Here is a 100,652-nt window from a genome sequence, read left to right as displayed (position 1 = left end):
CTTTGACTAATCCTTCTTTTGATTCTTTCATACAAGAACCTCCTCATTCATTATCAATTCATGCATCTAACGAAGAAGTGGGGGCTGAACCCAATTACCCCTTTTCTTTTTTGATTATTATAACAAAGAGAAAAGGAAAAAGACTGTAAACAGAAGTAAATCCTTTGATGATAAAAAAACAGAGAGCCAAATGAATGACTCTCCGTCTATACTTTATTGCTTTAAAGTAGTGGGGGTCTGACACCAATTACTCTAAACAGAGGGAGAGGAAATCAGAAGCGTTCATATTTCTCTTTCGTTTGATGAACCCTGTTTGTCTACCTATTTCTTCAATTTGGTCAGTAGACAAATACCTTTGTATTTCTTGAATGAATGTATTTAATTCCGATGTCTGCTTTTTCAATGAAAAAATCCTTCCTTTAAAAACTAAGGGAAGGATATAACATTATTATTTAGTTGTATAGCAAAATGCTTAACTTGATGGCTATGGGGTCTGACACCATTTCCCTAAAGTAGTGGGGGTCTGACACCAATTTTCCCTATTTAAATACTTAACATATTCTGTTTCCAATCATTAATTTCTTCTAGCGAATTAAATTTTTTTAATTCTGTTGGGGGTGCATTTTGATAATGGCGTTCAATAACTACTTCATAGCCTTGTTCAATTGATTCCTCCATGATTTGATATACCCCATTGAATGAATCTTTTTGACCCAAAACTAGAAGGTCTCCCAAATAAGTAAGGCTAAATCTCACCTGTATTCTGTTAGAATAATTTGTTTGGTAAATATCCCTATTACAGCAAATTAATGTTGTAACGTAATCCGTTAATGATTGATTTGTTTTAGTTGCACCATGAACTATAAATGCATGTACATCTTCATTGAGCCTTAACGATATTTGTTTTGTTGGCATTTTTTCACCACCTTTGATTAATTTTTTTGAATTGATGCTAAATAAAATATAATCAAAACGCAATTGAAAGTCAATAATAAACAAAATTAATTACATATGTATTTCATTTATATACAGAAACCTGATACCCTTAGTTTAAAAGATCGAGAGGAACACGATAGATTCCAAATATCCCCTACGAAAAAGCATGGAGGAGTCGGGGTCTGACACCAATTACTCGTTCTCCCCCTGTTCTTTTTTGATTATTATAACAAAGAAAAAAGGAAAAAGACTGTAAACAGAAGCCAATCCGTTTATGAATAAAAAAACAGAGAGCCGAATGAACGACTCTCTGTCTATACTTTATCGCTTTAAAGTAGTGGGGGTCTGACCCCATTTCCCATTTAAGACAAATTATTTTACGTCAACAGTTACTGCTTTAGTAGCAACTACTGGTTTAATTGCATCAGTAGAAGTTTCATCAGTAATTGAGAAAATAATGCTACCTTTTGCAGGTGTTGCAACTGTTACACCAAATCCTGCGAAACCATCACCAAAAACTGGAGAAGCAGGGTTTAAAGCACCTGTAGATGATGCTGTAGCAGCAAATGAAAGTTTACCAAGTACTGTTTCACCGGTGTCAGACACACCATTATCATTTTTATCGATATATAGATCTCCATCAGCAGCTACACCAGTACTTGCTTTACCTGCAATACGAATATTATTAAGAACTGGTGAAGATAATGTAATACCTTTTACAATATCATCAACTGTAGAAGTTCCTTCTGTAATATCAAGAACAGTTTTGTAATCAATTTTTGTTGTATAATTAATTACTGGAGCTGATTTCCAAGCTACGCCTGTAATCTTAGTAGAACCTTTAGTTACTGTAATAGTTTTAGTTTCTACTAAAGTACCATCTGGTTTGTAAACAGCAAGTGTTGTTGAACCCGCTTTATTAGGTGTAACTGTGAATGTTGAAGGTGTACCAGCGATAGTATAATCACCTGTTGTATCACTATCAACTTTGATGATGTCTTTGTTGTATTTAACTTTATAACCACCTAAATTAGCAACATCTTGTTTATAAACATTTTCAGAAGTAAATTCTTTGATCTTATAAACGATATTATTATCGCTAGCTAGATCTGCATTAATGCTGTCATCATCAGATTTTGAAGTAGAGTCATATGCTAATTTTTGAATTTGGGCATTGTCAACAGCAGTCGTTGTTACTGTAAAACTTCCAAGTACATCACCTTTAGCATTTTTCAATACAACTGTTCCAGACTGTCCAGCTGTAGTTGCGCCTGCTAATGAAACAGTAGCTGAACCACTATCAGAAGCAGAAGAGTCTAATTCTACTGGTGTTGTAGCATATCCAGAAATAGCTGTTGGATAATAAGCGAATGCACCTGAAGTAGCAGACTTAACTGGATCACCGTATTGGTCAGTTACTTTTACTTTAATTGTACTTGGGCTAGTTGCACCAATGATTGCTTTTGTAGCATTTGTTGCTGGCGTTGCTTTAGCTACTTTACGTGCTTCACCTTTAACAGTAACTGTTACTTCTTTACTAACTTTACCAACTGTAATCGTAACTTTAGCTGTTCCTAGACCTTGAGCAGTCAACACTCCAGTCGCAGAATCAACTGCTACAACAGTCTCGTCAGATGATTTTACTTCAAAGCTACCAGGTACTAATTCAGATACAGCAGATCCAGCACCAACAACTACTTTAGTTAATGTTGCAGTTTCTCCAATAACTAATGTAGAAGTGTTTTGGACGAAACCTGCACCATTTGTTAATTCATAAGAATTAATAGCAGTTGCTGCATTATCAAGGTTTTTAACAGTAATTTTAGCCTTCTCAGAAGTTAATACAGTTGAACCTTTAGCAACTACAACTTGAACTGTGTAGTCACCTTGAGTTAAAACGGCATCTTGTAATTTTCCATCTTTACTTGCTGCTGCTGCACCAAATAATGTGGTATTTGCAGAAACTCCGTCTTTATCAAATGCATTAAATTCAACAGTGTAACCCGCTGCTAATAAGTAATCTACAGATGTTGCTACTCCATCAACAGTCACTGCTAATTTTTGACCTTTTGTATCGTCATCATAAGTAGCAGCTTGAACTGCGACAGCTTTTGGTTCGAAACCATATTTAACTGTGTAATCTTTAGTTGATACAGAATCTTTAACTGTTACTTTAATGTCTGTATTAGCAGGTAGAGTACCTTCTAAAGTTACAGTTGCTGTTTTTCCATCAGTAGATTGAATAGTTGCAACTTTGTTTCCTTCTACAGTGATGTCTTCAGCTTTAAGATTTTTAAGACCAGAACCTGCAATTGTTAGAGTAGTAGCATTAATCGCCATTACACTCTCAACTTTAGGAGCAGTAAAGTCATAAGCAGCTTCTGCACCGTTAACAGTTACTTTACCAGCTTTGTCGTTAAGACTGTCGATTGTAAGTTTGTAAACAGAACCTTTTTCGTCAGCTTCAACTTTGCTTGCTTTTACAGCAGCGCCATCAACTAGTACTTTGAAGTTTTCAGCTTTGAAGCCAGCTTTAGCATCTTTAAGTGTCACTTCTAAAGTTTTGTCGTCAGCTACTTTTACTGCTGAAACTGCAGGCATTTCATATAAGAAATCTTTCGCGCGGAACATGAACAACGCGAACTCACCGCGAGTTACAGCTTGGTCAGGAGCGAAAGTTGTTTCTGTTTTACCTGCTGTGATTTTGTTAGCAAGAAGAGCGTCAACATATGGATCCCAAGTGTTGTTTACATCTTTAAAGCTGTTTTTCGTGTTGCCAGCTTCTAATTTGTAAGCATTTGTTAAGATTTTCGCCATTTCAGCACGAGTGATGTTTGCTTCTGGCTTGAAAGTTGTTTCTGTTTTACCGCCTACGATTTTAGCTGCATAAAGAGCGTTAACTGCGCCTTTTACACGAGAGTTAAGGTCTGTTAATGGAGATTCTGGAGCTTTCTCCACATCTAATTGTAATGCGTTTGCGATCATTACTGCTGCGTCACCGCGAGAGATCGTTTTGTCCGTACCGAAAGTAGTTTCAGTTGTACCATTAGCAATCTTGTTTGCTACTAGGTAATCAACAGCTTCCTTATAGTTTTTGTTCACATCAGTGAATTCTGCTGCGAAAGCTGGAGTAACAGCTGTTGCTACTAGTGTAGCTGTTGCTGCAGTAGCAACGAATTTACGATAAGACTTTGGTTGGTAAGCCATGTAATAGTTCCTCCTGTTTTGTAAAGTTTTCTTTTAAAATATGAAATCAATCGGCAATAAAGCCAATTGTTCCTTAACATGTGACAAGAGTTTCCCCTGCTAAATATGAAATCCGTGGAGTTCTATGTAACATTTGGACAAATTAACAGAATTAAACTCAGTTACTATTCTATCAAAGTGCTATTTTTTTTCAACCCTTTTTTCCGTCTTTTACGTTTCTCAACTAATTTGTAACAATTGTAAGACTTTAGTAAACATTGATGATTACTAGGAAACATATGGTTTAATACCCATAAAAAATAATAGCTTTCTCATTATAAACTATTAAGTTAGGAAATTAAAGGATTAATTATATAAATGTTGGACAAAGTGCTACTTTTTTAATAAAAGATGATATATTTTCATGGATAGTTTAGCCCATGTACATAAAAAAACCCGAGAGGTAATCTCTCGGGTTGACGTGTTCTTTCCTATATACTTGTTAATTTTGTGTACAACTGACGATGAGCTTCGGCGAGTTGATCAAGGGAGAAGCGGGCGGAAGCGAAATCGTATAGTTGATCGCCCATTTTCCGCAGCTGATCGCCGCGCGTGATTGCTTCACGCAATGCTTGTTCATACGCTTTGGCGTCTTTCGTTGGCACGATCCAGCCGGTTTGTCCGTGGTCAATCAGTTCACCGACGCCACCGACATCGGTTGTGATGATCGGCACGTGCTGATTGGCCGCTTCTAATAAAGCGAGCGGAAAGCTTTCGCTATAAGAAGCAAGCAGAGCTAAGTCTGAGGCGGCATAAATATGGTCAACGTCTTTGCGGAAGCCAAGAAAATGGACGTGGCGGTCAAGCTTGCGACGAGTTACTTCATTAATAAGCTCGTCTTCAATCGGGCCGTCCCCGACGAGCAGCAAGTGAGGCCGCTCCTCTTCGGAAAAGGCAGTCATCGCCTCAAACACGACTGTATGCCCTTTAATCGGATGAAGGCGCGCGACCATCGCCATTACAAAGTCTTGATCGGTGAGGCCCCATTCGCTGCGCGGAAAAGGAGTCGCTGTTTCCTCGGTAAATTGGATGCCATTGTAGACGGTTTGAATTTTCTCCCCGTTAATGCCAAGCTTCATTAAGTTTTGCTTAAAGCGCTCCGATACGGCAAAGTAGCCGTCCATTTGTTTCACGGCGTACATGCTTAATGAAGTGAAAATCTTTCCTTTAAGGCCCGATTTCACAAAATCGAGCGACGGATCACTATGGACAGTGGTCACCCAGCGGATGCCGGTTTTCTTTTTTAAATAAATGCCAAAGAGATTGGCACGCGGGCCGTGGGTATGTAAAATGTCAAAGCGTTCTTGTTGAATGAAGCTTGCCAGTTTGTTCAAGACGGATAAGTCGTAGCGAGATCGTTGCGGGAAGCATTCCGTTCGGATGCAGCTCTCTCTCGCTTCTTGCGATAATTGCCCTTCTTGAAAGACAGCGAGCGTGACTTCTTCCGGGGAGAATTGCTCGAGCAGGGTGATGACATGTTTGCGTGAGCCGCCTTTTTCCCCGCCGCTAATTAAATGAAGCACTTTCATGTTCTAGCACCTCCAATATAGAAGAAAGGCTTTAAAGCGCATAGCGATTTAAAGCCCTTCAAGGTTATTTGCTGATGAGTATTTTGAGCAGAAATTTCGGTAAAGCCATTTGGCGTTTGATACGCTTCGGCTCTTTCATTAAACGGTAGAGCCATTCTAAGCCAAATTTGCGGTAAAAGGCTGGAGCCCGCTTCACTTTTCCAGAATAGACATCGAAGCTGCCACCGACGCCTTGGAATACTTTCACGCAAGGAAGCTTCGGCATATTTTCGCGAATCCACAGTTCTTGTCGCGGGCTGCCGAGTGCGACAAATAGAAGCGCGGCTTTCGATTCGTTAATTTTTTGAACGAGTGCATCCTGATCTTGCACGTAGCCATTTTCATACCCAGCGACGTGAAGGTTCGGAATCGACGCTTCGAGCTTTTCCTTCGCGGCGCGCACGACTTCTTCTTTCGCTCCGTAAAAGAAGACACCATGCCCTTCTTGTGCGGCGAACTGGAGTAAGCGCCCCATCATATCAACACCAGTGACACGCTCGCGAATGTCACCATTTTTCAGCTTCGAAGCAATGATCATGCCGATGCCGTCGGGAATTTGGTACGTGGACTCGTTGATCAGTTCTTTCACGAGCGGATCACGTCCGGCAGTGATGACTTTCTCTGGATTGACGGCTATGACGGTAGACTGTAGCCCTTCTGCCATTCTTCCTTTGACGTCATCAATAATTTCGTCGTACGTATACGGGGAAACCGCTACGCCTAAATATTGTTCTTTCTCCATTTGGAACACCCTAGTTGTTTATTGGTTTATTCACTTGGATCGCTTTCAAATTCGTTAAGTCGCCAATGCGGTGCACGGTAAGAGCCGCTTCCTGTTCAAGGTTTGAGCAGTTCTTCGTATCAAAGATGACCGCTGTTTCCATCTTGGCGATCAACGTTTGTGCCTCTAATGCTTTGAACTCATGATGATCCGTTAAGATGACGATAAGGTTCGCATCCGCAATGGCTTCTTCAAAAGAAGAGAGCGCAAATGGCACTTGTTCATCACGCACATGGGGATCGTGAACGCGCACATCAAAGCGCGGGTTCGCCATCACTTTTTCCACGATTTCAATCGCTGGGCTTTCGCGAACATCGTCAATGTTTCCTTTATAGGTAAGGCCAAATAACGCAATTTTTGGCGTCGGTAGTTCAGCTGTTAACTTTAAGATTTGCTCGATGACAAAGTCAGGCATTGAGTTGTTAATGTCGCGTGACAGTTGAATCATCAGCGCTTCTTCCGGTGCTTTTTCGACGATGAAGTACGGGTCGACCGCTAAGCAGTGACCGCCGACACCTGGGCCTGGCTGGTGAATGTTGACGCGCGGATGGCGGTTGGCAAGCTCAATCACTTTATGAGCATCGACGCCAAGACGAGCGGCAATTTTCGCTAGTTCATTCGCTAACGCAATGTTGACATCTCGGAATGTATTTTCCATCAGCTTCGACATTTCCGCTGTCACAGCTTCCGTTTCAAGCACCTCACCTGTGACGACTTGACGGTACACATCGGCTGCTTTTGTCGTTGCTTCTTTCGTTAAACCGCCGACGATGCGTGTATTTTCCACAAGCTCGATTAAAATACGGCCTGGCAGCACACGCTCTGGGCAATGCGCTAAGTACACATCTTTCTCCGGATCAAAGCCCGCTTCTCGAATGATCGGCGCCACGACGTCATCCATCGTCCGCGGCGGGATCGTGGATTCGACGATGATCACATTTCCTTTTTGTAAATGAGGCACGACGGCTTTTGTCGCGCTTTTGACGTACTCGACATTCGCTGTGCAGTCCTCATGAATCGGCGTTGGCACGGAGATGATAAAGACATCCGCTGCTTCCGGCTCTAGTGATGCGCGCAGTTTACCCGCATCAACGACTTCTTTCACGACTTCCGGAAGGCCAACCTCCTCGATAATAATCTCACCTTTATTTAATCTTTCGACGACTTGTTTGTTTACATCTACTCCAACAATATCAAAGCCAGCGCGAGCGAAAACAGCTGCAGTTGGCAATCCAATATATCCTAAACCAATTACACAAATCTTCTGCATGGCAAAAAATCCTTTCTAATACGACTCGTATGAGTTGAAATTAATAACTTAACATAGTATAGCAAATTCACTGGCGCCTTGCACTAATTTCGTTGAATGTGGGTGGATGAAATGTTAAAATGAAGTTTAGCTTTTTAAGCGTATTTGACTGACGAGGAGGCTAACTTGTTGAAAGTTGTCATTTCAGGATTTTATGGTTTAGGCAATACTGGGGATGAAGCGATCCTTGAAGCGATTGTAGATAATTTACGAAATGAAATCGATGATGTAGATATTACGGTGTTTTCTTTGTCGCCGGAACAGACGGCGAAGGAGCATCAAGTGAAAACCGTTTACCGCGGCTGGCGCCATCAGAATAAGGAGAAGGTGAAAGCGCTTCGCCAAGCGGATGTGTTAATTAGTGGCGGCGGCGGACTGCTTCAAGATACATATCCAACGAAGTTTTTGTTCGGTCCCCTTCCTTATTATTTGCTGATTGCCTTTTTAGCGAAGTTGTGCGGGGCGAGAGTGATGTTCTTCTCGCAAGGTATCGGGCCGGTCACTTCGACTTGGGGCAAGATATTAATGAAGGTTTTCGCCAATCGGGCTGATTTTGTGACGGTGCGTGATCAGTATTCGAAAGATTATTTGCACCAGTTAGGCGTCACTCGTCCAGAAACGGTCGTTACGGCGGATATTGTGTTTGCTTTTCAGAAGAAAGAAGACGATGCGTGCATGAAGAGCTTGTCTTTAACAGGTGAGGAGAAGCTCGTTGCGGTGTCGGTGCGCCCGTGGTTTGAGCATGATGATTATTATGAAAAATTGGCCGATGCGCTCGATGAGTTGATCGCAACAGAAGGGATCACTCCGGTGTTTGTGCCGATGGAAGGCCATCATGATGTCAATGCGTCTCAGCGTGTGATGAGCTTGATGAAACAAGCGGAGGCTTGTCATTTACTGGCGGGAGATTTCACGCCGAATCAGTATTTGAATTTTATTGGCGAATGCGAGATGACGATCGGCTTGCGCCTGCATTCGTTAATTTTCTCTGCCTTGACGGCTGTGCCTCATATCGGCATCAGCTATGATAAGAAGGTCGAAAGCTTATTAAAGCGTTCGGGCATGTGGGAGTATTCGTTCCGCTTAGAAGAGTTCGATGCGGAGAAGTTGAAGGTGAATGCGCGCAAGGTGCTCGCTCGCCGTGAGGAATTGAGTGAAGTGGTCGATGACAATGCTGCGAGCATGCGTCGGGATGCCTTAGAAAATATTGAACTATTAAAGAAAAAGTTTATGTAAGGGGAGGGTTTTTCGAATGAAGATTTTACTTGCGACTGTGTACCACTATCCGCATACGGGCGGGCTGTCGACTCATGTGGCGACGTTGAAAGCGGGATTGGAAGCGCGCGGTCATGAAGTGGATATTTTATCATTTAGTGACATTCCTGAATTACAGCAAAATATGAAAGTGCGCGGCCCCGGCTTTTTAATGAATAAGTTGTCGAAGGGCAAAGGCTTTGTGTACGGCTTGCAGACGCGCAAAAAAATGCTGCAAAAGCTAATGGAAGCAGTGAAGCATAAAAATTATGATGTCGTGAATGCGCAGGAAGTGTATGCAACGTTTGCGGCTCTTGATGCAGGGATGCCGGTTGTCTCTACAGTGCACGGTTATTTAACATATGAGGCGTTGAGTGCCGGAAATATTTTAAAGGATAGTCCGGAAGAGAAATTTTTAATGGAAGAAGAAGTGAAAGCTTACCGCAGCACGCGCGCGATTATTACGGTGGATACGCGCATTAAAGAATATGTGCAGCGTGAAGCAGGGATTACGGGTACGGCGATCCGCAACTTCATTAATGTCGATGATTTCCGTCCGGAGAAAGAAAGAAAAGCGGAATTCCGCCAAAAGCATGGCGTCGATGTCGATGTTCCGGTGTTTTTCGTTCCGCGCCGCTTAACGAAGAAAAACGGCGTCATCTATCCGATTTTATCACTGCCGGCCGTGTTGGAGAAGTATCCGAACGCCCAGTTGATTTATGCGGGTACAGGCGAAGCGATGGACGAAATGAAACGCCTGATTGCCGAGCATAAGCTTGAAAGTAGCGTGCGTCTGTTGGGCGCGATTCCGCATGACGTCATTAAAGAGTTTTATGCGTTGGCGGATGTGGTCCTTGTGCCGAGCGTGCATTCTGCAGGCGTAGAAGAAGCGACTTCGATTTCCGCCTTGGAAGCAATGGGCTCCGGCTCTCCGCTGATCGCTTGTGCTGTCGGTGGACTGAAAGAAATCGTCGATCACAACGTCGACGGACTATTGACGGAAGAGAAAAATGTCGAAGAGCTATCCGCTGCAATGATCGAGTTATTGGATGACCCAGCGAAAGCTCAAGTGTTCGCCGACCGCGCGCGCCAGAAAATTGAAGACGAATACTCTCACCTCTCTGCAGCCGAGAAATATGAAGAGATTTATATGCGGGCTGTGGAGTGAGTGGACCACCTTGCCTTTGGGCGGGGTGGTTTTTTGTTGGGAGTGGGGAAACGGGAGGCGACTGATTGAGCGGGATTGGCGACCGATTGTGGGCAATTTCCGACCGATTCAAGCGAAATCCCAACTGATTTCCTCCTTTTTCCGACTGATTCCATCCCCCAACCCACAAAAATAAACCGAACCCAGGAGGATTCGGTTTATTTGAATGGAAGGTGATACATTCGGTTTCGGCGATCGCCGCTTTGTGGCAAGTTCATTGCCCCAAGTAGACGTTTGGCCACACCGGATGACTGAATATGAAAATAGTTGCGAAATTGTTTATTGGTAATCGTTGGGCCATACAATAAAGCGTAGTCGGCGAGTGCTGAAATGTGGGCATCGCTCGATTCATGTTGACAGCGAGGGCAGTACCATGTACCGGTTTTTCGTTGCATCGGCTGATGGTCGCATTTTTCACATTTGGCTCCTGTTAGCAACTCGTTTTCAGAAATTTGCAGTTGGCGCAGGAGGTCAGGTCGATGGGGCTGGTGATGTTTGATCAGTAGCTGGGATATTTTTTTCATTTCTTTTAGTGAAAGTAGCTGATGTGTGTACGTGGCATGAAGGTCATCGAATTTCAATGGAATGGCGCTGGCATGGATGACGGTTTGATGGACTAGTTTGTCGGTGCGCTTATTTTTAATGATCGCGTTGGGATTGCTGATGACGACGAATGGAACGATGGGAATCGCAGGACATTTGTGGTGGGTGAACCACGCTTCGAGCTGTCGTTGTTGCCGTTGGACTTGTAAAATCGGGTCGGGGAAGGCTTCTTCTTTTTCCTCTATCGTGCGGATCAGTTGATGAAAGGTTTCGTCAAAGAACAGCATGCCTGCGATGTTTTTCACTTCGAGGATGACGATGATGTTGGGACAAATAAGGAGGGTGTCGATCTGGAAAAAGTAATCGCCGCTTGAAAGCCGCACATTGTGGAGGATGAGGTGGTCATCGGGGAGAAACGATAAATAGTAGTCGATGGATTGCTCGCCGCAGTATCCGGCTCGGCTTTTCGCTAATTCGTCCTCAATGATCCGTTGTTTCACATGGTGCTTAGGTAAATTGCGCTTCAACGCTTCTAACATCGATAGCGTGAGTGGGATTGTTCGTTCTTTTACTAACACATTTTCACTCCTCTCTATAAGGAAATATTTCTACATCGTCTGACAATATTCCTTTGCAACGTTTATGTTATTATTAGTTAGATTGAAATTTTGAATGAGGTGGAGTTCGTGTCATTAAAGAAGACGGCTCTTTGGCTTGTAGCGCTTTCGCTTGTTGTGAAGCTTTCGGGCTTTTTAAGGGAAAGTATTATTGCAAGTAAGTTTGGAGCGACCAGTTATACAGATGGATATTTATTGGCGTTTTCGTTTATTACGTTAGTGATTGCCATTATTTCCGGCGGATTTAACAATGTCTTTTTGCCGATGTATGTCAAACAGAAAAAGGAAGCACCAGAGGCCACGGAGCGCAATGCGAACGGGGTCATGAACGCGACGGTCGTGATTTTTTTAGCGATTTCCGTGTTAGGATGGCTGCTTAGCCCTTGGTTTGTACCGCTTATTTATCCGAAAATCACTGGATTGACAGCGGAAGTGACGATTGAAATTACTCGATTTTTCTTCTTATTTATGAGCGCGATTGCCTTGAATGGGATTTTAGACTCCTATTTGCAGGCACAGCGAATTTTTGTCCCATCGCAAATGTCGAAGTTGTCCGCTACGTTGATGGGGGCCGTTTTTGCCTTATTATTTTCCGATCAATGGGGCATTAACAGCTTGGCATACGGGTTCATTTTCGGGACGCTCGTTGGGATCGGCATCCAGCTATTTTTCTTGTTGAAAAAAGGATACCGCTGGAGCCCAACACTTACGGTGGAACAGGAATTTCGCCGTTCTTTTCTTGTGCTGCTCGTTCCTGCGCTGTTAAATGCCGGGGTTGGGCAAATCAATATGTTTGTCAATAAATCGTTTGCATCAAGTACGATTCCGGGCGCGGTTACTTATTTAAATAATTCGAGTTTAATTACGAGCATTCCGCATACGATTTATGGAACAACGATTGCCGTCGTCATTTTCACTTTATTATCCGAGCAAGTGAATCATCAGAAAAAGTTCCAAGATACTTTTTTCATGGGCATGCAAGTGTCGCTGCTAACACTAGCGCCAATTGCAGCTGGGTTATTCCTCGTCGGAGAAGAAGCGATTTCCTTCATTTTCGAACGCGGGAAATTTACTGCAAGTGATACGCACCATACGTATTTAGCGCTTGTATATTATTTGCCGACGATTGTCACCCAAGGGCTGCAGTACATTGTTTCGAAATCAATGTATGCCCAAGGGAAAACGAATATTATTTTCCGCATCAGTGTCACCACGATTGCGCTGAATGTATTTTTGAACTGGCTGTTTGTTGAGCCGTTCGGCTATCCTGGCCTCGCTCTAACAAGTTCATTCGTATCGATTTACTATTTAGTCGTAAGCACCATTTTCGTGTATAAAGACTTTGAGAAAAAAGAAGTGACAAGGCTATTGGGCTTAGTTGTGCGAGTAACGTTTGTGACGGCATTTATGATCGTACCGCTCTATTTGTTAAAGTTGTACATGCCGATTTCTGAACTTTATTCTCTTTGGCAGTTGATGATCATCGTGCCGCTCGGTGTCGTATTCTACGCCATTGGTTTGTTCATCTTCTATAAAGAAGGCTTCCGCCAGTTGTTATCGATCGTGAAGAAAAAAGCAAAAAAATAAGACCTAAAAAGGCGATTCCAACGTTCATACGTTTGGAATCGCCTTTTTACCTTAAAGTTTAAAGTTATTGATTTGTTGCGTGAGAGATTCTGCTAATTTAGCGAGCGCTTGAGAGCTGGCAGAGATTTGTTCGATCGCTGCTAGTTGCTCTTCGGTTGCTGCGCTTGTATCGCGGGAACGATCCGCGGATTGTTCTGCTAAATTCCGTACTTCTTTTGCTCCCATCTGGACTTCATCGTTCATGGCTTGCAGCTGTTCGATGGCGGCTGAGACAAGATTAATTTTATTGCTTACTTCTCCGACAGCCGCTTCAATTTGAGTAAATACATCTAGTGATTGTTCCGATGTTTGTAAGCCGTTGGTTGCTTTTTGTTGGCCTTGGTGAATCGACTGTACGGCTCGCTTCGCATCGGTTTGAATCGTTTTAATCATAGCTTCAATTTCTGAGGCGGAGTGCTTCGATTGCTCAGCTAGCTGACGAACTTCTTCAGCGACTACGGCAAAGCCTGCGCCATGTTCCCCCGCACGAGCTGCTTCGATGGCCGCATTTAAGGCCAGTAAATTCGTTTGATCCGAAATCTCTGTGATGATCGTTGTGACTTGTTGAATTTTTGCTGAATGATTTTCCATCACGCTAATAATGTTGGCGGATTCTTGAATGGAGTCTTGAATGTCACTCATTTGTTTGGACACTTCATTGACCGTTTTTGAACCTTGTTCCACTAGTGTGTTAACGGCAGCGGCTGAATGAAGCATCTCGTTATTATTATCTGTGATTTTTTGGATATCTACAGCCATTTCATTCATTGCTTGAAAGGCTTCGCCCACAATCTGCAGCTGTTGATCACTTCCGGCCGCTTGTTTTTCAGCTGCGCTAGCAACCATTTCAGAAGAGGCGAGACTTTCTTCTGAACTAGCGGATAGTTGTTCCGATTGAGCGGCTAATTGTGCCGCTGTATCATTTACATTTCCTACAACGTTTCGTAAATCAATTAACATTTTATTAAAGGACTGCGCCATTGTTCCAACTTCATCACGGTTTTTTATTTCAAGCGGTTCTAGATCAAGGCGTCCCATAGCAATTTGTTCAAGGGCTTGGGTCGTCTGTTGAATAGGCCGTGAAATACTTCGGCTAATGATGACAGAAACAATGATACTAACAAGAGCGCCACCCACTAGTATTAAAATGATAAACAGACGCGAACCAACAACTAACTCGTTTAAATTTGCCCTTGTTTTGTTCATTTTTTCCTGTTGATATGCTTTTAACTCTTCTGCTGTTGTCATAATTTCCTCGAAATGAGAAGCTGTTTTTCTGCCTAACTCTAAAGCAAGCTGCCTTTTTCCACTTTGTTGATAAGCAATCGCCTCTTCTGTGAGTTTATGATACGTTTGGTTCGATTTTTCTAGATCTTTGATTAATTGCAAGGCATACGATGTCTTAGTTATGCTTAATAATTCATTTAGCGTCTGCTCAAACTCTTCGTTTTTAACCATTCGGTCTTGAATGAATTTCTCATCTTGATAAACAAAGTAGCCACGAGTACCTCCTGCTATATCTTTTTGAATACTGATTAAATCATTAATTAGGTTCACTTTATGTACTCGATCATCTAAAAGAAATTGATACTCTTCATTTTGTCTCATGATGCTCCATAAAGAGAAAATACCGACAATCAGCATCAATCCCAGAACGCTCAAAAAACCTAACCATAGTTTTTTTGATATAGTCATTTCATAGAACCTACCTTTCTATTCCGTTTAATATTTGTGCATGTTTTGTATCGGTATGTTCCATTGAAAGTTTAGTAGCTATTGAATAATCATTTGTTTAAAAAGAGGTGTGTTGACCTTTGCGACTGATTTTGCTTATTTCCCGACTAATTTCCCCCGATTGGCGACTGATTCTTGCTCTATTCCGACTGGTTTCTTCACTACGGCGACTGATTCACCCATCAAATACAAAAAAACCACCTTTAAAGGTGGTTTTCACTTATTCTGCAATTGGTAGGGTCGTTAAGTAGTTCGCTCCAGCGTAACCTGCCTCGTATCTTGGGTCGTCTGAGATGATTTTTTGCCAAGTGGTGCCTTCGCTTGTTGTTGGGTGGCCTACGTAGGCAACTGGCATGCCTTTTAGTTTGTATTGGTACTGAATGCTGCCGTTTGGTGTGGCACGCACATTCAGCCCTTCTGTGTTCGTTTGACCAAGTTGGTATTTGCCAAAGTCTTTTCGTCCGAGAGCTTTGTCGATGCGGTACATGTGACCGCCTACTTTGGCGCCCCACCAAGCATCCGATGCGTATTTAAGATTAATGCCGCTCGCTTTTGTTCCTGGTGCGCTGCCATATGAGCGCCATGTATTTGGTACTAAGTAACCTTGTTTTCGGTTATTCAAGTAATCGTCTACTAAGGCGACGACGCAATCTGCTGGTTTCTTAAATTTGGCTCCTTTGCTAGGTGCGCTGTCGTACACTTTTAGTCCAAACAAGTTGTTGTTCTTCAACGCATGGTCGCTCATTCCGAAATGACTTTCATGCATCGCCATCGCTAAAATTAGGAGAGCATTGACTCGTTTTTGTTCTTCCACTTTTTTCAATGTCGCACCTAAGCCGATGATTTTGCTTTTCTTCGTAGCATTTTTCAAACCAGCCGCTTCTTTTTCAGCTAACACTTTCATAATATAGCGATCTAGTTCAGCCGCCGTGTAGTTTGTTGTCGTTCTTGCAGGCAAATATTGGAAATACTGATAAGCTGTTCCTATTTCATTTCCTTGTGCATTATAGAAAGTGGCTCCGTCCCAACTGTAATACTTCTTCCCCGCACTCATAAATGATGGAGCTACGCCGGCATTATATTTGCCGTAATTCTTCGCATCATAATTATAGAGATAATGAAACAGTGCGCCGTTTTCATTTTTATAGTAGCTGCGATCCTTCGCGCGTTCGAACGGAACGAGCAAGGCATCGGCAGGCTTCATGTAGTAATTAGCTCCACCGATATACACTTGTACGTACTGTTTCGTGGATGTCACATACTTCAATTCCGTCGTGCCATATTTCGATGAACCCTTCCTTGGACTGGAGGAAACATAGGTTTTCTCATGTTTGAACGATGGATCGCTATACAATTTGACAATGGAGGCGGATGGCGGTTTCGCATACACTAATCCGCTGTTGGCTTTCATATAAACGGGATTTTTGGCCCGTGCGCTCGCACTGGCTACCGCTGGAAACGGGGTTCCCGTTGCCTCGAGCAAACGATAAATAAACGCGGCGGCTTGAGCGCGATTCACTCGTTCATCTGGGCGGAAAGAGTGTTCGTCATAGCCTGAAATAATGTGGAGTGCCGCACTTTTATGAATCGCCTCTTGATGGGCAGCACTTAATTCCGCGATGTCAGTAAAGCTGGATGCTACATATGTATCATCTACTTTTAAATAATTTAAAGCATTGCCGATCATTAAAGCCGCATCTTGTCTAGTAATGAATGCTTCTGGGTGAAATTCCTGACTGGCATCCACAATGTTTGCGGCCACTGCTGCATTGACTCCATAGGAAAGTGAAGAACCCGATGATACACCATCTCCTTCCGGAAGTTGCAATGCTCGAGCAATAAAAGTGGCAAATTCCCCTTGAGTGACTGTTTGCGTTGGCTTGTAATTTCCATTTCCGTACCCCTGGATGATTCCTGTTTCTACCATAGTCTGAAGTTCTTTCTCCAGCATGGCTCCTTCCGCTTTTATAACGAAAGGGGACAAAAATGGCAGAAGTAACATAAACGACATCATCACAGTAAAAAGCTTTTTCTGCATAAAAACTAACGTTCCTTTCTATACACATTTTTCCATACTCTCTTATTCTATCGAATAATGCTTACTAAATTAAGAGGAAAATAGAATTTTTTTGGAAAAAACGTCGGGTGTGAACGATTCCAGACATTTTTTGGACGATTCCGCATGATTCTTGGACGATTTCCTCGTAAAGGTGAACGATTCTTGGCCCCGAGGATGCACAACTCCGCCGCGTGAACGATTTCGCACGATTTCTGGACGATTCCCTCACAAAGGTGAACGATTCATCCCCGCATACGCGAAAAAACCACCTTGAAAGGTGGTTTTTTCGTTATTTTGCGATTGGCAATGTAGTTAAGTAGTTTGCTCCAGCATAGCCTTCTTGGTATTTCAGGTCGTCTGAGATGATTTTTTGCCAAGTGACGCCGCCGCTTGTAGTTGGGCTACCTACGTAGGCAACTGGCATGCCTTTTAGGTTGTATTTGTATTGGATCGTGCCGTTTGGCGTAGCTCGCACGTTCAAGTCTTGGATGTTCGTTTGACCGAGTTGGTATTTGTTAAAGTCCTTTCCTCCAAGGGCTTTGTCCATGCGGTACATGTGGCCGCCTACTTTGGCGCCCCACCAAGCATCAGATGCGTATTTCACATTGATGCCATTTACTTTTGTTCCCGGTGCGCTGCCATATGAGCGCCATGTGTTCGGCACTAAATAACCGCCTCTCCAATCGATGGTGGCATTGAAGAGAGAATCCGCCAGTGCATTGACACAGTCGGCTGGTGTAGCAAATGTGGCCCCTTTGTCTGGCGTGCTGTCATAAACGGCGATGCCGAATAAGTTATTGTTGGTTTGCGCATGTTGGCTCATGCCGTAATTGCTTTCGTGATTAGCCATTGCTAGGATGAGCAAGGCGTTGATACGTTTTTCTGCTTCAACTTTTTTCAGCGCTTGCCCAAGACCGATGAGCTTGCTTTTCTTTGTTGCATCCTTATACGAAGCAGAACCCGTTGCTTCTTTTTCTGCTAGAACTTGCATAATATATTTATCTAGCTCATCCGCTGTATAGTTCGTTTTTGTTCTTGCGGAAAGGAATTGGAAATATTGATAGGCTGTGCCTACTTTTTTTCTTTGTTCGTTCGTAAAAGTAAAGCCATCCCAGCTGTAATATTTCTGAGTGCGGTCCATAAATGAAGGGGCAACCCCTGCGACATAGGAACCGTAACTATTTTTGTCGTAATTATAAATGTAGTGAACGAGTGAGCCATTCACGTTTTTATAATAATTGGTGCCCTTTGCTCCTTCAAACGGTACGAGCAAGGCTTCAGCTGACTTCACATAGTAAGAATCTCCGCCAAGGTAGACCTGAACGTATTGTTCCGTAGCTGTCACATACTGTAATTCTGTCAAACCGTATGTGGATGAACTAGATACATAGGTTTTCGCTGTTTTCAATGTTGGGTCTGTATATAAGTTCACCGTTCCCCCTGATGAGGACTTGGCGTATACAACTCCACTATTGTCTTTCATGTAAATAATTTTTTGGTTAAGTGTCACTACTTCTTGTCCGCGAGTGATCATCGCGCGCTTCGCTTCTTCAAATGAGTCGTAAGAAGTGGACGCGTACGTTAGTTTTCCAGTGGCATCGACTGTCGCCACTTGATATGGTTTGACCGGCTCCGGTTCTGGATTTGGCGGTGGAGTGCTTCCTCCGTCAATTTCCCCGACCGCGGCTAGCAGGCGGTAAATAAAGGCCGCTGCTTGAGCACGACTAGCCAATTCATCTGGACGGAAAGTACGTTCGTCATAGCCTGAAATGATTTTCAGTGCTACGCTTTTCTGAATCGCCTCTTTATGGGCAGCACTTAATCCATTGATGTCTGAAAAGCCAGATTCCGTATAGGTAACGTCTACTTTTAAATAGTTTAAAGCGTTGCTGATCATTAACGCCATATCTTTTCTCGTAATTAATGATTGTGGCCTAAATGTTCCATCTGAATAGCCGTTGACTATTTTCGCAGAAGCGGCCGCATTTACTCCGTAAGAAAGCGCAGAGCTTGATGGCACATCCGAGAAAGCGGAATTTCCTTGTGGAAGTTTCAGTGCTCGAGCCATAAAAGTAGCAAATTCTGCTCTGGTCACTTTTTCATTTGGTTTATACACTCCATCGCTATACCCTTGTATCACTCCTGCTTCTACCATTGCACGAAGTTCTTTTTCCAGTGTAATTCCTGCAATATCATCTGCCTTTGCGTTTAAAGGAGATAAAAATGGGAATACTAAGACTAGCGACATAAGGACGGCAAAAAACTTTTTTTGCATAAAAGATGGTACTCCTTTCAAGACCCATTTTTTCATACTCTATTATTCTAGCTGATATACAATGATAAATTAAGAGTTGTTTTGAATTTTTTTGTAATTTCTATAAAAAAAGCCTTGGAAGTATTCCAAGACTGCTATTGAGCATTCATTGAGTTATACAGTGCAGCTGAGAAAGAAGCTCGCGTCGCACGGCTCGGACCATTATAATTCGCCGTTTCAAATACGCCTGTTTGATCAATTAATTTCATCGTGACAATCGCTTGATACGCCCAGCTATCGGACGGCACATCGCGATAACTATTTTCAGCCGCTGTTACATTAGAGACATTTAATTCATACGCTTTTTGTAAAATAGAGGCCATTTCTGTACGTGTAATGTAAGCATACGGACGATACGTTTCGTCAGAGAAACCATTGATAATTCCCGCCTCCCGAATGGCGGCAATATCTTTCGCAAATGGGTTAGATGGATCGACATCTTTAAATTGTGAAAGGTTGACCGCTTCAAGCTTTAGCTCACGATTCAGAAAAGCAGCCGCTTGTCCGCGTGTGACAGGGTCATTCGGTTTAAACGTATAGTCGCTATAACCATTAATAATTTGTTGATCGGTTAAATGTTCAATGGCTTCAAACGCTAGATTGCTAGAAGGCACATCTTTAAATTTTCCAGTCACAACCCGCTTGGCACCTGCATATTTTGGGCCCCAGTAAGAATTGCTTAAAGAGACAAGAGCGATTCCTTGACTAGTCGTTGCATTCAAAACCATGTTATTGCCGGCATAAATGCCAACATGTGAAATACCAGGCTTATATGTATTCGCAAAAAACACTAAATCTCCCGCTTGTAATTGGCTTTTTGAAACCGACGTACCCATCCGATATTGTTCACCCGTTGTTCGCGGAATCGATATCCCGTGATTTTTATAAACATATTGGGTAAAACCTGAACAATCAAAGCCGCTTGGCGTTGTCCCGCCAAATACATATCGTACACCTATAAACTTCTTCCCATAACTAACGATCGCCTCTCCAATCGATGCCGCTTGTGTGTGAGACGCTGGTAATAGCAACGTCCACATAAGCAAAAAAGCGATGACAGGAGCCAGTTTCTTCCTGTATCTATTCACTTCCTAACCTCCTAAAATATTTTCCTTCATGTGATGTTGATTCTATTTTAACAAATATATTCCTAACATTGATTTACGGTTACATTACATTATTATTTCGTCATGTAAACAAAAAAAAGCTTATTAAATCAAGCTTTTTGAAGAATCTATTCCTATTGATCTGTTACTAATTTAATAAATTATGATGACAAAAATATATGATAATGAAATATTTTAGTTATTTACTAACAAACAAAAAAGACGCCATCCAACGTAGGATAGCATCTTTTGGTTCATTATCTTAACTCTTTGTTTTCAGCTTTGGCCAAGAAAACAGAGAAACTGGCTCGATCAATTTTTCCGTATGGACGGAATGTGCCATCAAGGTAACCGCTCACGATGTTGTGAGTAGCCAAGGCATTGATGAACTCGTTTCCTGTCACGTTTTTGGTGACGTCTTTGAATGGACCGCTTGTTTGAGGGGTCACTTCGTATGCTTTCGCAATTAAGATGGCCATTTGGGCACGCGTCACTTGTTCGTTTGGCCGGAATGTGCCGTCTGAGTAGCCAGAGATGATCTTTTTGTCAGCTAGGGCCGCAACATATGGCGCGCTGACCGTTGATTGTATGTCTGTAAATTTCGTTGTTGCGTTCGATGTATCGACGCCAATCGCTCGGCCGACTAGAATGGCTGCCTCACCACGAGTGAGCAGCTTAGTTGGCTGGATGGTGCGATCTGGGTACCCTTGCAAAACCTGTTCGTGATACAAGTATGTCATATAGCGATTGTACCAATGGGAAAGCGATAAATCCTTGAATGCTGGTCCTGGATTGTTCACTTCAATGGAAACAAAGTTTGGTTCATCTGATGGATTACCAGAAGGATAAAAATGGTATTCAATCGTTCCTTTGGTGGCATAATCCGTCATTTCATTCGCTGTTACCTGACTCGCGATTCGCTTGCCTGCTCGATACACGTCAAAACTCGTGTACTTCGCCGTCAATTGGCTTGTATTAAACGTGATTTTACCTGTTCCGTCCGTTGTGTACGGAACCGAAACATCTCCATTGATGGGCTGTTTATCGATTTGAGCCAGTCCGTAACCATAATAATTGTCACGGCCTTTCGCACCGAGATCAATGGTATTCTTCTGCAGCAATGTTCGAATTTGACGATTCGTCATTTCTGGATATTTCTCTTTGTACAATGCCACTAGCCCTGTGACATAAGGCGTAGCCATTGATGTACCGGACATGACGCCATAGCCGCTCGCATTAATTGAAGCTGGAACGGTGCTGTAAATATTCTCTCCTGGTGCCGCCAATTCTACTTCACTGCCCGTAGAAGAAAGATCTCCAAGCCGTTTGTCTTTGTCGATGGACGAGACGGCGATCACTTCATTGAACTTAGCTGGATACTGAACGGAAGATTGTTCGCCAGACCATGGAGGCCCTTCATTTCCAGCTGCTGCGACGATGATTAAGCCGCTGTCATATGCCCGTTTGATCATTCGTTCTAATGCTTCATCGTAGTCGGAAGCAGTAATACTAATATTTAATATATCCAGTTTTTGTTGAATACCCCACTCAATGCCGGCCATGACGGTTGAGATCGTACCAATTCCATTTTTGTCCAACACTTTAATGGAATAGAGCTGGGCTTGTGGAGCGATTCCGACGACTCCGATGCTGTTATTTTTTGCGCCGATGACACCCGCTACATGCGTGCCATGACCAGCATCATCATTATAAGAGTTGCTGCAGCCCCTCAAGTCGAGAATCCGCATCATACAGGCTCCACCGGCTATTTGCAAGTCAGGATGCTTTGTGTCGACACCTGAATCAATGATGCCGATTTTAATCCCTTTGCCGCTTAAAGTAGATGGTACACGCCGATCAGCGCCAACCATTTTATAGCCCCAAGGGATCACTTGGCCGCTTTTTTCGATCGGTTGATCATCTTGGATCATTTGAATATCAGGCTGATAGGCGAGCAGACTTTTTTGAGCATCTGTCACATCTACTACCGCTGCCGGCAATTCATCAAAAATGAAATTAATCTCTTCAGTGTTTTCCTCTAATAGCGCACGGTTTACCTCATGTTGAAAAAACACGATCGCTCTCTTACTTTCAAGCGTGTTTGCTTTAGCATGTAATGGGGTAGTAGAAAAGAAGAAGATCACGAAGAATAACAGAAGGTACTTTACGTTTCTCATCAGGCTCACCTCTCTTTTTGAAGAAAATAAAAGGAAGACTATGAAAGTCTCCCCCTTATTTTAACCTGAATAATTCTATTATAATATGTTATTTTGTTTACTATTTTGCTACAGAATATAACGAGTCTACTTTATATCCTTTTGCTTTATAGTAGTCTAAAATACCATAATAAATCGCTTTCGCAGCTGCGTTTTGCCAGTAGTCAGATCTTAGCTTCTCATTATCGTTCTTGTTGTCAATGAAGCCTAGTTCTAATAACGTCGCCGGCATACTGTTCTCGCGAATTACGTGCAGACTCTTTGTTTTGACGCCACGATCATTTAATTTCCAGGCAGCCACTAAGCGCTGTTGAATCTTCGTTGCTAGCAATTTACTATCTGCTGTATGTGGATTCGTTCTAGAAGCATAGTAATATGTTTCTGTTCCGCTAGCCGATCCATTCGCTGCGTTGGCATGAATGCTGACAAATGTGTTTCCTTTGACCGCTTGCGCATAGCTGACACGGCCGCTAAGAGTCACATATTTATCGGTAGAACGCGTCATTTTCACTTGGAAAGGTGTTTTCTTGAACAGATTGTTGACCTTTAAACCAGTAGCCAGTACAACGTCTTTTTCATTAATGCCGTAACCAACCGCTCCTGGATCATGTCCGCCGTGACCAGGGTCAAGAACGATTACTTGATTTTTAATGCGCGAATCTACATTGCTTGTCGGTGGCGGTGGTGGCGGAGGATTCGTTGCGCCCCCTGATGAACCTTTACCATCTAAGTAGTTTCCATGCACAAAACCTTGAATAGAATCAGCTTTTATGTAATACCATGCTCCCACTGAGAAGGCACCTTTCACAGCTTTTCCTTTATTTAATGCAGCGATTTTAGGATAGGCTGAATTAGGGCCGGTTCTGACATTCAAGTCATCTGTATTGACGGTTAAATTTTGATCGAACTCAATGGCAACTCCATCCACTCGGAACTCTGGATTAATAGCCCTTGCCAAAAAGGTGGAAAAATCAGCGCGAATGATTTGGTTCGATGCACCAAAAGACCCATCTCCTAAACCTTGAGCAATCCCTCTAGAAATGAGAGCTTGCGCTGCTCCACCGCTCGTGTTATTGAATGGGTAGCCGAACGCTTTACTGATCATGATCGCCATTTCGCCGCGAGTAACGACTTTGTAAGGCTCAAAGTTTCCATTACCATAGCCGGAAACAATGCCTCGATCAACAGCCGATTGAATATAACCAGAAGCAAACATGCTTGCCCCCACATCTTTAAAGCTAGTTGCACGCTGTGTGCCATTTAATTGCAAAGCGCGGCCAATTAAACTGACGGCTTCGGCACGAGTAACCTTTTTATCCGGGTTAAATTCACTGCCTCCCCCTTGCGCAATGCCCCCTTGAGCTAAATAATTAATCTCTTTAGCTGCGCGGTATGAATCAGGCACATCTGAAAAAGTACTAGCAAATGCGGTACTTTTACTACTTAACATAGGAATGACTAAAAGAAACGACAAAAAGACTAAAAAAGCCCTCTTCTTCACACTCCTACCTCCCTTCTTATTTGCCTTCATTCTAACATATCTCTTTTAAAATCAAATCCCCTTCTATTAAACTATTAATAATTTTACAAGCAATAATGCGATAAAATCAGTAGTTTATGGATTGTATTACCAAAAAAATTTAATATTTGTAACGCGAATGAAATGTTTAGAAATAACTGAAATTTCTTGTTTATTCTCGCTTTTACGCGATTCACATGTTTTATTTACATGATTTGTTTTATAATGAGGGGATACGAATAAACAGGAACGGAGGGCCTATCTATGGATGAAAACAGTGAATTATTTAACGAAAAATTGGATGCTTTCGGTTCAGAATTACAGCTGGAGCTCAGTCCATCCTTGCCAAAAGATCGAGGCATTGTAGACGACGGGTTGGAGCTGTTTGAACATGATTATGTGCAAATTAATATGATGTCAGAAAAACTGATATCTGGCTCCGTTTTAACGGATGAAGAGCTGTATAAGGTAGCACTTGATCTAGAGTTTCCCTCATTCAGCACTTGTTCTTGTTCGGAAGATTCTTGGTGTTCTCATCAAGTTGCCGTCTTCCTTCAAGTATATGAAGATGTAAAGACGACAGACGAGTGGCTGGAAAATTGGCTTTCTCCTAAAACAAATTTAACGTCCATTCCAGGTGTGATGAGAGCGAGTGATCTGTTGCACAGCCGAATCACAGCAGAAGATGGCCCGAACGCTTGGACGGCTAATATCGAGAAACAGATTCACAAACACTTGTCCTCAAGAACCCTTGTCTCCAATCCGTATTCCATCGAATTTGCAGGCAGACAAGTACTGGAGACGCTTTTGAAGCAAAAACCTTCTAAGCGGGAATGGCAGCCGTTATATGAGCTGTATGCCCATGTTGGTTTATTCGTCTATATGGTGAAATTATTTAACGGCAAGAATATTGCGCCTGAAGTGCTGTTTCGGTCAGGGACCGCTTTTTTATATTATTTAGTGGAAGAAGCGGCAGATGCCGCAGCAAGCATCAGTGTCCACGCCCTCCCTTTTGAATTTGATGACTATATTCATTATTTACAGCAAGAGACAGCCGGGATGATGTCAACCGAATGGCATGTGTTTGCGGAACAGCGCATTGATCTGTATCGCTATTTATGGAATGACCTGTTCAAGCGGGAAGCATGGCGAAAAGAGGAGCGACTGCGCTTAGAACGTCAGCTTAGCGAACAGCCAAATACCGCCCTTTTCATCGCTTATTTGCATCAGCTACTGCTGGCCAATCAGCTTGATTTATTTATGAAAACAGCGAATAAAATGGAAGAAGACATGCTGGACTATTATATGTTTTGGCTACATGACGCCTTTTCCTTAAAGCAATATGAGAAGGTCCGGGCACTCTTAACCTTGATCGAACAAAAGCTGGAACCTTATTTGCAGCAATTAGGAGACAGCTTGCAATGCCGGCGATTTGTCAACTGGCTGCTCACTTATTGTGACCGGGACTGGCTGATGGCGAAAGAGCCGCTCTTGTATCGAAGTTTGCTTGAGCGTATGCTTCCCTTTAGCTATTTGGATTTAAGCATGTATTTGCTAAATCTGGGGCAAATCCAAGAATGGGTCGAACTGCAATCATGGATCAATTATGATTTAATAGAGCTTGATCAAGTCGGCTTAAAAGAAGCGCAAAAACTCGCGCCCGAAGACGTGCTACCTCTCTATCATCACGGAATTGATGAGTTAGTGAGCCAGCGCAACCGGGATAGCTATAAAAAAGCGGTCCGCTACTTAAAGCGACTGCGGACATTATATAAAAAGTTAAAGCGGACAGACCGCTGGGAACAATATATCACGATACTCTTAGAAGAAACGAAGCGGTTGCGGGCATTTCAAGAAGAGTGTAGAAAGGGTAAACTAATCGATGTTTAAAACGAGAACGATGATGATCCGTATGGCCTTGATCGAACATACGAAGTTTTTTCTCTATGCAGAGAACCAATCCGGCATCTATCTCCCGCCTGAACAGTGGGTGAAGCAGCTGTTTTTGCAGCATGAGGACAGCTTTTACGGCTCGCGGCTATCGCAAGCGAACTACGAAGGCAAAAACGGCGTGTTGCTTTCCGCTTGGCAGTGGGTCACTTTATTTCAAAGTGAACAATTTAATCGCTTCATTCATTGGGAATGGGATGAACTGTGTCACTTTAGCTTAGCTGCGGCTCCCATTCTGTATGAAACGATCGTAGATGGCGACTTTTCACCTGATTTCAAAGAAGAAGGCATTCAATGGAAAGTGCCGGATGCGGTGTGGGATGAATTCTCTCATTCCTTTTGGGAAGAACATGTGGTAGACGTCAGTAACCGTGAACTAGTAACGGTGCTCTTCCAACACTGTGCGGAGGAAGTCTTTCAACGTGCAACGAATCATCAGCGGCTCCATCAGCTGGCAGCGGCAACATTTACCCCTGAGGAGCTCAATCGTTATTTTGACCATGCTCGCTTTCGGGAATGGATCGGCAAAGAAGAGAGCGAGATCCCTTTTCATGTGGGCCTTCGACTAACAGAGCCAGCAGAAGACGGAGAGGATTGGACGCTTGAAACCGTGCTGATTCATCAACAGAAAGAAGAAAAAATCTATCCGCTCAACGGACGGATACCGAAAAGCTGGGCACCTTTTCTGCAGGAAGCAGAGAAAGAACAAGCCCGCTGGCTGCGATTATTCCCTTGGTTAGAAGACCATGGCGAGTTGCGAGCGCTTCTCTCTGAAGAATTGGCGTTTTTATTTCTGACAGAAGCAAGCGAGAAGTTGATGCAGCTTGGCATTCACATCTTGCTGCCGTCTTGGTGGGAATCGGTCCGCAAAGCTTCGCTGTCCTTATCGGCGAAAGTATCATCACAAAGCGCCAGTCACCGCCCTTCCTTCGTCGGACTGCAAGCAATACTCGATTTCAACTGGCGCTTATCGATGAACGGGGCTGAGTTATCGGAGGAGGAGTTTGACAAGCTGACAGAAGCCAATCGTCGCCTCGTGAAAGTGAACGGTGAATGGATTCAGCTCGACCCGGAGATGGTCCGCAAAATTCAAGGGCTGATGCGAAAAGCGAAGAAAGAAGGGCTTCGCTTGCAAGATTTGCTCGAGCAAGAGCTAATGCCTGAAGAAATGCCGGCAGATGAGATGCTCGATCCGCGCCTTTTCGCGCAAATTCAAATTGATTTAAACCGCTCGTTCAAAAAGATGATCGCTCAGCTCAAAGATGTATCCTCGATTCCGCTTGAACCGGCTCCTGCTAAGCTTGAAGCAGAGTTAAGGCCGTATCAGCAGTTCGGGATGAGCTGGATGCTGTTTCTGCGCTCCTGCGGGTTTGGTGCATGTCTAGCGGATGATATGGGACTTGGGAAAACGATTCAATTGATTTCCTACTTGCTTCATGTGAAGGAGCGGGAACGAACACAGTCACCTGCTTTAATTATTTGTCCGACATCGGTGCTCGGTAACTGGCAAAAGGAATTAGAACGGTTTGCCCCCGATTTGCGCGTGCTGCTTCATTACGGAAGCAATCGCGAGCAGGAAGAGGCGTTTCAAACCATGATCCAAGACATGGACGTGGTGCTCACCTCCTACGGTTTATCTCATCTTGATTTCGACACTCTTTCAGCGGTGGAATGGAGCACTGTGGCTCTAGATGAAGCACAAAATATTAAAAACGCGCACACGAAGCAATCAAGAGCGATCCGCAAACTGAAAGGAAAGCATCATGTCGCCTTAACAGGAACGCCAATGGAAAACCGCTTATCGGAACTATGGGCCATCTTTGACTTTACGAATCGCGGCTATTTAAACAGTTTGCAGCAATTCCAAAAAAATTATATTGTCCCGATTGAAAAAGACAATAGTAAAGAGAAAGTGGCTGTGCTACAAGCGAAAATCCGGCCATTTTTGCTGCGCCGAACGAAAACGGACCCAGAGGTGGAACTCAATTTGCCGGATAAGCTCGAACAAAAAGAGTATTGTCCGTTAACGGTGGAACAAGCGGTGCTTTATGAACAGCTTGTTCATGAAACGATGGAGGAAATCAGTAAACTATCCGCCTTCGAACGGCGCGGGCTAATCTTGCAAATGCTCAATAAAATTAAGCAGCTTTGCAACCATCCTTCCCTCTACTTGAAAGAAGAATTGCCAGAGCATATTGTTGAACGTTCCGAGAAAATGAATAAGCTCATGGAACTTGTTGAAAACATTGTCGAGCGAAAAGAAGCCTGTTTAATTTTCACTCAATACATCGGTATGGGCGAAATGATTCAGCAAGAGATTGAAAGGCGATTCGGTTTAACCGTTCCGTTTTTAAACGGCAGCACATCAAAAGATCAGCGGGACCAGTTAGTGAGAAAGTTTCAAGAAGGAGAGTTCCCCATCTTTTTGCTTTCGTTAAAAGCAGGCGGCACTGGACTCAATTTAACCGCAGCGAATCACGTCATTCACTATGATCGCTGGTGGAACCCAGCCGTAGAAAATCAGGCGACCGACCGCGCCTATCGAATTGGGCAAAAGCGCTTCGTTCATGTGCATAAAATGATTACAACTGGAACATTAGAGGAAAAAATTGATAGTATGCTGGAGAAAAAGCAGGCATTAAACGATGAAATCATTACGAGCGACCAATGGATCACCGAATTATCGGATCAAGATTTACAAGCTCTGTTAACATTAACATAATGGATAGCCGGTTCTTGAGGAGAAGAACCGGCTATGACGTTTGAGGCGGCAATTGAGGTTCTGTTATGTTGCGCAGAGCTTTTCAGCTTCATATGAGGAGAGGCATGATCATTTATGAACACGGAATGGTTGGTTGATTTTGCGGTTGTTCTTGGAGGTAAAGTTGCTCTAATTTCGCTACTCGTTCTTCTAATTCGCGGATTTTTACTAACGCTTTACCGAGGCAATAGGTCATTTCTTCTACTCTTCTCTCATCTGTCTTGTCGGATTGCAACATCTTTTTTTCTCCCTTATGGTATGGTCAAAATCGGTAACATGTTAGACTCTATGGAATCGTTTCGTTTCTTGTCTAAAAAACGAATGGTGTTGACGATCACTTCCGTCACATATACCCGCCTGCCATCTTTGTCGTCATAATTGCGGGTTTGAATGTTTCCAAGCACCCCAACAAGTGAACCTTTCCGGCAATACTTCGCCGTGTTCTCAGCGGATTTGTTCCAGATGGTGCAGTAAATAAAATCGGTCTGTGACAGGCCCTCTTGGTTTCGATAGGGGCGATTAACAGCTAAGGTGATATTTAATAAGGCTCTGCCGTCTGCTATAAAGCGAATCTCGGGATCTTTTGTCAACCGGCCAACAAGTGTCACCTGATTAATAATGATTGTTTCCTCCTTTCTCCTAAGATGGCTTTATCATACTGTAACGTTTCAAAAGAAGTAAACTTGAGATATTATCCATTTACAGCGTCATATATAATGCCAAGCTGCTCTTTAGAAACAGAAACTAACCTTTCCTGCATATGAAACATAAGAAATCCTTAAGTTTTCATATGCAGGAAAGCTCATGTTTTGGATATTTTTAGGTACATGGTATAATTTTGTTAAAACAGAAAGGAGAGTTACCTTTCATGAAAACCTTTAAAATTGCAGGATTTTTTCTGAATAAGGACGAACAGCTGCAAGAAATTACACTCATTGATGGCTTAATCATTAATAAAGAAGACGATAAACGGACATGGCTGATTGAATTATTTGTCAATAAAGACGATGAATCATTTTTCTTGGACTGTCAAAAGCGCGAAGGGGACATGAATGTCCAAATATTAATTTCACACCGGAATAACGACCCAGCCGTCTTTCTCGCTGAGATGCGCGATATGAAAATGCTCGATGGCGGAATCAGCATTCTTCTTGAAGGAAGATTACAACAAATGCGAAATGAATATGCGAAACAAGTACTGGAAAGTTTAATTCATAAAGGGGTAGAAGGCAATGATTTAATCGAGGCTTTCAATCAATCTCTTCAGCGGCGCCGAAATATTCCGACCATCAGCGAAAAGAAATAAGAGTCACTCCACAATGTGGAGTGACTCTTTAATGTATGCTAGACGAGAGTAATTCATCTTGTCCCGTTTCAATGGTTTGTTGAAGCTTTTGGATAATATACTCAATATCTTGCTTACTATAGGATCGGTCAGGTAGGTCCTGATCGTACACATGATAGTAAAGAAGAGCAGCAATCGTTAATTCTTTTTCATCAGCTGGACTTAATTGTTCTTTTTTTTTAGCTGCTCCGTTAAGAAGTCGATATAGAACTTCGCTTCCGCTTTATAGGAATAATCGTAATCTGTTCCAAGCTGCTTCTGCAGCTGATCTAATGTGTCAATTTGTTCAGGTGTTGGCTCTTCTGAAAAGATCTTTTCAATCACTTCATTTATCTTTGTTGCTAATTCTTCATGAAACTCAGGGCTAGATTTCATCTCGTCACTCACTTTACTGTACCATGAAGAGCTAGTATTAATATATTGTTGCCACTCATTCATAAAGTCCTCAAAATTATAGGCCTTTTCATCCCATAATATTTTCGCCATATATCGCTCAAAGGCTGTGACAATTGAACGTGTGATACTTATTTTAATTCCTTGTGATAAGTCGCTTAACATTGACAATAAGTACCTCCTAGAATGTCCTAGCTGAACTTGGATAAATTGATACTATCTTATACTTTATCACACTGCCAAAGAGTTGACAAAGTTTTTTCTTGAACTGCTCCTTTCAATATTAGGTCTTAGTACTTATTGATGCAAGTAAAAAAAACAGGGGTACAGGCCCTGTTTTTTATTCGTCTTTATTATCCGCATCTTTCATATCGTTTTGATCTTCGATTGGGTCTTCGACTGGTGTATTATTATCTTTTGTCGCATCTCCATCACCTGGTACATTTTTATCTTCTGATTCCGGATTATGCTCGTTATTTAATTCTTCATTGACATCTTCTTGTACGTTGTTACCATCATTATTATCTTGCATATCCGCGTCGTTGTTATCCTGATTATTCATATTTTCCTCGCGATTGTCTTCATCGTTCACCGGATTGTCGTCATTAGGCGGCTCATTGTCATTTCCGCACCCAACCAATAAGGCCGCGACTAAAGCCGAACTTCCAAGCAATTGCAAAAGCTTCTTATACATAGTAAAATCTCCCTTCTTCATTTTTCAATGTCTGTAAGTAGCCTTTCCATCTTTCCGAAAAATATTCAAAAAAAAATAACAAGCAGCCTAAGCTGCTCGTTATTTATTTTAAAGCAAATGTAATTTCAGCTTCACAAGCCAGTTCACCATTCACCGTAGCTACCGCTTTTCCTTTGCCGATGACTCCTCGGAAACGAAGCATCTCCACTTCTAAACGAAGCTGATCGCCCGGGCGAACTTGACGTTTAAAGCGGCACTGATCAATCCCTGCAAAAAAAGCAAGTTTTCCGCGATTTTCTTCTTTAATGAGCATCGCGACCGCTCCTACTTGAGCCAAAGCTTCCACGATTAACACGCCGGGCATCACCGGGTAATCAGGAAAATGACCGTTAAAAAACTCTTCATTCGCTGTCACATTTTTAATGCCGACCGCTCGTTTTCCTTCTTCGACTTCAAGGATTTGATCAATTAATAAAAACGGATAGCGATGCGGAATAATCTCTTTAATTTGTTGAATATCTAACATACTATTTCCCACCTTAAAAAAAGCTGTTATATAGAACCTCTACTAAATGGAACCATGTGTTTGGATCAAATATTTCTATCGGGTTCCCGTCACCAATCACACTGTAGCCAATGATGGCTCCAATTGTTGCCGTTACCCACACAAAAAACATCGTCACGACAAAACGGCCAAGAGGTGTTAATTGTTTTTTTGTTTGTGTTTTTCTTCTTTGTTCAGACAATACATCCAATCCCCTCTAGCGTACGCCGTTGATAAGCCCCATCATTTGGTCAGCGAGAGAAATGGAACGGGACTGGAACTGGTACGAACGTTGAACATTCATTAAATCAACCATTTCCTTCCCCATGTCAACATTTGATTTTTCTAACATGCTTTGCTGTAAGGAGATTGCTCCTCGGTCAGCACCCGTTAAATTTTGCAGTATTTGCTCTTCCGGTACAGCCGGATTATCTGGAAGGGCCAATAAGTTCGAGCCTTTTTGTTCTAAAAACTGCGGCTTATTGATTGTAACGACGCCAAGGTTAAAGGTTTGACCTCCAGCGCGAATTCGACCGCCCGCTTCTAATGTAACGGGACCATTATTCGGATTAAATGTAATCATTTGATTATTTTCATCTAATACCGGTCGACCTTCACTCGTCACGAGCATCACTTCATTTGGATTAATCGGTGTCAGTGAAAAGTTACCATCGCGTGTATAATGGACTTTCCCTTGCCCATTTTCTTGTACGAGCACTTTAAAGAATTGCTTTTCTTTAGAGAACGCAAAGTCGAGCAAGCGTCCCGTTGTGTGTAAGCTTCCTTGTGTGCCTACCATTTGAGACTGAGCGAGTTTCGCTCCGTTTCCCACTCGAATCCCCAGCGGCGTTAATCGGCCCATGTCATTTTGAAACAGGTTATTTACATTTTGATTGATTAATTCAGTGAACGTGGCTTCACGTCTTTTATAGCCATTAGTATCTACGTTACTAATATTATGGCTAATAATATCTAGCTTTTTCTGCAATTGACTTAATGTATTAACAGATGTAATCATCGTCTGATTCATACAGGCTTCCTCCTGAGGTTAGTTCACTCGTCCCACTTCATTAGCGGCCTTTTCCATACTTCTGTCATAAGCAGTCAGTACTTTTTGATTCGCTTCAAACGAACGATAGGCCGTCATCATATCCGTCATCGTGCGCGCTGCATCTGTATTCGATGCTTCTAAAAAGCCTTGCTTCAAGCGGAATTGAATATTATTTTGCGTATAAGCATTCGGAAGCTGACCGTTCTCTAAACGAAACAATCCATCTCCCTGCTTAATTAAAAGGTTAGGATTTTCCGCATAGCCAAGCCCAATTTGCCCAGCAAGCCGTCCTCCTTCTGTAATTCGTCCATCTTCTGTAATGACAAATTCATCCGACGTAAGCTGAATGCGGTTTCCTTGAGGGTCAAGAACATATAAACCGCTTGCTGTCGTTAAATAGCCATCCGCATCTTGTGTGAAATTCCCATTCCGAGTATAGCGTACTTGTCCATCGGCTCCTTGCACTGTGTAAAAAACCATTCCTGCTTGACCTGTCTCTCGGTTAATCGGCGTATTCACATCTAATAGAGCGACATCCGTCTTCAATCCTGTTTCCCGCAAATCTCCCTGCATAAACAACGGCTTCGTTTCTTGCATATATACACCTGTCCCGAGAGCCCCGATCGGTTGCATATTTTTGAAGTGTAACCGTTCTTTTGTTGGTGCGGTTGATTGATCGATTCGCTGCAATAACATTTCAGGAAAGGCCCGCAGAGAGGACTGATCCGCTTTATAACCAGGCGTGTTGGCATTAGACATATTATTCGTTAACATTTCCGTGCGACGCTGTTGAGCAATCATTCCAGACGCAGCTGTATAAAAACCACGAAACATTTCTCCACCTCGATTAATCTACTTGATTCATTTATTATATCATCATTCAGCCAAAACAATAAAAATAATCTATGAGAAATCAGTTAATTTCTTACACATAAAAAACGAGATGGGGGAGCCATCTCGTTCCTATCGATTCATTTAGATTAATTTCTTCTTAGAGATTTTGTCCATGTTTTCAAGCATGATGCCTGTACCAATTGCCACACAGTCCATCGGCGCTTCCGCTACTAATACAGGGACTTTTAATTCCTCGGCAAGAAGGGTATCAATTCCATGAAGAAGAGCGCCACCTCCCGTTAAAATAACCCCGCGGTCGATAATATCCGCTGATAGTTCTGGCGGTGTTTGTTCTAGTACGTCTTTTGCCGCTTGTACAATGACAGCAATCGACTCGCGTAAAGCCAATTCAATTTCTTTTGAATGAACGGTTAATACACGTGGAAGCCCAGAAACCATGTCACGGCCGCGAATTTCCATTTCCTCATGGCGGCTGCCCGGATACACAGTAGCAATATTCTTTTTAATTTCTTCCGCTGTTCTTTCTCCAATTAACAACTTGTATTCTTTCTTAATATAGTTGAGGATTTCCATATCAAAGTTATCACCGGCCATTTTAATAGAAGCAGATGTGACAATCGATCCCATGGATAATACAGCAACATCCGTCGTTCCTCCACCGATATCTACTACCATGTTTCCGCTCGGTTGGAAAATATCCATGCCAGCTCCAATCGCCGCTATTTTCGGCTCTTCTTCTAAATAAACGGTTTTACCACCGCTTTTTTCAGCTGCTTCACGAATCGCTTTTTGCTCAACGCTTGTAATATTTGTCGGACAGCAAATTAAAATGCGTGGCTTAGACATAAGCCCTTTCACATTTAACTTATTGATGAAGTGCTTCAGCATTGCTTCTGTAATATCGAAATCGGCAATGACGCCATCTTTCAACGGACGGATCGCAACAATATTTCCTGGTGTCCGCCCAACCATTCGATGTGCTTCTTCTCCTACAGCCAGTACTTTGTTTGTCGACTTATCAATGGCCACAACTGACGGCTCATTTAATACAATGCCTTGTCCCTTCACATGAATCAACACGTTTGCTGTTCCCAAGTCAATGCCAATATCTTTTGAAATCATTCGGTTAGTCCCCTTTTCATCAAAACTTTTTATTTATTTTGCTGTTAATGAATATGTCAATTATCACATGATACAAGTTTTAGTTTCCCAATGTTCTATTTTAGCACATTTTGACTAAAATTGAGGGGAATTTGTAAATTTTTTATGTTATACTCTCGATATCATCCCAGGAACAGCCTTTCTTACTGCACATCAAAAAATCCGCCAATACTGGCAGATTATGCTCCTTTCTATTTAGTATACGAACGATTTCTCATTGAACCGCTTCTTCTCTGGCATACTTTCTCTTTGTTGCTTCCCCGCCGCGAAGATGCCGAATGGACTTGTGATATTCGAGAATAGATTTCACGCGCTGTGCCAGCTCCGGATGAACCTCTGGTAATCGCTCAGTTAAATCTTTATGGACGGTACTTTTCGACACCCCAAACTCTTTAGCAATTACTCTTACCGTTTTTTTCGTCTCCACGATATACTCTCCGATCTTGATTGTCCTCTCCTTGATGTAATCGTGCACACCGCTCGCCTCCCTCATTGGATGTGAGACATGTGAAATGAGACTCGCATTCGCTTGAATGTAATCATATTGATCCGTATGCAGCCGCTCACACGGAACTTTTTTCGGCAACTAGTCTGCTCTGATTGCTAATAGGTATTTTTTCGTCTAACGATCCCTCACCTCAAACAATCCCTTTGTCTTTGTACAGGTATTATTAACACTATATGAGATGTTTGCCAAAATATGCTTAGAAAAATAAGGGTGGACGATTCCCAGCCATTTATGGACGATTCGAGCCGGATCGTGAACGGTTCCGAGCGATTCGTGGACGATTCACCACTGAGACAGACAAAAAGCAGCCCATTATGAGCCGCTTTTCTCTTCTAGTTGTTCATTTCCGCTATCTGGATTGTCTGTTCCGCTTGTTTCATCTGTTACGTCTGTTTCAGGCGTTTTATCTTCATCTGGTGTTGCCGCTTCTTGAATGGCGGATAATGGTTTGCCAAAGAAGTTTTGTGGATTTAACGCCATTTGATCTTTTCTCACTTCAAAGTGAACGTGGACGCCTGCTTTTTCGTTAAAGAGGCTTTTTCCTGCTTTAGCAATGACATCTCCTTGAGAAACCGTGTCACCTTCTGCCACTTTCATGTCTTTGACGGATTGATAGCTTGTGACAATTCCATTTGCATGTTCAATTTCAATGACATTACCAAGTAAGGAATCTTCCATTACTTTTGTGACTTTTCCGCTTAAAGCTGCCACAACGGCAAATGTTTGGTCATTTTTCATTCCGAATGCGATACCTGTATTTGGCTGATAGGTATTATTGTAGATCACTAGAGAGGCTTCTTGGTCTTTTTCAGATGCTTTCTCTTCGTAAAAGCCTGTCTTCACGACCATCTCGTCTGCGTTTTTCACCGGCTTAATCATTTCTTCAACAGTAGAGTTTACTTCTTCTGCTGGCTGATCAAAGGCTCCTTCCTCAAACACCTCTTCTTGTGAGTTAAACCCTTGCTCCTTGTCTACTCCAGCCATTTGGTACCAAATAATTCCTGAAATTAATAGTGCGGCACTCATTAAGTAGACGGCAGGAAATACCCAACGTTTCTTGAAAAATTGCTGAATTTTTTGGGGGATTGGTTTCTTTTCTCCCTTTCTCATGTTCATCACCTCAGCAATCAGTGTGAACAGATTCCTGCCAAACTATACATGGTCATTGGGAAATTTTTTATTTTTCCTCAAAACGTAAAAAAAATGCCACAACCTTGAAAAAAAGTTCAAAATAAAACATGATAAAATGGTTAAAAAAGGTGGTGACGCATATGAAGATGATCGCCAGAGGTTTGTCCACGATAGCCCCTTTGCTTTATATAGTTGCTGTCTGGATGATGTCTAGTTTGCCTCATGATGCGATTGTTTCGCTTCCACAAAACGAAATAGACCGTTTATTTAAAGAATCTCTGCATTTAATTGAATTTGCTGTATTGTATGGACTGATCGTCAATGCCTTATTAGCAAATGGCCGATTTACGAGTGCAACCAATGTAGCCGCTGCTCTGATCGCTTGCTTTTACGGATTCATCGATGAAATTCATCAAGCCTTTATTCCGTATCGCTCGGCCTCTATCATTGATGCAGTGAAAGATGTGACGGGGGTATTGGTCTGTTACTTTCTTGTCAATTATAAATATTTTCAGCGCCCCTCAAGCCGAATTCATCAATGGATGCATAAATTCAGCCATTGGGTGAGCTCTTAACACTCCTTGTTGTCTATGAAGCGATAAGGAGTTATTTTTTAGCTGTGGTGATGTCATTCATATATTGACTGGCTTGATCGATTTTGATTTGCTGGTAGTAATGCTGGATGATTTGCTGATAAGTCTTGCCTTCCTTCGCCATTCCATTCGCTCCATATTGACTCATACCGACCCCGTGGCCATAGCCTTTCGTCGAGATCAGCACTTCATTCCCTTGCACGATCCAACTAAAATCAGTAGAAGGCAACTGCAGCTTTTCTCGCACTTCTCTGCCGGAGAGTTCTTTGTCGCCGATCTTCACTTTCGCAATCCGCTTTCCAGGTGTTCGTTCTATAATCGTTCCCACCTCTTCGCCTCCCTTCACGAAAACGCCCAGCTTGCGTTCAAATTCACGAAGAGACAATCGTGTTTGGGAACGGTATTTAGGTGATTGTTGATCCCAGGGACTTTCGACGCTTTTCAAATAAGGAAGCGGCTGATCCCAGTAGTCCTCTGAATTTTCTGTGTAGCCGTTGCTCGTGGAGAAAAAAGAAGCGGTAATCGGGGCGCCATTGTAAGTAATGATCTGTCCTTCTGTGTCTTTCACGGCTTCATTGATCTTTTTCCATTTCCATGAAAAATCATTTCCCCAAAGCTGCTCAAGCTCTTCTTTCGTTTTAAATACTTGGTGGTTCACTGTGTCGGTGACATGGGCTTGGCCATTGTTCACCGTCTTTCCCTTCCTCATATGCTGAATGATAAATGTGCGGGCTGTTAATGCTTGCGCCTTGAGCGCCTCTTTCTCAAACTCCGCAGGCATCTCAGAGGCGACCACACCCGCCACGTATTGCTCGAGGGGAAAGTTTTCTGTTTGACTAGTTCCTGAGCGAAATACGGCCACTTCGACCGCCGGCTCTTCGGCAGGGGCATTCGGTGTCGTTTTGTTCGTTTCTTTCATTGCTCCCTTCTCTTCGTCTTTAGAAGAAAAAGAGAGAACGAGCAAGGAAGGAATCACGATAGCTGTAAAGAATAGGGCAACCATAACAAACCATATAGAGTGACGTCGTTTTTCCATTCATCCGAGGCCTCCATTGATAGATTGAGCAAATCGCTCAATAGTATAACTATGGGGAGAGATGGAGAATTATCACGAAAAAAGATTCCTTTTTTATGAATAAAAACGAGGCAGTCTGTGTAATAATAGCAATAGTAACAACTTATATGCCAAAATAAAAAAGAGCCTAACTGTTCACTAGTCAGGCCCTTTATGATCATTAAGCTTTAATATCTGTCACAACTTTTTCAACCGCTGTTTCTTCTTCACTCACACGTGTAATGTCTGCGCCAAGCGCCGCCAATTTGCCATGGAAATTTACATATCCGCGATCTAAATGCTTCAATTCCGTTACACGAGTATAGCCATCTCCAATTAATCCAGCAACGATTAACGCAGCAGCCGCACGAAGATCGGTAGCAGCTACTTCCGCTCCTTGAATGGTTGAAGGTCCATTAATCACTACAGAGCGGCCTTCGATTTTAATATTAGCATTCATGCGACGGAATTCTTCTACATGCATAAAACGGTTTTCAAACACGGTTTCCGTAATGATGCTTGTGCCTTCCGCTTTTAAAGCTAATGCCATCATTTGTGACTGCATATCTGTTGGGAAGCCAGGATGAGGCATTGTTTTAATATCAACGGCTTTTAATGTTTCAGGTCCGATTACACGAAGACCCTCTTCTTCTTCGATCACTTGCACGCCCATTTCTTTCAGCTTAGCAATTAAAGAAGACATATGTTCAGGAACAGCATTTTGAATAAGTACGTTTCCGCCTGTAATCGCTGCAGCTGTCATAAATGTACCGGCTTCAATACGGTCAGGGATAATCGCGTGGTCCGCGCCATGAAGTTCTTCTACCCCTTCAATCCGGATCGTTCCTGTACCTGCACCAACGACTTTTGCGCCCATTTTGTTGAGCAAGTTCGCTAAGTCAACAATTTCTGGCTCTTTTGCACAGTTTTCAAGCACCGTTGTGCCTTCTGCTAATGTAGCGGCCATTAAAATATTTTCTGTTGCCCCTACGCTTGGGAAATCTAAATAAATTTTAGCCCCTTTTAAACGTTTGCTGACTTCTGCTTCAATGAAACCATTTTCCACGCGAACGACAGCACCCATGGCTTCAAATCCTTTTAAATGCTGATCAATTGGACGTGAGCCAATCGCACAGCCTCCAGGAAGTGCCACACGAGCTTTCCCTGTGCGAGCTAATAACGAACCCATGACTAATACAGACGCTCTCATTTTGCGTACATATTCAAAAGGCGCCTCAACAAATAATTCATTAGATGCATCAACCACTACGGTGTTGTTTTCAAATGTGACATGACAGTTTAAATGACGTAACACTTCATTTATTGTATATACATCAGAGAGAGTCGGTACATCCCGAATCACACTCTTTCCTTTACTAGCTAATAATGTAGCGGCGATTACTGGCAGAACTGAATTTTTTGCTCCTTCTACTTTCACAGTTCCGCTTAACTTTTGTCCGCCGCGGACGATAATTTTATCCAAGGTATTCCCCTCCGCGTCCAGTTTATATATTAATATTCAGTCGTGATGATCGGCGTGCCTATTACAAAGTTTGTCTTAGCACCCGATCCGTTTTTTCTTAACCCAATTTGTATGTTCATTTGATGTAATGGCAACGGAAGGTCTTGTTCGAACCGCTCTGAATATGCTGACATAGAATAAAAATCTTCTTCAGAAACAACTTCCAATTCCCTCGCTTTCCAGCCATTGATTAATCCAGAAAACTCATTTGACAAAACTTCTTTAATTTTACCATCAAAACTTCCTTTTACACAAGTAAAAACTCGAGTAGAATCTTGGGAAAATTGTGAATAAATTTTCACAAATTCCCTTTTCATAAAAGTTTTGATTCGCTGCTCATCTGTAGAAGTAATCGTATACAGAAGAAAATAATGACCATCCTGCTGGCCTGAAGATACGATTTGAAGCTTTTGATGCAGCTTTTCTGTTGACTGGTGAGCAGTAAGCACTTCTTGATCCTCTTTGGCATTCATCGTAAATGTCCACTCAGATAAATATTGTTGAAGTTTTAAAGCGACTTCTTTCATTTCTTGTTTGTTTAAACGTTCACGCGTATGTACGGTCCATTCTTCAATGCGTCCATTTTCCTTTTGTACGTCTTCTGTCAGCCGCAACAAATCATTCGAATGAGACTCTGCAATAATGTCATTCCCGTAAACCATCACCATGAAACTCATTAACATAACAATTGTCATCGCTCTACTCATTTTCATTCTACTCATCTCCTTATCTGCTAGTATGACCTAGTAGATAAGAAACATACGAGAATTTGAACGACAAATGATCGAAGAAATCGACTTTCTCTTGTTCAATGCTTCACTTAATAGAAAAACAGAAAAACTCTCTAAAAAGATCATATACAAAATCCAAAAAAATTCAACGTGAAAGAAGTACTATCTATTGAAATTCCGAAAAAAATTATTGAAATAACAGGGGCAATTGACGGGACCATAAGAAGTAATCAAGGAAGAAGTTGCTAACCGCAGATCCGATTGCAATCGATAATAAAACAAATAACAGCCTTGCTTGAAACACGTGATTTGCCTTGATGATTTGTTCATATCTAACCGCTTGTAACGCCCAAAAAGACAAACCAATAAACACAATATGAGACAGTATACTGATCAATGCCTCTTGTCCGAAATCAGAAACCATGCCCTACACCTCCCATGTTATTAATGATACATCAAAAACCTTCCGAATACGGAAGGTTTTTTGATGATTACATTTTGCCTTCATAGACTTCAATACGGTTAATTGCCCGTCTTAATGCTAATTCAGCACGTTGAAAATCTATATTTTCTTTCTTGTCGCTCAGCAGACGTTCCGCGCGCATTTTTGCTGCTTTCGCCCGAGCGATATCAATATTTTCCGCTTGTTCAGCAGCTTGTGCTAAAATCGTCACTTGGTCTGGACGAACTTCCAAAAAGCCGCCGCTAATTGCTACCAAATCTGGTTTGCCAGCGCCTTTATGTAAACGGACAGCGCCGATTTGTAAAGGAGCGACCATCGGAATATGGCCTGGTAAGATACCTAACTCACCGTTTTGAGCTTTGGCGCTAACCATTTCTACTTCCGATTCGTACGCTGGGCCGTCAGGAGTGACGATACTGACTTTAACTGTCTTCATTGCTTAACCCCCTGGTCCCTTATTATGCCTCTACACCCATCTCTTTAGCTTTAGCTACAACTTCTTCAATGCCACCAACTAGACGGAAAGCATCCTCTGGAAGATGATCATATTTGCCGTCAAGAATTTCTTTAAATCCGCGAACTGTTTCTTTAACTGGTACATAAGAACCTGGTTGACCAGTAAATTGCTCAGCTACGTGGAAGTTTTGTGATAAGAAGAACTGGATACGACGCGCACGTTGTACAACAAGCTTGTCATCTTCTGAAAGCTCATCCATACCAAGGATTGCGATGATATCTTGAAGTTCTTTATAACGTTGTAATGTTTGTTGCACTTGACGAGCTACACTGTAATGCTCTTCGCCAACAATTTCTGGAGAAAGGGCACGTGAAGTAGAAGCCAATGGATCTACCGCAGGATAAATACCCATCTCAGAAAGCTTACGCTCAAGGTTAGTTGTTGCATCTAAGTGAGCAAATGTTGTTGCAGGAGCCGGATCCGTGTAGTCATCGGCTGGTACATAGATCGCTTGGATCGATGTAACAGAACCAACGTTTGTAGACGTGATACGCTCTTGCAATTGACCCATCTCTGTTGCAAGTGTCGGTTGGTAACCAACGGCAGAAGGCATACGGCCTAATAGGGCAGATACCTCAGAACCTGCTTGCGTGAAACGGAAGATGTTGTCGATAAAGAATAATACGTCTTGTCCTTGCTCATCACGGAAGTATTCCGCCATTGTTAACCCTGTTAAAGCTACACGCATACGCGCACCAGGAGGCTCGTTCATTTGTCCGAAAACCATCGCTGTTTTACTAATAACTCCCGAATCACTCATCTCGTGATAAAGGTCATTACCTTCACGAGTACGCTCACCTACACCAGCGAATACAGAGATACCGCCATGCTCTTGAGCGATGTTATTGATTAATTCCTGGATTAATACTGTTTTACCTACACCGGCACCGCCAAATAGACCAATCTTACCACCTTTAATGTATGGAGCAAGTAAGTCTACTACTTTAATTCCTGTTTCAAGAATTTCAACTTCTGTAGAAAGTTGTTCAAAAGTAGGAGCTTGACGGTGAATCGCATCACGACGTGCATCAGCAGAAATTTCTTCGTTTAAGTCAATTGTTTCACCTAGTACGTTAAATACACGCCCTAAAGTAACGTCTCCAACTGGAACAGAGATCGCATGACCCATGTCTAATACTTCTGTGTTACGTTGCAATCCATCAGTGGAAGCCATTGCGATTGTACGTACTGTATCATCACCTAAATGAACCGCTACTTCCAAAGTTAACTCGGAAGCTTCTTTACCCGCTTGTGCAGGAATTTGCACTTTTAACGCGTTATAGATATCAGGAAGTTGACCGCTTTCGAACTTAACGTCAACAACTGGACCCATAACTTGAAGAACGCGTCCTTTGTTCATTTCTTTCCCTCCTAACTAGCTTTTCACTACTCTAAAGCCGCTACGCCGCCGACGATCTCAGTGATTTCCTGTGTGATCGCTGCTTGACGTGCACGGTTGTATGAAAGCGATAAAGAATCGATTAATTCTTTCGCATTGTCTGTTGCTGATTTCATTGCTGACATACGGGCCGCATGTTCACTTGCTTTACCGTCAAGTAAAGCTCCGTAAATTAAGCTTTCCGCGTATTGAGGAAGTAATACTTCCAAAATCTCTTCAGCAGATGGTTCAAATTCATAAGAAGTTAATTTGCTAGATGTTGCAATATCCGTCAATGGCAATACTTTTTTCTCTGTAGCGTCTTGTTGAATAGGGCTAACAAAGTGATTGTAGTACATATACAGTTCGTCATAAGTACCATCAGCAAACATGCCAACTGTTTTGTTCACAATCGCTTTAATATCAGAGAAAGAAGGTTGATCAGGAAGTCCTGCAATATCTAGTACAACATTCATTCCGCGATTCTTGAAGAAATCACGGCCCATACGACCAATGGCGATGATCACATACTCATCTGTTGATTTATGGCGCTCTTGAATCAAGTTATTGACAAGGCGAAGAATGCTGCTGTTATATGCTCCCGCCAAACCACGGTCTGAGGTAATAACCAAATACCCGGTTTTCTTAACGGGGCGGGAGGTTAGCATCGGATGTGTTACATCTTTGCTTCCAAGAGCAATGGATGCGACCACTTCCTGAATTTTATCCATGTAAGGAACAAATTTCTTAGCATTTGTTTCTGCACGGTTTAATTTAGAAGCGGAAACCATTTCCATCGCTTTTGTGATTTGGCTCGTCTTTTTAGTAGAAGTAATCCGAGTCTTTATATCGCGTAACGATGCCACTGGTTCTCACCACCCTTTTTAATGTTAGAAGTAATGAAAGGGGCGGATCGTTCACGACCCTTTCCCACTTTCAATGATTCCGAAAAATTATTCAGATTTCGCAAACGTCTTTTTGAACTCGTTGATTGCTGCTTTCATTTCGTCATCAGAAGCAAGCTCTTTCGTTGTGCGAATATGTTCTAACACATTTGTGTGGTTGTGATCTAACCAGCTTAATAACTCATCTTCAAAACGACGGATATCTCCTACAGGAATATCATCTAAGTGTCCACGAGTTAATGCATAAAGAATAACAACTTGTTTTTCCACCTTAAGCGGTTTGTTCAAGTCTTGCTTTAATACTTCAACTGTACGCGCACCACGGTTTAGTTTTGCTTGAGTTGCTTTATCAAGGTCAGAACCGAACTGAGCAAATGCTTCTAGTTCGCGGTATGCTGCTAAGTCTAGACGAAGTGTACCAGCAACCTTCTTCATCGCTTTAATTTGAGCGGATCCACCTACACGTGATACAGAAAGACCAGCATTGATCGCAGGACGTACACCTGAGAAGAATAGGTCAGACTGTAAGAAGATTTGTCCGTCAGTGATTGAGATAACGTTCGTCGGAATGTAAGCAGAGATATCGCCCGCTTGTGTTTCAACGAATGGAAGAGCAGTGATTGAACCTGCACCTAATGTGTCATTTAATTTCGCCGCACGCTCTAGTAAGCGAGAGTGCAAGTAGAAAACGTCACCAGGGTAAGCTTCACGACCTGGAGGACGGCGTAGTAATAGTGAAAGTTCACGGTATGCTGCTGCTTGTTTTGATAAATCATCATATACAATCAGAACGTGCTTGCCGTTGAACATGAATTCTTCACCCATTGTTACCCCAGCATAAGGAGCAAGGAATAACATTGGAGCTGGTTGTGATGCAGATGCTGTAACTACGATTGTGTAATCTAATGCGCCATGTTTACGAAGAGTTTCTACTGCATTACGAACAGTAGATTCTTTTTGTCCGATGGCTACATAGATACAAACCATATCTTGATCTTTTTGGTTAAGAATTGTATCGATCGCTACAGATGTTTTACCTGTTTGGCGGTCACCGATGATCAATTCACGTTGTCCACGACCGATTGGTACAAGAGCGTCAATCGCTTTAATACCAGTTTGTAATGGTTCATGAACGGATTTACGATCCATAACCCCTGTTGCTGGGCTCTCGATTGGACGTGTTTTTGTTGTGTTAATTGGGCCAAGACCGTCAACCGGCTGTCCTAGAGAGTTAACAACGCGTCCGATTAATTCTTCCCCTACTGGAACTTCCATGATGCGTCCAGTACGACGAACTTCATCACCTTCACGAATATCTTTGTAAGGTCCAAGGATAACGATACCTACGTTGTTTTCTTCCAAGTTTTGTGCCATACCCATGACACCAGTTGAGAACTCTAGAAGTTCTCCAGCCATGACGTTGTCGAGGCCATGAGCACGAGCGATACCGTCACCAATTTGGATAACTGTACCAACATCGCTTACTTTCATATCGGACTGGAAGTTTTCAATCTGCTTTTTAATCAGCGCACTGATTTCTTCAGCTTTGATGCTCATGAATTTCACCCCTCATATATTAGTGGTCAAAGAGAAATTTTTTTCTCATTTCAATTTAGTTTAATTAAATACGTACAACTTATGATTGAACAACTAATTGCTGTTGTAGACGATCGAGTTTGCCTCGAACACTGCCGTCATAAATACGGTTGCCGATGCGCACTTTTAGTCCACCTAACAAATTAGCATCTACTTCATTGGTAATTTTCAATGACTGCTTGCCAACTTTTTTGGCGAATTGAGCAGAAATAGAAGCTTCTTCTGTCTCCGTTAATGGACGAACAGATACCACTGTTGCTTCTGCCAATCCGCGCTCTTCGTTTGCCAGCTGAATATACGCATCCACAACATCCGTAATGTAAATCTCACGGTGACGCTCTGTTAAAAGCATCAACAGATTGACAGTATAAGATGAAGCGTTTGCGAATGCTGACTTCAGAAGATCTTTCTTTTGTTGGATCGTCATTTTCGGTGATTGTAACAAAGGAAGAAGTTCTTTGCTTTCCGTAAATACGGCTTTCACTACACGCAGTTCTTCCTCAATTGCATCTAGTTGCTGTTGTTCTTTGGCGATTTGGAAAAGAGCTAACGCATAGCGCTTAGCGACTACAGAGTTACTCATCGCTCTTCCCCTGCCTCTTTAATATACTCGTTGATTAATTTTTCTTGATCTGCTGCACTCAATTCTTTTTCAATTACTTTAGAAGCAATTAAAACAGAAAGTGAGGCGACTTGTTCGCGAACAGCTGCCAACGCTTGTTCTTTCTGCTGTTCGATTTCCATCTTCGCAGATTCTTTCAAACGCTCTGCTTCTGCACGAGCAGCCGCGATGATTTCGTTCTTTTGATCGTCGCCGATTTTTTTCGCATTTTCAATAATTGATTGTGCTTCTTGGCGAGATGCTTTTAATTCAGCACGTGTTTCATCTAATAATTTATTAGCTTCTACACGACTTTTTTCAGCCGCTTCGATTTCTGAGGCAATATGTTGTTCACGCTGTTGCATGATCCCCATAAGTGGACCCCAGGCGAATTTTTTAATCAACGCAAGTAAAACGATAAACATTACTAATTGGAACAAAATGTCTCCGTAGTTAACCCCGGTAGACGAACCAAGTACAAATGCGTTTGCTAACACGCCTACTTCACTCCCTTCAAGAGTCTCCATCCCCTCTTAAATAGAGAAGATTCTATTAAACGAAATGCTTTTTCAAGATTGAACATAAAGGAATGGCGAAGGTTCGCTTGGAATGATCTTCGCCATTTGGAACAAAATCCCGAAATATAATTTAGCTTCTAGTGTTAAAGATAACACCTTCCGCTATTTTTATGATCGAGCTTTCACGACCAAACTAATAAACATATACAAAGCTTGCTTATTTATGTAGCAACCTTTCTTATAACAATGTCTAGGTAGTCGTATCTTTTAATTATTATTGACCTTGAACCATGAATGCGATAACTACTGCGATGATAGGAATCGCCTCAACTAACGCAACCCCGATAAACATTGTTGTTTGAAGCATACCGCGAGCTTCTGGTTGACGAGCGATACCCTCAACTGTTTTTGAAACGATTAAACCGTTACCAATACCTGCACCAAGTGCTGCTAAACCAATTGCAATTGCTGCTGCTAATAGACCAATTGAACCTGTCATTGTAAAACTTCCTCCTTTTAATGTATGAATAAAATATTTTTTACATAGTTCTGTTCATGAAAATGAACTAATTATAATTAATGGTCTTGACTCACTTTGTGGGCCATATAAACCATTGTTAACATAGTAAAGATAAACGCTTGGATTCCACCGATAAATACTGAGAATCCTTGCCAAGCAAGTGTTGGAATCACCGCGGCAATTGTACCGCCTACTCCTGTTGCTAAGCTTCCTGCTAGTAAACCTAACAGAATCTCACCTGCGAAGATGTTTCCGTAAAGCCGGAGACCAAGAGTGAGCGTGTTGGCAAACTCCTCAACGATTTTCAATGGGAATAAGAATCCCATCGGACGGAAGAAGTCCTTCCCATATTCGCTGAAGCCTTTCATTTTAATTCCATAATAATGACTTAAACCAACAACCATTGCAGCAAGTGTTAATGTAATAACTGGATCTGCTGTTGGTGATTTCCACCAAAGCGTGTCATTATATACGACTGAAAATGGAAGTCCCAAAAAGTTGGATATCGCAATGTAAAGGAATAGTGTTAATCCAAGGGCATGAAAGCGTCCCCCTGTTTTCCAGTCCATATTGCTTTGGATAATCCCTTTTACGAAGTCCATGATCCACTCAAAAAAGTTTTGTAACCCTGTAGGCTTCATGGCTAGCTTTCTTGTAGAGATGACTGCAATAAGAAAGACAATCACACTAGCCACTGTAATCATTAACATGTTGGCTAAGTTAAATGTCAGTGAAAAGCCATCAAAAACTTCCCATGTAAACGTTGGATTTTTATGATGCAACTTTTTTCACCTCTCTTCCCCGGTTTTATTTTTTATTAAAAAATGAATGAAAAAATCTATCATAATGACAATATAGGATGTCATTAATCCCAAAACTGTGAAAATGATATGGATGTGCTCAGGATAGCGCAAAGCAATGAGCGCAGCTAATCCTGCTGAAGCCATTCTAGATAAAGTACCGAGTGATTTCGCTTTCTCACCTTTATCTATTGCATCGCTAAAACGGTTCATTCGATGCACCATTAACCAATGGTTGAAAAAACTTATGCTTGTCCCAAGGATGAGGCCTGCGAATACAGGCTTATAGGGCGTAATTCCCCAGCAGAAGACGAAAATGGAGAGCAAGTAGATTATGTACTTTCGGTGCCTTGAAAATGTGTGCTGGAGTACCGGCATAACAAATTAATCTCCCGAATTAAAATAGCGGACTGATTGGAACATTAAAAAAATGCCAATGGTTAAACCCAATAGCAGTCCAATAATCATACAAAGTGGGTCGGTGTTCCATTTTCCGTCAAGCCAGCGTCCGGCGAATAGTCCAATGAGGATCGAACCGGTGAGCTGCGCTAGAATGGAACTGTACAAGGCCATTGCTCGGAAAGGGCTTTTTCGTTTCACGCGAAAACACCTCATCTCTCGAATGGTTTACTTGATTGACATTGCAAAAACGTTTACAATGGTTTGTTCCTTACCCTTTGTTAGCATACAATAGGGGTTTTTCAATGTCAATGTGTTTAGAGTGAAAAAGATCACAATTTGTAACGGATTTTTCACAAAATGATCAAAAATTAGGGATTGTTATAAGTTTTTCTTATAATATAGAAGAAACGCGACTTTTTTCCATCGCTATTTCCGAACATTCTTTTTAACATAAATAATGGTCAGGAGTTTTTTTCGACTTTTATTTTTTCCAGATGAAAAAGCCAGCTGAAAGATGATCAGCTGGCTGAAGTTTAAAGTTAGAATCGTTCTGGTTTTTGATCTGTTGCTTTGAAGTAGTAACGGATTGCTTCGCAAATGCGGCGAGAGGCTTCGCCATCACCATACGGGTTAGAGGCTTTCGCCATTTTCTCGTATTCTACTTCGTTCGTTAATAGTTCTGTTGCCAATTGGTAAATCGTTTCTTCTTCGACACCCGCAAGCTTCAACGTACCTGCTTCAATTCCTTCTGGACGCTCGGTTGTATCACGCAGCACAAGAACCGGTACACCAAGTGACGGTGCTTCTTCTTGCACTCCGCCAGAATCGGTTAAAATCAGGTGCGCTCTTGAGGCAAAGTTATGGAAATCAATGACATCAAGCGGCTCAATTAAATGAATGCGCGGGTCATTGCCAAGGATTTCGTCAGCAATTTCACGAACCGCTGGATTTAAATGCACTGGATATACGACTTGAATGTCACTGTTTTCCTGTACAAGGCGCTTAATTGCTGAGAACATATTGCGCATCGGCTGTCCAAGGTTTTCACGGCGGTGAGCTGTCATCAGCACAAGACGATCATTGCCAATACGCTCAAGTACTTCATGGCTATATTCTTCTTTCACCGTTGTTTTCAACGCATCAATCGCTGTATTTCCTGTGACGAAAATGGTTTCTGCCTTTTTATCTTCATTTAACAAATTGCGTTCTGCTTGATCTGTTGGTGAGAAGTGAAGGTCAGCGATCACACCTGTCAGCTGGCGATTCATCTCCTCTGGGAATGGAGAGTATTTATTCCAAGTGCGCAGTCCGGCTTCTACATGGCCGACAGCAATTTGGTTGTAAAAAGCAGCTAAGCTGGCAATAAACGTTGTGGTCGTATCACCGTGAACAAGCACGATATCCGGCTTCACTTCTTTCATGACACGATCTAGACCTTCTAACCCACGCGTCGTCACATCAATGAGTGTTTGGCGATCTTTCATGATATTTAAGTCGTAGTCTGGTTTTACGTTAAAGATTTCAAGAACTTGGTCCAGCATTTGACGATGTTGGGCTGTTACCGTCACAATTGATTCAAAATGTTCCGGGTGCTTTTGTAATTCAAGAACAAGCGGCGCCATTTTAATGGCTTCCGGCCGCGTGCCGAAAATCGTCATCACTTTAATTGGGCGATTCATTTTACATGTACCTACCTTTTAATTATTTTGTTCCGAACAAGCGGTCTCCTGCATCTCCTAAACCTGGTACAATATAGCCTTTTTCATTTAGTTTCTCATCTAAAGCAGCGATGTAAATATCCACATCCGGGTGCGCTTCTTTCATTGCTTCTACTCCTTCAGGCGCAGCGACTAAGCACATAAATTTCACGTTTTTCGCACCGCGTTTCTTTAAAGAGTTGATCGCTTCAACAGCGGAACCTCCCGTTGCAAGCATCGGATCAACAACGATAAAGTCGCGCTCTTCCACATCGGAAGGAAGCTTCACATAATATTCAACCGGCGTTAATGTTTTCGGATCACGATACAAGCCAACATGTCCCACTTTCGCTGCAGGAATCAGTTTTAATACCCCTTCTACCATACCAATACCGGCACGTAAAATCGGGACAATGCCTAATTTTTTCCCTGCTAACACTTTTGTATTAGCTTCACAAACAGGCGTCTCGATGCTAACTTCTTGTAAAGGCAAGTCACGTGTAATTTCAAACGCCATAAGTGTGGCAATTTCGTCTACAAGCTCACGAAATTCTTTTGTTCCTGTATTTTTATCACGAATCATTGTTAATTTGTGCTGAATTAATGGATGGTCAAACACATATACTTTTGCCAAAGTAATCGCTCCCTTATCTTATATGTACCAAAAATGCTCAATTAGCAGCTATCGCGTGAACGGCAAAAAAAAACCGCATAAGCAGCAGACAGCGTTTATACATTTTTCATTATTATAGTACAAAAAAACACCCGAGTACAACCGGGTGCTTAAAGTGTTTATTGATATAATGGGTATTTTGCTGTTAAGTCTGCTACACGCTGTCTAGATTTTTGTAATGTCGCTTCATCTTCGTGATTTTTCAACGTGTCCGCAATAATAGAAGCTACTTCGTCCATTGCTTCTAAATCAAAGCCGCGAGAAGTGACCGCTGCTGTTCCGATACGAATACCGCTTGTAACAAACGGGCTTTGCGGATCAAATGGGATCGTGTTTTTATTGGCTGTGATACCGACTTCATCAAGTACATGTTCCGCTACTTTTCCTGTTAAGCCAAGAGATTGCAGGTCGATTAATAAAAGGTGGTTATCCGTGCCGCCTGATACAAGCTGGATGCCTTCTTTTGCTAGCCCTTCACCTAAACGCTTCGCATTGTCGATAATGTTTTGTGCATATTCTTTAAAGCTTGGATCTAAAGCTTCGCCAAATGCTACAGCTTTCGCTGAGATGACATGCATTAATGGACCACCTTGGATACCAGGGAAAATCGCTTTGTCGATTTTCTTCGCAAACTCTTCTTTACAAAGAATCATACCGCCGCGAGGACCGCGAAGTGTTTTATGAGTCGTTGTTGTGACGAAATCGGCATATGGTACCGGATTTTGATGAAGACCTGCTGCAACAAGGCCAGCAATATGCGCCATATCAACCATTAAGTAAGCGCCTACCTCATCAGCGATTTCACGGAATTTTGCGAAATCAATCGCGCGAGGATAAGCGCTCGCACCGGCAACGATTAATTTTGGCTTGTTGTCGATAGCTTTTTGACGCACATCTTCATAATCGATCATTTGTGTATCTTTATCGACGCCATACTCGATGAAGTTATATTGCACACCGCTGAAGTTTACTGGGCTACCGTGTGTTAAATGGCCTCCGTGAGAAAGATTCATCCCAAGAACTGTATCGCCATGTTCTAAAATCGTGAAATAAACAGCCATGTTCGCTTGTGCGCCAGAATGAGGCTGCACGTTCGCATGCTCAGCGCCGAAAATTTCTTTCGCACGGTCACGAGCTAAATTTTCCACAACATCTACATGCTCACAGCCGCCGTAGTAACGCTTCGCCGGATAACCTTCCGCATATTTATTCGTTAATACAGAACCTTGTGCTTCCATCACGGCTTCACTAACAAAGTTTTCAGAAGCAATTAACTCGATTTTCGTTTGTTGACGTTTTAATTCATCTTGGATCGCTGCAAAAACTGCTGCATCTTGAACTTGAAGTTTGCTCATTTTCAATCCCCTTCCGAGTATAGGACTTATTTTTTCCAACTGTATGTAGTACCTTTATAAATTCTCTTACATTCTACCATGTTTTTTCAATCTTTCAAATGAATTAACGAATTTTTTTATAAAAATAACCGACTTTCCTAAAAAAAGCCGGTCATTTCCTAACATTAGCTAGTACAACTTTCGTTTATATTCGTTTTTTCATAAACTGCTCGTGCACCGCCAATTAACTTCGGTCGCGTTTTCGCCATGGTGACGTGAGCATGTCCTACTTGTTTCACGCTTGCACGCAGTGGAACCGCAACATGTTTTAAATGCATACCGATCAGCGTATCGCCAATATCAATGCCCGCATCCGCTTTAATATACTCGACAACTACACGGTTAGATTGTTGCGCATAAGCATAGGCTGCCATAGAACCGCCCGCTTGCCGAACGGGGATAACAGCTACTTCCTCAAGAGCCGCGCGTTCTAGTAGTTCTCGATCAACGACTAGGGCGCGATTTAAATGTTCACAACATTGAAAGGCCAGATGAACACCATGCTCGTCCGCCCATGTTTTCACTTGACGATATACCATTTCAGCAATGTCTAATGTGCCTGCTGTGCCAATTTTTTCGCCAGCAATCTCAGAAGTAGAGCAGCCGACGACAACGACTTGACCTGGATGAAGATTCGCTTGTTGCTGAAATTCTTGTAAAAGCTGGTGCAAATCCTGTTCCCACTGTTCTAACAACATCGCTTGTCACCTCGTCTTATTGTTGTTCGTACGCTTTAATTTTGCCGACGCGGTTTTCATGACGACCGCCTTCATATTCTGTCGTTAACCAAACTTTAGCGATTTCACGAGCTAGCCCAGGGCCGATGACGCGTTCTCCCATCGCCAGCATATTGCTGTCATTATGTTCTCTCGTTGCTTTAGCGCTGAATAAGTCGTGAACAAGCGCACAGCGAATACCTTTTACTTTGTTCGCCGCAATGCTCATGCCAATTCCTGTTCCACAAATTAGAATCCCACGGTCAAATTCACCGTTTGCGACCTTTTCCGCTACTGGAAGTGCATAATCTGGATAATCCACAGATGTTTGGCAGTCACAGCCAAAATCCTCAAATTCAATGCCAAGCTCTTCTAATAAATTCGTTATTTCCTTGCGAATATTTACTCCACCATGATCCGAAGCAATAGCTACTTTCATCATACAATCCCCTTTCCAATACGTGCTTTCTTTTATTGTGTCACAGAACGATAGCTCGAGCAAGAGCGCGACACGCTATTACAAACGAAAACGAGTAATCGTTGACTTTAATTCATCCGCTTGCGCTTTCAGCTGTAAGATGACTTCTTCAATCTGGCTCATCACTTTCGTTTGATCTTTTGTCGCCCGTGTGACTTCTAACGCGCCTGCTGACGTTTCTTCAGCAATAGCCGCTACTTCTTGGGACTGCCTAGATGTCAATTCAATGCTTTCCATTTGCTGATCCACTAAAGCGGCAATGGTGTGCACATCTTCGGCCACAACAAGAATTTTGTCCGTCATCATCTCAATGGCTGCATTCGCTTGTGAGCCTTTCTGCACTTCATCAGTCACACTTTCCACTTGAGAGGAAATTTGCTGCACCACTTGATCCACTTGCTGCTGCATTTGTTGAATCAGCTCAGAAGTTCCTTGGACAGCTTTCCCGCTCTCATCCGCTAGCTTGCGAACTTCTTCTGCCACGACAGCAAATCCTTTCCCATGTTCACCGGCTCGCGCTGCTTCAATGGACGCGTTTAACGCCAACAAGTTCGTTTGCTCGGCAATCGCCCCTACCAATTGAATAATATCTCCGACTTTACGAGCATTTTCTTCTAATCCTCGCACCGCCCGCAACGAATGTTCATTTTCATAGGATACTCTTTCCATCCCTGAAATAAGCGATTCAAATACTTCCTTGCTTTCTTGAAGATCACGAACCATTTCTTCTGCCTGAACAGCGGATGCTTGCGCTTTTCGCTGCACCTCTCCCGCTAAATGTGTCACATCCTCTACCGATTCCGCGGTCGATTGAATCGCGATGGCTGAATTTTCAGCCCCGGCTGAAATCTCATCTACTGTGCGAAAAATCTCTTCCGCCTTTTGCGAAGCGGTCGCCGCTTGTTGCGAAATGAGCTGCACACTTTCATTTGTCAGGGCAAAGTTGTTATCAATACTGTGAACCATTTCTCTTAAATTAGCGAGCATCTTATTAAAGGCTTGCGCTAATGAACGAATTTCATCTTGGCTATTCGGCAACTCGACATCTTGTTCAATATTGCCAGTAGCCGCTTCAAGTGCAGCTGCTTCTAACCGCTGCAACGGTTTGACAAAATAGCCTGCAACAATATAAGCAAGAATACCAGACCACATAATTCCCATTAATAAAGTAACGACTGTAAACAGCACTTCGTTCATGCCAGAAAAAAACATCGGGTATAAGTAATAAATAAAAAAACCGCTTGTGGTATAAGTAATAATGGCTAAAGCTGTAACGATTAACACTAGTTTCTTTCTTATGCCAAATGATGCCTGATTATGCTTTTCCATAGTTGCTCCTTCCTGAATAGACACTATTCTAGCTCGCTGGGCAGATGTTCAATGAACTGATCAATCAATTGATCTAACTCTTTATAGGTGGAGCGATACTGTTCAAGCGAACCGCCAAACGGATCTTGAACATCCCCCGAACTTCCAGTGACATAGCGCTTCAACACATGAGTTTTCGCCGTTAATTCCGGAAAATAAGAGAGAAGCATCTGTTCATGAGAAACGGTCATCGTCAAAATAATGTCCGCCCAATGAACTAATTCTTTTGATATTGATTGGGAAATATGATTGATCGGAATATTTTGTTCTGCCAATACATGTCTTGTATGCTCGGATGCCACACTCCCATCTGCAGCAAAGATCCCTGCTGATTTTACTTCCCATTGAGGACGCTTATGCTTTAACAGCGCTTCAGCCATTGGACTTCTACACGTGTTTCCTGTGCATATAAATAGAACCTTCACCTTTATATCCCTCTCTTCTTCACTACCTTTTCTCCTATTATATAAGATTTTGTCCAAAGAGGGAAAAAAGATCTAAGCTTCTTTTTAATAAACACAAACGTTCGTTTTATACATTTTTTCATTCCATTCAACGAGTGAAAAATCACCATTTCTATCTTTAGATCGGAAATAATAATTTCATTCCGAATATTAATAAGATGCATCCGCCAAATGCTTCGCTATAGGGGCCAAGCAATCCTTTCGTTTTTTTGCCGATTAACAGCCCGCTCCAAGTTAATGCAGCAGCAATCCCACCGAAAAGAGATAATACAACAATCGCTCGTGCGCCATAAATCCCAAGAGTTAACCCAACTGAAAAACTATCGAGACTAACAACGATAGCAAACAACAGTAAACTCCATCCGGATGGAATCGATCGTTCCTCCTCTTCCTTTTTTAGTACAGATAATATCATTTGAATACCCGCGATCATTAATAAAATTCCGCCCACCGTATGAGCAATTTCTCCGAACGTATGAGAGAGTATTCTTCCTGCTGCCATTCCAATAAGCGGAAATCCAACATGCAGGGCTCCAACGGCGATCCCTATGTAAAAGATCCACTTCAATCGAATCGAGGCCATCCCGAGACTTAAACTAGCTGAAAAAGCATCCATTCCTAAAGCTAACGCCATCATTGTCAATGTCAAAACTTCACCCATTCTCTCATTCACTTCCTTCTCTTTTGGACGTGCCTTTTCTCAAACATATGCAAAAGAGAAAGAGAACTATGCTATTTGCTGCTTTTTCAACTAACTATGTTGAAGTATTTTTATCGAGCAAAAAGAGGCCTGACACTGAACAGCTATAGTTCACTCACTTGCAGAAATATAGGTTCAGATGCCAGACCCCTTCGTATCAGAGTTAGCTTTCTTTCTGTTTGCGCCACTGGTGGGAAGCGGCTTTTTCTAATCGATTCATCACCGCAAGCCCCACGCCTTCATACGGAAAGACTTCGGAAAAAATCACCTCTACCTTCATGTCATTAAAAGCACGAAGAACATCATACAGCGAGTGGGCGACTGTCGTTAAATCGAGGCGGCTGCCGCATGGCAAAATCGTATCTGCCTCGTAGAACGATGCGTCTTCTTCCGTTGTTAACAAACCGACTTTTTTGCCTTGGGCCCGCTCGTCATTGATTTGCTGCTGAATCCATTCACGGCTGCCATCTAGTAAAATCATCGGTGCATTCGGCGCATAGTGCTTATATTTCATTCCCGGAGATTTCGGGCGTTCGTTCACATTTTTTAATGCGGGATCAAGAAGGACTTCGCCAACAACAGCTTCAAGCTCCTCCTTCGTAATGCCGCCCGGTCGCAAAATCACAGGAATTTCTGTCGTGCAATCTACCACTGTGGACTCAACCCCCACACCCGTTTCACCGCCGTCAAGAATTCCCGCTACTTGGCCATCCAAATCATCTAATACATGCTTCGCTGAAGTCGGACTTGGTTTGCCCGAACGATTGGCACTCGGAGCCGCTAATGGCAACTGTGACGCGCGAATCAGCTGCAGAGCAAGCGGATGATCCGGCATGCGAATGGCCACTGTTTCTAATCCAGCCGTAACATTGTCCGCAAGCACTCCTTGTTTTTTCTTAAAAATAAGCGTCAATGGCCCAGGCCAAAACGCCGTCATTAACTTGTCAGCTTGGCTTGGTATTTGTTCCACCAGCTGTTGCAATTGCTGCTGATCAGCGATGTGAACAATAAGCGGATTGTCACTTGGCCGGCCCTTTGCTGCAAAAATTTTAGCTGTGGCTTCATTTGAGCAAGCATTCGCTCCTAAACCATAGACCGTTTCTGTCGGAAAAGCTACAACTTCATTATTTATTAATAACTCAGCCGCTTCTTTTACTTGTGGATAAATATGATCGTCATCCACATTTTTATCCACATCCCAATAAACTGTTTTCATTTTTGCTCACCTTTTTCATTTCTGCATTTTCCGCTATATTTCTCACACTCTATTCACAAACCCACCAGAGTTATACACAAACTGTGGATAGTTTTTTAGATAATGTGCATAACTCTGTGGACAAATGTGGATAGTTTTCTGAAAAATGATAAAATTACTCTTCTTTCTATCAACATGTGAATAACTTTTTGGGGAAATTCGTCGATTTTTTTCCCGTTACTTTTTATCTTTAAACATTTCGACAAGCATAAATTTTATTTTTGGTGTTTCTTCTTCTCCCTCAGCGTATACGGGAGCTTCTTTTTCTTCTTGTTTCATTTCGGGTTCCTCTTCCGCCTCTTTCTTTACAGAAGGCTTCTTCTCTTTTTCCGCTTCGATTGGTTCCTCTACACCAGGACTAACAGCCATTCCATTAGAAAAGTCGACAAAGCAAAGCGGCGGATAAAGGACGCACCACCAATTGGCTCCCTGCCCTTCCCCAATCGTAATAATGATGGCTTCATATTCACCAGCTGGGTATAAGAAATTGCCGTATAATTTCGTCGGAAACTTCGCCTGGCCAAATTCTACCTTAATCGCTTCGGTTGACCCTTCTTTTCTTGCTCTTTTTAATGCAATTTCCTGTATTTCAGGCAACTTTTCTTTTAATAATTGACGGGCTTTCGGCAATGAATCAATATGTGCCACCCATTTCGTAATCTCTTGATTGACGTCATCTCTAATTCTTCGTTTTAATTGCTGATCTTTTGCTTGATCGCTGTTTGCTAAAATCCGCAACCGAATCGCCTCTTTTGGAATAATCACTGGTTCATCGGCTTGAGCGGCTTGCTCTGGTATATATAAACTAATAATCGTGGCAATGGATAATGTGAATAAATAAAGTCCAGCTACTAATTTGTTCATCGTTTTCCCCTCCTGCCTACCATTCTGTCCAGGTTAGGAAAAACTTAAACAATGTATCTATCACATTTGCAAAAATACCATGCGATCTTTGCCGTTAATATCATTTTCGACTTGAACAGATGCTTTCGGAAATGTTTGTTGCAATAGCTGTTGCACCGCGACTCCTTGTCCAGCTCCTACTTCAAAGCCAACGATGGCTTTTTCTTTCAATACATACGGAAGCTGTTCACAAAAACGACGATACAAATCAAGCCCATCTTCTCCACCAAACAAAGCAAGATGCGGTTCATGATCCACCACGACTGTGGATAACTCCGTTTTATCCGACAGAGGAATATATGGCGGGTTAGACAACAACAGGTCTAATTGAATGCCGGCTTCTATAAGCGGATTTAATAAATCTCCATGCAGCCAATTTACATCTGCTTGTAACATTTTTCCGTTGGTTTTCGCTGTTTCAAGCGCTGTTTCTGATACATCTACCGCATACACCGTCAAATCCGGCTGTTCTAATTTCATCGTAATCGCAATAATCCCGCTGCCTGTCCCGATATCCGCCATCGTTAACGGTTCGTTCTCCGGAAAATATTGTTTGATTCTTTTCAATGCATACCAGATCAGCTCTTCCGTTTCTGGGCGAGGGATCAGCACATGAGGGTTCACTTGAAAGACTCTACCGTAAAACTCCTCCGTTCCGATCATATGCTGAATCGGCACTCCTTGCGCATGCTTTTTCACTTTTTCAATCCATTGCTCCTCTTGCTGTGCTGTTAAGTGAGCATGCAAGTTCGCCAAAAGCTCTGAACGGCTCATCTTTAACACATGCTGCAACAGAATCTCACCCGCGTTTGCATCCCGCTTATGCTCCGTTAAAAAAGAAGAAGCCCAATTGAGGGCTTCATATACTTTTTTTGTCAAGGCTTAATCCTCTAAGTTTTCAAGCTTGGACGATTGCTCTTCCATAATTAATGCATTAAGCACTTCGTCTAGCTTGCCTTCTAAAATTTGATCCAGCTTTTGAATCGTTAAGCCGATTCGGTGATCTGTCACACGGTTTTGCGGGAAATTATACGTGCGAATACGTTCAGAGCGATCACCGGAACCGACAGCCGATTTACGTTGCGCGTCATACTCGGCTTGAGCTTCCTGTTGAAACTTATCATATACGCGGGCACGAAGGACTTTCATCGCCTTCTCTTTATTTTTGATTTGTGATTTCTCATCCTGACATGAAACAACCGTACCTGTTGGAATATGGGTTAAGCGAACAGCAGACATTGTTGTATTAACACTTTGCCCTCCTGGTCCGCTCGATGCAAACGTATCTACTCGAATATCTTTTTCATGAATCTCTACTTCCACATCTTCTGCTTCCGGCAAACAAGCAACCGTTGCTGTTGATGTATGAATACGCCCGCCAGATTCTGTTTCTGGTACGCGTTGCACACGATGCGCTCCATTTTCAAACTTCATTTTTGAAAAAGCGCCTTTTCCGTTAATCATAAAAATAATCTCTTTATAGCCGCCTAATCCAGTCGGGCTCGCTTCAATGACTTCCGTTTTCCAACCTTGCGCCTCTGCATAACGGCTATACATCCGATAAAGGTCGCCAGCAAATAAAGCCGCTTCATCTCCACCTGCGGCTCCGCGAATCTCCATAATAACGTTTTTGTCATCATTCGGGTCTTTCGGGATCAACAAAATTTTCAATTGCTCTTCATATACTTCTAAACGAGCCTCTAACTCATGCATCTCTTCTTTGACCATTTCGCGCATGTCCGCATCCAATTTCTCTTCGAGCATCGCCTTCGCATCTTGATATTGCGACTTCGCTTCCTTATACTCACGATACACTTCAACCGTTTCTTGGATATCTGATTGTTCCTTCGAATAATCTCTAAGCTTCTTCGGATCATTCACAATCTCCGGATCACTCAAAAGCTCATTTAACTTATCATAACGGTCCTCAACCGCCTGCAACCGATCAAACATAACGTCACCTCAACTATTCGTCCATAATGTTACTATTATATAATATCAAAAAAAACAGGACAACACGAAATGCGGAAGGCGCCGTTTAGCGACGTATGGACTGCAGCCAGCCGTATGAGATAAAGGAAGCACGATGAACGACAGTGAATCGATGTTGACTTATCGTAAGGAGGATGGCGGAAGTACACTAGTCGCTGGCGCCTGCAGCTGGACAACACGAAATGCGGAGCCGACTGTTCAGACACGACAAGCAAATGTTCTGGCGCTGGAAAGACGACAGTCTTGCAAGCGACAGGTTATTTGACTCGAGTGTCTAGGAGGCGGAGCTAGACAACACGAAATGCGGAAGGCGCTCGAACATCGAAAAAACCTTTTTCAGCCGAGCTGAAAAAGGCGGGGATTTATTTGATCACCATGTCGATTTTGTATCTTGGCAGGGCAGCCACTAGGCTTTTGTAGGCTTCTTTTGCTTCGTCATCTGTGTAGCGGCGACCTTGTTTTTGATGCACAGTGACTCTCATCTTATTGCCGTTAATCCATACTGATCCTGGTTCGTATGGGGTAAAGCGCTTAATGACATCGCGAGCGTGGTCAATGTCTGTGCCTCGAGTTGGCTGGTTTGGTGATAAATCTAAAAAGTTCGGATTTTGATTCGTGTTGACTGGATCATCTTGCTTCGCTTCATCTGCTCGCGTTTTCGTCAATTTGTCAGGGGCAAACTCTTTTCCATTCTTGTTTTCATTCCAGCTTTCTTGTGAAGCTTGTTTATCTCCACACGCACCTAAAGCAAATGCTAACAATATAGCCATCAGAAAAAAGCGCATAAAAAAACCTCCTTTACGCTTAGGTTGACCTGTTTAAAGGAGGTTTATCCGACTTCGAATTATTTTTTCTCTAGGTGATGAACAGCTTTAGGCACTTCATGATGATGGCGGCAGCGCGGTTCATAACTCTCCGATGCACCGACTAAAATGACTGGATCGTCATATTTAGCAGGTTGTCCATTAATTAAGCGCTGCGTGCGGCTAGCTGGTGACCCGCAAACAGCACAAACCGCTTGCAATTTCGTAACTAGCTCCGCTGCTGCCATTAAAGCAGGCATAGGACCAAATGGCTCCCCGCGAAAATCTTGATCCAAACCTGCTAAGACTACTCGATGTCCTTGATTCGCTAACGTTTGGGCTACCTTCGTAATTTCATCATCAAAAAACTGCGCTTCATCTATTGCTACTATATCTATATCAGACGTCACTTCGGCTAAAATGGCTGCACTGTTTTGAATCGGTTTGGCCATCACAGATGAACCATTGTGAGACACCACCGATTCCTCGCTATAACGGTTATCAATGGCCGGTTTAAATACCATAATCTTTTGTTTAGCAAATTGAGCACGACGGACACGACGAATCAGCTCCTCCGACTTTCCGGAGAACATACTTCCACAAATGACTTCTAACCACCCAGTTTGTTTCATTACATACATGAAAGAAAAACCCCACTTTCATCGTTCAACGTACAAAAAAAAGGCAAGCAGTTAATTGTTAACTCCTTGCCTGTCTTTTTGACTTCATTAGTTCTTGATGCCGTATTTTTTGTTGAAACGGTCAACACGTCCGCCAGCATCAGCGAATTTTTGGCGACCAGTATAGAATGGATGGCACTCAGAGCAAACCTCAACTTTGATTTCCTCGTTTACAGAACCAGTTTCAAACTCGTTTCCGCATGCGCATTTTACCATTACTTTTTTGTAATTTGGATGAATTCCTGCTTTCATTCTTGTCATCTCCTTCCGCCCTGAATCATTTCGAAACAGAGTAAGTATATACGAAGTCCGGCAAAGAAAAACACCGAACTTAATTACTAAACACACCTCAACATTATAACAAGCCTATAAATAAAAATCAATTAGGAATTATAAAATTCGTTTCGATGGTCCATTGGTTTTAATTTCCGCAACCAGCTGCTCGATGAAATCAGCATTCGATCTCGTTTGGCGCAATCGGCGAAGGAATTTTTCCGCAAGATCCGGTGAATCCGACATCGTTTTGCGAATCGACCAAATCATTTCCAGCTGTTCTTTTTGGATCAGCAATTCTTCTTTACGCGTACCGGAACGTTTAATATCAATAGCTGGGAAGATACGGCGTTCAGCAAGAGAACGATCGAGATGAAGCTCCATATTTCCCGTCCCTTTAAATTCTTCATAAATAACATCGTCCATACGGGAACCTGTATCAACAAGGGCTGTGGCTAAAATCGTTAAGCTTCCGCCTTCTTCAATATTACGGGCCGCACCGAAAAAGCGTTTCGGACGGTGGAAAGCAGCTGGATCGATCCCTCCAGATAATGTTCGTCCACTTGGAGGAATGACCAAGTTATAGGCGCGAGCCAATCTTGTAATACTATCCATCAATATGATGACATCACGCTTATGCTCCACTAAGCGCATCGCACGTTCTAATACAAGCTCGGCCACTTTAATATGATTTTCCGGCACTTCATCAAATGTGGAGCTCACTACTTCTGCTTGAACAGAACGCTCAATGTCCGTTACCTCTTCCGGGCGCTCATCAATTAATAAGACAATCAGCTCAGCTTCCGGATGGTTGGTCGTAATGGAGTTGGCAATTTCTTTTAACAGCATCGTTTTCCCAGCTTTTGGCGGAGCAACGATTAATCCGCGCTGACCGAAGCCAACAGGCGAAATTAAATCCATAATTCGAGTAGAAAGATTTTTAGGGTTCGTTTCGAGTAAGATTTGACGGTCCGGGTATAAAGGAGTCAGTGCAGGGAAATGAACACGCTCTTTCGCTGTTTCCGGATCATCGCCATTAACCGCTTCTACATGCAGAAGACCATAATAGCGCTCATTTTCTTTAGGAGGTCGTACCTTTCCAGATACTTTATCGCCATTTCTTAAATCAAAGCGGCGAATTTGAGAAGCAGAGATATAGATATCTTCGGAGCTAGGTGAGTAATTGATCGGCCTCAAGAAACCGAAGCCTTCTGATTGAATGATCTCTAAAACGCCTTCCATGAAGAAAAAGCCTTGTTCTTCCGCGCGCGCTTTTAAAATAGCGAAAATCAATTCTTTTTTTGTTAATTTACTATAGTAAGAAATTTTATATGTACGCGCGAGTTCATAAAGCTCTTTCAGCTTTAAATTTTCTAAATAGGATATTGTTAATTCTTCCATTTTGGCACCACACTTTAGTTTAATTCTCCCATATACAATAGAGAGCCGTTCTTTATAAAACATACCTATTTTAACTGTTAGGGATGACTGAAGCAATAAATAAATAGGTTGTAAAGGAAGGAAAAAGTTGCACACGCGGTTGCTCGCAGTAATGATCGTGGGTTACAAAAAATGAAACAGCAGAAACAGGTGAGTCTCCTGCTTCTACTGTCGGATTGCTATTAAGGTTTAATGACTAAATTTGGCTTCTTGCTTAAGCTATGGCGACCATCGATAAAACGAACCGTACCAGATTTTGCTCTCATAACGATCGAATGTGTTTCTCCATAAGAGCCTTTGAATTGAACGCCGCGCATTAGCTCACCATCCGTTACTCCTGTCGCAGCAAAGATGGCATCGTCACCGCGAACAAGATCTTCCATGCGAAGCACTTTGTTCACATCAAGTCCCATTCCTTCGCAGCGTCTAATTTCAGCTTCATCTTGCGGAAGTAAACGTCCTTGAATTTCTCCTCCAAGACATTTCAAAGCTACAGCCGCAATAACACCTTCTGGAGCTCCGCCAGAACCAAATAGGATGTCTACACCAGTTTTATCAAATGCTGTGTTAATCGCACCTGCCACGTCACCGTCATTAATTAATTTAATGCGGGCGCCTGCTTCGCGCAATTGCGCAATGATCTCGGCATGACGCGGACGGTTTAATACCGTAGCTACAACATCCTCAATATCTTTATTTTTTGCTTTTGCGACAGCTTTTAAATTATCAAGCACAGACGCATTAATATCAATTTGACCAACCGCTTCTGGACCAACTGCGATTTTGTCCATATACATATCTGGGGCATGTAGGAGGTTGCCATGGTCAGCTACAGCCAGTACAGCTAGTGCATTCCAACCGCCAGATGCCACAATATTTGTACCTTCCAGGGGATCTACAGCTACATCCACTCTTGGACCGTAGCCAGTACCAAGTTTCTCGCCGATGTACAGCATTGGAGCCTCGTCCATCTCACCTTCACCGATAACAACTGTTCCTTTCATCGGGATCGTATCGAACACGTCACGCATAGCAGAAGTTGCCGCGTCATCCGCCTCATTTTTCTTTCCTCGTCCCATCCAGCGAGCGGAAGCTAAAGCTGCGGCCTCCGTTACACGGACAAGCTCCATTGATAAACTTCTTTCCATTTTGGTTTTCCTCCTGTACTACTATTGCAAATTTTAATCCGTATATCACATTAACATATATATTGTAACACATACAGAAGAAATTGCAGATAACAATTGTTCAGCTTTTTATTTGCTCTAATTCTTCTTCAGATAGCTTCTCTCGCCAAAGTTCTGCGCCGATGTCGCTCAGCTTTTCAACGAGCCTGCTATATCCTCTATCAATATGCTCAAGCCCGGTTACTTCTGTCACACCTTCTGCCATCAATCCAGCAATCACAAGAGCCGCTCCAGCACGCAAATCACTCGCCTTTACTTTAGCGCCTTGCAGCTGTACGGAACCGTTGATCACAGCGGACCGCCCTTCCACTTTCATATTGGCATTCATCCGGCGCAATTCATCCACATGTTTAAACCGGGCAGAATAAATCGTATCCGTTACAATAGCCGATCCCTCGGCTTTTGTTAAGAGAGCGGTAAAAGGCTGTTGAAGATCAGTAGGAAAACCTGGATAAACAAGCGTTTTAATGTCGACTGCTTTTAATTGATCTGCTTTTCCAACAAAAATTTTGTCATCGGCCGTCTCAATTGGAATGTTCATCTCTCGCAGCTTTGCTATTAAAGACTCTAAATGCAGAGGAATGACATTGTCGATGACAATTCCTTCACCAGCAGCCGCGGCAAGAATCATAAAGGTACCGGCTTCGATTCGGTCGGGAATAATCGTATGACGGCAACCGTTCAACTGTTCCACACCATCGATTCGGATCACATCTGTGCCGGCTCCTTTAATCTTTGCGCCCATATTGTTTAACAATGTAGCCACATCAATAATTTCCGGCTCTTTTGCCGCATTTTCAATGATGGTGCGCCCTTTCGCTTTCACAGCAGCAAGCATAATATTAATGGTAGCCCCTACACTGACCACATCTAAATAAATTCTTGCGCCGCGAAGCTCTTCCGCTCGCAAGTAAATAGCCCCTTGTTCATTCGTTACTTCTGCTCCAAGCGCTTCAAACCCTTTAATGTGCTGATCAATAGGACGAGGACCTAAATGGCAGCCGCCCGGAAGACCAATGACTGCCTTCTTAAACCGCCCAAGCATGGCGCCCATCAAATAGTAGGAAGCTCTAAGCTTTTTAACGCGGCCATTCGGAAGAGGCATCGCAATCATATTCGTAGGATCTACTTGCATTTCGCCATCTTTAAAGGTGACTTCTCCACCGATTTCTTCCAATAGCCCCTTTAGCATATGAATATCAGATATATCCGGCAGCCCTTCAATGGTGACTGGAGACTCCGCCAAAATGGTGGCAGGAACAAGAGCAACCGCACTATTCTTCGCTCCATCAACTTTAATGGTTCCCTTCAACGGACGTCCTCCAACAATTTTCAGCTTTTCCATGTTTGACTCCCTTCTTTCACGCACTGACTAAGCATCGAAAAGGAATAATACCTAGATGTTTTACAGACATTTTGATAAATAATAGTTTATCCCAAAGGAGGTAAATCATGTAATAAACATAAATTATTTTGCTTTTCGTTGTTCCCAATCAGCAAGAAACGCATCGATTCCTTTATCTGTTAATGGATGTTTAAACATTTGCTGCAATACTTTAAATGGAATAGTCGAAATATGCGCCCCGCGAAGAGCTGCTTGTGTGACATGTTGAGGATGGCGAATAGATGCGGCGATAATTTCAGTTTCAATTCCATGAATCGTAAAAATCTCCGCAATTTCTTCAATTAAGTGTAATCCGTCTGTACCGATATCATCTAAGCGTCCTAAAAATGGAGATACATATGTAGCGCCTGCACGCGCAGCTAATAGAGCTTGGTTGGCACTGAAGATCAAAGTCACATTCGTTTTAATGCCTTCTTTCGCAAAAGTAGCTACCGCCTTTAATCCGTCTGGCGTCATCGGTACTTTTACTGTAATATTTGGAGCGATTTTTGCTAGTTCACGGCCTTCTTCGATCATTCCCTCGGCATCAAGAGCAATAACTTCAGCGCTGACTGAATCACTGACTAAATCTGTAATTTCACGAAGACGTTCATGGAATGGAACATCTTCCTTTGCCACTAAAGAAGGGTTCGTTGTTACTCCTGATAAAATGCCCCAAGAATGGGCTTCCTTAATTTCTTCCATATTTGCTGTATCAATAAATAACTTCATCATTCAACTCTCCTTTTTATCAACCAATATTGTGTGTGCATTCATTGCGTCATGCCAGAATTACTGGAATCTGAGTATTTTTTTAGAAAATACGTTTATTAAAAAAATATGCACGGAAACCGCCTTACTCAATAAGGCGGTTTCGCTAGTGCTTTTGATATATTTTTTACGCTTTACCTGAAGAACCAAATTCACGCATTTTGCCTTTAACTGTTTCTTTAATCGTATCGCGTGCAGGTCCTAAGTATTTGCGTGGATCGTATAGATCTGGTTTTTCAGCTAATACTTCACGAACTGTTTTCGCTGAAGCAATTTGGTTTTCTGTGTTTACATTAATCTTTGCTGTTCCTAAAGAGATGGCTTTTTGGATATCTTTTGTTGGGATGCCTGTACCGCCATGAAGCACTAACGGTACCCCTGTTAAATTCATCACTTCTTCCATACGATCAAAACCAAGGTTTGGTTCACCTTTGTAAGGTCCATGGACAGAGCCTAATGCAGGTGCAAAGCAGTCTACACCTGTTTCACGAACTAATTGATCACACTCAGCAGGAATGGCATACATCGCTTCTGCATCATCTACAATAAGATCGTCCTCTTGACCGCCGATGCGTCCGAGCTCCGCCTCTACAGATACACCATGAATGTGCGCAAGTTCAACTACTTTTTTCGTTAATGCAATATTTTCTTCTAACGGATGATGAGATCCATCAATCATAACAGAAGTAAATCCTGCATGAATTGCTTTTGCACACATTTCAAAGCTTGAACCGTGATCTAAATGAATAGCTACTGGTACAGTTACGTTGTACTCTTCCATTAACGCTTTAACCATGGCAACAACGAATTTAAAACCACCCATGTAGCGAGCAGCGCCTTCAGAAACCCCAAGAATTACAGGTGATTTTTCTTCTTCTGCTGCTTGTAAAATCGCTTGAGTGAATTCAAGATTATTTAAGTTAAATTGCCCTACAGCGTATTTTTCTTCTTTTGCTTTGTTAAGCATCTCTGTCATGGAAACTAAAGGCATAAATGTTTTCCTCCTTGATCATCTGTTGTCAGTATTCTGACCTATTCATTTCTCACTCTGTATCATACCAAAATAACTTTCAAAACAAAAGTGCGAGGCGTTTAATTAACGCCTGAAATGAGATGAAGCAAAGGCGGATCAGACTTCATCCAGCCATGACGATGGAAACTTAGTAAGCAATATACTCCTTCACCGTTTCGCGAATATCATCAATATCAAATGGTTTCGCAAAGTGAGTCAAAGCGCCTAAATTTTTGGCTTCCTGAATCATATCCAGCTCTCCATAAGCCGTCATAATGATGACTCGAATGTCGCTGTTTTTTTCTTTCAGTCTTTTCAAAATCTCAATTCCATCCATCCCGGGAATTTTCATATCTAATAACACCAAATCCGGCTGGTGTTCCTCGGCAATTTCTAATGCTTGAACGCCATTTGCTGCTTGAAATGTTTCATATCCTGCTTTTTGCAATACTTCATTTAATAAAATTCGAATGCCAAATTGATCATCAACAATTAATATTTTTTGACTCACATCGATTCCCCCTACTATGTACACGCTTCTTACGTTTCTATTTCTTTTTCTGCTGTAAAAATTCCTGCTTATTGCGCTAATTAATTTACAATATCCTCCTTCTTTGCTCCTCAAATGAAACAAATGTATAATAGTTAGCGAAAAGGAGGAATTTTCGTGCTTAAAATGTTCTCTACTCAATTAAATGGACTACTCCAGCGAATTGCTGATCAAGAAGCGGAAGTAATTGAAGACGGTGCCCGTTTGCTTGCACAGGCCGCAATCGGCGACGGTACTATTTTTATAAAAGGCTTCAACGAAATGCAAGCGGTAGAAGCGGAAGTCGCGCTCGGAGCAGAACCTCTTCCTCATGCGAAACCACTTTTGTCGACTCATGATGCTTCACCAATCGACCGCCTTCTTCTTATTAGCCGCTTTGCGGATGACGATGAAGCTTTACTGATCGCCAAGCAATTACAAGAGAAAAACATCCCGTTTGTCGCTATTGCCGGCGCTCGGCCTACAGAGAAAGAATCATTAAAGTCTTTAGCAGACATCTTTATCGATACGAAGGTATTAAAGGGCTTGCTTCCAAATGAACAAGGGGAGCGAACTGCCTTTCCATCTAGCATTGCCGCTCTTTATATTTATTTTTTATTAAAACTAACGATGGATGAAATTTTATTAGACAACGATTAAAGTTGCCGCTTGATAACGGCAGCTTTTTATTTTGAAACAAAGATCGGCCAAATACAAAAAAACCGTTACAACGTACACTCACGTTGTAACGGCTTTCGTCTCATTATTGTTTTCCTTTTAATGATGCTTCAATGAAGTCACGGAACAATGGTTGCGGACGAGTTGGTCGAGAAATGAATTCTGGGTGGAATTGAGCAGCCACAAACCAAGGGTGATCGTTCAACTCAATGATTTCCACTAGACGACCATCTGGGCTTGTACCTGAGAAAACAAATCCTTTTTTCTCCATTTGGTCACGGAATTCATTGTTGAACTCATAACGATGACGGTGACGCTCATACACCACTTCATCATTGTACGCCTCAAACGCTTTTGTTCCTTTATGAAGCTTACATGGGTATAGACCTAGACGCAATGTACCGCCAAGATCTTCAACATCCTTTTGTTCTGGTAAAAGGTCGATGATTGGGTACTTCGTTGTCGGATCGATTTCTGAAGAATGTGCGCCTTCAAGGTTTAACACATTTCGTGCAAATTCAATTGAAGCTAATTGCATACCTAAGCAAATACCGAAGAATGGAACTTTATTTTCACGAGCATATTGAATCGCCGCCAGTTTTCCTTCGATTCCGCGGTCACCAAATCCGCCAGGAACTAAAATACCATCTGCCTCTTTTAAACGGTCAGCTACATTTTCTGCTGTGACTTCGGCAGAATTGACCCAATCGATTTCGATATCGGCATCGAATGTGTAACCCGCATGCTTTAATGCTTCCGCAACAGAGATATAGGCATCTTGAAGTTCAACATATTTACCAACAAGCGCGATTCTTGTTTTGCGTGACAAGTTGCGCACCTTTTCTACCAACGCTGTCCACTCTGTCATTTCCGCATCGTGGCATTGAAGTTTTAAATGACGGCAAACTAAGTCATCCATTTTTTGCTCTTGTAAAGCTAATGGCACAGCGTATAACGTATCCGCATCCATCGCTTCGATCACTGCTTCTGGCGCGATATCACAGAAAAGAGCCAGCTTGTCTTTCATATCTTGAGAAATCGGCATTTCTGTACGAACAACGATAATGTTCGGCTGAATACCAAGACTGCGAAGCTCTTTTACGCTATGTTGCGTTGGTTTTGTTTTCATTTCACCAGCCGCTTTTAAGTAAGGAATTAATGTACAGTGAATATACATGACATTGTCTGAACCGAGGTCACTCTTGATTTGACGGATTGCTTCAAGGAAAGGAAGGGATTCAATATCTCCTACTGTTCCACCAATTTCAGTGATGACGACATCGGCATTTGTTTCTTTACCCGCACGCATAACTCGTTCTTTAATTTCGTTTGTAACATGCGGAATCACTTGAACTGTTCCGCCTAAATATTCGCCTCGGCGCTCTTTACGAAGTACTGTAGAATAAATTTTACCAGTTGTCACATTGCTGTACTTAGATAAGTTAATGTCGATGAAACGCTCATAATGACCTAAGTCTAAATCAGTTTCTGCACCATCATCAGTGACGAATACTTCCCCATGCTGATAAGGACTCATCGTTCCTGGGTCCACATTAATGTATGGGTCAAACTTTTGAATCGTTACCTTCAATCCTCGATTTTTCAACAAACGGCCAAGAGATGCAGCTGTAATTCCTTTTCCTAAGGAAGAAACTACCCCACCTGTCACAAAAATATATTTAGTCAACTGAAAAGCCCCCTTCAATCTATTGTTCCCTATAATAAAAGTATTGAATAAACCAATTTTTTCAGGGCTTAAAACACAAAAACGCCCCGCTTACTTAAAAAGTAAAGGGAGCGTTATATACATCGAACATATCTCTTAAAGAGCCCAAATAAAATACTACAATTTGGGCCAAGATAAGTCAAGAAAAGATTAAAAATCTTTAATTCTGATCGTCATCTTCCTCTTCATCCAGATCATATTCATCTTCAGCTACTAGTTCTTCATCGAAGTCTTCTTCTTCTTCTTCGTCATCTAACTCATTTAAGTCTTCAAGATCTTCGATTTCATCTTCATCTTCTAATTCATCGATCTCTTCTTCATCAAAATCAAAGTCTTCATCTGCTTCATCCAGATCTTCGAGATCTTCTTCTTCATCGAAGTCTTCTTTGACAGCCTTTTTCGTCTTTTTCTTTCTCGTTTTCACGGCTGGTGCTACTTCTTCTTCTAATTGGTCAACCGGGTACCATGCACGAAGTCCCCAACGATTCTCACCAAGCGTGATAAAACGGCCGTCAAAATTTAAATCCGTATAGAATTGAACCATACGCTGTTTTAACTCTGCATCGCTCAACTCTAAATACTCTTGGATTTGATTTAACATTTCTTGAAATGTAATGGGCTGTTTGCTTTCTTCAAGAATAGTAAACGCCACTTCAATAAAGGACATTTCTTTTCGTTCTTCTTTAGACAATTGCTTTAAATTCACATCCGCACTTCCCTTCTCTATTTACACACCCTGTCAAAGCAGCAGAGTCTTGCTCGCACCACTTTCCTATCCATTCGTTTGGCAACATATGATTGCTTTCGAACAATTTCAGAGCAAAAAAGGCCATATTTTTCATTATAAACATAACCACTTTCAATATGCTATAAGTTTATGTTAAGATTCTTACTTTTTTTCTACATTTACTTAACGCTTTCATTTAGTGAGTCTTTTCTCGGCTTTTTTAGTTCCATAAACGCTTTGTAAAAGAAGAATAAGGAAAGGAAAATAAAAGGAATCGATCCTAGCTGTTTATTATATAACCATATGACCACAAAAGTCCCAACACCTATGATGATATAACCGAGTAATTGTTTCACCTTTTCACATCCCGTCATTGTCCTTATTCTCATTGTATACTCACAACTAGCATTTATAAAACAAAAATCCCGTATAATTTATATTAAGAAATTGCAAAGGTTGCATTCATGATCATTTATATCCAAAACAAAGAACATTCATAAGTAAAAAAAAGAACCGCAAAAGAAATAAGATACCTTCCTTTTGCGGTCTGTTCACTTTACATATTTCTTCTATACTGGCCGCCCACTTCATAGAGAGCTTTCGTAATTTGGCCAAGACTTGCGACTTGCACACAATCCATTAGCTCTGCAAAAATATTGCCGCCGCTAATAGCTGTTTGTTTCAGTTTCTGTAATGCCACTTCCGTTTGATCTTGATGTTTTTGCTGGAAGTGACGTAAATTTGTAATTTGTAGTTCTTTCTCTTCGATGGTTGCTCTGGCAATTTCCATATTGTCGATGTCCTCTTCAGATGGAGGGTTTGGATTCAAGTATGTGTTCACGCCAATAATCGGCAATTCACCTGTATGTTTCAGCATTTCATAATGCATCGACTCTTCTTGAATCTTTCCGCGCTGATATTGCGTTTCCATCGCACCAAGTACGCCGCCGCGATCATTAATGCGATCAAATTCTTGCAACACTGCTTCCTCCACTAAGTCTGTCAACTCTTCGGCAATAAATGAGCCTTGCAGCGGATTTTCATTTTTTGATAATCCGTGCTCATTCGTAATAATTAATTGAATCGCCATCGCCCGGCGGACAGATTCTTCTGTCGGTGTCGTGATCGCTTCATCGTAGGCATTCGTATGGAGCGAGTTACAGTTATCTTGTAGCGCCATTAACGCTTGTAAAGTTGTGCGAATATCATTAAAGTCGATTTCCTGTGCATGGAGCGAACGTCCAGATGTTTGCACATGATACTTTAATTTTTGAGAGCGTTCATTCGCACCGTACTTCTCTCTCATCGTGACCGCCCAAATCCGGCGGGCTACACGGCCAATAACCGTATACTCCGGATCTAAACCATTGGAGAAGAAGAAAGATAAGTTAGGTGCAAAATCATCGATAGCCATGCCGCGGCTTAAATAATATTCGACATACGTAAATCCATTCGCGAGCGTAAAGGCCAACTGAGAAATTGGATTCGCTCCCGCTTCAGCAATATGATAACCAGAGATCGACACAGAGTAATAATTACGCACCGATTGATCAATGAAATATTGCTGAATATCTCCCATGAGGCGCAAGGCAAACTCTGTAGAAAAAATACATGTGTTTTGTCCTTGATCTTCTTTTAAAATATCGGCTTGCACTGTTCCACGCACCGTTTTCAGCGTTTGCGAACGAACATCAGCGAACTCTTCGACCGTCAGTGTTCGGCCAAGTTCTTCTTCTTTAGCTCGCACTTGCTGATCAATTGCTGTATTCATAAACATTGCCAAAATAATTGGTGCCGGCCCGTTAATCGTCATCGATACAGAGGTAGACGGATGGCAAAGGTCAAAGCCTTGGTACAGCTTTTTCATATCATCTAAAGTACAAACGTTCACGCCGCTCTCGCCAATCTTACCGAAAATATCTGGGCGGTAATCCGGATCCTCTCCGTACAATGTTACCGAGTCAAAGGCTGTACTTAAACGCTTCGCTGTATCATCTTTTGATAAGTAGTGGAAGCGGCGATTCGTTCTTTCCGGCGTTCCTTCTCCCGCAAACTGACGCTTCGGATCTTCCCCTTTTCGTTTAAACGGAAACACGCCTGCTGTGTAAGGGAAAGAACCCGGCACATTTTCGCGGTACACCCAGCGGAGAATTTCCCCGTAATCAGCGAATTTCGGCAACGATACTTTCGGAATCGGCAGACCGGACAAGCTAGTCGTCGTTAGCTCCGTGACAATTTCTTTATCGCGAACCTTTGTGACAAGCTTTTCACCCGCATATTTTTCACGCAACTCCTGCCAGCCGCGAAGAATATGTTTCGACTCTGCTGTTAACTGATCCTCAAGCGATGCTTTTAACGCTTCTAGCGAACGAAGAACTTCTTCATTTTTTTCTTTTGCCTTTACTTCTTCAATCGCTCCTTCTAACTGGAACAATCGACGAGCGATGTTTACTTGTTCGTCCGCCCGTTTATGATAACCGCGCACCGTTTCTGTGATTTCGCGCAAGTAGTAACGGCGCTCGTTTGGAATAATCACGTTTTGCTTCTCGACATTCGCTTTTTTGCTAAAAGAAGCAGCCCAGTCTTTTCCTGTTTTCTCATTAATTGTTTCCACTAAAGCCGCAAATAAGGCATTTGTTCCTTGATCATTAAACTGGCTCGCAATCGTTCCATACACCGGCATCTCATCAAGTGGCTTGTCAAATAGATTGCGGCTGCGCTGATACTGCTTTTGGACTTGCCGCTTCGCATCTTCCGAACCTTTTCTTTCAAATTTATTGATGACAATTAAATCAGCAAAGTCGATCATATCAATTTTTTCCAACTGCGATGGCGCTCCAAATTCACTTGTCATCACATACATCGATACATCAGAAATATCAGCGATCTCGGCATCCCCTTGACCGATCCCGCTTGTTTCAACGATGATTAAATCATATTGTGCCGCTTGGACGACTTTAATCGCATCTTTAATCGCCAATGATAGCTCAGTGCGAGAGTTTCTTGTCGCCAAGCTGCGCATAAATACGCGCTGATTGAAGATGGCATTCATGCGAATTCGGTCACCGAGCAACGCGCCACCCGTTTTTTGCTTTGTTGGGTCGATGGATAAGACGGCTACTTTTTTATCTGGAATTTCATTTAAAAAACGGCGAATCAACTCATCGGTCAGCGAGCTTTTTCCTGCGCCTCCTGTGCCGGTAATCCCAACAACAGGCGCATGTCCTCCCATCGATTCAATCCGTTCAAAAATTTCTTTCGCTTGTGCTTGTTTCTCCTCATCCGCATCAATCTGATCTTCAGCAAGCGAAATCAACTTTGAAACAACTGGAATATCACCATGTAACAGCTGATCAAGCTCCTCTTTCACCGAGCTTGTAACGGTGGAATAATCACATTCCTCGAGCATCCGGTTAATCATGCCTTGCAAGCCATATTGGCGGCCATCCTCCGGAGAGAAGATGCGGGCAATCCCATAGTCATGAAGCTCCTTAATTTCTTTAGGAATGATGACGCCTCCTCCACCTCCGTAAATGCGGATATGCGAACATCCTCTTTCCTTCAGCAAGTCATACACGTATTTAAAATATTCAACATGTCCCCCTTGATAAGAAGAGATCGCAATCCCTTGTACATCCTCTTGAATAGCAGCGTTCACAATCTCTTCCACAGAACGATTATGTCCGAGATGAATGACTTCCGCTCCGCTAGATTGCAAGATTCGGCGCATAATATTAATTGAGGCATCATGCCCATCAAAAAGACTAGACGCTGTCACAAAACGAATATGATGTTTAGGCTTGTAAATCTCCATTGTTTGACCCATGCTACTTCCCCCTTAGCTTTTTGTTTTGTATCCATTAATACCGGAAAAAAGCAACTCCGTCTGTAAGTGAATGTAGTCATCAAGTGTAAAAGAATTTCTTAAACTCCAGCGACGGAACCCCCACATTTGTCCTTGTACGAAAATATTTTGAGCCAGCATATGAATCGTCCGCTCATCCATATCCAATGCCTTTGTTTCGACACAGCGGCGAATCAATGTTTCAAACATGCTGACCATGTCCATTTCCTTTTTCAATACATATGGCAGTGCATCCTTTGAAAGTGATTTCGCTTCCTGGTACATTACAAGCACTTCATCCTGCATATCGTCCATGACTTTAAAATAATAACCGATCCCCAACTTTAAACTATCGAGTGTTCCTGCTTCTAAATCAATTCGTTGCAGACGATCTTTTACCTGGTCATAAATACTGTCACATACAAGATAAAGAACATCCTCTTTTGTTCGGATATATTCATATAAAGTACCGATGCTAAACCCCGATGCTTTCGCAATCTCTCTCGTTGTTGTCCGATGAAAGCCTTTTTGTTTAAAAAGATTGACCGCCCCTTTGATCATTTCGGCCCGTCTTTTTTGAATTAACTGTTCATCTTTGACAGATGCATAGACTGGTCGTTTATTTGCATCCATTTTTATCAACCGCCTTTATTTGAACATACAGATAGCAAGGAGGAAAAGCAGACGAGAGGATTGAATGCCCCTCCTCTGCTCCTGTCTTATAGCTAAATTTTTGTTTCTTTGGTTTTTTGAAAGCTCTTTTCAATTTTACAGCCAGTTTTACTTTTCTTATTTTGTCACCATTCTTGAAATGACTAGGCGCTGGATTTCTTGTGTGCCTTCGTAAATTTGCGTGATTTTAGCATCGCGCATGAATCGTTCAACTGGATAATCTTTTGTGTAACCGTAGCCACCGAAAATTTGAACGGCTTCTGTTGTGACTTTCATTGCTGTGTCACCAGCCATTAATTTGGACATAGCGGATTCTTTTCCGTATGGTAGTCCTTTAGATTCTAGCCAAGCAGCTTGGTATGTCAGCAAACGTGAGGCTTCTACCGCTGTTGCCATATCTGCAATTTTAAATGAAATGCCTTGGTTGGCAACGATCGGTTTGCCAAATTGTTTACGCTCTTTCGCGTACTCGATCGAAGCATCTAACGCACCTTGAGCAATTCCTACTGCTTGAGCAGCAATTCCGTTACGACCACCATCTAACGTCATCATCGCGACTTTAAAGCCATCTCCTACTTCGCCTAACACATTTTCTTTCGGCACACGGCAGTCTTCAAAAATAATTTCAGTAGTAGGTGATGAACGAATACCCAGTTTCTTTTCTTTTTTGCCCACGGAGAAGCCTGGGAAGTCTTTTTCTACGATAAAGGCTGTTGTACCGCGGTGTTTGGATTCTGGATCTGTTAACGCAAACACAATATAGATGTCAGCAATGCCACCATTTGTGATGAAAATTTTAGATCCATTTAAAATATAATCATCACCGTCTAAACGAGCGGTTGTTTTCATGCCGCCTGCATCAGATCCTGAACCTGGTTCTGTTAATCCGTATGCACCGATTTTTTCCCCTTGTGCCATCGGTTTTAAATATTTTTGTTTTTGTTCTTCTGTACCAAATTTGTAGACAGGCCAACCCGCTAAAGATGTATGAGCAGATAATGTTACACCTGTTGAAGCGCAGACGCGTGATAACTCTTCCACAGCGATACAATAAGCTAAATAGTCGCTGCCGATACCGCCGTATTCTTCTGGCCACGGAATGCCTGTTAAGCCAAGTTCCGCCATTTTTTGAAACAGTTCTATATCAAAACGTTCTTCTTCATCGCGTTCAGCTGCTGTCGGTTCCACTTCATTTTTTGCAAAGTCCCGTACCATCTTGCGAATCATTTCATGTTCTTCTGTTAATTGAAAGTTCATCTCATTTCTCCATCCCTTTTTATTTATTTAATGAGCTGCTTACTAATAACAAGCTTTTGAATTTCGCTAGTACCTTCGTAAATTTCTGTGACTTTCGCATCTCTGAAATAACGTTCCACGGCATACTCTTTCGTATATCCATAGCCTCCGTGCACTTGAACAGCTTCAATGGAGACATCCACTGCTGTTTTTGAGGCAAATAATTTAGCCATTGAAGCTTCTTTTCCACAAGGGAGTCCTTGAGTACGTAAATTAGCCGCACGATACACAAGTAGTTTCGCTGCTTCTACACTCGTTGCCATATCTGCTAATTTAAAAGCAAGCCCTTGCTGAGCAGCAATCGGTTTGCCAAATTGTTTACGTTCCTTTGAATAGTTGGTCGCTTCTTGTAAGGCTGCCTCAGCGATCCCCAACGACTGAGCAGCAATACCAATCCGGCCAACATCAAGGTTTGCCATGGCAATTTTAAACCCTTCTCCTTCTTGACCGAGGAGATTCGCAGCGGGCACTTGCATATCTTCAAATGTCAATTGCACCGTGCGCGAGCCATGAAGACCCATTTTATGTTCGTCCTTGCCGATCACAAGCCCCGGCGTATCTTTTTCAACGATGAACGCTGAAACCCCTTTGCTTCCCAATTCAGGATTAGTAGAAGCAAAGACAATATATGTATCTGCTTCTCCTCCATTTGTGATAAACACTTTTGAGCCGTTAATAATATATTGATCCCCTTGTTTGACCGCTCTCGTTTTCAAGCTAGCTGCATCTGAACCCGCGCTAGGCTCAGTTAAGCAAAATGCTCCTAAATATTCTCCCGCTGCTAGTTTAGGCACATATTTTCTCTTTTGCTCTTCCGTTCCGAAATAAAGAATCGGGTTCGTTCCGACCGATGTATGAACGGATAAAATCACCCCAACTGTCGCGCTAACTTTAGACAATTCATGAATGGCGATAATGTAGGAAGTGAAATCCATTTCACTTCCGCCGTACTCTTCTGGAATCGTGATGCCCATTAATCCTAATTCGGCCATTTTATTTAAGATTTCGCGCGGGAATTCCCCTTCTTCCATGCGCTCAATCCACGGAGTAATTTCGGTCTCCGCAAAATCTCTCACCATTTTTCGCATCATTTCTTGCTCTTCTGTAAAACGCAATTCCATGATTGATTCCCCCTGTTGTTAGTAAGTGTTACTCGTAGCTATAAAATCCGCGGCCTGATTTCTTGCCGAGCCAGCCTGCTTTCACGTATTTTCTAAGCAATGGACATGGGCGGTATTTATCATCACCGAAGCCATCATGTAGGATTTCCATAATAGAAAGACATGTGTCAAGACCGATAAAGTCCGCTAGTGTCAGCGGTCCCATCGGATGATTCATGCCGAGCTTCATCACTTCATCAATGGCTTCTTTCGTTGCAACCCCTTCATACAACGTGTAAATCGCTTCATTGATCATCGGCATGAGGATACGGTTAGAGACAAAACCTGGAAAATCATTTACTTCTACAGGTACTTTGCCAAGTGTATGCGTCATGTTTTCAATCGTTTTATACACTTCATCCGCTGTCGCTAAACCGCGAATAATTTCGACTAGCTTCATCACAGGCACTGGGTTCATAAAGTGCATGCCAATCACTTGTTCCGGGCGATCTGTAGCTGCCGCAATTTCCGTAATGGGCAAAGAGGATGTGTTCGAAGCAAGAATCGCATGATCCGGAGCGATTTCATCTAGCTGAGCGAAAATATTGCGTTTAATCTCCATATTTTCAACAGCTGCTTCAATCACTAAATCTACATTTTTCGCATCTTGTAAATCAGTAGATTGGACGATTCGGCTCAATACTTCCTCTTTTTCTCCTGCTGTCATTCGCTCTTTTTCTACTTGACGCGAAAGATTTTTGTTAATGACCCCTAAGCCGCGCTCTACGTACTCTTCTTTTAAATCATTCAGAATGACTTCATAGCCTGCCTGCGCACAAACTTGCGCAATTCCTGACCCCATTTGTCCAGCACCAATGACCATTACCTTTTTGACTTTCATCATTTCCCCTCCATATTTTCCTCAATTGTTCGAAATAAACTTACCCTTGTACTTCAATCATAATGGCATCGCCTTGTCCACCGCCGCTACAAATAGACGCGATTCCAATGCCGCCACCTCTGCGCTTTAATTCATAGGCAAGGGTTAAAATAATCCTCGCACCGCTTGCGCCAATCGGATGACCAAGAGCGACGGCACCTCCATTGACATTTACTTTTTCAGGATCTAAATTAGCAATTTTGCCACTTGCTAAAGCAACAGCCGCAAACGCTTCATTGATTTCAAACAAATCGATTTCTTCTAAAGAGCGGCCTGTCTTTTTCAGTAGCTCATTAATGACTAAACCCGGTGTTTGTGGAAAATCTTTTGCTTCTACCGCTACTTCCGCATGACCAATCACTGTGGCAAGTGGTGTTTTCCCTTCTTGCTTTGCTCGTTCTTCGCTCATGAGTACAAGGGCAGCTGCTCCATCATTAATGCCAGGTGCATTTCCTGCTGTAATGGTTCCTTCTTTCCCGAAAGCTGGGCGTAACTTCGCTAGCGTTTCTTTCGTAGTGTCTTTACGCGGCGCCTCGTCTTGAGAAATGGTAATTGGCTCTCCTTTTCTCTGCGGCACTTGCACAGCAACAATTTCTTCTGCTAGTTTGCCAGATTCAATCGCTACGATGGCTTTTTCATGACTTCGTAGTGCCCACTCATCCTGCTCTTCACGAGAAAGATCAAATTCTTCCGCTGTGCTATTTCCGTATGTCCCCATATGCACACCAGTAAAACTGCAAGACAATCCGTCAGAGATCATTAAGTCCACTAATGGCGCATCGCCCATGCGCAGACCCCAGCGTCCTTTTGGTAAAGCATACGGCGCGTTAGACATTGATTCCATTCCGCCAGCCACAATAATTTCTTCATCGCCAGCACGAATAATTTGATCAGCTAATGTCACGCTGCGCAGCCCAGATGCACACACTTTATTAATTGTTTCGGTCTTCACTTCCCAAGGAATTCCTGCTTCTCTCGCCGCCTGTCTAGATGGAATCTGGCCTTGTCCTGCTTGAAGAACATTTCCAAAAATCACTTCATCTACTTGATCAGGCTGAACACCTGCTCGATTCAATGCTTCCTTAATCGCAATTCCACCAAGCTGAGAAGCGGTTAGTGAACTCAACCCTCCACCAAATTTCCCAAAAGGTGTTCTTGCCCCATCAATAATTACTGTTTTTGTCATGCTTTTTCCTCCTTCAAGTTCGGATAAGTAACCGTTTTCACCCTTGACTGAACGCTCGCTCGAAACAAAACCAAAAGGAAAGAGACACAAACACTTTCCTGTCTCTCTACAACTCTCTTACCCTTATTTTAAGACAAAACACTATAAAATCAAACAACAATAAAGAAAATTCTAAAAAATTTTACAAAAGAAAAGCGGATGGCGCTGTTCAGCGACGTATGGACTGGAACGAGCCGCATGAGATAAAGGAAACACGGTGAACGATAGTGAACCGATGTTGACTTATCGCAAGGAGGATCGTGGAAGTCCACTAGTCACTAGCGCCTGGAGCTAGACAAGAAAAGCGGAGCCGACTGTTTAGACACGACAAGCAAATGACAGAATGGCGAAATGGCGTACTTCAGCCATGCAGTCAGGCTGGCATTTGACTCGAGTGTCTAGGAGGCGCAGCTAGACAAGAAAAGCGGATAGCGCTGTCGCATAGGAGTTGACTCCTATGCGACAGACACTTTATCCTCTATTGCTTTTGTGGTTCTTCTGTAGAAGCCATTTCTGCGATGACAACAGCTTCTTGCTCTTCTTGATGTTCCACTTCGGATGGCGTTCCGGTTTCTTCCGGTTCTTCTTCTGGTGTCGAAGCTGCCTTTTGCGGACCGAAAATCGCTTTTTCTAAAAGCTCGGCCACATCATAAGTAGCCACCTTGTCTTCTACTTCCTTCGCTTTCGTTCCGTCAGACAACATCGTCAAGCAATATGGGCAACCTGAGCTGATGACAGATGGACTGCAAGCTAAGGCTTGTTCCGTACGAGCGACGTTAATGCGGTGGCCTGTATCTTCTTCCATCCACATTAATCCTCCGCCGGCACCACAGCACATACCTGTTTCGCGGCGGCGTTCCATTTCAACAAGCTTTACGCCAGGAATCGCTTTTAAAATTTCACGTGGCGGATCGTACACCTCGTTGTAGCGTCCTAAATAACAAGAATCGTGGAAAGTGATCGTCTCGTTCACTTCATACTGCGGCTTGAGTCGGCCTTCGTTAACGAGTTGGGCCAGCAATTCCGTATGATGATACACTTCCGCGGTAAAGCCTAATTCTGGATACTCATTTTTGAAAATATTGTACGCATGCGGATCAATAGTGACGATCTTCTTCACTTCATTTTTCTCAAACTCCGCAATGTTAGCTGTCGCCAGCTCTTGGAATAAAAATTCATTTCCAAGTCGGCGAGGGGTATCCCCTGAGTTCTTCTCTTTATTTCCTAAAATCGCAAATTTCACATTGGCTTCGTTTAATAACTTGGCAAATGCAAGAGTGATTTTTTGACTGCGATTATCAAATGCTCCCATCGAACCAACCCAAAGCAAGTATTCAAACTCTTCCCCTGCTTTTTTCATTTCTCTAACGGTCGGTACATGAACATCATCGCGAAGATCGCGCCAATTCTCTTTTTCTTTACGGTTGAGCCCCCAAGGGTTTCCTTGACGCTCAATGCTTTGCATCGCACGCTGAGCTTCCGGATCCATTTTTCCTTCAGTTAACACAAGGTAGCGGCGCAAATCAATAATTTTATCGACATGCTCATTCATCACTGGACATTGATCTTCACAGTTACGGCATGTAGTACAAGCCCAGATTTCCTCTTCCGTGATAACGTCGCCAATTAGGCTCGGATTGTAAATCTCAGCAGCAACTTCTGCTCCGCCGCCTTTTGCTGCGCTGGCCATCGCTAACTGATTTCCCTTCGTGCCAGCAAAAGAAAAGGATGGTACCCACGGCTGCTTGGAGGTGACGGCTGCACCTGTCATCGTTAAGTGATCACGCATTTTCACAATTAGATCCATTGGCGAAAGCATTTTTCCTGTACCTGTGGCTGGACACATATTCGTACAGCGCCCGCACTCTACACAAGCATAAAAGTCAATCATCTGCAGTTGACTAAAGTCTTGAATCTTCCCTACCCCAAATGATTCTTGAGACTCATCCTCAAAGTCAATTGGCTTCAATGTACCGGCTTTCTCTAAACGATGAAAATAAACATTCACCGGCCCAGCAATTAAGTGGGCATGTTTAGATTGTGGCACATAAACTAAGAAAGTAAGCAATACAAGTAAGTGAACCCACCACATCACATAGAAAATAGCAACAGCAGCTGTTTTTCCAATGCCGGCCATAGCGACAGCCACAGCGGAGGCAATCGGTTCAGCGACTGTCCAATGAACATTTGCCCCTTCATGCCAAATTAAATCCATTCCATTTCCAATAAGAACAGATAACATAAGCGAGCCAATAAAAATTAAAACAAGTCCATTTTTCCAGCCGCGCTTTAAACGGACAAGCTTTTCAATATAGCGACGGTGGAATGCCCAAACAACTGCCACCAAAATGACTAATGTAACAATCTCTTGGAAAAACTTAAATCCATCATATAATGGACCAAGCGGCAAATGAGCTCCTGGCACAATCCCTTTAATAATGAAATCGATGGCGCCAAGCTGAACAAGCAAGAAACCATAGAAAAACATGACATGAATAATCCCGCTTTTCTTGTCCTTCAAAAGCTTCTTTTGGCCGAATACATTGACCCAAATGTTATTTAAGCGCTCTTTCACATCGTTGTTAAATTCTTCTTTCTTACCTAATTGAATGTACTCGTAACGCGTTTTCAATAAATAAACGAATAAATAAGCACCGTAAGCGATTACAAGTACTGTAGCCAGCAAGTTGATCCACAGCAAACCATTCATTGTTCCCCACGCACTCCTTTCCAAGATGACAACATCTTTTCCCCCTTTAATCAAACAAAAGCAAACATAAAAAATTTTCAGAATGTTTCTACCTCTATTATATTATGAATGAGCATTCAGTCAACCAATTATTTTTACTTTTTTAAAAAAATTGCTGGAAATGATTTTTTCTTGGTTTTGGAGATACTACTTAAGAAAAGGAGATGGGTGGCTGATGTGGTTTATTTTTTGTCTTTTTTTGTTATTCATTTTCATCTTCGCTGATCTTTATTTCGGCGAAAGAAAAGCAAGGAACCAGCCCTTTCACAAAAGTTATCCAGAACGAAAGGGCTCTATTGATTTTTTCAGCAGCGGACCAGTATTTTTCGATCAGCTGTTCACAGATATCAAGAAGGCTAAACAACGAGTCGCTTGTCTTTTTTATATTGTCAAAGACGACGAATGCAGCCAAGCATTTTTTGCTTTATTAAAAGAAAAAGCTAAAAATGGCGTCGAAGTTTATTTATTAATGGATTGGCTTGGCAGTCATAAAGTCAAAACTCCCATGATTAACGATTTAAAACAAGCAGGCATTCATGTTGATTTTTCTTGCAAACCTCGGCTGCCTTTTTTACTCTTTTCGATACAGCGGCGCAATCACCGTAAAATTACCGTCATTGATGACAACATCGGTTACCTTGGCGGTTTCAATGTGGGACGTGAGTATATGAATCAAAGTGAAAAGCCCGCATTGAAACCGTGGCGAGATTATCATTTGCGCTTCACAGGAGCGGCTGTTCAAGATTTAGAAAGTGAGTTTCTAGATGATTGGAATCAGGAAAAACGCCCCTTTGTGCAGCCTATATGTCGAGAAAGTGACTATGAGGAAGGAATCACACACACCATTTTACCTTGTAAAAATGGTGTGTTGACAGAACAGCTAGCCTCATTGATCGCCGCAACGGAACAGTCTATCTTTATCGGTTCTCCCTATTTTATTCCTTCTAAGCCTGTCTTTCAGCAATTGATCGCTGCGCTGGAGCGGGGAGTAACCGTGACCGTTTTACTTCCGGCTCATGCGGATCATCCGCTCGTTAAACAGGCCGCCTATCCGTACTTACGAAAGATGCTTTATTATCCAAATGCCCATGTTCATTTATTTAATAAAGGATTTTACCACGCGAAAATGATTATATTTGATAACCGTGTTTGTGACATCGGAACAGCTAACTTCGATCAGCGCAGCCAGCTCATCAATTGGGAGTGTAACTGTTTAATCGATGGCCCTCTATTTATGAACAGCATTGAACCGGTGATTCAAAAAGATATTTTAAACAGTGAAACACTTACGCTAGATGGTCTTACCCATTTATCTATTCAGGAACGGATAAAAGAACAAATCGCCAAAGTCGTACGCAAATATTTATAAATCAAAAAAAGCCTGCAGATGAGATGTCTGCAAGCTTTTTTGATTACATTTTTTCTGGCGCGGATACACCAATTAATTGTAGAGCATTTTTCAATGTGATTTGTACGGCTTTGATTAAAGATAAGCGCGCTTCGGATAACGCTTGGTTGTTTGGATCAAGCACTTTTTCCGCGTTGTAGAAACTGTGGAACGCAGCTGCTAGTTCTTGCGTATAATTTGCAATACGATGCGGAATGCGTTTTTCTGCTGCTTCTGCCACCACTTGTGGGAAGTCGCCTATTTTCTTCAACAAGTCGATTTCTTTTTCAGCACCTAAAAGGGACAAGTCAGCATTTGGATTGACGTTCATTCCTTGCTCTTCCCCTTGGCGCAAAATGCTGCTAATACGTGCATGAGCGTATTGCGCGTAGTACACAGGGTTTTCGTTTGATTGAGACACAGCTAAGTCTAAATCAAAATCCATATGCGTATCGCCACTTCTCATCGCAAAGAAATAGCGTACCGCGTCAAGACCAACTTCTTCGACTAGTTCACGCATCGTCACCGCTTTTCCTGTCCGTTTACTCATTTTCATTTTTTCACCGTTTTTATATAAGTGAACGAGCTGAATAACTTCTACTTCTAAATTCTCTTTGTCGTACCCAAGCGCTTCTACAGCGGCTTTCATACGAGGAATATAGCCGTGATGGTCCGCTCCCCAAATGTTGATAACTTTCTCATGGCCGCGTTCAAATTTATCTTTATGATAAGCGATGTCTGGTGTTAAGTATGTGTATGTGCCATCGTTTTTCACAAGAACGCGGTCTTTATCATCACCGAATGTCGTTGAACGGAACCATACCGCTCCACCTTCTTCAAAAATATGACCTTTTTCGCGCAGAGCAGCCAGCGCCTCATCAATTTTGCCATTTTCGTAAAGCGATGTTTCAGAATACCAAACATCAAAATCAACGCGGAAGTTTTCTAAGTCTTTTTTCAGCTTTTCCATTTCATATTTCAAGCCATATTCTCTAAATGCTTGGTAGCGCTCTTCTTCTGGCATAGAGACAAACTTATCGCCATATTCTTCCGCTAACCGTTGGCCGATCCCCACGATATCTTGGCCATGGTAGCCGTCTTCTGGCATTTCTTTCTCTTGGCCTAACGCTTGGAAATAACGCGCCTCTACCGAAAGAGCTAAATTGTGAATTTGGTTGCCGGCATCATTAATATAATACTCTCTTGTCACATCGTATCCTGCTTTTTTAAGGACATTACATAATGAATCCCCTACTGCGGCCCCACGAGCATGTCCTAAATGAAGGTCTCCTGTCGGGTTCGCAGATACAAATTCTACTTGCACCTTTTGGCCGCCTCCAGCATTGGTCTCACCGTACTTATCGCCTTCTTTGAGCACAACCGGCACTAAATCCGTTAAATATTGATTGTTCATGTAAAAATTGATAAAGCCGGGACCCGCAATTTCAATTTTTTCAATCGATGCTTTTGTTTGATCAAAGTGCGCAATGATGTCCTCGGCAATCGCACGAGGAGCCTTCTTGGCTATACGTGCTAGCTGCATCGCCATATTCGTTGAGTAATCCCCATGTGCTTTTTCCTTTGGCGTTTCCAAAATGACTGCTGGAATCTCTTCTTCTTGTGCTAAGCCAGCCTTGATCACAGCCGCTTTCACTTCGGACTTTAACTCTTCTTGTACCTTTTCTGCAATGTTCATCTTAAATGTGTCCTCCTTTTAGGGTCAGACCCCTTGAAATGTAATATTCATTTTGTATTGACCAACTGGCGACCCTTGCATAAGCAAGTTGTAGCTTAATGCGAGGGTCCCTTGTACTGTTTGTTGTGTATATGTACAGTTGTGGGTTAATGTCTTTGTTTGTGTGTTGAGCAGCAATGTACCATATGGGCTGTCGTGCGAACCATTTCGCTGTTCATTTAAAGAGAAAGGAAGCCGCATTTTGACAGCACCGCTGCGCAAAATTAATGCTTCATTATCAGAGAACTTAACGACCGTATGAACCGTTCCTTCTTCTTGAACTTCATCGTATTTTAAAAAGAATCCATTACTTTTCTCATGAAACTCACCGGATAAGGTAAGCTCATATGTCTCTTGTTCACCATCGATCTCGATGCTTGTATTTAAACAAATATTCACAGGAATATGTGCTTGCTGATTCATCGTCAAGCGTTTCACATCCTTCGTTTTTTCACTGTTATAACTTATTAAGTATAAAAATCTTTAGCTAAAAATGCAATGTACGATCCATGAATTTTCAGTCCTACGAAAAAATCCCCCAGCAAGCTAGGGGAAGATGTCATTATTTCTTATTTTCTACTGCCCAGCCAAGCATCATTTCGCGAATCAGCTTCGAAGCGGTGTTCGCTGTTTGCTCAGATGGATCATAAATTGGTGCTACTTCTACTAAATCGCCGCCCACAACATTTACTTCTGAACGAGCAATCGCATGGATCGAAGCGAGCAATTCTTTTGATGTGATCCCACCGCAATCCACTGTGCCTGTTCCTGGGGCATGAGCTGGATCTAACACGTCAATATCAATCGTTACATATACTGGACGGCCAGCCAATGTTGGTAAAATTTCTTTCAACGGCTCCAGCACTTCAAACTTAGAAATGTGCATGCCGTTTTCTTTGGCCCATTGGAATTCTTCTTTCATGCCTGAACGAATACCAAATGAATAAACATTCGAAGGGCCAATCAATTCAGCAATTTTGCGAATTGGTGTGGAGTGAGAAAGCGGCTCACCCTCGTACTCTGTGCGCAAATCCGTATGGGCATCCATATGAATAATCGCTAAATCGGGATATTTTTTCGCCACTGCCTTCATCACTGGCCATGACACTAAATGCTCACCGCCCATTCCAAGCGGAAACTTGCCATCAGCCAGTAAACCATCAATGTAATCTTCAATTAAATCCAAGCTTTTTTGCGCATTTCCAAACGGTAATGGAATATCGCCTGCATCAAAATACTTCAACTCTTCCATTTCGATATCTAAATACGGGCTATATTCCTCTAAACCGATCGATACTTCACGAATACGACTCGGGCCAAAACGAGAGCCCGGACGATAACTAACCGTCCAATCCATCGGCATGCCATATAACACAACGCTGCTTTCTTCATAGTTTGGATGACTGCCAATAAATACATTACCTGAATACGCTTCATCAAAACGCATAACGATCCCACCTTTGGATGTAAAAAATTTAGCTGTTGAAAGATCTAACCGGTTCTTTGACTTTCCAACTTAATTAGTCTCTTAAATGAAGAGGCCCTGCTCGCAGGACCTCTTTCGATATTACTCTGTCATGTCTTTTACGAATTTCGGTAAGACGAAAGCCGCTTTGTGTAGCTCTTTCGTATAGTATTTCGTCTCGATTTCATGGAAGCGATCTTCGCTTACTTCAAGCGGATCATATTTTTTCGAGCCGATGGTAAATGTCCACATGCCACTTGGATAGGTTGGAATGTTCGCTGTATACAGGCGCGTGATCGGGAAAATTTCTTTTACGTCACGTTGCACTTCGCGAATTAAGTCCGCTTTAAACCAAGGATTGTCTGTTTGAGCAACAAAAATACCATCTTCTTTTAACGCTTTGGAAATCCCCGCATAGAAGCCTTTTGTGAAAAGGTTCGCTGCTGGACCTACTGGCTCTGTCGAATCTACCATGATTACGTCATATTCATTTTCGCTTTGGGCGATGTGCATAAAGCCATCATCTACTTGAACATCAACACGCTCGTTGTCCAGCTCCCCCGCAATTTCCGGTAAAAACTTCTTAGAGAATTCAATGACTTTACCGTCAATATCCACAAGAGTTGCTTTTTTCACACTTGGGTGTTTTAGCACTTCACGGATGACGCCACCATCTCCGCCGCCTACAACAAGAACGTTTTCTGGGTTTGGATGTGTAAATAAAGGAACGTGTGCTACCATTTCATGATAAACAAACTCATCCTTTTGAGAAGTCATGACCATGCCATCTAAAAATAACATGTTGCCCCATTCTTCTGTTTCTGCCATTTCAAGGTATTGAAAATCTGTTTGCTCCGTATGAAGCGTCTTCTTAATCTTCATTGTGATACCAAAATTTTCGGTTTGCTTCTCTGTATACCAAAGTCCACCCATTCGTTCCTCTTCCTTTCTGCTAGAGAGTTATCTATTCACTATTTTTAAAGCGCGGACAAGCAGGCCGCCCTTGCTAAATCAATCTTAGTCAAGGCTTCATTTCGCCTTTTTTCCACAAAAAAAGTATAGTGGAATCTTGCAAAAATTCAAGAGAATTTTATGTTTAAAAACTAGTTTTTTTTTTCATACTGAAAGATACCTATTCTAAATAAGGCAGGTGATTATATGAAAATCACACCCCTGTCACGATCTCACCAACTAATTAAGTGGGTACGAGCCAGTTTATTTCTCAGCTTTTTTGCCATTCTAGCTTTATTGTTGCTCTTTGGCGGCGGTTATATGTATATCAAAATTTTAGGTGAACCACAAGTTGCCGTCCCGCAGTCTACTTTATATTTTGCAGCAAATGGCGACGTGATTGGTGAAAGCCATGCTGGTGAAAAAAGATACTGGATACCTCTTGATGAAGTATCCCCTTTTTTACTGCAATCTACTCTTGCGATTGAAGATAAAAAATTTTATGAACATAGCGGATTTGATTTTAAGCGCATAGGCGGTGCGATTATCGCTGATTTAAAGGCCATGTCAAAGGTGCAAGGGGCAAGCACGATTACCCAGCAATATGCCCGTAATTTATATTTGTCTCATGATAAAACATGGAAGCGAAAATTAGCAGAAGCCGCTTACACCGCCCGATTAGAATTGAATTTTTCGAAAGAAGAGATTTTAGAGGGGTATGTGAATACGATTTACTATGGACATGGAGCCTATGGAGTGGAATCCGCAAGTCAATTTTATTTCGGAAAAAAAGCGAGTGAGTTAACATTGGCAGAAGCAAGCATGCTCGCTGGAATTCCAAAAGGCCCCTCTATCTACTCTCCTGTCCAGTCCATGGAGAACGCCAAAAAAAGGCAAGGCGTCATTTTACAAGAGCTTGTAAGGGATGGAGTCATTACTGAACAGGAAAAACAGCGGGCAGCAAGCGAACCCATTCAGTTAGTCGCTAAACATCCCCACACCGATGTGGAACAAGCCCCCTACTTTCGTCATGCCGTTCAAAGAGTATTAGCTTCTGAGCTTCACCTTGATGAACAAACGATCGCTCTCGGTGGCTTACGCGTCTATACAACGCTGAACCCAAAGCATCAAAAGATAGCCGAACAAGCCATTCAAAGGGTCATTCCAAAAGATTCGAACATTCAGCCCGCATTCATATCAATTTCACCGAAAACCCATTACGTCACGGCTCTCGCCGGAGGAAAAGACTTCCAAGAAAGTTCATATAATCGAGCCGTTCAAGCGATTCGGCAGCCTGGTTCAACCTTTAAGCCTTTTTTATATTACGCAGCGTTAGAAAATGGCTTTACGCCAGCGACCATGTTAACAAGTGAAACGACTTCCTTTCGTTTTGACAATGGACGAAGTGTTTATAAACCGAGCAATTTTAATCATCAATATGCGGATAAAAAAATAACAATGGCTCAAGCTTTAGCGGTGTCAGATAATATTTACGCCGTGAAAACACATCTTTTTTTAAAGCCGCAAACACTGATTAAAACGGCCGAAAAATTAGGGATCTCCACCTCTTTGCATCCGGTTCCCTCCCTCGCTCTTGGGACTTCTGGTGTGCGCGTGCTCGATATGGTCAACGCCTATGCCACAATTGCTAATGGCGGACAATACGAAAAACCCGTTTTCATCACACGAGTAGAAAATGCGCAGGGAGAGGTCATTTACGAACATCAAGCGAATGGTGAAAAACGACTAGATAAAAGGAATACAGCTGTGTTAACGCAGATGATGACAGGGATGTTTGATGAGAGTCTAAATAGCCGCGCTCACGTGACTGGTGCCTCCATTGCACCCAAAATGACAAGAGCTTACGCTGGAAAATCAGGCTCTACCAACACCGACTATTGGATGATTGGCTTCACCCCTCAGCTAACAGCCGGCGTGTGGACTGGATATGACGATGGACGGAAAATTACCGCCGCTGATGATCAATCATTAGCGAAAAAAATATGGATTCATTTTATGGAAGAAGCCCATAAAGGAAAAAAAGCTAAGAAATTTTCCAAACCTAAAGGAGTTGTCGCTGTCAACGTAAATCCGGAGAATGGAAAAATTGCTAGTCCATATTGTCCAACGACGCGTGAAATGTATTTTGTGAAAGGAACTGAGCCTGAAGAATATTGCACAGAGCATTTACCTAAGAAAAAGAAACAGAAAGAACCGAAAGAAAGCTGGTTCGATAAGTTGTTTCCTTTTTAACATTATTATATGTAAAAAACCTCGGGTGTGCGGCCCGAGGCTTTTTATTGTCCTAGCTTATGCAATTTATGCATTAGCTTTATTGTACTTTTTTTGCTAATATTCGGCAAGGTGTGAATCGTGAATTCAAAAAAAATCTTCACATTTTAGACAAAATTCATGAATTTTCACTCAGCTAACTGTTCCTTTAATTGCGGAGAGGACAACTCCCACATATCGGCATTATGATGTTGCAAAAATTGTTTTAACACTTTTTTAGATGGCGCATCCATATGATCGACCATAATATGGCCTTTTAACGATTTATCCATGCGGTTCACATGTTCAGGGAGTGATTTATAACCGCGGCGCGCTTCGCGATTGACCGTTAGCTCACAAGCAGTTACACCTGTATAAAATGGACCTTCTGCTCCTCGATCCACCGTTACCCATACGAGCCAAAACGGCTTAGCGCCTTCAGGTACTTCTTCTTTATTTGGCAAAAACTTAATGCCCTTCTCGACTGCACTGCGGGCATGCATCGCGCCGATATCAATAAATGCTTCTCCTTCTTCTACATCGATAAAGACAGGTGAGACATTTTCAAGACTAAGCGCCCCTTTACCAAACCCTTTATGACCATCCATCGGGTCATTTTTAATAATGTTAAAACCTACTTTTTTCTTGTTTTCCATCTAGAAACGCTCCTTTCTATCAACTAAAAATTGAAAAGATCATCGCAAAGCCTTGCAGCAAGGCAGGCAGCACTGTATTAAAAATTGGCTGAATCACCCATTGATTCAGTGGTGTAATGACAATAATCAAGAAAATTAATACGCCATATTGCTCATATTGGGTTAACTTCACTCTTGTCGCTGACGGCACTAAATCCTCGATAATTCGATAGCCATCGAGCGGCGGAAACGGCAGCAAATTAAATACAAATAACACTAAATTGAGCCAAACCATCATCTGCAGCAAGTCGACGAAAAACGGCGGAAGACCCGCTGGCACTAAGAAAAACATCAATCCAAAAGCAAGTAACGCAATGATAAAATTGCTGAGCGGGCCAGCAAATGACACTAAAATACTTGCAAGACGAGGATTTTGGAAATTACGACGATTCACAGGTACTGGACGTGCCCAACCAAACCCTGCAATTAAAATGAAAAGCGTACCGATCGGATCAAGATGTGACACAGGATTCAATGTCAGCCGCCCCTGCTCCTTTGCCGTGTCATCGCCAAACTTATACGCTACAAATGCATGAGCGAATTCATGAAATGTAAAAGCGGCCACTAGCGCAATGACAACAAACGGCATTTCTTCTAATGAAAAGGCTAAAAAACGCTCCAAATGATAAACCCCTTTTTTAAGTAATCATTCTTATTGTAACTGATGTCACACATCTATTTCTATTATTTCCTTTTCTGCAATATTGCCTAATCATATAAAAAAAGCGTACAATTTAATCGAATCTACATAAAAAGGAGAGAAACAACATGCCATATGTAACAGTTAAAATGCTTGAAGGCCGCACAGAAGATCAGAAAAAAGCGCTAGCAGAAAAAGTCACAGCCGCTGTCAGCGAAACAACAGGTGCTCCAGCTGAAAAAATCGTTGTCTTCATCGAAGAAATGACAAAAAACCACTACGCCGTAGCCGGAAAAAGACTAAGCGACGAAGAGTAGAAAAGCGGAGCCGACTGTTTAGACACGACAAGCAAATGACAGAATGACTGAATGGCGCTCTTCAGCCATTCAGTCAGGCTGGCATTTGACTCGAGTGTCTAGGAGGCGCAGCTGGACAACACGAAAAGCGGAAGGCACCGTTTAGCGACGTATGGACTGGAGCCAGCCGTATGAGATAAAGGAAACACGATGAACGACAGTGAATCGATGTTGACTTATCGTAAAAATAGAAAAAACTCGCCCCGGCGAGTTTTTTTCATTGTAACGTCTTTAGTTTTTTAATATAGGCATACGCGTCATCAATTTCTTCCTCGGTGTAGCGCTGCTTGCTTTTAAGTGTAAAGATTTTTTCTGATACTTCCTCACGTGTTAAACTGTCGAAATAGAGAACGGTGGAGACAAGTTCAAGAAAGCGAGCCGATTGGCCGTTCATCTCTGTGATGATTTCTGTCAAGCGAGGCATGTCCACATCGGCATGCTTTAAAAACGTCTCGCCTTCTTCTGTCGTGGTATAGCGGTATTGGTAGTAACCACCTTTTTTCTCGCGCACTTCATCGATAAACCCCATGTTGCAGAGCTCTTCTACACGCAACGTTAGCTCCTCTGAATAAGGACCATAAAAGTGAAATTCAAACTTTTCCTGAAAAGGAAAGGAAATCTTCTTTGCAATATAAATCATCTTTTGCAACTTTTTTCGCCCAATCACTTCTCCACAGGCCGCAAACGCCCCCATTAATTTCGCATGTTGTTTTAACACAATTTACTCAACTCCCACTTTATCTTCCCAGTGTTAAATTTCCAAAATTGACCGAATCTGTTTTTTTATATTTCGTCTCGATGATTGATCATAGAGCCTACCTGCAGGAAAATACAGTTTATGGTCTGTTCGTCTTTTTCCTGAAATCGCATCAACAATATCTGACTCACGCGATAATTCACGAAGCTCTTCGTTTTTCATTAATAAATAAATCGGCAACCGTTCTTCCTCTTCTCCCGGCCGGTAAAAATCATATGGTAAATCAGATGAAGAATCATACACTAAATAATATTCCGGATCGATGCCCGCTTTCTTGAATAATGCCTCTAACTCGCTATGTTTGCGGTACTCCTTCGCCGGATCAAACTCGATATACTTAAATAAATCCCGGTTCACGAAACGGCGGCACAAGTCACTTAAAATCGAATCTTCTTCCTCTTGCCACACTTGAAAGTAGTAGAGCATCACCGCTTCATCAAGCTTTAAATAGTCATGAAGGGCATATTGCTCATTAAAAATCGAATAAAAATGCAATGGCTTGTACGTAAAGGCATATTCTTTTCGATGAAGCTCTTTCGCTCGGTGCAAAATTTTGGTCAACAGCACCTCCGCGCTTCTTGTGACGGGATGAAAATACACTTGCCAATACATTTGATAGCGGCTCATAATATAATCTTCGACCGCATGCATCCCACTTTGTTTAATGACAACTTGATCTTCTCGCGGACGCATCACCCGCAAAATTCGTTCCATATCAAAATGCCCATAACTGACTCCGGTAAAATAAGCATCACGCTGCAAATAATCCATGCGATCGGCATCAATTTGACTGGAGATTAAACTCACGACGAGCTTATTCTCAGACGTTTTTCCAATGACTTCGGCTACTTTTTTCGGAAACTGCTGATCTACCCTTGTCAATATAGCATTGACTTCGGTATCTCCGAGAATGATCATTTTGGTAAACTCTTCATGGTCGAGCCCGAACACCTTTTCAAAGGAATGAGAAAAAGGCCCATGCCCCACATCATGAAGCAAAGCAGCACACAAAGACAGTAAACGATCCTCTACATTCCACTCTTTGCGGCCCGCAAACACATCATCCACAATGCGGCGAACGATTTCGTACACGCCTAAGGAATGATTAAAACGACTATGCTCCGCTCCGTGAAAAGTCAAATATGTCGTGCCTAACTGTCGGATTCGGCGCAAACGCTGAAATTCCTTCGTTCCAATTAAGTCCCAAATAACCATATCTCGTACATGAACATACCGGTGAACAGGGTCTTTAAACACTTTCTCTTCTTGTAACTTTCGCTTTGAATATTCCATCATATACCCCCATTCGTGCTTTATCATACTTCCATTATAACGAATTTTGGCATATTTATCGGAATAAACAACCATACAAATCATTCTTTTCCTAAAAAAGTGAAGAATCTACAGGGCTATTGCATATAGTAATAGGGAAAACAACAGATAAAGAATTTCGCTGATCAGGTGACTCTCAACTAAAAAATCTATTATTTACTAAACAAAAAATCACCTGATCCACTTTGAACGGTTAGGTGATTTCCAACTATTTTTTTAATTTTTTGCGCACTTTTTCCATTAGCTCTTCTTCGGTCAACGCAGCCACTGGCCGATTATTGACAAAAGCAAAAGTTTTTTTGCGTCCTGGTCCGCAGTAAGACTGACAGGCAATATCAATAGTCGCATCTGGATCGATATCCTTCAACTTTGGCAATAAAGTTTTCAAGTTAACAGCCTGACAATCATCGCAAACTCGAAATTCGTTTGCCATCTATATACAAGTCCTTTCTTTTGTAAAAATTAAGCTATTCGGTATTGTACATGGAATGGATGATGTTTGCAAGAGGGTATGCTTCTCTCTGAAGCAGTTGCCCCGCTAGAAACAGCTAAACTAGCAGAAAAAAATTATTTTTCCATATTGGTATAAATCTAATGTAATTTGCTCATCCTGTCAGTAAACATATTTTTTATAAAAAGGGAGTTGAATATGAAATGAAGAACAGACAAGATGCATGGTCTGAAGAAAATGATCTATTGCTTGCAGAAACGGTGCTACGTCATGTTCGTGAGGGTAGTACACAGCTGAATGCTTTTGAAGAAGTAGGTGACCAATTAAACCGGACTTCTGCTGCTTGCGGGTTCCGCTGGAATGCCGTTGTCCGTCATCAATATGAAAAAGCGCTCGATCTGGCGAAAAAACAGCGAAAGCAGCGCAACCGTCTGCTTGGAAAAGAACAAGGAGGAAAGAAAAAGCTATTATACCAGCCGCCAACGCCATCGTTGGAAGAAGTGGAGGCGATGTCTATACCACTTGGAAACGATGTGGAAATGGCTTTAGACTTGCCGCCTGTGTCAGCAACACCCCATAACGGAAATGAAATGACCATAGAAAAAGTGATTGCCTTTTTGCAAACCGTCTCAGGAAATTCCTATCAGACTGATCGTTTGAAACAAGAGAATGCAAGATTGAAGCATGAACTTGAAGAAGCTGAGAAAGAAAGAAAGCGGCTAGAAGAGCGCGTGGCTGATTTAGAACAAAATTCAGAAACGATGCAAGAAGACTATGAAACATTAATGAAAATTATGAATCGTGCCCGGAAGTTGATTTTATTTGATGAAGAAGATCAAGCAAACACATCCTTTAAAATGGATCGCAATGGAAATTTAGAAAAGATGGCTGAATAATGATGAAAAGGGTCTGATTTCCAGCATCAGACCCCTTCGCTTTCACTCCGATAATGCTTTCTCATTCCGCTCTATGACTCGCTGTAAATATCCTTGATACCACTCAATCTCTTCCCCTTCTAACGAGCTTGTTGCTAAGCGATCACTATAGTTATTTAATGCGGTCAAAAAGCGCAGCATTACGTCGGAAATGGTCAATTCTTTGCCTAATAACTCGGATAAGGAAGCCATCACATCCGGCTGAATAACTGGATACACCCACTTCGTTTGTTCCTCTTTCTTTCCTGCTCGATAGAAGCGGCGAATCCACTCTGCCCGTTCACTGCCGCTGCCTGTGACACATAAATAAATCTGCACCGCTACGCCTTTGCGAATACGTCGCTGAGAAATGCCGGCAAATTTCTTTCCGCCCATGCTTAAATCATAGCTTCCAGGGCAATAAGAGCCCGCAACCTCAAACGCTTCAATCTTGTCTGCGCATTCAGCAAACATTTCTCGAATTAACATCAGCATCGCTTCATACCCGCGGTCAATATCGATTCCTTTTTCCGTATCCGGGAAAATCAATGATAAATTAAGCACCCCTTCATCGAGCACAACCGCAAGTCCTCCTGAATTCCGGACAATCACTCGGTAACCGCCGTCCTTCAACAATTGAACCCCATCGTTTAAAAAAGGCAGTTTCGTATCTTGAATGCCTAATACAATCGTATGATGATGCACCCACGCTCTCGCTGTTGCCGGACTGATCCCCGCACCGACAGACGTACAAAGCGTGTCATCGATCGCAAAGGATTGCAAGGCATCAAACATTGGCCCTAAACTGGACTGGTCGATGATGCGCCACTCTTTTTGTTTGAGCAACTCTAGCTTTTTATTCATTTCCTTGATCCCCTTCTAACAAAAATCAACTAGCTTATGTTCTTTCAGCATACCTTTCTTGTACAATAATTCAAGCAAAATTTACAATGACCGCTAGACTAGGCTCATCGTTTTTGTTACCGCAAGTGTCTTCTTCCCGTTTATGGGACAAACTATGTTATATTAAAAGTTGAAAATGAATACATAGGAGTGAGTAACATGAGCGAAGCAGCAAAAACATTGGAAGGCTGGTATTGCCTTCATGATTTTCGTCTCATCGACTGGACAAGCTGGAAAATGCTTTCTAGCGATGATCGTCAAACAGCTATTCACGAGTACCAACAATTTTTAGCAAAATTAAACGTGGCACATGAAGCGAAGGAAGGCAGCCATGCATTTTATAGCGTTGTCGGCCAAAAAGCAGACTTTATGTTAATGATCCTTCGCCCAACAATGGAAGAATTAAATGCACTAGAAACAGAATTCAACAAGTTAAAAATTGCTGAATACACAATTCCAAGTTATTCATACGTATCTGTTGTAGAACTAAGCAACTACTTATCTTCAGATGAGGATCCGTACCAAAACCCGCAAATTCGCGCTCGTTTATATCCAGAGCTGCCTAAAGCAAAATATGTATGCTTCTACCCAATGGACAAACGCCGTCAAGGGGAAGACAACTGGTATATGCTTCCGATGAAGGAGCGTGGCGCGTTAATGCGCAGCCACGGCATGATCGGCCGACAATATGCAGGAATTGTGAAACAAGTCATCACCGGTTCTGTCGGTTTTGATGATTACGAATGGGGCGTTACTTTATTCTCTGACGATGTCCTTCAATTTAAAAAGCTCGTATATGAAATGCGTTTCGATGAAGTAAGCGCCCGCTACGGTGAATTTGGCTCTTTCTTCGTTGGTAACTTAATGGACGATGCTAAGCTCGAACAAATGTTACATGTAAATTAACGGATGAAAACCTCTTTTGCTGGATGGCTGAAGAGGTTTTTTGTTGTCGATGTTTACATTCTGAAAAGTTTTCAGTCATGAAATCCCCCCTTTCACATACATATAAAGTGAAACTTCAATCAGTGGGAGTGTTCTTCCTCTCCCACTGATTGTTAGTTGAACCAACCGGGCATTTATGGGCTGCTGCTCCCCTACCTACACGTCTGCGTTTCTCTCCCATGTTGCGGGTGGGGGTCTTACAGCCCGTTAATGCGGGATAAACTGAAAAGCGGTTTGATAAAAGCGAGGTGGGATTTTGGGAGTCATTCCTTATAACGGAGAGGATGTAAAGCTGTTAGCCAAGTTGATGAGAGCAGAGGCTGAAGAGGAAAGGCAACTCGGCACGTTGATGGTAAGCAATGCCAGTGTCAACTGGGCTGCCTTGCTTTAACGCCTTTCAGCAGTTAGGCGGCTTTATAGTGACAATGAAAGAGATGCTTTCATCAACGAGTGAGACAGCAGGAGATGAACCTTGCCCGCAAAGTCATTCACAGGGAACTGAGCCACCCTGCCAACTGTTCTTTATGGTTTTTCAAGCCAACAGGCACCTGCCCTGGTCGATGGTATGGACAGCCTAATACTGGCCAATTTAAATCCCATTGTTTTTACTCTCCAGTCTATACCAAGTGTCCAAGCGTTTATTAACGATTCAAAGGAGGATTCTTAATGAAGCAACCGACAACAAATCCATACATGTATAGCATGCCGATGTATTATCAGCCAAGCCCAATGTACAGCCCCCCAGCAGGCGCTACCTTACCAACAGCCGGGGGAACACCAGGGCAAACAACAGGACAAACGGCAGGGCAACAAGTGCCCGGTATGTTACCATTAGAAGAATCATACATTGAAAATATTTTAAGACTCAATAGAGGAAAAGTGGCTACTGTCTATATGACCTTTGAAAACAACCGCGAATGGAACGCGAAAATCTTTAAAGGCGTCATCGAAGCCGCCGGTCGCGACCACTTAGTCTTAAGTGATCCACAAACTGGCAGACGCTACCTGCTTCTAATGGTCTACCTGGACTACATCACATTCGACGAAGAAATCGAATACCAATACCCATTCGGAGGCAGCCAATTGGCCTCCTATCCACCGAGATAAATACTAAAGCGGAGCCAACTGCTTAGACACGACAAGCAAATGACAGAATGACGAAATGCAGAAGATAACATGTCAAACAAAAAACTGTTCCCCAACCATTAGGGAACAGTTTTTCGTTAGATTTTCATCACAGCAAAGACCAGTAGTACCCAGGCCGCTAAAAACGCCACACCGCCAAACGGTGTAATTGCACCGAGAATACCAATTTGCGTAACTGTTAAAACGTACAAGCTTCCAGAGAATAAAATGATTCCGATCAACATTAACCAGCCTGACCAGTTAAGAAAAGAGCTAGCTGGTATTTGCCCCATAAGAATACCAATCAAAATTAAACCAGAGGCATGAAACATTTGGTATTGAACGCCTGTTTTCCAAATATCTAAATACTTAGGCTCTACCTTTCCTTCTAACCCATGAGCACCAAACGCCCCTAGAGCGACGGATAAAAAGGCATTAATGGCCCCAATGATAATAAATGTCTTCATTTTTTACATCCTCCCCTTAAAAGTCAAATAGCGAATCTCCATTAGCTCCATCTTCCGTTGCTAATTTTTCTTCTTGGCTGATTGTCGGTTGCGACAGCGTTTGTTGTGGCATAGACGAAAAAATATGCTCCCCTCGAACAGAAGAAGGCTGCCCCGCCCCATCTGCGGATTCTAATACTAAATCACATAAGGCTTTAATCGTATGTACATGCCGCTTAATTTCATCACTTTTTTCGGCCTGTCTTGCTTGCCGCACTTCCATTTCTATTTTATTCAATACCGATTGATGGGAAATATTCATTATGATACACCTCCATTAAGGGGAAATCGCTTTCTCAAATACTTTTAAGTCTCCTTCAGCCCCAAACACTATTATTTTATCATGTGCCTGTAATTTTTCATCAGATTTTGGCGTACCAACTAAAGATCCATTCCTCAAAATTGCCACAATTGTCACATGATACACATTGCGAATATCTAAATCCTTCAACGATCGGCCAATAAACGGACAAGCATTTTCAATAAGAATTTCCTCAATTGAATATTCCTGATGATCAGCAGAAAGAATTAAGTCCATATATCGAACGCTCAATGGCTTTAAAATCGACATCACCATCTGCTTTCCTCCTGTGGAAGACGGATTGATCACTTTAGCCGCTCCAGCCGTCTTTAGCTTCTGCTCTGTCGCCTCTCTTTCGGCTCTAGAGACAATATAAATATCGGGGTTCAATCCCTTAGCTGTCAATGTAATAAATACATTATCAGCATCACTAGGCAGTGTCGCAACCAATGTAGATGCTCGTTCTATGCCTGCAAGCTTAAGCACTTCATCTTCTGTGGCATCACCCACAATAAAAAAATCATCCGATTGAAGAGCTTTTTGTAACACTTCCTCTTGGTTATCAATAAAGACGGCTTGTAAGTCGTTGCGCCCTCTCACATAATCCAATACTTGCTCTCCCACTCGTCCTAATCCGCATACGATCACATGATTCTTTAATTGACCAATTTTATTTCTCATCTTTCTCTCCCTCATTGATGTAGAAAGCTCTCCTTCTACAACGAGCGAAGCCACCGCCCCGATCGCATAAGAAACGATTCCGACACTAATTGGAATAATAATTAAGGCAAACCATTTTCCCTCTTGTGTGACCGGAATGGTATCTCCATAACCGACGGTCAATACGGTGATCACTGTTAACCAGAGAGCATCGAATACGCTTAGCCCCTCAAAATATTTAAATCCGACCATCCCAATGATACACATTGCACTCATCGCAACCACGCTATTGATTAAATGCTGATAACGCTTCCTATTTTTCATCAAATATCCTCTTTTACCCTCGGAATCCCTCTTTTTTTGTCAATGTTCCACGTGAAACATCGATTGCAGTCGAAAAACTAACAGTCTGTTAAACACCAATTGATCGGTGTTTCACCAAGTTCTTGAAGAAAAGTGTTTGCTTTAGAAAAAGGCTTACTTCCGAAAAATCCCCTACTAGCTGATAACGGGCTCGGATGCGGCGCCTGAATAATTTTATGTTTTGACTGGTC

95 protein-coding genes and 3 pseudogenes (1 of these 98 only partly in view) are annotated in these 100,652 nt (G+C 42.4%); 16 read left to right on the top strand and 82 right to left on the bottom strand.

Translation table 11 applies throughout. The features are described 5' to 3' along the window. Positions 1 to 543: 543 nt before the first annotated feature. The 5 genes from IRB43_RS11085 to IRB43_RS11065 form a co-directional block, all read right to left on the bottom strand. Positions 544 to 915, bottom strand: coding sequence for a hypothetical protein (locus IRB43_RS11085; protein ID WP_203363534.1), 372 nt, complete (start codon positions 913 to 915; stop codon positions 544 to 546). Positions 916 to 1,308: 393 nt separating this feature from the next. Beyond that, complete coding sequence (locus IRB43_RS11080; protein WP_203363533.1) at positions 1,309 to 4,143, bottom strand: S-layer homology domain-containing protein; 2,835 nt, start codon at positions 4,141 to 4,143, stop codon at positions 1,309 to 1,311. A gap of 470 nt (positions 4,144 to 4,613) precedes the next feature. Beyond that, complete coding sequence (locus tag IRB43_RS11075; protein WP_203363532.1) at positions 4,614 to 5,711, bottom strand: glycosyltransferase family 4 protein; 1,098 nt, start codon at positions 5,709 to 5,711, stop codon at positions 4,614 to 4,616. A 64-nt stretch (positions 5,712 to 5,775) separates the two neighbouring features. Beyond that, complete coding sequence (locus IRB43_RS11070) at positions 5,776 to 6,492, bottom strand: WecB/TagA/CpsF family glycosyltransferase (RefSeq protein WP_203363531.1); 717 nt, start codon at positions 6,490 to 6,492, stop codon at positions 5,776 to 5,778. A gap of 10 nt (positions 6,493 to 6,502) precedes the next feature. Then, a complete protein-coding gene (locus IRB43_RS11065; RefSeq protein WP_203363530.1) occupies positions 6,503 to 7,801 on the bottom strand; it encodes a nucleotide sugar dehydrogenase in 1,299 nt (432 codons plus the stop codon). A 168-nt stretch (positions 7,802 to 7,969) separates the two neighbouring features. Here IRB43_RS11065 and csaB point away from each other — a divergent pair, with 168 nt between their 5' ends. Both csaB and IRB43_RS11055 read left to right on the top strand, forming a co-directional pair. Then, entirely contained in the window at positions 7,970 to 9,076 is a 1,107-nt protein-coding gene (gene csaB / locus IRB43_RS11060; protein WP_203363529.1) for a polysaccharide pyruvyl transferase CsaB, read from the top strand. Between the two features lie 16 nt (positions 9,077 to 9,092). Further along, complete coding sequence (locus IRB43_RS11055) at positions 9,093 to 10,262, top strand: glycosyltransferase family 4 protein (RefSeq protein WP_203363528.1); 1,170 nt, start codon at positions 9,093 to 9,095, stop codon at positions 10,260 to 10,262. Between the two features lie 197 nt (positions 10,263 to 10,459). Here the strand turns inward: IRB43_RS11055 and IRB43_RS11050 are convergent, their stop codons facing one another. Continuing rightward, a complete protein-coding gene (locus IRB43_RS11050) occupies positions 10,460 to 11,422 on the bottom strand; it encodes an NERD domain-containing protein (RefSeq protein WP_203363527.1) in 963 nt (320 codons plus the stop codon). Between the two features lie 108 nt (positions 11,423 to 11,530). On the opposite strand from IRB43_RS11050, the gene murJ reads away from it, so the two are divergent. Then, positions 11,531 to 13,048 (top strand): murein biosynthesis integral membrane protein MurJ, encoded by a 1,518-nt coding sequence (murJ, locus tag IRB43_RS11045; protein WP_203363526.1) that lies wholly within the window; start codon positions 11,531 to 11,533, stop codon positions 13,046 to 13,048. Positions 13,049 to 13,099: 51 nt separating this feature from the next. Here the strand turns inward: murJ and IRB43_RS11040 are convergent, their stop codons facing one another. The 6 genes from IRB43_RS11040 to IRB43_RS11015 form a co-directional block, all read right to left on the bottom strand. After that, positions 13,100 to 14,782, bottom strand: a complete 1,683-nt coding sequence (locus tag IRB43_RS11040; RefSeq protein WP_203363525.1) for a methyl-accepting chemotaxis protein — start codon at positions 14,780 to 14,782, stop codon at positions 13,100 to 13,102. Positions 14,783 to 15,041: 259 nt separating this feature from the next. Beyond that, positions 15,042 to 16,859, bottom strand: a complete 1,818-nt coding sequence (locus IRB43_RS11035; RefSeq protein ID WP_203363524.1) for an S-layer homology domain-containing protein — start codon at positions 16,857 to 16,859, stop codon at positions 15,042 to 15,044. A gap of 310 nt (positions 16,860 to 17,169) precedes the next feature. Then, a complete protein-coding gene (locus tag IRB43_RS11030; protein ID WP_203363523.1) occupies positions 17,170 to 19,155 on the bottom strand; it encodes an S-layer homology domain-containing protein in 1,986 nt (661 codons plus the stop codon). Positions 19,156 to 19,289: 134 nt separating this feature from the next. Beyond that, on the bottom strand, positions 19,290 to 20,282 hold the full coding sequence (locus IRB43_RS11025; protein WP_343070859.1) for a C40 family peptidase: 993 nt from the start codon (positions 20,280 to 20,282) through the stop codon (positions 19,290 to 19,292). A 275-nt stretch (positions 20,283 to 20,557) separates the two neighbouring features. Further along, positions 20,558 to 22,477 (bottom strand): S8 family peptidase, encoded by a 1,920-nt coding sequence (locus tag IRB43_RS11020; protein WP_203363522.1) that lies wholly within the window; start codon positions 22,475 to 22,477, stop codon positions 20,558 to 20,560. A gap of 100 nt (positions 22,478 to 22,577) precedes the next feature. After that, entirely contained in the window at positions 22,578 to 24,017 is a 1,440-nt protein-coding gene (locus IRB43_RS11015) for an N-acetylmuramoyl-L-alanine amidase (RefSeq protein WP_343070858.1), read from the bottom strand. Positions 24,018 to 24,299: 282 nt separating this feature from the next. Between IRB43_RS11015 and IRB43_RS11010 the strand changes: the two genes are divergently transcribed. Together IRB43_RS11010 and IRB43_RS11005 are read left to right on the top strand one after the other, a co-directional pair. After that, positions 24,300 to 25,925 (top strand): SWIM zinc finger family protein, encoded by a 1,626-nt coding sequence (locus tag IRB43_RS11010; RefSeq protein ID WP_203363520.1) that lies wholly within the window; start codon positions 24,300 to 24,302, stop codon positions 25,923 to 25,925. Continuing rightward, positions 25,918 to 28,707 carry a DEAD/DEAH box helicase gene (locus IRB43_RS11005; RefSeq protein WP_203363519.1) on the top strand — a complete coding sequence of 930 codons (2,790 nt, stop codon included), beginning with the start codon at positions 25,918 to 25,920 and terminating at the stop codon, positions 28,705 to 28,707. Before IRB43_RS11010 ends, IRB43_RS11005 begins: the two co-directional genes overlap by 8 nt. Before the next feature lie 112 nt (positions 28,708 to 28,819). Here IRB43_RS11005 and IRB43_RS11000 read toward each other — a convergent pair whose 3' ends face one another. Continuing rightward, the gene (locus tag IRB43_RS11000; RefSeq protein WP_203363518.1) at positions 28,820 to 28,984 is read right to left on the bottom strand and encodes a hypothetical protein; all 165 of its coding nucleotides are present in this window, start codon (positions 28,982 to 28,984) and stop codon (positions 28,820 to 28,822) included. A gap of 13 nt (positions 28,985 to 28,997) precedes the next feature. Next, the gene (locus IRB43_RS10995) at positions 28,998 to 29,366 is read right to left on the bottom strand and encodes a single-stranded DNA-binding protein (RefSeq protein ID WP_203363549.1); all 369 of its coding nucleotides are present in this window, start codon (positions 29,364 to 29,366) and stop codon (positions 28,998 to 29,000) included. Between the two features lie 248 nt (positions 29,367 to 29,614). On the opposite strand from IRB43_RS10995, the gene IRB43_RS10990 reads away from it, so the two are divergent. Next, a complete protein-coding gene (locus tag IRB43_RS10990) occupies positions 29,615 to 30,052 on the top strand; it encodes a YwpF family protein (protein WP_203363517.1) in 438 nt (145 codons plus the stop codon). Between the two features lie 201 nt (positions 30,053 to 30,253). On the opposite strand, the gene IRB43_RS10985 is transcribed toward IRB43_RS10990, so the two are convergent. From IRB43_RS10985 to spoIIQ, 9 genes are all read right to left on the bottom strand, one after another. Beyond that, positions 30,254 to 30,649, bottom strand: a complete 396-nt coding sequence (locus tag IRB43_RS10985) for a hypothetical protein (protein ID WP_203363548.1) — start codon at positions 30,647 to 30,649, stop codon at positions 30,254 to 30,256. A gap of 175 nt (positions 30,650 to 30,824) precedes the next feature. After that, on the bottom strand, positions 30,825 to 31,178 hold the full coding sequence (locus tag IRB43_RS10980; protein WP_203363516.1) for a hypothetical protein: 354 nt from the start codon (positions 31,176 to 31,178) through the stop codon (positions 30,825 to 30,827). Between the two features lie 103 nt (positions 31,179 to 31,281). Next, positions 31,282 to 31,704 (bottom strand): 3-hydroxyacyl-ACP dehydratase FabZ, encoded by a 423-nt coding sequence (fabZ, locus tag IRB43_RS10975; RefSeq protein WP_095480873.1) that lies wholly within the window; start codon positions 31,702 to 31,704, stop codon positions 31,282 to 31,284. Between the two features lie 13 nt (positions 31,705 to 31,717). After that, positions 31,718 to 31,924 (bottom strand): DNA-directed RNA polymerase subunit beta, encoded by a 207-nt coding sequence (locus IRB43_RS10970; RefSeq protein WP_203363515.1) that lies wholly within the window; start codon positions 31,922 to 31,924, stop codon positions 31,718 to 31,720. A 15-nt stretch (positions 31,925 to 31,939) separates the two neighbouring features. Next, positions 31,940 to 32,752, bottom strand: coding sequence for a flagellar hook-basal body protein (locus tag IRB43_RS10965; RefSeq protein WP_203363514.1), 813 nt, complete (start codon positions 32,750 to 32,752; stop codon positions 31,940 to 31,942). 18 nt (positions 32,753 to 32,770) lie between these two features. Further along, the gene (locus IRB43_RS10960) at positions 32,771 to 33,607 is read right to left on the bottom strand and encodes a flagellar hook-basal body protein (RefSeq protein ID WP_203363513.1); all 837 of its coding nucleotides are present in this window, start codon (positions 33,605 to 33,607) and stop codon (positions 32,771 to 32,773) included. Between the two features lie 141 nt (positions 33,608 to 33,748). Beyond that, a complete protein-coding gene (mreB, locus tag IRB43_RS10955; protein ID WP_203363512.1) occupies positions 33,749 to 34,750 on the bottom strand; it encodes a rod shape-determining protein in 1,002 nt (333 codons plus the stop codon). Between the two features lie 253 nt (positions 34,751 to 35,003). Next, complete coding sequence (gene spoIIID / locus IRB43_RS10950; RefSeq protein ID WP_203363547.1) at positions 35,004 to 35,264, bottom strand: sporulation transcriptional regulator SpoIIID; 261 nt, start codon at positions 35,262 to 35,264, stop codon at positions 35,004 to 35,006. A 345-nt stretch (positions 35,265 to 35,609) separates the two neighbouring features. After that, the gene (gene spoIIQ, locus IRB43_RS10945) at positions 35,610 to 36,407 is read right to left on the bottom strand and encodes a stage II sporulation protein SpoIIQ (protein ID WP_203363511.1); all 798 of its coding nucleotides are present in this window, start codon (positions 36,405 to 36,407) and stop codon (positions 35,610 to 35,612) included. Between the two features lie 161 nt (positions 36,408 to 36,568). Here spoIIQ and IRB43_RS10940 point away from each other — a divergent pair, with 161 nt between their 5' ends. Then, positions 36,569 to 37,003 carry a VanZ family protein gene (locus IRB43_RS10940; protein WP_203363510.1) on the top strand — a complete coding sequence of 145 codons (435 nt, stop codon included), beginning with the start codon at positions 36,569 to 36,571 and terminating at the stop codon, positions 37,001 to 37,003. A gap of 31 nt (positions 37,004 to 37,034) precedes the next feature. Here the strand turns inward: IRB43_RS10940 and spoIID are convergent, their stop codons facing one another. From spoIID to prfA, 27 genes and pseudogenes are all read right to left on the bottom strand, one after another. Continuing rightward, on the bottom strand, positions 37,035 to 38,057 hold the full coding sequence (gene spoIID, locus IRB43_RS10935) for a stage II sporulation protein D (protein ID WP_203363509.1): 1,023 nt from the start codon (positions 38,055 to 38,057) through the stop codon (positions 37,035 to 37,037). Between the two features lie 199 nt (positions 38,058 to 38,256). After that, positions 38,257 to 39,558 (bottom strand): UDP-N-acetylglucosamine 1-carboxyvinyltransferase, encoded by a 1,302-nt coding sequence (murA, locus tag IRB43_RS10930; protein ID WP_203363508.1) that lies wholly within the window; start codon positions 39,556 to 39,558, stop codon positions 38,257 to 38,259. A 29-nt stretch (positions 39,559 to 39,587) separates the two neighbouring features. Beyond that, positions 39,588 to 40,310: a YwmB family TATA-box binding protein gene (locus tag IRB43_RS10925; protein WP_203363507.1), complete on the bottom strand. Its 723-nt coding sequence runs from the start codon at positions 40,308 to 40,310 to the stop codon at positions 39,588 to 39,590. A 205-nt stretch (positions 40,311 to 40,515) separates the two neighbouring features. Continuing rightward, complete coding sequence (locus tag IRB43_RS10920) at positions 40,516 to 40,752, bottom strand: DUF1146 family protein (RefSeq protein ID WP_203363506.1); 237 nt, start codon at positions 40,750 to 40,752, stop codon at positions 40,516 to 40,518. A gap of 67 nt (positions 40,753 to 40,819) precedes the next feature. Then, the gene (locus IRB43_RS10915; protein WP_203363505.1) at positions 40,820 to 41,227 is read right to left on the bottom strand and encodes a F0F1 ATP synthase subunit epsilon; all 408 of its coding nucleotides are present in this window, start codon (positions 41,225 to 41,227) and stop codon (positions 40,820 to 40,822) included. Between the two features lie 22 nt (positions 41,228 to 41,249). Continuing rightward, positions 41,250 to 42,668 carry a F0F1 ATP synthase subunit beta gene (gene atpD, locus IRB43_RS10910; protein WP_203363504.1) on the bottom strand — a complete coding sequence of 473 codons (1,419 nt, stop codon included), beginning with the start codon at positions 42,666 to 42,668 and terminating at the stop codon, positions 41,250 to 41,252. A 26-nt stretch (positions 42,669 to 42,694) separates the two neighbouring features. After that, a complete protein-coding gene (locus tag IRB43_RS10905; protein WP_203363503.1) occupies positions 42,695 to 43,552 on the bottom strand; it encodes a F0F1 ATP synthase subunit gamma in 858 nt (285 codons plus the stop codon). Between the two features lie 87 nt (positions 43,553 to 43,639). Then, entirely contained in the window at positions 43,640 to 45,148 is a 1,509-nt protein-coding gene (gene atpA / locus IRB43_RS10900; protein WP_203363502.1) for a F0F1 ATP synthase subunit alpha, read from the bottom strand. Positions 45,149 to 45,227: 79 nt separating this feature from the next. After that, complete coding sequence (locus tag IRB43_RS10895; protein WP_203363501.1) at positions 45,228 to 45,770, bottom strand: F0F1 ATP synthase subunit delta; 543 nt, start codon at positions 45,768 to 45,770, stop codon at positions 45,228 to 45,230. Continuing rightward, the gene (locus IRB43_RS10890) at positions 45,767 to 46,285 is read right to left on the bottom strand and encodes a F0F1 ATP synthase subunit B (protein WP_203363546.1); all 519 of its coding nucleotides are present in this window, start codon (positions 46,283 to 46,285) and stop codon (positions 45,767 to 45,769) included. Before IRB43_RS10890 ends, IRB43_RS10895 begins: the two co-directional genes overlap by 4 nt. A gap of 295 nt (positions 46,286 to 46,580) precedes the next feature. After that, positions 46,581 to 46,793, bottom strand: a complete 213-nt coding sequence (atpE, locus tag IRB43_RS10885; RefSeq protein ID WP_053368380.1) for a F0F1 ATP synthase subunit C — start codon at positions 46,791 to 46,793, stop codon at positions 46,581 to 46,583. An 89-nt stretch (positions 46,794 to 46,882) separates the two neighbouring features. Further along, on the bottom strand, positions 46,883 to 47,608 hold the full coding sequence (atpB, locus tag IRB43_RS10880; protein ID WP_203363500.1) for a F0F1 ATP synthase subunit A: 726 nt from the start codon (positions 47,606 to 47,608) through the stop codon (positions 46,883 to 46,885). 6 nt (positions 47,609 to 47,614) lie between these two features. Further along, complete coding sequence (locus IRB43_RS10875; RefSeq protein WP_203363499.1) at positions 47,615 to 48,004, bottom strand: ATP synthase subunit I; 390 nt, start codon at positions 48,002 to 48,004, stop codon at positions 47,615 to 47,617. Positions 48,005 to 48,010: 6 nt separating this feature from the next. Next, positions 48,011 to 48,226, bottom strand: coding sequence for an AtpZ/AtpI family protein (locus IRB43_RS10870; protein WP_481748138.1), 216 nt, complete (start codon positions 48,224 to 48,226; stop codon positions 48,011 to 48,013). 341 nt (positions 48,227 to 48,567) lie between these two features. Continuing rightward, on the bottom strand, positions 48,568 to 49,707 hold the full coding sequence (gene wecB / locus IRB43_RS10865) for a non-hydrolyzing UDP-N-acetylglucosamine 2-epimerase (protein WP_203363498.1): 1,140 nt from the start codon (positions 49,705 to 49,707) through the stop codon (positions 48,568 to 48,570). A 22-nt stretch (positions 49,708 to 49,729) separates the two neighbouring features. Continuing rightward, the gene (gene upp, locus IRB43_RS10860; RefSeq protein ID WP_203363497.1) at positions 49,730 to 50,359 is read right to left on the bottom strand and encodes a uracil phosphoribosyltransferase; all 630 of its coding nucleotides are present in this window, start codon (positions 50,357 to 50,359) and stop codon (positions 49,730 to 49,732) included. Positions 50,360 to 50,517: 158 nt separating this feature from the next. Then, positions 50,518 to 51,753: a serine hydroxymethyltransferase gene (gene glyA, locus IRB43_RS10855; RefSeq protein WP_203363496.1), complete on the bottom strand. Its 1,236-nt coding sequence runs from the start codon at positions 51,751 to 51,753 to the stop codon at positions 50,518 to 50,520. A 164-nt stretch (positions 51,754 to 51,917) separates the two neighbouring features. Further along, on the bottom strand, positions 51,918 to 52,490 hold the full coding sequence (locus tag IRB43_RS10850) for a TIGR01440 family protein (RefSeq protein WP_203363495.1): 573 nt from the start codon (positions 52,488 to 52,490) through the stop codon (positions 51,918 to 51,920). 16 nt (positions 52,491 to 52,506) lie between these two features. Then, positions 52,507 to 52,947 carry a ribose 5-phosphate isomerase B gene (gene rpiB, locus IRB43_RS10845; RefSeq protein ID WP_203363544.1) on the bottom strand — a complete coding sequence of 147 codons (441 nt, stop codon included), beginning with the start codon at positions 52,945 to 52,947 and terminating at the stop codon, positions 52,507 to 52,509. Between the two features lie 78 nt (positions 52,948 to 53,025). Continuing rightward, positions 53,026 to 53,952 carry a methyl-accepting chemotaxis protein gene (locus IRB43_RS10840; protein WP_481748141.1) on the bottom strand — a complete coding sequence of 309 codons (927 nt, stop codon included), beginning with the start codon at positions 53,950 to 53,952 and terminating at the stop codon, positions 53,026 to 53,028. A gap of 12 nt (positions 53,953 to 53,964) precedes the next feature. Further along, a pseudogene (locus tag IRB43_RS18230) lies at positions 53,965 to 54,138 on the bottom strand (HAMP domain-containing protein); the annotation flags it as partial. Between the two features lie 200 nt (positions 54,139 to 54,338). Continuing rightward, positions 54,339 to 54,779: a low molecular weight protein arginine phosphatase gene (locus IRB43_RS10835; protein WP_343070856.1), complete on the bottom strand. Its 441-nt coding sequence runs from the start codon at positions 54,777 to 54,779 to the stop codon at positions 54,339 to 54,341. 157 nt (positions 54,780 to 54,936) lie between these two features. Beyond that, a complete protein-coding gene (locus IRB43_RS10830) occupies positions 54,937 to 55,479 on the bottom strand; it encodes a manganese efflux pump MntP (RefSeq protein WP_203363493.1) in 543 nt (180 codons plus the stop codon). 202 nt (positions 55,480 to 55,681) lie between these two features. Next, positions 55,682 to 56,734 carry an L-threonylcarbamoyladenylate synthase gene (locus IRB43_RS10825; protein WP_203363492.1) on the bottom strand — a complete coding sequence of 351 codons (1,053 nt, stop codon included), beginning with the start codon at positions 56,732 to 56,734 and terminating at the stop codon, positions 55,682 to 55,684. Positions 56,735 to 56,950: 216 nt separating this feature from the next. Continuing rightward, positions 56,951 to 57,637, bottom strand: coding sequence for a stage II sporulation protein R (spoIIR, locus tag IRB43_RS10820; protein WP_203363491.1), 687 nt, complete (start codon positions 57,635 to 57,637; stop codon positions 56,951 to 56,953). A 60-nt stretch (positions 57,638 to 57,697) separates the two neighbouring features. Further along, positions 57,698 to 58,555 (bottom strand): peptide chain release factor N(5)-glutamine methyltransferase, encoded by an 858-nt coding sequence (prmC, locus tag IRB43_RS10815; RefSeq protein ID WP_203363490.1) that lies wholly within the window; start codon positions 58,553 to 58,555, stop codon positions 57,698 to 57,700. A 3-nt stretch (positions 58,556 to 58,558) separates the two neighbouring features. After that, a complete protein-coding gene (gene prfA / locus IRB43_RS10810; RefSeq protein WP_203363489.1) occupies positions 58,559 to 59,629 on the bottom strand; it encodes a peptide chain release factor 1 in 1,071 nt (356 codons plus the stop codon). 133 nt (positions 59,630 to 59,762) lie between these two features. Between prfA and IRB43_RS10805 the strand changes: the two genes are divergently transcribed. Continuing rightward, complete coding sequence (locus IRB43_RS10805) at positions 59,763 to 59,933, top strand: hypothetical protein (RefSeq protein WP_203363488.1); 171 nt, start codon at positions 59,763 to 59,765, stop codon at positions 59,931 to 59,933. Between the two features lie 97 nt (positions 59,934 to 60,030). Here IRB43_RS10805 and IRB43_RS10800 read toward each other — a convergent pair whose 3' ends face one another. The 9 genes from IRB43_RS10800 to IRB43_RS10760 form a co-directional block, all read right to left on the bottom strand. Then, positions 60,031 to 60,453: a hypothetical protein gene (locus tag IRB43_RS10800; protein WP_203363487.1), complete on the bottom strand. Its 423-nt coding sequence runs from the start codon at positions 60,451 to 60,453 to the stop codon at positions 60,031 to 60,033. Positions 60,454 to 60,512: 59 nt separating this feature from the next. Next, entirely contained in the window at positions 60,513 to 61,112 is a 600-nt protein-coding gene (locus tag IRB43_RS10795) for a thymidine kinase (RefSeq protein ID WP_203363486.1), read from the bottom strand. 87 nt (positions 61,113 to 61,199) lie between these two features. Then, on the bottom strand, positions 61,200 to 61,403 hold the full coding sequence (gene rpmE, locus IRB43_RS10790; protein ID WP_203363485.1) for a 50S ribosomal protein L31: 204 nt from the start codon (positions 61,401 to 61,403) through the stop codon (positions 61,200 to 61,202). A gap of 138 nt (positions 61,404 to 61,541) precedes the next feature. Then, entirely contained in the window at positions 61,542 to 62,825 is a 1,284-nt protein-coding gene (rho, locus tag IRB43_RS10785; RefSeq protein ID WP_203363484.1) for a transcription termination factor Rho, read from the bottom strand. 221 nt (positions 62,826 to 63,046) lie between these two features. Next, complete coding sequence (gene glpX, locus IRB43_RS10780) at positions 63,047 to 64,012, bottom strand: class II fructose-bisphosphatase (RefSeq protein WP_203363483.1); 966 nt, start codon at positions 64,010 to 64,012, stop codon at positions 63,047 to 63,049. A 100-nt stretch (positions 64,013 to 64,112) separates the two neighbouring features. Beyond that, positions 64,113 to 65,396 carry a UDP-N-acetylglucosamine 1-carboxyvinyltransferase gene (locus tag IRB43_RS10775; RefSeq protein WP_203363482.1) on the bottom strand — a complete coding sequence of 428 codons (1,284 nt, stop codon included), beginning with the start codon at positions 65,394 to 65,396 and terminating at the stop codon, positions 64,113 to 64,115. 123 nt (positions 65,397 to 65,519) lie between these two features. After that, positions 65,520 to 66,167, bottom strand: coding sequence for a fructose-6-phosphate aldolase (gene fsa, locus IRB43_RS10770; RefSeq protein ID WP_203363542.1), 648 nt, complete (start codon positions 66,165 to 66,167; stop codon positions 65,520 to 65,522). A 166-nt stretch (positions 66,168 to 66,333) separates the two neighbouring features. Continuing rightward, positions 66,334 to 67,197, bottom strand: a complete 864-nt coding sequence (locus IRB43_RS10765; protein WP_203363481.1) for a class II fructose-bisphosphate aldolase — start codon at positions 67,195 to 67,197, stop codon at positions 66,334 to 66,336. Between the two features lie 169 nt (positions 67,198 to 67,366). Next, a complete protein-coding gene (locus IRB43_RS10760; protein ID WP_203363480.1) occupies positions 67,367 to 67,729 on the bottom strand; it encodes a response regulator in 363 nt (120 codons plus the stop codon). 165 nt (positions 67,730 to 67,894) lie between these two features. On the opposite strand from IRB43_RS10760, the gene IRB43_RS10755 reads away from it, so the two are divergent. Next, positions 67,895 to 68,407 carry a DUF2529 family protein gene (locus tag IRB43_RS10755; protein ID WP_238941962.1) on the top strand — a complete coding sequence of 171 codons (513 nt, stop codon included), beginning with the start codon at positions 67,895 to 67,897 and terminating at the stop codon, positions 68,405 to 68,407. Between the two features lie 103 nt (positions 68,408 to 68,510). Here the strand turns inward: IRB43_RS10755 and IRB43_RS10750 are convergent, their stop codons facing one another. The 9 genes from IRB43_RS10750 to IRB43_RS10710 form a co-directional block, all read right to left on the bottom strand. Continuing rightward, complete coding sequence (locus IRB43_RS10750; protein ID WP_203363478.1) at positions 68,511 to 70,112, bottom strand: CTP synthase; 1,602 nt, start codon at positions 70,110 to 70,112, stop codon at positions 68,511 to 68,513. Between the two features lie 199 nt (positions 70,113 to 70,311). Next, entirely contained in the window at positions 70,312 to 70,857 is a 546-nt protein-coding gene (gene rpoE, locus IRB43_RS10745) for a DNA-directed RNA polymerase subunit delta (RefSeq protein ID WP_203363477.1), read from the bottom strand. A 577-nt stretch (positions 70,858 to 71,434) separates the two neighbouring features. Next, positions 71,435 to 74,704 carry a fused isobutyryl-CoA mutase/GTPase IcmF gene (gene icmF / locus IRB43_RS10740; RefSeq protein ID WP_238941949.1) on the bottom strand — a complete coding sequence of 1,090 codons (3,270 nt, stop codon included), beginning with the start codon at positions 74,702 to 74,704 and terminating at the stop codon, positions 71,435 to 71,437. A 12-nt stretch (positions 74,705 to 74,716) separates the two neighbouring features. After that, complete coding sequence (locus tag IRB43_RS10735) at positions 74,717 to 75,355, bottom strand: TetR/AcrR family transcriptional regulator (RefSeq protein ID WP_203363476.1); 639 nt, start codon at positions 75,353 to 75,355, stop codon at positions 74,717 to 74,719. A gap of 156 nt (positions 75,356 to 75,511) precedes the next feature. Further along, positions 75,512 to 76,651, bottom strand: coding sequence for an acyl-CoA dehydrogenase (locus tag IRB43_RS10730; RefSeq protein ID WP_203363475.1), 1,140 nt, complete (start codon positions 76,649 to 76,651; stop codon positions 75,512 to 75,514). Positions 76,652 to 76,674: 23 nt separating this feature from the next. Then, positions 76,675 to 77,811, bottom strand: a complete 1,137-nt coding sequence (locus IRB43_RS10725; protein ID WP_203363474.1) for an acyl-CoA dehydrogenase — start codon at positions 77,809 to 77,811, stop codon at positions 76,675 to 76,677. Positions 77,812 to 77,839: 28 nt separating this feature from the next. Beyond that, complete coding sequence (locus tag IRB43_RS10720) at positions 77,840 to 78,691, bottom strand: 3-hydroxybutyryl-CoA dehydrogenase (RefSeq protein ID WP_203363540.1); 852 nt, start codon at positions 78,689 to 78,691, stop codon at positions 77,840 to 77,842. Positions 78,692 to 78,731: 40 nt separating this feature from the next. Further along, positions 78,732 to 79,916, bottom strand: a complete 1,185-nt coding sequence (locus tag IRB43_RS10715; protein WP_203363473.1) for an acetyl-CoA C-acetyltransferase — start codon at positions 79,914 to 79,916, stop codon at positions 78,732 to 78,734. 517 nt (positions 79,917 to 80,433) lie between these two features. After that, the gene (locus IRB43_RS10710; RefSeq protein WP_203363472.1) at positions 80,434 to 82,665 is read right to left on the bottom strand and encodes a (Fe-S)-binding protein; all 2,232 of its coding nucleotides are present in this window, start codon (positions 82,663 to 82,665) and stop codon (positions 80,434 to 80,436) included. 214 nt (positions 82,666 to 82,879) lie between these two features. On the opposite strand from IRB43_RS10710, the gene IRB43_RS10705 reads away from it, so the two are divergent. Next, entirely contained in the window at positions 82,880 to 84,073 is a 1,194-nt protein-coding gene (locus IRB43_RS10705) for a phospholipase D-like domain-containing protein (RefSeq protein WP_203363471.1), read from the top strand. A 43-nt stretch (positions 84,074 to 84,116) separates the two neighbouring features. On the opposite strand, the gene argS is transcribed toward IRB43_RS10705, so the two are convergent. The 4 genes from argS to speE all read right to left on the bottom strand — a co-directional run bounded on the left by argS (position 84,117) and on the right by speE (position 88,224). After that, positions 84,117 to 85,787, bottom strand: coding sequence for an arginine--tRNA ligase (gene argS, locus IRB43_RS10700; protein WP_203363470.1), 1,671 nt, complete (start codon positions 85,785 to 85,787; stop codon positions 84,117 to 84,119). 24 nt (positions 85,788 to 85,811) lie between these two features. Then, on the bottom strand, positions 85,812 to 86,249 hold the full coding sequence (locus IRB43_RS10695; protein ID WP_203363469.1) for a YwiB family protein: 438 nt from the start codon (positions 86,247 to 86,249) through the stop codon (positions 85,812 to 85,814). Positions 86,250 to 86,388: 139 nt separating this feature from the next. Beyond that, entirely contained in the window at positions 86,389 to 87,273 is an 885-nt protein-coding gene (gene speB, locus IRB43_RS10690) for an agmatinase (RefSeq protein ID WP_203363468.1), read from the bottom strand. Positions 87,274 to 87,393: 120 nt separating this feature from the next. Further along, positions 87,394 to 88,224, bottom strand: coding sequence for a spermidine synthase (gene speE / locus IRB43_RS10685; protein ID WP_203363467.1), 831 nt, complete (start codon positions 88,222 to 88,224; stop codon positions 87,394 to 87,396). Positions 88,225 to 88,449: 225 nt separating this feature from the next. Between speE and IRB43_RS10680 the strand changes: the two genes are divergently transcribed. Continuing rightward, a complete protein-coding gene (locus tag IRB43_RS10680) occupies positions 88,450 to 90,495 on the top strand; it encodes a transglycosylase domain-containing protein (protein WP_203363466.1) in 2,046 nt (681 codons plus the stop codon). Between the two features lie 167 nt (positions 90,496 to 90,662). Here IRB43_RS10680 and IRB43_RS10675 read toward each other — a convergent pair whose 3' ends face one another. Continuing rightward, positions 90,663 to 91,169, bottom strand: a complete 507-nt coding sequence (locus IRB43_RS10675) for a YwhD family protein (RefSeq protein WP_203363465.1) — start codon at positions 91,167 to 91,169, stop codon at positions 90,663 to 90,665. Between the two features lie 19 nt (positions 91,170 to 91,188). Then, complete coding sequence (locus tag IRB43_RS10670) at positions 91,189 to 91,830, bottom strand: site-2 protease family protein (protein ID WP_203363464.1); 642 nt, start codon at positions 91,828 to 91,830, stop codon at positions 91,189 to 91,191. 134 nt (positions 91,831 to 91,964) lie between these two features. Here IRB43_RS10670 and IRB43_RS10665 point away from each other — a divergent pair. Next, positions 91,965 to 92,165 (top strand): annotated as a pseudogene (locus IRB43_RS10665) (2-hydroxymuconate tautomerase); the annotation flags it as partial. Between the two features lie 256 nt (positions 92,166 to 92,421). On the opposite strand, the gene IRB43_RS10660 reads toward IRB43_RS10665, so the two are convergent. The 3 genes from IRB43_RS10660 to IRB43_RS10650 form a co-directional block, all read right to left on the bottom strand. After that, complete coding sequence (locus IRB43_RS10660) at positions 92,422 to 92,922, bottom strand: YwgA family protein (protein WP_203363463.1); 501 nt, start codon at positions 92,920 to 92,922, stop codon at positions 92,422 to 92,424. Positions 92,923 to 92,955: 33 nt separating this feature from the next. Further along, positions 92,956 to 94,254 carry an HD domain-containing protein gene (locus IRB43_RS10655; RefSeq protein WP_203363462.1) on the bottom strand — a complete coding sequence of 433 codons (1,299 nt, stop codon included), beginning with the start codon at positions 94,252 to 94,254 and terminating at the stop codon, positions 92,956 to 92,958. A gap of 247 nt (positions 94,255 to 94,501) precedes the next feature. Beyond that, positions 94,502 to 94,726, bottom strand: a complete 225-nt coding sequence (locus IRB43_RS10650) for a YuzB family protein (protein ID WP_095479196.1) — start codon at positions 94,724 to 94,726, stop codon at positions 94,502 to 94,504. Positions 94,727 to 94,947: 221 nt separating this feature from the next. Between IRB43_RS10650 and IRB43_RS10645 the strand changes: the two genes are divergently transcribed. Continuing rightward, positions 94,948 to 95,640, top strand: coding sequence for an RsfA family transcriptional regulator (locus IRB43_RS10645; RefSeq protein ID WP_203363461.1), 693 nt, complete (start codon positions 94,948 to 94,950; stop codon positions 95,638 to 95,640). Positions 95,641 to 95,682: 42 nt separating this feature from the next. Here the strand turns inward: IRB43_RS10645 and lipL are convergent, their stop codons facing one another. Beyond that, a complete protein-coding gene (gene lipL, locus IRB43_RS10640) occupies positions 95,683 to 96,522 on the bottom strand; it encodes an octanoyl-[GcvH]:protein N-octanoyltransferase (RefSeq protein WP_203363460.1) in 840 nt (279 codons plus the stop codon). 198 nt (positions 96,523 to 96,720) lie between these two features. Here lipL and hemQ point away from each other — a divergent pair, with 198 nt between their 5' ends. The 3 genes and pseudogenes from hemQ to gerQ all read left to right on the top strand — a co-directional run bounded on the left by hemQ (position 96,721) and on the right by gerQ (position 98,613). Continuing rightward, positions 96,721 to 97,467 (top strand): hydrogen peroxide-dependent heme synthase, encoded by a 747-nt coding sequence (gene hemQ, locus IRB43_RS10635; RefSeq protein ID WP_203363459.1) that lies wholly within the window; start codon positions 96,721 to 96,723, stop codon positions 97,465 to 97,467. A gap of 295 nt (positions 97,468 to 97,762) precedes the next feature. Then, positions 97,763 to 98,151 (top strand): annotated as a pseudogene (locus tag IRB43_RS10630) (cell wall hydrolase). A gap of 21 nt (positions 98,152 to 98,172) precedes the next feature. Next, positions 98,173 to 98,613 (top strand): spore coat protein GerQ, encoded by a 441-nt coding sequence (gene gerQ / locus IRB43_RS10625; RefSeq protein ID WP_203363458.1) that lies wholly within the window; start codon positions 98,173 to 98,175, stop codon positions 98,611 to 98,613. Positions 98,614 to 98,729: 116 nt separating this feature from the next. On the opposite strand, the gene IRB43_RS10620 is transcribed toward gerQ, so the two are convergent. From IRB43_RS10620 to IRB43_RS10605, 4 genes are all read right to left on the bottom strand, one after another. Beyond that, the gene (locus IRB43_RS10620; protein WP_203363457.1) at positions 98,730 to 99,098 is read right to left on the bottom strand and encodes a DUF423 domain-containing protein; all 369 of its coding nucleotides are present in this window, start codon (positions 99,096 to 99,098) and stop codon (positions 98,730 to 98,732) included. Between the two features lie 16 nt (positions 99,099 to 99,114). Then, positions 99,115 to 99,399 (bottom strand): YwdI family protein, encoded by a 285-nt coding sequence (locus IRB43_RS10615; protein WP_203363456.1) that lies wholly within the window; start codon positions 99,397 to 99,399, stop codon positions 99,115 to 99,117. Between the two features lie 15 nt (positions 99,400 to 99,414). Beyond that, positions 99,415 to 100,422: a potassium channel family protein gene (locus IRB43_RS10610; RefSeq protein WP_203363455.1), complete on the bottom strand. Its 1,008-nt coding sequence runs from the start codon at positions 100,420 to 100,422 to the stop codon at positions 99,415 to 99,417. A 77-nt stretch (positions 100,423 to 100,499) separates the two neighbouring features. Continuing rightward, positions 100,500 to 100,652 carry the 3' portion of a uracil-DNA glycosylase gene (locus IRB43_RS10605; protein ID WP_203363454.1) on the bottom strand. It continues 522 nt past the right edge of the window, so 153 of the gene's 675 nt are visible here — the last part of the coding sequence; its start codon lies off the right edge, out of view; its stop codon occupies positions 100,500 to 100,502.

This window comes from Bacillus sp. REN10, assembly GCF_016820555.1.
In the GTDB taxonomy this organism is placed as follows: domain Bacteria; phylum Bacillota; class Bacilli; order Bacillales; family Domibacillaceae; genus Bacillus_CE.
Note: the sequence above shows the minus strand (reverse complement) of the source record. Positions and strands in the feature narration are given on the sequence as shown.

Coding starts and splice junctions, on each gene's coding strand:
- IRB43_RS10725 (WP_203363474.1), bottom strand. CDS start 77,811: ATGGAATTGCGTTTTACAGAAGAGCAAGAAATGATGCGAAAAATGGTG.
- IRB43_RS10655 (WP_203363462.1), bottom strand. CDS start 94,254: ATGGAATATTCAAAGCGAAAGTTACAAGAAGAGAAAGTGTTTAAAGAC.
- IRB43_RS10720 (WP_203363540.1), bottom strand. CDS start 78,691: ATGAAAGTCAAAAAGGTAATGGTCATTGGTGCTGGACAAATGGGGTCA.
- IRB43_RS11055 (WP_203363528.1), top strand. CDS start 9,093: ATGAAGATTTTACTTGCGACTGTGTACCACTATCCGCATACGGGCGGG.
- IRB43_RS10615 (WP_203363456.1), bottom strand. CDS start 99,399: ATGAATATTTCCCATCAATCGGTATTGAATAAAATAGAAATGGAAGTG.
- IRB43_RS10915 (WP_203363505.1), bottom strand. CDS start 41,227: ATGAAGACAGTTAAAGTCAGTATCGTCACTCCTGACGGCCCAGCGTAC.
- IRB43_RS10825 (WP_203363492.1), bottom strand. CDS start 56,734: ATGAAAACAGTTTATTGGGATGTGGATAAAAATGTGGATGACGATCAT.
- rpmE (WP_203363485.1), bottom strand. CDS start 61,403: ATGAAAGCAGGAATTCATCCAAATTACAAAAAAGTAATGGTAAAATGC.
- IRB43_RS11075 (WP_203363532.1), bottom strand. CDS start 5,711: ATGAAAGTGCTTCATTTAATTAGCGGCGGGGAAAAAGGCGGCTCACGC.
- spoIIQ (WP_203363511.1), bottom strand. CDS start 36,407: ATGAGAAAGGGAGAAAAGAAACCAATCCCCCAAAAAATTCAGCAATTT.
- IRB43_RS10850 (WP_203363495.1), bottom strand. CDS start 52,490: ATGTTGTTAGAACAGTGGGAACAGGATTTGCACCAGCTTTTACAAGAA.
- atpA (WP_203363502.1), bottom strand. CDS start 45,148: ATGAGCATCAAAGCTGAAGAAATCAGTGCGCTGATTAAAAAGCAGATT.
- IRB43_RS10735 (WP_203363476.1), bottom strand. CDS start 75,355: ATGGATGCAAATAAACGACCAGTCTATGCATCTGTCAAAGATGAACAG.
- IRB43_RS10620 (WP_203363457.1), bottom strand. CDS start 99,098: ATGAAGACATTTATTATCATTGGGGCCATTAATGCCTTTTTATCCGTC.
- IRB43_RS10875 (WP_203363499.1), bottom strand. CDS start 48,004: ATGCCGGTACTCCAGCACACATTTTCAAGGCACCGAAAGTACATAATC.
- fsa (WP_203363542.1), bottom strand. CDS start 66,167: ATGAAGTTATTTATTGATACAGCAAATATGGAAGAAATTAAGGAAGCC.
- prfA (WP_203363489.1), bottom strand. CDS start 59,629: ATGTTTGATCGGTTGCAGGCGGTTGAGGACCGTTATGATAAGTTAAAT.
- atpD (WP_203363504.1), bottom strand. CDS start 42,668: ATGAACAAAGGACGCGTTCTTCAAGTTATGGGTCCAGTTGTTGACGTT.
- icmF (WP_238941949.1), bottom strand. CDS start 74,704: ATGGGTCAAACAATGGAGATTTACAAGCCTAAACATCATATTCGTTTT.
- IRB43_RS10960 (WP_203363513.1), bottom strand. CDS start 33,607: ATGTTTCGTGGTTTTTATACAGCTGCGTCTGGAATGATTGCTCAACAG.
- IRB43_RS11030 (WP_203363523.1), bottom strand. CDS start 19,155: ATGCAAAAAAAGTTTTTTGCCGTCCTTATGTCGCTAGTCTTAGTATTC.
- IRB43_RS10705 (WP_203363471.1), top strand. CDS start 82,880: ATGTGGTTTATTTTTTGTCTTTTTTTGTTATTCATTTTCATCTTCGCT.
- IRB43_RS10830 (WP_203363493.1), bottom strand. CDS start 55,479: ATGGGTGAAGTTTTGACATTGACAATGATGGCGTTAGCTTTAGGAATG.
- IRB43_RS10805 (WP_203363488.1), top strand. CDS start 59,763: ATGAACGACAGTGAATCGATGTTGACTTATCGTAAGGAGGATGGCGGA.
- IRB43_RS10795 (WP_203363486.1), bottom strand. CDS start 61,112: ATGTATGTAATGAAACAAACTGGGTGGTTAGAAGTCATTTGTGGAAGT.
- IRB43_RS11085 (WP_203363534.1), bottom strand. CDS start 915: ATGCCAACAAAACAAATATCGTTAAGGCTCAATGAAGATGTACATGCA.
- IRB43_RS10765 (WP_203363481.1), bottom strand. CDS start 67,197: ATGCCTTTAGTTTCCATGACAGAGATGCTTAACAAAGCAAAAGAAGAA.
- rpiB (WP_203363544.1), bottom strand. CDS start 52,947: ATGAAAGTAGCTATTGCTTCGGATCATGGTGGAGTAAATATTCGCAAG.
- IRB43_RS11035 (WP_203363524.1), bottom strand. CDS start 16,859: ATGCAGAAAAAGCTTTTTACTGTGATGATGTCGTTTATGTTACTTCTG.
- fabZ (WP_095480873.1), bottom strand. CDS start 31,704: ATGTTAGATATTCAACAAATTAAAGAGATTATTCCGCATCGCTATCCG.
- IRB43_RS10800 (WP_203363487.1), bottom strand. CDS start 60,453: ATGCGCTTTTTTCTGATGGCTATATTGTTAGCATTTGCTTTAGGTGCG.
- IRB43_RS10920 (WP_203363506.1), bottom strand. CDS start 40,752: ATGGTTTCTGATTTCGGACAAGAGGCATTGATCAGTATACTGTCTCAT.
- hemQ (WP_203363459.1), top strand. CDS start 96,721: ATGAGCGAAGCAGCAAAAACATTGGAAGGCTGGTATTGCCTTCATGAT.
- IRB43_RS10695 (WP_203363469.1), bottom strand. CDS start 86,249: ATGAATCAGCAAGCACATATTCCTGTGAATATTTGTTTAAATACAAGC.
- IRB43_RS10675 (WP_203363465.1), bottom strand. CDS start 91,169: ATGGAAAACAAGAAAAAAGTAGGTTTTAACATTATTAAAAATGACCCG.
- IRB43_RS10895 (WP_203363501.1), bottom strand. CDS start 45,770: ATGAGTAACTCTGTAGTCGCTAAGCGCTATGCGTTAGCTCTTTTCCAA.
- IRB43_RS10985 (WP_203363548.1), bottom strand. CDS start 30,649: ATGTTAAGCGACTTATCACAAGGAATTAAAATAAGTATCACACGTTCA.
- IRB43_RS11080 (WP_203363533.1), bottom strand. CDS start 4,143: ATGGCTTACCAACCAAAGTCTTATCGTAAATTCGTTGCTACTGCAGCA.
- wecB (WP_203363498.1), bottom strand. CDS start 49,707: ATGAATCGCCCAATTAAAGTGATGACGATTTTCGGCACGCGGCCGGAA.
- glyA (WP_203363496.1), bottom strand. CDS start 51,753: ATGAGCAAACTTCAAGTTCAAGATGCAGCAGTTTTTGCAGCGATCCAA.
- mreB (WP_203363512.1), bottom strand. CDS start 34,750: ATGATTTCAAAAGATATTGGCATTGACTTGGGAACAGCAAACGTGTTG.
- glpX (WP_203363483.1), bottom strand. CDS start 64,012: ATGGAAAGAAGTTTATCAATGGAGCTTGTCCGTGTAACGGAGGCCGCA.
- argS (WP_203363470.1), bottom strand. CDS start 85,787: ATGAACATTGCAGAAAAGGTACAAGAAGAGTTAAAGTCCGAAGTGAAA.
- gerQ (WP_203363458.1), top strand. CDS start 98,173: ATGAAGCAACCGACAACAAATCCATACATGTATAGCATGCCGATGTAT.
- IRB43_RS10990 (WP_203363517.1), top strand. CDS start 29,615: ATGAAAACCTTTAAAATTGCAGGATTTTTTCTGAATAAGGACGAACAG.
- IRB43_RS10965 (WP_203363514.1), bottom strand. CDS start 32,752: ATGAATCAGACGATGATTACATCTGTTAATACATTAAGTCAATTGCAG.
- IRB43_RS11070 (WP_203363531.1), bottom strand. CDS start 6,492: ATGGAGAAAGAACAATATTTAGGCGTAGCGGTTTCCCCGTATACGTAC.
- IRB43_RS10680 (WP_203363466.1), top strand. CDS start 88,450: ATGAAAATCACACCCCTGTCACGATCTCACCAACTAATTAAGTGGGTA.
- IRB43_RS10610 (WP_203363455.1), bottom strand. CDS start 100,422: ATGAAAAATAGGAAGCGTTATCAGCATTTAATCAATAGCGTGGTTGCG.
- IRB43_RS11040 (WP_203363525.1), bottom strand. CDS start 14,782: ATGACTATATCAAAAAAACTATGGTTAGGTTTTTTGAGCGTTCTGGGA.
- IRB43_RS10715 (WP_203363473.1), bottom strand. CDS start 79,916: ATGACAAAAACAGTAATTATTGATGGGGCAAGAACACCTTTTGGGAAA.
- spoIIR (WP_203363491.1), bottom strand. CDS start 57,637: ATGAACAAATTAGTAGCTGGACTTTATTTATTCACATTATCCATTGCC.
- IRB43_RS11005 (WP_203363519.1), top strand. CDS start 25,918: ATGTTTAAAACGAGAACGATGATGATCCGTATGGCCTTGATCGAACAT.
- spoIID (WP_203363509.1), bottom strand. CDS start 38,057: ATGGAAAAACGACGTCACTCTATATGGTTTGTTATGGTTGCCCTATTC.
- IRB43_RS10840 (WP_481748141.1), bottom strand. CDS start 53,952: ATGGTTCACAGTATTGATAACAACTTTGCCCTGACAAATGAAAGTGTG.
- IRB43_RS10650 (WP_095479196.1), bottom strand. CDS start 94,726: ATGGCAAACGAATTTCGAGTTTGCGATGATTGTCAGGCTGTTAACTTG.
- IRB43_RS11065 (WP_203363530.1), bottom strand. CDS start 7,801: ATGCAGAAGATTTGTGTAATTGGTTTAGGATATATTGGATTGCCAACT.
- IRB43_RS10645 (WP_203363461.1), top strand. CDS start 94,948: ATGAAGAACAGACAAGATGCATGGTCTGAAGAAAATGATCTATTGCTT.
- IRB43_RS10755 (WP_238941962.1), top strand. CDS start 67,895: ATGTTCTCTACTCAATTAAATGGACTACTCCAGCGAATTGCTGATCAA.
- IRB43_RS10775 (WP_203363482.1), bottom strand. CDS start 65,396: ATGGAAAAGCTGAAAATTGTTGGAGGACGTCCGTTGAAGGGAACCATT.
- rho (WP_203363484.1), bottom strand. CDS start 62,825: ATGGAAGAATTAACAATATCCTATTTAGAAAATTTAAAGCTGAAAGAG.
- IRB43_RS10980 (WP_203363516.1), bottom strand. CDS start 31,178: ATGTATAAGAAGCTTTTGCAATTGCTTGGAAGTTCGGCTTTAGTCGCG.
- IRB43_RS10730 (WP_203363475.1), bottom strand. CDS start 76,651: ATGAACTTTCAATTAACAGAAGAACATGAAATGATTCGCAAGATGGTA.
- IRB43_RS11020 (WP_203363522.1), bottom strand. CDS start 22,477: ATGAGAAACGTAAAGTACCTTCTGTTATTCTTCGTGATCTTCTTCTTT.
- IRB43_RS10925 (WP_203363507.1), bottom strand. CDS start 40,310: ATGAAAATGAGTAGAGCGATGACAATTGTTATGTTAATGAGTTTCATG.
- speB (WP_203363468.1), bottom strand. CDS start 87,273: ATGCGTTTTGATGAAGCGTATTCAGGTAATGTATTTATTGGCAGTCAT.
- speE (WP_203363467.1), bottom strand. CDS start 88,224: ATGGGTGGACTTTGGTATACAGAGAAGCAAACCGAAAATTTTGGTATC.
- IRB43_RS10710 (WP_203363472.1), bottom strand. CDS start 82,665: ATGAATGGTTTGCTGTGGATCAACTTGCTGGCTACAGTACTTGTAATC.
- IRB43_RS11000 (WP_203363518.1), bottom strand. CDS start 28,984: ATGTTGCAATCCGACAAGACAGATGAGAGAAGAGTAGAAGAAATGACC.
- IRB43_RS11010 (WP_203363520.1), top strand. CDS start 24,300: ATGGATGAAAACAGTGAATTATTTAACGAAAAATTGGATGCTTTCGGT.
- lipL (WP_203363460.1), bottom strand. CDS start 96,522: ATGAATAAAAAGCTAGAGTTGCTCAAACAAAAAGAGTGGCGCATCATC.
- IRB43_RS10940 (WP_203363510.1), top strand. CDS start 36,569: ATGAAGATGATCGCCAGAGGTTTGTCCACGATAGCCCCTTTGCTTTAT.